This is a genomic window from Clostridiisalibacter paucivorans DSM 22131 (assembly GCF_000620125.1).
In the GTDB taxonomy this organism is placed as follows: Bacteria; Bacillota; Clostridia; order Tissierellales; family Clostridiisalibacteraceae; genus Clostridiisalibacter; species Clostridiisalibacter paucivorans.
The window spans coordinates 1-115,343 of record NZ_JHVL01000005.1 but is presented as its reverse complement, the minus strand read 5'-3'; the positions used below and the strand labels follow the sequence as shown (position 1 = coordinate 115,343).

Here is a 115,343-nt window from a genome sequence, read left to right as displayed (position 1 = left end):
TATAGAAGTTCCTTTGTTAAAGGATAGAATAAAAGACATAAGATTACTAAGTGAATACTTTATTAAAAAGTTTAATAAACTGTTAGACAAAGATGTATGGATTATATCAGAAAATGTTTTTAAAATATTTGAACAGTACAGTTGGCCTGGTAATGTTAGAGAATTACAAAATGTTATAGAAGGAGCAATGAATTTAATAAGAAATGATGAACATGTTATAAAAGAAAATCATTTACCACCATACATAAATAAACTAATGAAGAAAAAGGGTAATATCTTACAATCTTTTAAAGAAATAGATGTTGAAGAGCCATTACCTAATATTATTTCTCAAGTAGAGAAAGAGATAATATTAAAAAGATTAGAGGAAAATGACTACAATATATCCAAGGCAGCCAGGTCAATGAAAATAAAAAGACAAACCCTTCAACATAAACTGAAAAAATATGAAATATTTATCTAGAGCCAATATTTTTGCACTTCTTATGCAAATAGATTTGCATAAGAAGGTTTTTAAGACTATTTAGACAATTTTTATATTTATTTAAATCTTCTAAAAACATTGAAATCATGGGAAAGATGGTGAAATATGATAAAAAAGCTTTGTTTGGCAAGAATATTGCATTATATTTAAAGTGAAATGTTTTGTTAAATTATTAGGAGGTGTAGCAAATTGGAAAATGTAAAAGTGATTATTTGGGGATTTGGAGCCATGGGAAGTGGAATGGCAAAAATGCTATTAAAGAAAAAAGGTGTAGATATAGTAGGAGTATGCGATAAAGCTGAAGCAAGAAAAGATAAAAGTATGTTTGAAGTATTGGGTGTAGAAAAGGGAGATAGACCTGAAGTTATAATTAAAGGTGATCCAGAAGAAGTAATAAAGGAAAAGTCTGCAGATGTAGTTTTATTAGCTACTGATTCATTTACTAAAAATGCATTTGATAAAATAAAGTTTGTATTAGAGAATGGTATAAATGTAGTATCTACTGCAGAAGAGATGGCTTATCCTCAAGCTCAATCACCAGAATTAGCTAAGAAGATGGACAAAATAGCTAAGGAAAACGGTGTTTCTGTATTGGGAACTGGTATTAATCCAGGACTTATAATGGATTTACTAGTTGTAGTTCTTACAGGTGCTTGTGAAGAAGTTAGTCATATAGAAGCTGAAAGAGTTAACAGCTTATCACCATTTGGTCGTGCAGTTATGGAAGAACAAGGTGTTGGTGTAACTAAAGAAGAATTTGAGCAAGGGGTAAAAGATAATACTATAGCAGGACATGTTGGATTTCATGAGTCAATTAGAATGATTGCTGATGCAATAGGATGGAAATTAGATGGACAAATATCTCAATCTAAAGACCCTATTGTTTCTAATGTATATAGAAAGGCACCATATGCAGAAGTACAACCAGGAAATGTAGCAGGTGTAAAGATGTTAGGACATGGTATGGTAGATGGAGAAAGAAAGATAGAAATGATTCATCCACAACAAGTTGAGCCTCAATTAGAAGGTGTTGAAACAGGAGATTATATAAGAATAAAGGGAACTCCTGATATTGATATGGCAATAAAACCAGAAGTTCCTGGAGGGATAGGAACTATAGCTATGTGTGTTAATATGATTCCACATATTATAAATGCAGATGCAGGACTAAAGACTATGCTTGATTTACCTGTACCTAGGGCAATTATGGGAGATATGAGAGAATTAATTAGAAAGTAGAGGTGTGTATATTATGGATATAGCTAAAAAAGGAGATTGGGTAAGAATATATAATATTGTATTGACATCAGAAGAAAGGGCTCCTCAAGTACCTGATGATACTAAAAAGGTATCCCTTGAGATGTGGGATAAAGGATTTTTATTAAATGATGAAGCTAAAATAGGAGACGAAGTAGAAGTAGAAACTTATATAGGAAGAAAGATAAAGGGAAAAATGGTAGAAATCAATCCCCAATATAAACATAATTATGGCGAATATGTACCTGAGCTTTCTTATATAGGAAGGCAACTGAGATCCATATTAGAAGGTGGTGAGTCAAATGAATAAAGATATGAGTTACAAGGCTGTTAATGATAGAAAGAATGAAATTATGAAAAAGGCTGTTGGAATAGACTATGGAACATTTGAAAGTAAAGGCATAGCATTTGACTATGAAGGAATGATGAAAAAAGTAGGATATACTATAGATGAAATAAAAGAGATAGAAGGAAGAACAGGTATAGGAAACACTCCTGTATACGAATTGAGAAATCTTACTGCTTTGGCAAGAAAGTTTGCACCAGAAGGAAAAGGAGCAAGAATTTTTGTCAAGGATGAAGCGGCAAATCCATCAGGCAGTTATAAGGCTAGAAGGGCAGCGGCATCAGTATATCATGCAAAAAAAATGGGATATAAAGGTGTAATAGCTGCTACAAGTGGAAATTATGGTGCAGCAGTTGCAAGTCAGGCTGCTATGCTTGGGCTTAAATGTATAATAGTTCAAGAGTGCTATGATTCAGAACATAAGGGGCAACCTGAGATAGTAGAGAAGGCTAGAAAATGTGAAGCATATGGTGCAGAAGTAGTTCAATTAACTGTAGGACCTGAACTATTCTATACTTTCTTAGTGTTATTGGAAGAAACAGGATATTTCAATGCCTCTCTTTATACACCATTTGGAATAGCTGGTGTTGAGACATTAGGATATGAGATAGCTGAACAATTCAAAGAAAAAGAAGGTAAATTTCCAGATGTAGTAGTAGCTACTAATGCAGGAGGAGGAAATCTTACTGGAACTGCTAGAGGTCTTATAAAAGCTGGTGCTACTGATACTCAGGTTATAGGAGCCAGTGTTGATTTGTCTGGATTACACATGGCTAGTGATAAGCAATTTAATAAAAAATCTTTTACTACAGGACATACTGGGTTTGGAATCCCATTTGCTACATGGCCAGATAGGTCTGATGTACCTAGATCAGCGGCTAGACCCCTTAGATACATGGATAGATATGTAACTGTAACTCAAGGGGAAGTATTCTATATAACTGAAGCATTAGCACAGGTAGAAGGTCTAGAAAGGGGACCAGCAGGGAATACATCCCTTGCAGCTGCATTCTCGTTGGCACAAGAGTTGGATAAAGATAAGATTATAGTTGTTCAAGAGACTGAATATACTGGAGCTGGAAAGCATATACAACCACAATTGTCCTTTGCTAAGGATAATGGCATAAAAGTAGTTGTAGGAGATCCAAAGGATCAAGTACCTGGTGAAAATATAGTTCTTCCCAAAGATCCAAGCTATATTAAAGTAAACGAGATAAAGCTAGATAAACTTAAGAGATCATTTATTAAAAATGCTATTGCAAATAATTCAGATGTTGATATAACTGAAAAAGACATAAAATTCCTTGCAGAAGAGACAAGAAAAGACGAAGAGTTTGTAAAATCTATTTTAGATGAATTAGGTGTAAAATATTAAATATTGATAGCCTTTAACTCCTGCTTTTTTAAGTGGGAGTATTGGGCTTAACAGTTATAAAATCTATAAAGAAAGAGGGGAAAGCTGTGAGTGAAATAAGAAAAGATGATTTTGAAGCCAGAAGAAAGCATTTAGCAGATATGACAGAAGAACAGTTAGAAGCACGGTTTTGGGAATTGGCAGGGAAGATTGTAGATCCTATGGTGGATCTTGCTAAGAAGAATACATCACCTTCTATTGAAAGATCAGTTCTTTTGAGGATGGGTTTTTCAAGTATAGAAGCAAAGGCTATAGTAAACGGTGTAATAGATAGAGGTCTTATGGGAAAAGGTGCAGGACATGTGGTATATAGAGTTGCGAAAGATAAAAATATGGATATAAGAGAAGCGGGTCTTAAATTAGTTGATGGTGATGACCAACTTTGGGATTATGTAGTAGAGGTTTTCAAGGGAGGTGAAAAATAATGGAATTGAAGCCAAATGATAAGCTCAATATAGAAGAAATATTGAAAGATATAGAGAACTATACTCCAAAGAGAAGAGGATGGCATTGGAGAAAACCTTTAGGTAAAACTAAGATTGGACAGTTTGAATATTCTGATTGTAGTGAAGGATTAAAGCAAAGTCAACCTTTGCCTTCAGCCCATTATTTTAAAGATATAGATCCTCAACCTACTAATGTTATAACTACTGAGATTGCTTCAGGTAGGTTTGAAGATGATATTAGAAGGATGAGAATGGCAGCATGGCACGGGGCAGACCATTTGATGGTTATAAGAACTGCAGGACAAAGTCATATGGATGGACTTATTGAAGGTACTCCTCAAGGAATAGGTGGTATTCCTGTAACTAGAAAACAAGTTAGGGCTCAAAGGAAAGCGTTGGATTTAATAGAAGAAGAAGTAGGTCGTCCAATAAATTATCATTCATATGTTAGTGGTGTTGCTGGACCTGAAGTTGCAGTAATGTTTGCAGAAGAGGGAGTTAATGGTGCCCATCAGGATCCACAATATAATGTGCTTTATAGAAATATCAATATGATAAGATCCTTTGTGGATGCAGCAAATGCTAAGAGAGTAATGGCATGGGCCAATATGGCTCAAATAGATGGTGCACATAATGCCAATGCTACAGCTATGCAGGCATGGAAGGTAATGCCTGAATTGATGGTACAACATGCAATAAATTCTATATTTTCAGTTAAATGTGGAATTGAGAAAGAAAATATTTGTCTTTCTACAGTGCCACCAACAGCACCTCCAGCTCCATGTATGAAACTGGATTTACCATATGCTGTTGCTCTGAGAGAGTTGTTTAGAGATTACAAAATGAGAGCACAACAGAATACTAAGTATATGGGTTCATCTACTAGGGAAGCTACTGTAACTCATACTCTTAATCTTTTGATTTCTAAATTGACTAGAGCGGAAATACAATCAACTATTACTCCTGATGAAGGAAGGAATGTACCTTGGCATATATACAATATAGAAGGTACAGATACTGCGAAACAAGCCCTTGTAGGTATGGATGGTCTAACTGAAATGGTAGAGATTAAGAGAGATAAAGGGTATCTTGCTGATAAAGTAAGAGAATTGAAAGAAAGAGCAATATTGTTTATGGAAGAAATATTAGAAGTTGGTGGATATTTCCAAGCTGTAGAAGAAGGTTTCTTCGTAGATTCAGGAGAATATCCAGAAAGAAACGGTGATGGTATAGCAAGAAAAATTGAAGGTGGTATTGGAGTAGGAACTGTATATGAAAGAGATGAAGACTATATGGCTCCAGTAACTGCATTCTTTGGATATAATAATGTGGAACAATATGATAAAAATGCAGTAGATGATCCATCTAAATTGATTGATGGTTGTACATTTGAAAAACCAGAAAAGATTATATTCATAGATGAGTTAGATGAAGAAGACAATGTTTATAAGAGATTAGAAGAAACTAAAGAGTATAGAGAAAGCAATAAAATTAAACCTGAGATGGAATGGCATGCAGATGGAACTGTACTTCTTACAATTATGCTTCCTACAGATGAAAGGACTGCTGAGTTTGCTGCATTAGAATTTGGTAAGAAGATGGGGCTTGAAGAAGTAGAAGTTATTCATAAGGAAATAATGCAAAATGCTGAAGGTACAAGGATAGAAATGAAGGGTAAAGTACCTTTCTCTATAAATATAGATGATCTTGTAATACCACCAAAACCAGAAATTATGACTGATGATGAAATAAGAGAAGAAATAAAGAACAATCCTATGAAAGTAGTTGCTGGTACAGTGGGAGAAGATGAGCACTCTGTAGGATTAAGAGAAATAATAGACATAAAGCATGGTGGAATTGAAAAATATGGAATAGATTGTGAATACCTAGGTACATCTGTGCCTGTTGAAAAACTTGTAGATGCAGCTATAGAAACCAATGCTGATGCTATTATGGCTTCTACTATCATAAGTCATGACGATATTCATTACAAAAATATGAAGAAAATTCATGAACTTTGTATAGAGAAAGGCATAAGAGATAAGATTATGATACTTGCAGGAGGAACACAGGTAACTCCTGAACTAGCTGTTAAGAATGGTATGGATGCAGGATTTGGAAGGGGATCTAAAGGTGTTCATGTAGCTACAGCATTAGTTAAGGGAAGAAGGAAGCTTCAAAATGAAGATTGATATATTAGTTGCTGAAATAGGTAGTACTACAACAGTTGTCAATGCCTTTAATGGCATTGATAGCTCTTCACCTGAGTTTATTGGTCAAGGTCAAGCACCTACATCTGTAGATCAAGGAGATGTAAATATTGGTCTTAAAGGTGCAATAGATGATATGAAAAAAAGCCTTAATATAGATGATTTAGAATATGGAAAGTTATTAGCTACCAGTAGTGCTGCTGGAGGATTAAGAATGACAGTGCATGGACTTGTTTATGATATGACTGTTAGGGCAGCTAAAGAGGCAGCATTGGGAGCTGGTGCAAACTTACATCAGATAACTGCTGGAAAGATGAGGAGAACTGATGTAAAAAAACTTAAAGAGATTAATCCAAATATAATTTTGATTGCAGGTGGAGTAGATTTTGGAGAACGAGATACTGCATTATATAATGCAGAAATAATTGCTGATTTGAATTTAGACATACCAGTGATTTATGCTGGAAATGTTGAAAACCAAGAGGAAATAAGGGAGATTTTTAAAGAAAAGCAGACCGAACTTTATATAGTAGACAATGTATATCCAAAGATAGACCAATTAAATATAGAACCTACTAGGAAGGTAATACAAGATGTATTTGAAGAACATATAGTTCATGCTCCTGGGATGACCAGAGTTAGGGATATGGTCAGTGGTTCTATTATGCCTACCCCTGGCGCAGTTATGCAGGCATCTAAGGTTTTAAAGGATGAAATAGGAGATTTAGTTACTTTAGATGTTGGAGGAGCTACTACCGATGTCCATTCTGTTACAGAGGGTAGCGATGAAGTTAATAGAATACTTATAAGCCCTGAACCTGTCGCTAAGAGAACGGTTGAAGGTGATTTGGGTGTATATGTAAACATGGAAAATATAGTTGAAAGAATAGGTAAAAAAGATTTGGCAAAAAGGATGAATATTACAGAGGGTGAAGTTGAAGGTCTTATAGATAATCATAAACCTATTCCAAAAAGTGATGATCAAAAAAGATTTGTTGAAGAATTGACTAAGGAAGCAGTAATTACCTCTATAAGAAGACATGCAGGACATTTTAGAGATTTATATGGTCCAGGAGGAAAGAAAACGGTAGCTGAGGGCAAAGACTTAACAAAGATAAGGTATATAATAGGAACAGGTGGAGCCCTTACAAGATTACCTAATAGGGTTAGTATAATGGAGTCTATATCAAAGAACAACAAGGGTAATGAACTTTTTCCTGGTGAATATGCTAAAATATTAGTAGATAACCATTATATAATGGCATCTTTAGGGGTATTGTCTGTAGAGCAACCAAAGGCCGCAGTTGAATTATTGAAAAAGAGTTTAGAAATAGAAAATATAGAGATTTGCTGCAAAGAAGAGTGAGCTTTATATATTATATTTGATTGTAAGGCTTAATAACAGTTGGATTAATGTTAATGAGAAGGGTATAAAAACAGTTGTTAGCCTTAATCAAGACGGTTAGTAGTTTGAAGTTAGTAGTTTGTAGTTAATGGAAGAAATCCTATGGATTTTTTCTTTAGACTACTGGCTACTTACAACTAACTACTAACTTTTTTATATTTTAATAAATTTTATAATACAATCTTTTGTCTTATATATTTGTAAATACTTTAAGTTAACGAGAGTTAGACTATTATATATAGAAGGGAGAGAATAATATTGTCTTATCCAAAGGTAATTATAGATTTAAATAAAATAGAAAAAAATACATTGTTACTTTCTAAAAAATGTAATGAAAAAGGAATAGATATTGCTGCTGTTACAAAGGTATTTTGTGGAGCTCCAGAGATTGCAGATGCTATGATAAAAGGAGGAGCAAAATACTTGGCAGATTCTAGAATAGAAAATTTAAAGAAACTCAATAAATTTCATATACCTAAAATTTTGTTGAGACTTCCGATGAAGAGTCAAGCAGAAGATGTGGTGGAGTATGCAGATATATCTTTAAATTCTGAGATTGAAGTCATAGAGGAATTGTCTACATGGGCAAAGAAAAAAAATAAAGTCCACAATATTATATTAATGATAGATTTAGGGGATTTAAGGGAAGGTATATTTGAGGAAGAAGAGATATATGAAACTATAAATAAGATAAAAAAATATGAAAATATAAGAGTAAAGGGAATAGGAACTAATCTCACTTGTTATGGAGGAATAATACCTAGAAAAGAGAATTTAAATAAGTTATTGAACATAAGAGATAAAATAAAAGAAAGAAACAATTTAGAGTTAGAAATGATATCAGGTGGAAATTCCAGTAGTTTACATTTAATAGAAAGTGATGATATGCCACAGGGTATAAACCATTTAAGATTAGGAGAATCTTTAGTTTTAGGTCGTGAAACTGCTTTTGGTGAAAATATAGAGAATGCACACAGAGACTGTTTTAAATTAGAAGTAGAGATAATAGAAATAAAGGAAAAACCATCTATACCCATTGGAGACATTGGTATGGATGCATTTGGGAATAAACCTACCTTTATAGATAAAGGTATAAGAAAGAGGGCATTATGTGCTATAGGAAAACAAGATGTAGACATATCTGATATAGAACTGTATGACTGTGATATAGATATATTAGGAGGTAGTAGTGACCATTTGATACTTGACATAACCGATACTAAAAATGATTATAATATAGGAGATATAATATCTTTTAGATTGAGTTATGGGGGAATATTGAAGACCATGACATCTGAATATGTAGATAAGGTAGTAAGTAGTTAGTAGTAAGTAGTTAGTAGTAAGTAGTTGATGGAAAAAATCCTATGGGTTTTATCATTAGACCACGAACTACTAACTTTTTTACTTTTTGTTTTATTGGAAAAATATATTAAGATATTATATAATGTAATAAATTAAAGATTGGGAGGTAGAATATGAGATATATAGATTTGAGAAGTGATACTGTTACTATCCCTACTGATAAGATGAGGACTGCTATGGCACGGGCTGTGGTGGGAGATGATGTATATGAAGATGATCCCACTGTTAAAGAATTAGAAAAAATGTCTGCTGATATATTAGGGAAAGAAGCAGCGTTATTTGTTCCCAGTGGAACATTTGGGAATCAATTATCCTTATTAACACATACAAAGCCTGGAGATGAAGTGATATTGGAGGGGACATCCCATATTATTATGCATGAAGTAGGAGCAGCTGCATTAATATCTAATGTTCAATTAAGGACAATTCCTGGAAAGGACGGACAAATGAATCCTATAGATGTAGAAAAGAGTATAAGACCTGAAGATATTCATTTTCCAGAAACAGGTCTTATATGTATGGAAAATGCCCACTCTGTTGGAACAGTATTACCTATTGAAAATATGACAGAAATAAAGGCAATTTCAGATAAATACAGCATACCAGTGCATTTGGATGGAGCTAGGATTTTTAATGCGGCAAACTCATTAGATGTGGAACCTAAGGAAATTGCAAAATATGCTGATAGTGTAATGTTTTGCTTGTCTAAAGGACTATGTGCTCCAGTAGGTTCTATGTTAGTAGGTAGTGTAGATTTTATAAATAAGGCAAGAAAAAATAGAAAACTTATGGGTGGAGGATTAAGGCAGGTGGGAATATTGGCTGCTGCAGGTATTGTAGCATTAGAAGAAATGGTTAGTGAAATTGACAAAGATCATGAAAATGCTAGATATTTAGCTGATAAATTGAATGAATTTAAAGATATAAATGTAATAATGGATAGAAGAGATATAAATATGGTGTTTTTTAGACTTGAAGATAATGTAATAGATGAAGGAGTATTTATAGAGAAGTTGTTATCTCAAGGTATAAAGATTAATGGAAAAGAAGATGGAGAATATAGATTTGTAACAAACTATTGGGTTTCCAAAGAAGATATTGATAAAGTAATAAATGCTATAAAAAATATTTTGAATTAGCCTTATGAATGTAGCAATCATATAGGTATATAGTCTTTATATTAAAATTAAGTATTAATAATTAATAGTTAGTAGTAAGTAGTTCGTAGTTAATGGAGGAAATCCTACGGATTTCTAAATCTTTTCCTAACAACTAACAACTAACAACTAACAACTAAGAACTAAGAGCTAAGAACTAAGAGCTAAGAGCTAAGAACTAAGAACTAAGAACTAAGAATTAATGGTAAATATTTAGATTAACCTTATTTAGAAAGGATGAGACTGGTGGATTTATTCCAGCTTAATGCAGAGAATGAACTTAAAAAATCTGCTCCATTGGCAGATAGGATGAGACCTAGGACATTAGACGAATTTGTTGGTCAGAAGCATATAATTGGAAAAGGCAAATTACTTTACAGAGCTATACTGGCAGATAAACTTAGGTCTGTTATATTTTATGGTCCTCCAGGAACTGGGAAAACTACATTGGCAAAGATTATAGCTAATACTACTAAGATGTACTTTGAGCAACTAAATGCTGTAACATCAGGGGTTAAAGATATAAGAAATGTAGTAAAGATAGCAAAAGATAATTTAGGTATGTATAGTAAAAAGACTATACTTTTTATAGATGAGATACACAGATTTAATAAATCTCAGCAAGACGCGTTATTACCCTATGTGGAAAATGGAACTGTAATATTAATAGGTGCTACCACAGAAAATCCTTATTTTGAAGTTAATAAGGCATTGATTTCTAGGTCTATGATATTTAAATTGGAAACTTTATCAAAAGAAGATATAGAGGTAGTAATTAAAAGAGCATTGAAAAATGATGATAAGGGGTTAGGTATATTTAATATAAAAATGGATGAAGAAGCATTGGAGCATTTAGTAAATATGTCCAATGGAGATGCAAGGATTGCATTAAATGCATTGGAATTAGGCGCCCTTACTACTGATTCAGATGTAGATGGTATAGTTCATATAACTATTGATATAATACAGGACTGTATACAAAAGAGGGTATTGAAATATGAAAAAAATGGAGATGAACACTATGATACCGTATCTGCTTTTATAAAAAGCATGAGGGGTTCAGATCCCGATGCTACATTATATTGGCTGGCTAAAATGGTATATGCAGGAGAAGACCCTAAATTTATAGCTAGAAGAATTATTATTTGTGCTTCTGAGGATGTGGGAAATGCCGATCCAAATGCATTAAATATAGCAGTTAATGCCTTTAATGCCATAAATATAATAGGTATGCCAGAGGGAAGGATTCCTTTGGCTCAAGCTGCAGTTTATATAGCATGTGCTCCTAAGAGTAATGCCAGTTATAATGGAATAAATAAGGCTATCAAAGATATAGAAGACAATGTAACAGGGAAAGTCCCCAATCACCTTAAAGATAGTAGCTACAAAGGATCAAAAGATATGGGACATGGTTTAGGCTATAGATATCCCCATGAATATAAAGAAAATTATATAAATCAACAATATTTACCAGACAATATGAAGTATAAGGTTTATTATGAACCTACTGATAATGGTCATGAAAAGATAATTAAAGATAGATTGAATAGTCTAAAAAACCTCTAGAGATAGAGGCTTTTTTCTTGCATATTTATTATAGGTATTATAAACTATTTTCTATGTAAGAAAAGAAAGAAAAGACAATAATATTGTATAATATACTAAGGGTGACAAAATGTTATAAAAAAACAGTAATTATTGCAAAAGAGCATATGGTATAATTTTTATCTTATATAATGAGGAATATAATTTGTTTTGATGGAAAGGCTGTGATTTTATGAGATTAATTCCAGTGAATTCTATTAGGCCAGGATGTATACTGGGAAAGACTATACATAATTCAGAAGGACAGGTATTGCTATATAAAGGAGTAAAATTAACTAAAGAGCTTTTAAAAAGAATTGAAGACAATGAAATTTATTCTCTTTACATAAAAGATAAGTATAGTGAAGGAGAAATAGAAGATAATATAAAGCCAGAGTTAAGACAAAAGGCTATAAAGACCATAAGAGATAATTTTAGTTCCATAGAAAATTATGTAAAGCAAGAGAGCATACTTTCAACAAAAAAAGTTATAGATTTGAAACATAAATATTTGAGTAGTTTTAAAATTATGGCAGAAGAGATTGTAGAAGAGATATTGTCCAATAGAAAGACTTTAGTGAATTTAGTAGATATCAAAACTATGGATGGATATACCTATGAACATAGTGTAAATGTGGCTGTACTGTCTATTATATTAGGGGTTGAGTTAGGGCTAAATAAGCCTCGACTTGTGGATTTAGCTAATGGTGCGTTATTACATGATTTAGGAAAAGTATTTATATCTAAAGACATATTACTAAAGAAAGGTAAACTTGATTCAACAGAATATGATGAGATGAAAAATCACCCTATAATGGGGTATAAATACCTAAAAACACAAAATGATATTAGTTCAATATCCAGAGTTATAGTATTACAGCATCATGAAAGAATAGATGGATTAGGGTATCCTAAATCTCTTACTGGAAACGAAATAAATTATTATGCTAAGATAGTATCTATATCAGATGTATATGATGCACTAACATCGGATCGACCTTATAGAAGGGGACTTCCTCCAAATGAAGCTATAGAGTACTTGATGGGAACTGGGGGAAGTATTTTTGATGCTGAAATGGTGGAGTTATTTGTTAAAAATATAGTGCCTTATCCTGTAGGTACTTTGGTAGATTTAAGTAACGGTGATGTGGGATTAGTTGAAAAACTAAATACTAATTTTCCTTTAAGACCTATTTTAAGAATTATAGATTTAGAAAATGATGAAAAAACTGAAACTGTTTTGGATATGATGTCAACTAAAAATATTGTAATTATTGGAACTAATTATGAATCTTTTTCTATTGATGAATAGATTAAGGGGGGTTTTTTTGAAAAGATATATTAAACAAGGTATAAAAAATAAAAGATTAGGGATAAAATTTTTAATATTTCTTATAGTATTGATATTTATACCCTTAGTATTGAATATATTTTTTGTATATAAAAGGGTGATAAGTACTATAGAAAGTGAAGAGATGCGAAATATAGATCACTTAGTTGTAAAATCTACACAGAGTATGAACTTAACTATAGATAATATAGAGAGAAATATCTATAAACTTACAAAGGATATGTCCATAATTGGTTCTTTAAAAAGATATAATAGTTTAGATAAGATATATCAAGACAAAGTTAGGATACATGTAGAAAATAAACTTCAAGATATCATATCTAATGATTATTATATTGATAATGTAAGTATTATAACTGACTCAGGGAACACATTTTCTGCTGGTAAAAATTCAAAGGACGTTTTTTTAGAAGATGTTTATATTGACAGATTGAATAAAATAGATAAAGGAGATATAAATTGGGATTTAATAACTAAAAAAAATAATGGTTTTAAAGATTGCATATTAGTTAGTAAGTCATTAAATATTAGTGAACATAATTCTATTGGTTATATATTTATATTTATTGATTCTCAAAAATTCACGAAATTATATGAAGATATAGTATATAGTGATTTTAGAGATATAAATTTATATGATAAAGATTTTAATGTTTTATTTGATGATACCAATATTTCTATACCTAAGGAGAAATTAAAGAATAATTTGATTAAATATGGTGGGAATCAATCGGAGATAATCACAATCAATGGATTAAATTACAGTATAAATGTACAAAACATACCAAGGATAGATGCTTTTATAGTAGGGGTAGCTTCGTTAGAAGGATTAAGTTCACCAGTTAAAAATTCTTTAATAGGTACTTTTTGGATAATGTTTATTATAACGGTTATCATATCCATAGGTATTATAACTCAATCAGTCTTGCTATCTAAAACTATGACTCAGAAGAAAATGGGCGAATATAGGCTGAAGTTAAGTGAAGATACTAATCAAAAATTGAGAATTTACAAGCATGATTTTATGAATCATTTACAAATTATAAGGTCTTTATTGGACATGGATTGCAAAGATAGGATAGAAGAATATATAGAAAATTTAGTAGATGAAGGAAGGGGAATTAAAAATAATTATCAAATAGGTATACCAGAGATAGAATCTACAATATATAGTGCCATAGCATCAGCTGAAAAATATGATATAGAAACAAGAATTGATGCTATAGAGTTGCCAGAGGAGTTACATATAAATATATATGATTTAGTAAAAATTCTTACAAATTTAATAAAAAATGCTATATATGCATTGGCAAATGCCAATGATCAAGAGAAAATACTATATATAAAAATATATTGGGAGTTAGATGAATATATTTTCGAAATAGTAAATAGTGTTCCAACCATTTCTCAAGAGATACGGAGGAAAATATTTAATAAAGGTTTCACAACAAAGGGAAAACATGGTGATGGATTGGGACTTTATATAGTCAAGAAATTAGTAAAGAAAAATGGTGGGAGAATGGAACTAAAGATAGATGAAATAGGAAATCACTTCATTATAAGATTCCCAGGGTATTAAGGGGCTTAAACTTAAGCCCCTTAAACTATAGATGCCAATAACAAAAGCTCTTCATTGTCATTATAAATTTTATCAAATTGAGATATGGGTAAAGGATTTTTTCCTTTTCCTACTTCTATGGTATATCCTGGTTTCCTGTATTTTAATATAAACCAATCTTTATATCCTGCATATGCAGCAGTACCATATGTTTCTGCTAATCTATATCCACTGGCATTTGAAAATAAATCTCCTATATATTTTGCTTCATCAGATGCTAAATCTTGAAAGTCCCAGAATATAACTTCTCCTTGACTATGGTATGCCAATACTAATCTATAAGAAAATTTTCTAGTAAAGTTAGCCAATGCTTTAGATTCAGGTTCTGATTCAGGAAATTCTCCAGGATATTTTGTAGGTCCAGGGCTATCAAAGCCTAATTCTTCAGCTAATTCTTTATATTCATCCCATAAAGCATCATAATTGTGATTTAGATCTACTCCTCTAATATTTGCTTCCCATACTTGAGAAAAGGGAAGCCCTGTATCGTTCCAATCTATTAACTGATCATAATAGGGATTAGTTTTGTCTAAACCATCTATTACTAAATCTACCCCATCAGGATTTACCATTGGTATTATATATATGGAACTGTTATTCCATATTTCCTCAAGATTATATCCCCTTATGGATTCACCATTAGAATAGGCCTTGAGAAAGTTTTCAGTAAATTTCATTAAAAGAGGAGAGGTAATCCATTCTAAGGCATGGTGGGCACCATTATATAATACTTTATTATTTCCTGTACCCAATCTTATATAATATAATTTTTTTCCTAATACACTTTTTCCTATTTCTCCTGTTTCAATGAAAGGATATCTTTTTTTAAGACCCTTTATATTCCTTGAGAGTATTTTATAAGTGTAATCAATATTTGTATCTACTACATCTATGCCGTAGGGGATTACTATAACTTCTCCTATTTTTAGATTATTAGGATTTATTCCAGGATTAGCTGTAATTATGGCGTTTACAGATGTATAATATTTTTTGGATAAATTGTAAAGCGTATCTCCTGATACTATCATATGATAGCTGTATCCTAATAATAGAGGATTTAAGACTCTATAAGTTTTAGGTCCTATTATACCATCAGGTGTTAAACCATTGTCTTTTTGAAAATTAATTACAGCTGATTGTGTTTTACTACCGAATATACCATCTATTGGTCCAGGGTCGTAGCCAATTCTTTTTAATAGTGATTGTATTTCCATAACATCAGAACCTTGAGACCCTAATTTAAAAATTCTCAAAAGATCACCTCCTAGAGACTTATATAATTGGCAAAGTCCTTCTTATTACCTATAATTTCACAGGAATTTAATAGCTTAGATTTAGTAGTTTTCCAAGTGTGATTAGTTAAATCTTTAGATCTTATAACGGAAAAATTAAATCTATCAGCAGAATAGATTTTAAATCCTAATTTTCTTGCATCTATAAAAAATATGGTATCTTCACCTTTATTCTCGGAAATAAAAGAGATCTTTTTAAATATTGATTTCTTTGCTATAAACCCTGAACCTGAAACAAAGTTTACATATCTATTTTCATTACCTGCATATCTTAATAATAAGAGGTTTTCTTCTTTTAAAAATACAAAATAAGTTTTTTTGCCTACAATGTGGGCATCGGTATATTTGAAAGTATTCATGAGATCTATCAAATAATTTTGAGCATAGTAATCATCATCATCAAACTTAGATATATATCCATATTTAGACTGTGAAACTCCAAAGTTTAAACATTCTCCTAAGGATTTAGATTGATCTAATCTAAAGATCTTTACATCTGGATATTTTTTGAAATTATTTTGCCATTTTTCCAATGAGATAGAGTTATTATTTAATATAATAATTAATTCTTTATTGGGATATAATTGATTTTTATAATTATTTAATATATTGTTCATGTTATGCTCTCTTAAGGTACTTACTATTACTGATACCCCTTCTTTTTCTTTATTACTGTGTGTCTTAAGGTCTATCTTATCTAATATTTCTTCAACTCTATGTCTATAGGTGTGCTGATTCATAACTTTTCTTATACCTAGTAGGGAAAGTTTATCTCTTAAATTTGGATTATTTAGCAGTTGAGATAAATATTTGCTGGCATCTTCTTTAGTATTAGCCATTTTTACTATATTAGAAAAGTAATTGTCAATACCTTTAGAATAACTACTTATAATATTAGTTCCCGAGGCTAATATTTCAAAAACTCTTCTAGAAAACATAGTTGGACTATTGTGGACAGAGTTTACATTTAAAAAAATGGGATATTTCTTATAAGTTTTAACCATATCTTTATAGTCTAAAGGTTTCTTTATGAATTTACTGTATAAGTTTGGAAATTTAAAAAAGCTAGAATTACTATAATAATGCCGATCATAAATATCTAATCCATAATTAAAAGCTGGCTTTAATATCATTTCCATATATTTATTCCTATTATTATGACCACTATTATACCAAGACCCAGAGAATGCAACCTTTCCCAGTTTTTTTTGATTGCGATTTATAGGATTGTGTATCTTTGGTTGAGCTGCAAAGGGCAAAGTAAATACATTATCATGATGGAGGATTTTTTTATATTTTGGGACACAATTTGAGTCAGTAGTAAATATAAAATCAAAAAGTTTTGCAGTCTCTAAAAAATTATTAAAGTGAATGGGGTCTTCTTTATTCCAAAAAATAGTAGGAATATTTTTTGACTTACATAGATTCACTATATCAAACAATGGACTATGATTTGTATTTTTCAATCTAATTATTAAGTTTTTCCATTCACCATTTAAACCTTCCCATGCAGACTCAACAAAGAGCAAATCTATATTGGTATTGGTCAAAGTTTCTTTCCAATTTGAAGGAGTTAATGGAATAAGTTTAGCCTCATACTTTAGGCACTGATAACTAAAATTATCTAATATAGATGCTATATTTAAACTCTTGTTAGATATGGGAGTATAATATTTTTCTGATTTCTTATTAGGAATATTTTTATTAACAGATTTTTTAATATGTTTCTTATTAGGAATATTTTTATTAATAGGTTTTTTAATATGTTTTTTATTAACAGGCTTTTTTATATAGTGTTTTTGTTTTTTAGGTTCTTTTTTTTTACCTTTAAAATTACTGATAATACTTAGAATTTTTTCTTTATTACTGATAATATTCTGTTTTTTTGCAAGATTAAATGTAGTAGAATCATTATTTGAATGGATTACTATTGTATAATTATAGCCATCTATAATTTCATGGGGTAAATTGATTACATCTGGGTGTCCACCAGGTATTTTATATCTCTTTCCATTTATGAAATCCTTAGATTTATATATCAATGTATAAAAAGGTGGAGATGGGAGGTTTATTGTTGCCATTTTTCCTGTATTAGAATTATAGATATATCCTTTTTGATTTATTAATGCAATAGTAGATGAACTTTTCAATTTATACTTATGAAGTTTTTCTACGAAATCTCTATGATACATATCATCAGAGTCAATCCTTGTAAGATAGAGATAGTCATATTTAGTAATGATATCATTTATGGTTTTAGTGAAAGCATTTTTACTGATAAAAGATATATTATTAGGCAAACTTTGATACTGTTTTAAGGATTGCTCTATTATATCTTTTGTGCAGTCTTCATACTGTATAAAACAGCTAAAATTTTGATTTGATTGATTTTTAAGGCTGTTACATGTATATTCCATAAAAGTATTGATTCTATTTTTTATCCATATAGGATCAAAACGCTTATTGCTAAAAGAAAAAGTGTTCAAATTTATATTTATTATAATCTTTTTATTGCTTGTATTATATTTTTTTCTAACCAATTTTTTTTTGAATGCTTCATAAGGAGAGTTATTAACTGGCTTAGATATATTTTTATTATTCATTAAATCACCTCATATTATTGGGGTCTAACAAAATAGTATTTTTAGTATTTAGTTGATTTTCTACTTTATGATATGATTGATAAAATTTTTAGTGACACATACCTTTTTACACAATGTCAATAGCAGATCATTGTTTATATGCCAAGTATGGTTATGATAAGAATTATATCTAATGTAAACGTAGTTAAACCTATTATGAGAGTATATCTTTATATTATTTCTATGACAGTCCTTACAAAATTCTTTGTCTTCTCCTAAATTTATATCTCTAAACTTTATCTTATCGAAGATACTTTTATCAATGACTAGAGTAGAGCCATCTACTCTATATACAAATCTATTTTCTTTGCTTATATTTTTTATAGCTAAAATCTCCTTGTCTTTAAAATATATATAAATATTGGCTTTGCCTATGACTTTTACTTTCTTTTCTTTCATTGTATTAATAGTGTCTATTAAATAATTTGGAGCATAAAAATCATCATCATCAAATTTAGCTATAATGTCATAAATGCTATTTTCTATTGCAAAATTTAAACATTTACCTAAAGAAGTATCTGAAGATTTATGAAATATTTTTATATTACTTGAAGAAATAAATTTTGCACTTATATTTTCAAAGTCTACATTGTCTTTGTTTATGACTATAATTAGTTCTTTATCATTTATAGACTGTCTATTAAAATTTTCTAAAATATTGGTAATCAAAGCTGGTCTATTTGTACAGGTAATTACAGATACCATGAGTTTAGATCCTCCTATATAAATAATCATTGAGATTTACTTTATATTATTCAACAGGACTAAAAGGTGGCAAAAATCCTTTAACCAAAAAAAAATTAATTAATATTATATTAATAAAGAAAGAGGAGGGATTAAATTGATGAATAAAAACTTTAGAAGGGATAGGTATTATATAGCTCTATTTGATACTAAAAACTACGCTATTCAAATGTATTATACTTTAGAAAAACAAGGGTATAGAAATTATCAATTGATTTCTACCCCTTGTCAGATTACTGGAGGTTGTAACTATTCTATTAAATTCAATGATATTGAAGATTTTAGAGTTTTAAAAGAACAATCAGAGATTTATAATAGACCTATTCGAGAAGTATATTTATTTACACGAGAAAATGGGAAAAATTATATTAAGAGAATAGGGGACATGGATAATTTATTTGAATAAATTGATAATTTTATTTATAAACCCTTTTTGAGATTTGTTATCTAAATTGTTTTTTAAATTTATTATATTATCGTTAATAGATTCCATCTTTTTTATTAGTATTTCATGGTTTTCATCTAAATTATTTTTAATATCATCAATACTTTTAATTATGTCTTTTTTTGATTCTTCAAATTGTTTTATTGCATCTAAGATGTCCTTGTTGTTTTTGGTAGACGTACTTTCTTGATGGTGATCATCCATATTTAATGAATTAGTTTCTATTTTAGAGTTATTGTTGTTTAAAGCATATATAGTAGGTAAGACGATGTTATTATCGCTGTAATATATATGATTTATATGTGTATTGGATGTTGAATCCTTAGAAGCAAAAGCTATAGGGACTAAATCATTATATTTTTCTGATGATTGGAAATCATAAATGTTCCAAGACAATCCGAAGTCTTTAGAAAAAAAGCCTTTTATCTTTTTATTATTATCAATATATATTATCTTCAAATGATTCTGATGTTGAAAAAATATAGGATGAATTTTATTATCATTGTTTTGAGGGAGGGAAATATCTACCCAATTATATCTATTATTTGTGTTATTAGAAAGTATTTTATAATATATAACTGTATTATTGTACTTTAAATTCCATATTACATGTAATATATCTTTACTATCTATAAAAATATAATAATTTAATGGAGAATTATGTTTATCTGATATGTCTTTAGGATATTTTCTCCATTTGCCTAAAAGAGAACTAAATTGTAAATAATATAATTGATGTAGTTGCTCTTCTTTATTTTCATAAACTAAATGTATATTACCTAAACTATCTAAATCAACTGTAAAAGTGGGATTATCCTTTAGTGGAATGTAGCTTATGATATTATGTTTTTTAATTCCTTTATGACATACTATATGTTTTATAGTCCATACATCGCTGTTTATTAAATTACAATAATTATAGAATATATGAATTATGCCGTCTTGGACTTTTAGACATAAGGTATTAAATCTATTGGAGTTTATATTAATATTGATTGATATTAAATCTTCTAATAATTTATCGTCTAGCCTAGACACAATAAGTTTATTGTTATTACAGATATAAGCTATTAAAATCTCTTTTTCATAAGCGAATCCTGAAAATGTAAGGACTTTACTTGGGATATTTAATAAATCTTTGCTCACCTTTATATTTTTTTCGTATTTTTCAATAATAATTTTTCCTTCTTCAGTTAATGAGAGTTTTGAAAATATGTTTTTTGACTCATTTATGATGATTTTTTTACCATAAATATAATTCATTTTTTTCACCATCCTAATTTTAAAACATTCACCAAAGAACTTATATTACATACTATGAAAGTAAAGAAAATTTTATTAAACAATTTCCATAAAAAGGAGGTCAGTTTTATGTCAAATGGTTTTAATGACCCTAGTCCAGGGGAAGCTATCATTGATCAAGGGCTAGAATATATAACAGAGACCGTGTGTATAATTACTGATAAAGTGTATGCCCATTGTCAACAGAGGGAATGTTTTGCAAATATTGATGTAGATTTAAATGAGGGTGAATTTAGCAGTATAAAATTTAGACCAGGATTTATTGAGGAAAACACTTTAATTGTTACAGATCTAGAGAATAGACCAAATTTTAAAAGAGTACAATTTACATTAAAGGTACCATATGAAATAACGAAAAAGGACGGCAGTACAATAACAGGGTTCTTACCTGACATTAGAAAAGATATAGTACTATTTATACCAAGTGCTAGAGACGAATTTGATTTTAGAATAGTTGTTGAAACTAGTTCATCTTTATTAAATACTCCAACTCAATCTAATGGAATAGTGAGCCTTGCTGTAGGGGTATTCGTAATAGTAAAAGTTGTAGGAAGGGTTCAATTATTGATTCCAGCATATGGATTTTGTCCAGAACCTCCAGAGTGTGAAGAATTTAGTCCAGATAAAGATATATGTGAAGAGTTTGAATATAGACCATTTCCAGACTTTTTTCCACCACAATTTGAAGATATATATCCAGATGTATAAGAAGCGTGACTGTAAAAGTCACCTTCTTTATTTTTTGTAAAAACAAATAAAACTTTGAATGTTGACAAAAATACTTGGGTATATTATACTTAAATAGAATTCCAAGTAAAACACTAGGGATTATAAGATGAGGTGATTTTATGAAATTGTCTACAAAGGGTAGATATGGATTAAAGGCCATGTTGGAACTTGCACTTCATCATGGAAAAGGTCCAATGCCCTTAAAAGATATAGCGGATAATCAAAGGCTTTCAGAACATTATTTGGAACAATTGATTGCTACTTTGAGAAAAGATGGATTAGTGAAAAGTGTAAGGGGATCTCAAGGAGGATATTTATTAGCATATGACCCTGACAATATAACTGTAGGACATGTATTGAGATCATTAGAAGGTGATATTGCCCCAGCAGATTGTGTTATAGAAGGTGATGTCTCAAGTTGTGATAGAGAAGAGTATTGCGTAACTAAAACCATATGGGAAAAAATAAGAGATAGCATTAATGATGTGATCGATACTGTAACTCTTCAAGATATGGTAGATGATCAAATCAAACTTTTAAAAAAACACCAATAGATATTAGGAGGTTTTTGTATGGATAGACAAATTTATATGGATAATTCTGCTACCACCCCTGTTAAGAAAGAAGTATTAGACGTTATGATGCCTTATTTTTCAACTAATTATGGAAATGCATCTAGCATATATAAATTGGGGAGAGAATCTAAAAGTGCAATAGATAATGCTAGGCTGACAGTTAGTAATATTTTAGGAGCAAATGCAAATGAGATTTATTTTACAAGTGGAGGTTCAGAATCTGATAATTGGGCAATAAAGGCAGTAGCTCTTGCCAATAAAAATAAAGGAAATCATATTATTACTAGTAAGATCGAGCACCATGCAGTTTTACATGCATGTGAGTATTTAGAAAAGCATGGATTTACAGTGACATATCTGGATGTGGATGAGTATGGTATGATAGATTTAGACCAATTAAAAAGGGAAATAAATGATAAAACTATACTTATAACTATAATGTTTGCTAACAATGAAGTTGGTACTATACAGCCTATAAAAGAAATTGGAAAAATTGCTAAGGAAAATAATATATATTTTCATACAGATGCAGTTCAAGCTATTGGAAATGTAAAAATAGATGTAAAAGAATTAAATATAGATCTATTATCACTTTCGGCACATAAGTTTTATGGACCTAAAGGAGTGGGTGCTCTGTATATTAGAAGTGGTGTAAAGCTTGATAACTATATTCATGGAGGAGCACAGGAGAGGAATAGAAGGGCAGGAACAGAAAATATACCTTATATAGTAGGATTGTCAAAGGCTATGGAGATGGCATATGAGAATTTAGATGATCATAATGAAAGATTGACAAGATTAAGGGATAAAATGATAAATGATATAATGAATAGAATAAGTCATGTAAGATTAAATGGTCATCCAGAAAAAAGACTTCCTGGTAATGTGAATGTATCTATTGAATATATAGAAGGTGAGGCTTTATTGTTAAGTTTAGATATGGTAGGAATAGCAGCATCTAGTGGTTCTGCATGTACATCAGGTTCATTGGATCCATCCCATGTATTACTAGCTATGGGACTACCCCATGAAATAGCCCATGGGTCATTAAGATTTAGTTTAGGAGATTTTAATGATGAATCGGATGTTGAATATGTGGTAGATAATTTAGAAGAGATTGTAACTAGACTTAGGAAGATGTCACCATTATATGAAAGTGTAAAGGAGGAAAAATAATGTATTCAGAAAAGGTTATGGACCATTTTGCAAATCCAAGAAATGTTGGAGAAATAGAAAATGCAGACGGTGTAGGTCAAGTTGGGAATCCTAAATGTGGAGATATAATGAAAATATATTTAAAAGTAGAAGATAATATAATTAAAGATGTAAAATTTAAAACTTTTGGATGTGGCTCTGCTATAGCATCATCAAGTATGGCTACAGAAATGATAATGGGTAAAAGTATAGATGAGGCTTTAAAAGTTACTAACAAAGCAGTTGCCGAGGCGTTAGATGGTTTACCACCAGTAAAGATGCACTGTTCAGTATTGGCGGAACAAGCTATAAAGGCCGCACTTTTAGATTATGCTAAAAAGAATAATATAGAGATAGAAGAGTTAAAAGATTTTGACCCTGATGAAGATCCCCATGAACATTAATGTTAAATAAATATGGTTTGGTGAGTGACTATAGTTTATAGTAGTAATTTTATGAACTTCATATGTATTTTAGTAACCACTACTATGCTACAGTGGTAATTGTTGAGATTTAAGTTGCTTATGGTTTTATTAAAATAAAGTTTTGTAAATGCTCTAGCTACTGTATTTTTCAGTAGCTTTTTTATATACTGAATATAAATGAAAAAAACTGTCTAAGATATTAATGGAGGTATTTTAATGGACAAGAAAAAGGTAGTAATAGGTATGAGTGGAGGAGTAGATAGTTCTGTAGCTGCATATTTATTGAAAAAGCAAGGATATGATGTTATAGGAGTAACTATGAAGATATGGCAAAAAGATAGCTTTGAGAACAGTGGAAATGACAGTAGCTGTTGTTCATTATCAGCAGTTGAAGATGCTAGGATGGTAGCTAACAAGTTAGATATCCCTTATTATGTTATGAACTTTAAAAATGTATTTAAAGATAAGGTTATAGACTATTTTGTAGAAGAATATGGTAAAGGACGCACTCCAAATCCTTGTATAGCATGTAATAGATATGTGAAATTTGAAGAACTTTTAAAAAGAGCTAATGAATTAGGTGCTTACTATGTGGCTACAGGACATTATGGAAAAATATATTATGATGAAAATAAAAATAGATATGTTTTAACTAAGGCTAAAACTGAAGGCAAGGATCAAAGCTATGTATTATATAATTTAACACAAGAACAATTAAAGCATACATTGATGCCATTAGGTGATTTTGACAATAAAGAGAAAGTTAGAGAAATAGCACGGGATTTGGGTATGATTGTTGCTGACAAGAAAGAAAGTCAAGAAATTTGTTTTATTGAAGATAATGATTATGGGAAATTTATAAGAGAAAATGCTAATTATAAAATTAATAAAGGCAATTTTATAGATATAAATGGAAATGTATTAGGAAAACACAATGGAATAACGAATTATACAATAGGCCAAAGGAAAGGGCTTGGCATAGCTTTAGGAAAGCCTATGTATGTAGTAGATATAGATGTAAAAAATAATATTGTTATACTGGGAGATGGAGAAAAGGTTTTTGGCACCCAATTATTGGCAAATGATTTGAATTTTATTTCAATTGAAAAATTAGAAGAGCCAATGAGGATAAAAGCAAAAATAAGATATGCAGCAAAAGAAGAAGATGCTGTTATAAAACCAGTTGAAAAAGACAAAGTTGAGGTAGTATTCGATAAGCCAGTTAGGGCCATAACACCAGGTCAAGCAGTGGTGTTTTATGATGGAGATATAGTTTTAGGCGGTGGAACTATTTTAAAAAAGATTAAATAATTGACACTATAAATAATGGGGATAAAAGAAATAATATATAGTAAAAGAAATAAGGAGCGATCCCTAATTGAGAAAATGTAGTGAAATAAAAACCCTTGATATATTTGATTTATACAGTAGAGAAGTAGTAGGGAATATCAAAGATATAATATATGATACGGATAATTATAAAATTTCAGCATTTGTAACCAGTGAAAAAGGTGTGTTTAAAGATGCTGAAATATTGAAATATGACGATGTCACTATTATCGGAAAAGATGTTATCATAATTGATAACAAACAAAGACTAAAAAAATTAAAAAATTATGATGAAATATCAAAACTTATTGAAAAAGATAATTCATTAATTGGAAACATAGTGATATGTGAGAATGGTGAAGAAATAGGATATATTTGTGATATAATAATTGATGAAAGAAATGGATATATAAAGGGATTTATATTAACTGATGGATTGATAGAAGATTTAATAAATGGTAGAATATATTTACCTAATATGAAAAAAATAGTACGCACTCCCAATAGCATTATAATAAATACAGAAATGCTATACACTATATGTAATTGTAAGGATGAAATGAAGAATTTGCTAGGTGTATAATACTTTATTAAAGACAAAATATTAATATAGTGTATTCTATACTAATGCTAGAAAGAGGTGTATATGAAATGAGAAATAGATTTATGTCAGGTATGTTAACAGGAAGCATATTAGGGGTCACAGCTAGTATGTTTGCCGCCAATAAAATGACGCCTAGACAGAGAAGGAAAATGATGAAACGAAGTAAGAATCTGCTTTTTAATGCAATAGATTTTATGAACTTTATGTAGAGGGCAGCTTAAGCTGCCTTTTTATTTAGATGCGGGGGGAATTATATGGAATATATTATGAATATTGTTAAATATCTTAATGATATTTTAATCGTTATATTACTATTGATAGGCATATATTTTATTGTAAATATTGGCAATAGTTATGTAGGAAACAAGAAAAAATTGAGTATATCTAAGAAGCAAGGTATTTTAATAGCATTAATATTATTATCTATATATCTAATTAATAAGATGATTGTTAATACTGATATTTTAGGTGAATTGGTATTTATTATATTGTTTTCAATTATTTTTTCTTATGTATTAAATCCATTGGTAAATAAGATGGAAAAACAAGGAATAAAGAGGGTTTGGGGAGTATTGATTACATATGTAAGTATTGTTTTAGTACTAGTGTTAATATTTATTTCAATATTCCCTGCTATAGTACAAGAGTTTAAAAAATTGGCAGAGTTAATGCCTTCTTATTTTAAAGAGATAAATATTGCATTTAATAATATATACAGACTTTATTCTGATAATATAAATAATCTTCCTGCGGGATTTGAAGGGATAAAAACAAGTTTTGATGATAGTTTAGGAAATATTCAAAGTGTATTAATATCTGCAGTTGAAAATATAACTACTACAATTGTAGGTATATTTTCAAAAACCTTTAGTCTTTTATTAATACCAATTTTATCTTTTTATTTTATAAAAGATAAAGAACTGTTTAAACAAAAATTATATCTTATGATTCCTAAAAATTATCGCCAAGATATTATAAGAATAGCAAAGGATGTTGATTTGGTTTTAGGTAAATTTATAAGGGGTCAATTGATAGTTGCTTTTTTTGTAGGACTGGCTACAGCCATAGGATTGTTGATACTGGGAATAGATTTTTCTTTAATTATAGGTATAATTGCAGGAATAGCAAATGTAATACCGTATTTTGGGCCTATAATGGGTATAATACCTGCAGTGATGTTTGCGTTTTTAGAAGATCCGTCTAAAATAATATGGGTAATAGTAGTATTTATTGTTATACAACAGATAGAAGGAAATATACTTTCTCCTAAGATAGTGGGAGAGAGTGTAGGACTTCACCCTGTAGTAGTTATAGTTTCTTTACTTATAGGAGGAAGTTTAATGGGGATATTAGGTATGTTATTAGCTGTACCTGTAGTTGCTGTTTTAAGGATATTATTCAATTTTTCAATTGAAAAGCTAACTGAATAACGATTTAAAACATAGAATGTTGACAAATCTAATTTATGTTAATATAATACTGAATATAGTTTGGACATTATTTATAAAAAATTAATATAAAATACTATGAAGGGGATTAGTAGATAAGTTTTTAATATTTCAGAGAAGATACTCTAGGCTGAGAAGTATCTATATTAATCTATCGAAGCTACCCTGGAGTTTAAATGTAAGTATATGAGGAATTTACGATTAATTCCTTATATAATAAAGAGACTGTTCCATAGTAAATAGGGTGGTACCGCGGGTTATCTCGTCCCTATATTTCGGAACAGTTTTTTGTTTTTTGTAAATATTTATTTGGTTTACATATAGAAAATCTAAAATAAAAGGAGAGTATGTAAATGAAAAAATTAGGATTACATCAATTGAGAAAAATGTTTTTAGAATTTTTTCAAGAAAAAGGGCATTTAGCAGCTAAAAGTTTTCCATTGGTACCTAAGGATGACAAAAGCTTGTTACTTATAAATGCAGGTATGGCTCCTCTTAAGCCTTATTTTTCAGGAGCTAAAGAGCCACCAAGAAAAAGAATGACAACATGTCAGAAATGTGTAAGAACAGGTGATATTGATAATGTAGGTAAGACAGATAGACATGCTACTTTTTTTGAAATGCTTGGAAATTTTTCTTTTGGTGATTATTTTAAAATAGAAGCCATAAGATGGGCTTGGGAGTTTATGACGGAAAGAATGGAAGTGTCTAAAGAAGATTTATGGGTTTCTGTATACAAGGATGATGAAGAAGCTTATAAAATATGGAATGAACAGATAGGTGTACCCAGCAAAAGAATAGTTAAATTAGGAAAAGAAGATAATTTTTGGGAGTTAGAAACTGGACCATGTGGTCCATGTTCAGAGATATATATAGACAGAGGTGAAGAATATACTTGTGGTAGTCCAACATGTAAGCCTGGATGTGAATGTGACAGATATGTTGAAGTATGGAATTTAGTATTTACACAGTTTGAAAAAGACGATAGAGGTAATTACACTCCATTACCCAATCCCAATATAGATACAGGTATGGGACTAGAGAGACTGGCAGCTGTAATGAACGGAGCTGATAATATATTTGAAATTGAACCTATTAGTACAATACTTAATGAAGTAGAAAAATTGTCAGGAGTAAAGTATGGAGAGAGCAAAAAAGATGATATGTCTATAAGGGTAATAACAGACCATTTAAGAGCTATAACTTTTTTAGTATCTGATGGTGTTATACCAAGTAATGAAGGACGAGGATACGTGCTTAGAAGACTTATTAGAAGAGCATCTAGGCATGGCAAATTATTAGGCATAAAAGATAATTTTTTATATAATATGGTTAAATTAGTAATAGATAATTGGAAGGAAGAATACCAAGAATTAGAGGAACGAGAAGTTCAAATTTCTAAAATTATAAAAATAGAGGAAGAAAAATTTGAAGAGACTATAGACCAGGGACTAAACATATTAAAAGAATATATTAAAGAATTAACAGATAAGAAATTAGATAAACTTGATGGAATTAAGGCATTTAAACTTTATGACACATATGGTTTCCCATTGGATTTGACAAAGGAAATTTTAGAAGAAGAAGGGTTATCCATAGATGAGAGTGCATTTAATGAAGAAATGGAAAAACAAAGGGATAGAGCTAGAAAAGCTAGAGGAGATAGTGATGATAATGGATGGAAGATAGAAGAGAATCTATCATCAATTATAGGTACAGAGACATATTTTAAAGGTTATGACAAATTATCACTGGAGACAGAGACCCTTATGATAATTAAAGAAAATGAAGTATCAGAAGAATTAAAAGAAGGAGAAGAAGGAATTATAATACTTAAAGAGACACCTTTTTATGGAGAAAGTGGAGGACAAATAGGTGATCATGGTATAGTTTATAATAACTGTGGAAAGGGTATAGTAAAAGATACAAAGAAGATATCTGATGACAAAATATTACATTTTGTTGTTATGAAAAATGGAAAAATAGGTAATAACGAAAAAGTAGTTGCATCTGTAGACAATAAAAAGAGGTATAGCATAGCTAGAAATCACTCTGCTACTCATTTATTGCATAAAGCTTTAAAGGAAGTTATAGGGGAGCATGTTAACCAAGCAGGTTCTTTAGTTACTGACGAAAGATTAAGATTTGATTTTACTCATTTCCAGGGACTAGAAATTAAGGAAATAGAACAAATAGAAAAAATAGTTAATGATAAAATATTTGAATCTTTGGAAGTATTAGTATTAGAAAAGACTTTAGAAGAGGCTAAAGAAATGGGAGCTACTGCTTTATTTGATGAAAAATATGGGGATAAAGTAAGAACTATAAAAATTGGAGATTTTAGTATGGAGTTATGTGGAGGAACCCATGTAAATAATACAAGTGAAATAGGTATGTTTAAAATATTAAGTGAATCGGGCATAGCATCAGGCATAAGAAGAATTGAGGCTATAACAGGATATAAAGTTTATGAATATATAAATGATATGGAAAATAAAGCTTTACAGTTAGCAGAATTACTTAAAACAAATAGAGAAAATATTGTTTCCAGGGCTAAGACATTAAATCAAGAAAACAAAACGCTGGAAAAGGAGATTGAAAGATTAAAAATGAAGTTAGCTAGTAGTAAGACACAAGATATAATAGATAGTGCTTATGAAGTTAAAGGGATAAAGGTCATTGCTAATAGGGTAGATGGTATGGATATTAATGGACTAAGACAATTAGGAGATCAGATAAAGGATAAAATGGGATCGGTTTTAATTGTATTGGGTACTGGTAAAGATAATAAAGTAAACTTTATAGCAACAGCAACACAAGATTTAGTAAAGCAAGGTATTCATTGTGGAAATATAGTAAGGGAAGTGGCTAAAGTAACCCATGGTGGAGGTGGAGGCCGTCCCAATATGGCTCAAGCAGGAGGAAAAGATTCTTCGAAGATAGATGAAGCGTTAAGCAAAGTGAAGGGATTAGTAAATAATCAATTGAAAATATAGAATATATTTATACCCAGTAGGATAAATGATTATCCTACTGGGTATAATGTAAAAGAAGGATAATCTTATATGAACATAGAATATAATCTATATATGGATAAATATGATAAAGGGGTGTTCTATTTTGAATAAAGATAGTAATAACACAATGAAATTTAATGTCCCAAAGGAAGGCATAAATGAAGCCAAGGAAATAATTTTTAATGTATACAGTGCCTTAGAAGAAAAGGGATATAATCCAATAAATCAAATGGTGGGATATATATTGTCGGGAGATCCTACATATATAACAAGTCATAACAATGCAAGGAGTTTGATTAGAAAAATTGAAAGAGATGAATTATTAGAAGAGCTTTTGAAGGCATATTTAGCTAATAAATAAGAGGTGTGATTTTATCATCAATGAATAAAAAACTTTTATTAATTATAACAATACTTTTTTTCTTTAGTTCTTATGGGTTTTCTGAAGATGCAAAAGATAGTAGAGTTTTTGTATTTATAATGAATAGAACTAATATTGATGATATAAATAAAATGGACAATTTTAAAAAAATAATATTTAAAGGTGCCTTTGGTATCATGAATACTAGGGCATCAGATGGGTATGATAGCGGAGGTTCATATCTTACAATTAATTCAACCCAAAGGGCTTTTGTAAAAAAAAATATTATAATTAATAAAGGTATTGATGGACGTGTAAAAGTTGATGTGAATCCTATAAAAAAAGTAAATGTAAAAAATTATTATTCACCTGAGATAGGAGTTTTAGGTGATAGTATACATGAATTAGGATTAAAAACAGCAGTATTTGGCAATTCAGATACTGCTGAGAGTTTTATTAGATTAAATACACTCTTAGCCATAGATAGTGAAGGCATAATAGATTATGGATTTTTTGACAGCATAAATCGGAAAAATATAAATATGCCTTATTTTTATAGTACAGATTATAATAAACTAATGTCCCTCATTAGAAATATAGATAATGAAGTTGGTTTTTTAGTTATTGAGTTTGGTGATTTAAATAGAATCTATCAAAATGCCAATAATATTAATTATGATGACTACTTACATTATAGAAATAAAATACTTTTAGATATAGATAGCTTTTTATTGCAATTTTTAGAAGGATTTAACAAACAAAAGGATTTATTAATAATATTAAGTCCCAATCAAGGTGATGAAAACATATCGAATAGTAGCAAACTTAGTCCTGTATATATGTACGGAAAAAATATACCATCTGGTATTATATATTCTAATACTACTAAAAGAAAAGGTGTTTTGTCTAATTTAGATATAGCCCCATCTATATTAAGGTTCTTTAATGTAGATACAAAAGAATTTGATGGAAATCCTTTAGAAGTTATAGAAGATAAGGATAATTATAGTTTTGTTAAAGGATTAAGCAAAAGAATAGATAGAATATCTTATATTAGGAAAATAGTAATTAAAAGATTCGGGTATATTTCTTTGATACTGTTATTGTTGCTACTATTTTTATTGAAAATTAATTTTAATATTAGTATTATTAATATATCTATTAATATTATTCCTATATTTACATTGACTGCAATTACATATCCTATTACATATCTAAGTTTTGAAAAGGCAGTATATTATATGGTAATTATATTGATTTTATCCATGTTAAGCCTTAAAGTTGTTAAGGATAGCCTGTTGAGATTATTTTTTTTACAATACGGCGTAATAGTTTTTGATTTAATTATGGGAAGTATATTAATAAAAAACTCTATATTGGGATATGACCCTATAATAGGGGCTAGATATTTTGGAATAGGAAATGAATTAGCTGGGATATACATAGTTTCTTTTTTACTTGTATTTATAAGTAGATTTAACGAATATAAGAAGATTATAATGTTGACTTTTATATTCAGTATACTAATATTATTAAGCCCCAATATGGGAGCTAATATGGGTAGTACTATTGCAATAAGTGTATCTATGTTTTATTACTATATTAAGGAATTAAAGGTCAAAGAGATTATAAAAATCCTTATAGCGGTGACAATTATATTTTTATTTATTTTATACTTTAGTGATACATATTCTCATTTGAATAAGACCTTTATACATTTGATAAATAGAGGATATACAGAATTATTTGACATCGTAATTAGAAAAATATCAATGAATCTTAAATTATTGGGTATAAGTATATGGTCCGATATTTTATATGGGAGCATTGTTTTAATTTCATTTATATTATTAGTTTTTAAGAAAGAGATAAAGTATATTTTAAATTTCAATAAGAATATATTATTAGCAATCGATACGTCGTTAATTGCATCGCTAATAGGCTTTTTATTTAATGATTCAGGGGTTGTTTTGTCATCATTATTGAATATTTTTTTATTAGCATTTATGATTAAATTTATTTCAAACCAAAGAAAAACATTAATGATGATGAAAAGAGGTAAATAAATGGAAATAAATAAATTGGGTAATACTAATATAGAAGTTTCTAAAATATGTTATGGTTCTCTTACAATAAGCCCTTTGCAGGCCAATCTAGGCTACGAAGAGGCGGGAAAGCTTATAAAATATGGCTTTGAAAAAGGTATTAAATTTATTGATACAGCTGAACTTTATGACAATTATAAACATATAAAAGAGGCTCTAAAATATATAAATAGAAAAGATTTTGTTATTGTTACTAAGTCTTATTCATATTCTAAGGAGACAGCAAAAAATAGTTTGAGAAAAGCTTTAAAAGAACTTGATACAGATTATATAGATATATTTTTATTACATGAACAAGAAAGTGAATTAACATTTAAAGGTCATTATGAAGCAATAGAATATTTTATTGAAGCAAAGAAAAGAGGTATTATAAGAGCATTTGGTATTTCTACTCATAGGATAGAAGCAGTTAAAGATTCTTTAAAATATGATGAAATAGAAATAATTCATCCTATTATAAATAAGTTAGGGTTGGGTATACAAGATGGTTCTATTGACAAAATGCTATCTTACGTAAAGAAGGCCTATGATATGGGAAAGGGTATATATGGAATGAAACCTCTTGGAGGGGGACATTTGATCAAAAGCTCAGAGGAAGCGTTTAATTTTGTCAATAACTTACCTTTTTTGCATTCAATTGCAGTAGGAATGCAGTCTATGGAAGAAATAGATGCTAATGTAGAGATGGTGACAACGGGCAAGATACCTATTGAAATTAAAGAGAGATTAAACAAAAAAACTAGAAAATTACATATATCTGATTGGTGTATAGGATGTGGAAACTGTGTAAATACTTGTAAACATGGAGGTATAAAAATAGAAAATGGAAAAGCTGTTTGTATACCAGAGAATTGTGTGTTTTGTGGATATTGCGCAAAAAATTGTCCTGAATTTTGTATAAAGGTCATATAATTAGGAGGAATCTATGAAGAGATTTATGGGCTTAGATGTAGGAGATAGAACTATAGGAGTTGCAGTTAGTGACCTTTTGGGAATTACTGCTCAAGGAATAAAGACTATTAGAAGAAGTGATATAGAAAATGATATAAAAGAACTAAAGGAACTTATAGATACTTATGAAGTAGAGGATTTAGTTGTAGGATTACCTAAAAATATGAACAATACTATAGGCCCCCAGGGAGAAAAGGTGTTAGAGTTTATTGAGGAAATAAAAAAACATCTAGATGTAAAGATTTATTTGCAAGATGAAAGACTTACTACTGTTTCCGCTGAAAAAATGCTTATAAATGCAGATATTAGTAGAAAGAAAAGAAAAAAGGTTATAGATAAGGTAGCTGCTACCTATATTCTTCAAACTTATTTAGATAAAAAGAGAGGATGATGGAAATAATGAAAAAAAATGTCTTTGAATTTTATGATGAAGATGGTAAAAGATTCGAATTTGAACTGGTAGACTACTTTGAGGTTGAAGAAGTAGAATATGCAGTTGTTAAAGAAATGGATAAAGATGAAGCGGTGTTACTACGAGTAGAATATGATGAAAAAGGTGATTCTTATCTTTCTGTTATTGAAGATGAATCTGAATACAATGATATAAGGGATTTATATGGTCAAATGTTGGAAGAAGAATAAAAGACTTTGGTGATTGTCTATGCATATATCAAATAAAGAAAATTTAGTAGAAGGTATTTTTAAAAGAAGGCTAAATAGATTTGTTGCTGAAGTAGAGATAGATGGAAAAACTCATTTAGCTCATGTTCCAAATAGTGGTAGGATGACAGAGTTATTAATTGAAGATAACCGTGTAATATTGAGAAGGGTATATGATGAATCGAGAAAAACAAAGTATGATTTATTAATGGTATATAAAAATTCAATGGTTATTAATATAGATTCTAGAATGCCTAATAAGTTATTATATTTAGCATTTAAAAATAGAGATATAAACTATTTTAAAGGATATAATCAAGTAAATAGAGAAGTTACATTTGGTAATAGTAGATTCGATATTGGTTTAACTGGGTTAAATAGAGTATTGATAGAAGTTAAATGTGTTACTTTAGTTGAAGACGGCATTGCAATGTTTCCAGATGCCCCTACTAAACGGGGAAGTAAACATGTAAAAGAATTGATACGAGCTAAAGGGTTGGGTATAGATTGCGGAATATTTTTTATTATTCAAAGAGAAGATGCAAGTGTATTTATACCAAACAAGACAATGGATCCCGAATTTGCAAAAAACTTAAAAAACGCTTATAATGAAAATATAATAATAAGGGCGATAACTTGTAATGTAAATAGGGATAGTATATCTTTAGCAAAAGAAATACCTGTAGAGATATAGTTAGAAATATTTAGGTTATCTTATGATGATATGAAAAATATTAACATATTTGTTGACTTTTTCATATCACATATATAGACTATTAATATGGACTTTAGTGGGGTTATATATTGTATTTTATATAAATTTAAATTTACTTTAAGCGGGTGGGTTGTGAATGAGTATAAATGAAGAGAACTTAAGATCTAAATTAAAAGAAAAGGGTTATAAATTAACCACCCAAAGAAGGGTAATCTATGATGTATTTGCAGAAAATTCCGGTGATCATCTTAGCCCTGAAGAGGTATATGATAAGGTAAAGGGAAAATATCCTGAAATAGGGTTGGCTACAGTATATAGAACATTACAGTTGTTAGAAGAGTTAGGGTTAGTGTATAAGCTTAATTTTGATGATGGGTGTAGCAGATATGAAATAAATTTAGAAAATGATGACAATCATCACCATCACCATTTGATATGTTTGGGGTGCGGAAGAGTTATAGAGGTAAAGCTGGATTTGTTGGAGAATCTGGAAGATGCTATTGAGAAAGAAGGGGAGTTTGAAATAGTTGATCACAATGTCAAATTTTTTGGATATTGTAAAGACTGCAAAAAATAAATCCCACCGGGGATTTATTTTTTTGGAAAGATTACAAAACAAAAAGGCCATGGTTCGGTTATAAAAAATATTTGATAGAACAAATTATAAAAAGATAAAATTTTGATAAAATAATGATGATATAGAAATAAGAGGAGCGTGTTACAGTGACAAATAAAAAATCAAAACTAAAAATAATACCCTTAGGAGGGCTGAATGAAGTTGGAAAGAATATAACTGTGATTGAATACAAAAACGAAATAATCATAGTAGATTGTGGGCTTAGCTTTCCAGAGGATGAAATGTTGGGTATTGATGTAGTTATACCTGATATAACATATTTGCTTAAGAATAGAGAAAAAATAAAGGGAGTTGTATTGACTCACGGACATGAGGACCATATTGGAGCATTGCCTTATTTGTTGAAAAAGATAAAAGTGCCTATTTATGGCACGAAATTGACATTGGGTTTAGTTGACTATAAGTTAAAAGAACAAGGTATCAACAATATAAAACTGAATATTGTTAATACTGGTAACGCTATAACACTAGGTAAATTTAAGATAGAATTTATAAAGACTAGCCATAGTATACCAGGTTCAGCAGCTCTTGCAATACACACCCCTGAAGGTATAATAGTACACACAGGAGACTTTAAGATTGACTATACCCCTATCGATGGTGAGATGATGGATTTACACAAATTTTCTGAGTTAGGAAAAAAAGGCGTATTAGTATTATTGTCTGATAGTACAAATGTTGAAAGAAAAGGATATACTATGTCTGAAAAAACTGTTGGAGACACATTTGTGGATATTTTTATGAATGCTAAACAGAGGATTATAGTAGCTACATTTGCATCAAATGTTCATAGAGTACAACAGATAATAAATGCTGCAGTAATGTTTGACAGAAAAGTTGTAGTTTCGGGTAGGAGTATGGTAAATGTGGTTAATGTGTCAAAGGAATTGGGATATTTAAATGTGCCTGATGGAACTTTAATAGACATTAAGGATATGGACAAATATCCTGATAATAAGGTAGTAGTAATTACTACTGGTAGTCAGGGAGAACCTATGTCTGCTTTATCTAGATTGGCATCTTCAGATCATAGACAGATGGAATTAATCCCTGGGGATTTAGTTATAATATCAGCTACACCTATTCCAGGAAATGAAAAAACAGTATTTAGAGTTATAAATCAGTTATTTAAAAAGGGTGCCAATGTTATTTATGAAGCTTTAGCTGATGTGCATGTATCAGGTCATGCATGCCAAGAGGAACAAAAACTTATACATGCATTGGTTAAACCAAAGTTTTTTATACCTGTTCATGGAGAGTATAGACATTTAAAGCAGCATGGACAATTGGCAGAAGAAATGGGTATGGATAAAGAAAATATTTTTATTGCACAAAATGGTTCAGTGATGGAATTCACAAGGAATAGTGGAAGATTTGCAGGTTCTGTGCCTGCTGGAAATGTCCTAGTAGATGGTTTGGGAGTAGGGGATGTAGGAAATATTGTGTTAAGAGATAGAAAACACCTTTCTGAAGATGGATTGTTGATAGTAGTTGTTACTATAACTAAAGAAAATGGAAAGGTAGTTGCAGGTCCAGATATAATATCTAGGGGATTTGTGTATGTGAGAGAGTCTGAAGATTTAATAGGGCAAGCTAGAAAAGCAGTTAGAGAAGTATTAGAAGAGTGTGAAAAAAATAATATAACTGATTGGTCTACATTAAAATCTAGCATAAGAGATGTATTAAGGAATTTCCTTTACGAAAGAATAAAGAGAAATCCTATGATACTTCCTATAATTATGGAAGTGTAATTGGGGATATGAGGTTAACGATAACTATGTTTGGGGCATAGTTATTAGATAAATAGCATCAAAGGAGGTTTTATCATGGGGATGAGATTATTAATGTATTTAGGGATTTTAGTAATTGGAGGAGTATTTAGTTACAAGGATGTATTTGGTAAAAAGATTCATGGGAAATTGGATATTATCCAGACGATCTGCTTATTGTTTTTGCTTTTTATTATGGGGGTTAGGATAGGTCTAGATGATAAAGTTATATCCTCTTTTCTAAAGCTAGGGTTTCAGGCTCTAATAATTTCAATTTTTTCTATAGCCTTCAGTGTAATATTAGTAAAATTAGTGAAGGGATTTATAGTTAAAAATGAAGAGAAGGTGGGGGCTGAAAATGAGTATTAAGATAATATTAACAGTTGCATTGGGGATTGGAGCAGGATATTTTGTATTACCAGATGTAGTATTTAATTATACTGACTATGTTATTGATATTGGATTATGTCTATTATTATTCTTTGTAGGGATGGATATAGGTAGAAATAAAGAAGTACTACAAAAGATTAAAAAGTTGGGACTGAAAATTTTATTGATTCCAATAATGATAATAATAGGTAGTATAGCAGGGAGCGTAGTTGCAGGCATTATATTGGGGCTTCCTTTTAATGAATCTAGTGCTGTGGGAGCAGGGCTAGGGTGGTATACATTATCTGCTATGATGCTTACTGGTTATTCTGCAGAATTAAGTGCATTGGCATTTATATCCAATGTAACTAGAGAGATAATAGCATTAATAACTATACCACTAATAGCAAAATATATTGGAGACTTTGAAAGCATAGCTCCTGCTGGTGCTACGGCTATGGATACTTCATTACCTATTATATCTAGTGCAACTAATCCCAAAACTGCCATAGTATCTTTTATAACGGGGGTTATTTTATCATCTGCAGTACCTATTTTGGTACCTATATTTATAAACTTATAAACTATATATATGGAGGGATTTTATGAATGTTTATGATGCTGCCCATAATTTAGCTAGGGCTATAAAGAGTTCAGATGAGTATAAGAGTTATAAAAACATACATGATGATTTATATGGTGATCCCAAGACTAAAGAGATGATTGAAGATTTTAGAAATAATGCTATGGAAATACAGATGGCTCAAATGTCTGGCAAAGAAGTAGATAGTTCTAAAATGGAACAAATGAAAAAGCTAGAAGAAATATTAATGGGAGATCCCAAAATCAATGAATTTTTCCAATGGGAAATGAGATTTGGACAGATGATGAATGATGTCAATAAGATACTAGGGGAAGTATTGGAGATTGAGTCTAAGTAGTATTTAAAATAGGGGCTTTTAAGTTCCTAGTATAGTTAGTAGTTCGTGGTTGATGGTAGAAATCCTATGAATTTCATTATTAAGCTACAAGCTACTAACTTTTATTTCATACTTTTGTTATTATAACTGTATGTTTGTTAATAATCTAGGGGCTTTTGAGCCCCTATTTTTTATGATATATATTATTTGATATTGTCTAGATGTGGTATATACTATATATTCTTGTAAAAAAACTATTTAAATTGTATAATTAGATAGAAGTTTATTGACAATTGGAAGGGGGAAAATAATGAATACTGCCCTAAAGAAAAAAAAATCTAGTAAAGGGAAAATATTTATTGTACTTTTAGTTTTAATTGTAGCTTTGGGATTAGGTGTAAAAAACTATATATATATGAGTCTTGAGCCTGTTCATACTGAAGAGAATGCCATTGAAGTGTCTGTTTTTATACCTAGCGGTAGCAATACAGATACTATAACAGACATTCTTCATAATAGTAATCTTATAAAAAATGAAATTATTTTTAAACTTGCAGCAAAATTAAAGGGTATGGATGGTAGATTAAAGGCAGGTAATTATATATTAAATACTTCTATGTCTTCTGAGGAAATTCTAAATGAATTAGTTGAGGGTGGAGTGCTAAAGGAGACCACTAAATTTACTATACCAGAGGGATTTGAGCTTAGACAGATAGCAGATAGGTTGTCTGAGCAAGGATTAATAAATAGAGATAAATTCATGGAAATCACATCAGATATTGATAATTTTAGAGGAGAATATGAATTTATAGATGAATTATCTTCAGGAATTACAATGGAAGGATATTTGTTTCCAGACACATATGAAATTTTTATAGATGCTACAGAAGAGGAGATAGTAAATAAAATGCTATCGAGATTTGAGAATGTTTATAAAGAAAAATTAAAGGATCAGACCTTTAAAATGGGTTTAGATTTGAATCAATTTATAACGTTGGCATCTATAATTGAAAGGGAAGCCATGGCAGATGATGAAAGGCCTGTTGTTGCGGGAGTATTTTATAATAGGTTAGACATAAATATGCCCTTACAGTCATGTGCCACAGTACAGTTTGTGTTAGGAGAAAGGAAGCCTATATTATCAACTAAAGATACGGAAATCACATCTCCATTTAATACTTATATAAATAATGGTTTGCCTCCAAGTCCTATTGCTTCTCCAGGACTTGAATCAATTGAGGCAGCTTTAAATCCAAAGGAAACAGAATATTTATATTTTGTAGCTAAACCAGATGGAACTCATGTTTTTAATACTGATTATGATGACCATATAAGAGCAAAAAATAGAATAAGGAAACAATAGAAATAGACTAGAGGTGGATATTTTTGAGCAATATAAATAAGGAATATATAGAAGACTATATAAGGGAAGTTATACCTGAAAATAATGAAGTATTCAAAGAAATGGAAGAATACGCGAAAGTTAACCATATTCCCATAGTTCATCCAGAGGTAGCTCAGTTTTTAAAGGTGATGATAAAGATAAAAAAACCGAAAAAAATATTAGAAATAGGCTGTGCTATAGGATACTCTGCTATGATAATGGCTGATGCAATGGATTATTATGGTGAGGTTACAAGTATTGAAAGACGAAAAGATATGGTAGATATAGCTGAGGGAAATATATCTAAAGGAGATTTTCAAGATATTATCCATATTTTACAAGGGGAAGCTCAGGATTTACTTCCTAATATAGATGAAAAATTTGATTTAGTATTTATAGATGCTGCTAAAGGTAAATATATGGAGTTTTTACCTTATTGTATAAGAAACCTTAAAGATGAAGGGATTATTATATCGGATAATGTTTTATTTAAAGGTATGGTTGCAAATGATGATTTGGTAGTTAGAAGGAAAAAAACGATTGTTAGAAGGATGAGAGAATATCTTGACTATATCTCTAATAGTGGCATATTTGAGTCTAGTATTATGCCATTAGGAGATGGAGTAGCTATTTCGTATAAGAGGAGGACAACAGATGATGAATAACATTGAATTACTAGCTCCTGCAGGAGATTTGGAGAAATTAAAAATGGCAATAATATATGGAGCAGATGCAGTTTATTTGGGTGGAAATAAATTTGGACTTAGAGCTCAGGCTAAAAACTTTGACATAGATCAAATAAAAGAGGCTGTGGAATTTGCCCATACAAGAAAAAAGAAAGTATATGTAACATTAAATATCATACCTCATAATGAAGACTTTGATGGATTGAGTGAATATATATTAGAATTAGAATCTGCAAATGTAGATGCTGTAATAGTATCTGATCCTGGAATTATATGTATGATTAAAGAGGTAGCTCCTAATTTAGAAATTCATTTAAGTACTCAGGCTAATACTACAAACTATCATAGTGCAAGATTTTGGCATAATAATGGAGTTAAAAGGATAGTATTGGCCAGAGAGCTATCTTTAAAAGAGATATCTGAAGTAATAAAAAACACCCCAGATACAGTCGAGTATGAAGCATTTGTTCATGGTGCCATGTGCATATCTTATTCAGGAAGATGTCTTTTGAGTAATTATATGACATCTAGAGATGCAAATAGAGGTAATTGTGCCCAAGCATGTAGATGGAAATATAGTTTGGTAGAAGAGCAGAGACCAGGAGAGTACTATCCAATCTATGAAGATGATAAAGGCACATTTATATTTAATTCAAAAGATCTATGCATGATAGAGCATATACCTGAATTAATGAAATCAGGTATAAAGAGTTTTAAAATTGAAGGTAGGATGAAAAGTTCTTATTATGTAGCAACTATAATCAGATCCTATAGAATGGCTATAGATAATTACCTTAAATCCCCTGAAAATTTCCAATACGATTCTAAATGGCTAGATGAAATAAAGAAGGCCAGTCATAGGGATTTTACTAAGGGATTTTACTTCAGTAAGCCTACAGAAGAAGATCAATTATATACCAGTAGTTCATATATAAGGAACTATGATTTTGTAGGTCTTGTAATTGATTATGATGAAGAAACTAATATGGCTACTGTGGAGCAGAGAAATAGAGTGTTTGTAGGAGATAAAGTTGAGATATTTGGTCCTAATAGAGATTTTTTCATTCAAAATATACAAAATATGTGGGATGAAAAGGGCAATGAAATTAATGTGGCACCTCATGCTCAACAGATATACAAGATAAAAGTAGATAGACCTGTGTCAAAATGGGATATGATAAGAAAACCTAGAGAGGAATGATGACTTTGGAGAGACCTATAATAGTAGGAATAACAGGTGGAACTGGTTCAGGTAAAAGTACTGTGGCAAAGTCTATATTTAAATCTTTGCCACGAAAAAGTGTCTTGGTTATAGAGCAAGATTCTTATTATAAGGATCAAAGTCATTTGAACTATGAAGAACGGATAAAAACTAATTATGATCATCCATTGGCATTTGATAATGAACTTTTAATAGCCCATCTATCACAGCTATTAAAAGGACAAGCAGTGGAAAAACCCATATATGACTTTGAAATCCATAATAGAAAAAAAGAGACCATCAAGGTTACTCCCAAGGATATTATAATACTTGAAGGGATATTGTTGTTAGAAGATGAAAAATTAAGGGAGCTATTGGATATAAAGATATTTGTAGATACAGACCCTGATGTGAGGATAATCAGAAGAATTTTAAGGGATATAAAAGAACGGGGCAGGACACTGGAATCTATAATAGAGCAATATATGACCACAGTTAGACCTGCTCATATGCAATTTATTGAACCAAGCAAAAAATATGCAGATATAATCATTCCAGAGGGAGGTTACAATAAAGTAGCAATAGATATAATGGTTACCAAAGTGAAATCAATGATAAATAATGTATAGATATTATATCTCCATATGATATTGGACATAATAATTATTATAAACATCATATGGAGGTACTATTATATGGAAAGAGAAAGACATACTAGAATTATGATATTCATAAATATATTTTTTTTAGGATATCTTTTTTTGGTTGGAAAATTATTTTGGATTCAAATAGTAAAGCACAGGGAATATCAAGATGAAGCAATGATTCAAAGGAATAGTGAAATTAGAATATATCCTGCTAGGGGAGTTATATTTGATAGAAATCTAATACCATTAACTAATAGGGAAAGGCATAATACCATATTTATTATAAGGGATTTAGTTAAAAATAATGATGAGGTTTTAAATTATTTAGAAAAAGAGTTTCATATAAAAAGGAAATCGATAATAAACGAAAATAAAGCAGTTGTAGAATATGCAGTAAATAAAGACATATCTAATATAGAAAGATATCCTGGAGTATTTACAGAAAATATTGTGGAAAGATATAGTGATGATAATATATTAAGTCATGTTATAGGATACATAAATGAAAGTGAAAATAGAGGTGAAACTGGTCTAGAGAGGGTCTATAATGATATATTAGTTAGTAATAGTGATTATGGCAAATTGATATTTCAGACAGATGGGAAAAAGAGAATTATACCTGGGGCTGGGTATCTAGGGACTTTTAAGAGAGATTTAAGGATACCCAATGGAGTAAAACTTACTATAGACTATCATATACAGAAAATTGTTGAAGAAATAATGGATGAAAAAAAGATCAATGGTGCTGTCATAGTCACAGATGCTGAGTCAGGGGATATTTTGGCTATGTCTAGTCGTCCCAATCTAGATGTAAGAAATATAGAAAGTCATATGTATAGTAAATATATGGATTTTTATAATAAAGCCATAGAAGTAGAATATCCTCCGGCATCAATATTTAAAATCGTTGTATTATTGGCTGCGTTGGAAGATCCTATGATAGATATCAATGAGGATTTTTTTTGTAGTGGATATGAGTTAGTTGGAGACAAGAAAATTAAATGTCATTCATATAATTCAGGTGGACATGGAAATATAACCATAAGAGAGGCATTTTATCATTCTTGTAATTCAGTATTTATACAAATGGGAAAAAAATTAGGTGCTAAAAAAATAGTTGAAATGGCTAAAAGATTAGGATTTGGGGAAAAAGTACAGATAGAACTATTAGAAGAAAAAAAGGGAAATTTGCCAAAGGGAGACGAACTATTGGGGCCTGCCTATGGAAATATATCTATAGGCCAAGGAAAAGTAGAGGTTACTCCATTACAAATAAATAATTTAACTATGATAATAGCTAATAATGGAATCAAGAAAGACCTGCGATTGGTGGACAGTATAGTAAATGCCAACGGTATAACTATAAAGGAGATATTTAGGGATGATGATGTAAGGGTAATAGATGGATACTATACATATATTGTAAAAAAGATGATGGAAGGCGTAGTGGAAAAGGGCACGGCCAGAAACTATATTTCTTTAGAAAAATTTGGTGGGGCAGCGGGAAAGACGGGTACAGCTGAGGCCATAATGAATGAAAAAGCAGTAAAGCATGGCTGGTTTTCAGGTTTTTTTCCAAAAGAAAAACCTAAATATGTTGTAACTGTATTGGTAGAAGATGGTGTATCAGGTGGGGTTTCAGCAGCTCCAATATTCAATGATATCATAAAAAATATTGTAAATATTCAAAGAAGATGGACAAACCCATAAATTGTATGTTACAATAAAGCTATGGAATATATGGGTATTATTTTATTAATTTACAATATAAAGAAAAGTATCATTGAAAGGAGGGGAAATATATGAAGCGTCTATTTACTAAGGGCTCTTTGACATTATTAGCGTACTTAGCATTATTTGTTGGAACTACTGTTATTAGTACAACATCTGTATATTATACTCACCAACCCAAGTGCCCAGAAGAATTACTTAAATAAAGGGGATGCCCCCTTTATTTAAGTAGAGGAGGGGTTTGATGAATATTTACATTTTTTTTAATGATGTTGCAGTAAATAGTATAGAGGCAATAATAATAATGGTGTTTTTTCTAGCAGTATTGGGGAAAAAGAATTTTTTGGCTTCTAATATATATAGGACTACTTTATTTATAATAACATATACCATATTTGCTTATTGGGCATCGAAATATATGCCAGTAGGGTATCATACCATATTAATAACAATTTTTATGATTATAAGTCTTGGAGTATTCACATCATCAAAAATTGTGCCAACTTTTATTGCTGTGATGGCTATTATGATATATATAATGGCAATTGATACTTTGATGGTTTTTATGTTTTCGGCTATAGGGAAATATACTGCCAATGATATATTTAATAATCCAATAGTGAGATTTAAAATTTCTATATTATCAAAAATTGTCCAGCTTTCTTTAGCAATGTTATTCTATAGATTAAGGCAATCAAGATTAAAAAGAATAGAAATAGATTCTGAAAATACCATAACATCTTATCTGTTTTTTGGTGTTTTTTTAATGGGTGTTTTCGTTTTAAGTTTTAACTATGCAGTTTCAAGCAGAGAAAATATAGTATTATATGAGGTATTACTATCTATATTATTTTTTCTATTCATACTCTTCGGTTATTTAATATATAGGGAGCAAGAAAAATTGCTTAAGATTAAATATAAGTCAGAGATGCAGGATGAATACATCAATAATCTAGAGACAGTTGTAAATATAATAAGACGGGAAAAGCATGACTTTTCCAATCATATAAATACCATACATGCCATATGTGTATTGAATAAACCCAATGCATTGGATAGGATTAAAAAATATTTGGACAGCCTTTCTGTTAATCTAAAGAAATCATACCACTTTTATAATACTGGAAATGATTACATAGATGGATTGTTGGCAGTTAAGAGCAATTATGCATTTGAAAATGATATAGTTTTAGATGTGGACTTTGAGCAACCATTATCTATGGTACCCATGGATGACTACAATATAGTGAGTATATTGAGTAATATCATCGACAATGCCTTCGATGCAATAATATCTCAAGATATGGACAATGGGGTAATCTCCTTTTCTACATATATTGAAGATGGTAGATACCATATATCTATAGCCAATAATGGCCCTGAAATTTCTCCCGACCACATAAAAAAGATATTTGATAATGGATTTTCTACTAAGACAGAGGATAAATCGGACCATGGCTTAGGTCTGTTTATAACTAAGAGTTTAGTAGAGAAAAATGATGGTAAAATAGAGGTATTTAGTGATGAAAATGAGACACAATTTTTGATTACATTTGAAGAAAATATGTTAAGGAATGATGAAGATGGAAGCACTGGCAAAGAGGTTCACCCACTTAATATATAGAAATAATAGTGAATTAGATAATATTCAGCTAAAAAAAATTGAATACGGATTAATTTGTATATTGGAGGAGATCAGCAAAACCATATTATATTTTGGAATATTTGGATTTTTTTCATCTATAAAGTATTTTATTGTTGCGATGTTGTTTTTTGGGTCTTTAAGGATGATTGCTGGAGGATATCACTCCAATGGATATTGGAGTTGTTTTTTTACAACACTGGGCATATTCGCCGTATCTATTTATATAGGTAGAAATATACATTTGACTAATTTAATACAAGGTATTATGGGGACTATAGCCTTGGGACTCTTCATATTATTTGCTCCTGTGGATCATCCCAATAAGCCCATATTAAGTGATGTAAGAAGAAAGAAAATTAAAATATTATCTATATTATTTCTATTTATAGCTATAGCAATTACTTTTTTTATGCCTGAAAAGTATTCTATTACAGCAAGGGTTGTTATCTTTATAGAAGCCATATCCTTGCCCTTTGGTAAAATGACGGGAAGGAGTTCATAAGATGAAGATATTAAAGGGAGAAATAATAAGAAAAGATGAACCAGTATTTAGTTTTGAAGAGGAATATCATGACAAAAAAGACTTTTTTTTAGCCTTAGTAGGTATTTGTGATAAGCTCAATGTGGATGTGCCCATATGGACATCTAAAGAAGATAGAATTGTAGAGCAGAATAAGGCTGTTAGATTCATGATATCCTATGATACATATTTACAATTTTCTAAATATGAGATTTGATATTTAAAAATGTACTTGCACATTTTATTGTGTAGCACCATATATCTATATAAGGGGTTTATTTAATCATTGGAGGTGCATATAGATGTGGAGTACTGTAATATTTTCATTGCTTATGGCTTTAGAGCCTTTGCTGATGTGTGTAGGTTATTTAACTAATAACACGTCTTTTCCTCAACCGTTGAATAAAGAGGAAGAAGAAAAGTATTTGATATTGTATGAATGTGGAAATGAGGATGCAAAAAATATTTTGATAGAAAAAAATTTAAGATTAGTTGCCCATGTTGTAAAAAAATATCATAACACTGGTAAAGATTTAGATGATCTTATATCTATTGGAACTATTGGTCTTATAAAAGCTATAACTACATATGATAGAAAAAAAGGGACTAGGCTGGCCACTTATGCAGCCAGATGCATAGATAATACTATGTTTTTTATAATACTATATATATTTATCTATAAAATTGTGTCTAAAAGGTTCCCATACCACTCCACTCTTGGAATCTATATAATAAATACTTAAACATGTTTTCTTCACGATAGTTTTTGTATTTTACTGTAAAATGCCCATCTATATTATTCCATATCCTATTGAAATATCTAGATATCTGAAAAACTATTTTGTCCTTTGGATTTGCAGAAATCATTATATTGGACTCTAGATTGTAATTATCTATATTCCTTCTGGTCAAGTTAGCAGATCCACCAATTATTACAGTTTCATTTTCTTTTTCAATTAACGTAATTTTAGCATGGTATTGTTCACCACTGGTATCATACCATCTTATGTCTATCTTGTTGTTACTTTTATCTATTAATTCTTCAGCTACTTGTCTATTTGGTATACCATTCTTTTCGAAACCAAATGCATCTTTATTGGGATCTAATATTAACTTAATATTAACACCTCTATTACTGGCATCAATCAATTCTTGTATTATACCTCTATGGGATAAATAAAACATACCCATAGTTATTTTATCGTTGAGGTTAGTGTTTTTTATTTCTGAAATAAGGTTTTCTCTTATCTTGCCTTCTGTTATGATTTTAGCTTTAATATTGGATGGTTTTGGATCGTCATTTTTGTCGCTATAATTATAATTAGATTCATCAAATTCATTTTCTGAAAATTTAGCTATGGATAACTCTGAATTTATTAAATCCTTTAATATCTGTCCCCTAACCTTAAAAGCAATATTAGAATGATAACCACTGGCATCGTGAATATTAGCAGATGATATTATGGCTCCATTTTCAGTAATTAATACTTTTCTGTGATTAGCTTTAAAGTTGAGGAGTTTCATATATGACCTAAGGGTAACATCATCCCCATTTGGGCTAAAGGCATTGTCAATCCAGCCTTGACCTTTAACACCAAACCATTGAATAAAAGCACGCCAAAAGCTTGTATAAACTGGATTTGAATCCCTTAATTTTTTTGAATCAGTTATAATCACATTTATGTCATTTTCTTTTAATTTTTTTAAGAATTTAGATTCATAGGAACCATAAAAATTATTAATTTCATCAGTGATAAATAGTATATTTATATTAGGATTATTGTTTTTCTGTTTTATAAGTGTATTAGTTAATTTTTCAGATATATTTGGAAAATCATATCGAGATTGTTTAAGATCATTAAATAGAAACATATCTATTATAATGAATTCTTTAGCTTGTCTTATTAATTTTAGCTGTGAGTCCAATATGTTTTGTTCATAGATGGTTTCATTATTATTTTCATATGTTAAGTCATATAAAAAATCTATATCTGATATATTATATGCTTTGCTTTCAAAGGCAAGTCCATCGGGCAAAGGAATTAATAAGCTATTAATAAATATTAGTAAAATTAGTATTAATGTAAGAGGTAATATCTTTTTAAAAATTGAACGTTTTTTAGGTTTTGTTCGTTTATCTTTTAATTTAATTAAAGTCATATTATAAAGGTACCGTCCTTTCTATAAAGTAAAGTTTATTATAACATATATTTGTTGTCTATAGAGATGCCATAATTAATATTATAAAGTTTATATTGATTTATTTGAAAAAATATGTTAATATTCTTTAAGTATAATTAAACAGAAACACCAAATGCCAGTGATGAAATCCACTATAAACCTTTCAAGGAGTAGTGTTTTTTTTATGCAATAATATGTTTAGGAGGAATCGGTGATGAACAAAGACAAACTATTTTATAAATTACTTCTTACTATTGCTTTTCCAATAATGGTTCAATTTTTCATAACATCTTCTATTAACTTAATGGACAATTTTATGATAGGAAAATTGGGAGACGAAGCTGTTGCTGCATTGGGAATTGCAAACCAATATTTTTTTGTTTTTAATCTAATAGTAATGGGGATATGTTCTGGTTGTAATGTGCTTATATCTCAATTTTGGGGTAATAAAGATATTAGAAATATAAAAAAAATATTGGGTATATCTATCATTGGTGGATTGATCATGAGCTTAATTTTTTTAGGAGTAGCTCAAGGATTTACTGAAGATATTATTAAAATATTTAATAATAACAGCATAGTAATAAATTTAGGTGAAGATTACTTGGCTATTGTAAGTATTAGTTATATTTTTGTATCTATATCATTGGCATACGGTATAGCTAGTAGGGGAGTTCAACAGGCTTTTTTACCTATGCTATGTAGTGCTGCGGCACTTGTGGTAAATATTATTTTAAATTATATACTTATATTTGGTCATTTTAATATGCCTGCATTGGGAGTAAAGGGTGCTGCTATAGCTACACTTATAGCTAGAATAGTTGAAATGATATTGATGTTAAGTTTTATATATGCAAAAAAACATGTGTTAAGTGCTAATTTTAAAGATATGTTTAGTTTCAATTTTGATTTTCTAAAGAAGACTATAGCAGTAGTAAATCCTGTAGTAATCAATGAATTATGTTGGGGATTAGGCATGGTCATTTATTCTATAATATATGGGAATATGGGAACTAAGTCTATAGCAGCAGTTCAAATAAATATGAGTGTACAAAATATGTTTTTAGTTATACTTTTTGCTATATCTAATGCAGCATGTGTAATGGTGGGAAATGAAGTTGGAAGAAATGATTTTGAAATAGCAAAATATTACTCTAATAAATTGATTAAGATATCTTTATTATTATCCATAGCAATGGGGGCATTGTTGGCTTTATCGGCTCAATTTATTTTGAGTTTTTACAATATATCTAACGAAGTATATAATAGCACTTGGTATATGCTTATTATCACAGCGTTAATTTTACCCATCAGATTTATTAATGTCCTCCTTATAGTTGGAATATTGAGAGGAGGAGGAGATACTTCATATGTGCTTAAAGTTGAATTGATTACTATGTGGTTAGTAGGAGTTCCGTTATGTCTTTTTGGGGCATTGGTATTAAAGCTAGAAGTATATCAAGTGTTTTTGTTGGTAACAGGTGAAGAAATGATTAAATGTGTGGTATCAGTGATGAGGTATAGATCGGGAAAATGGATGAGAAAGTTGATAGGAGATATGCAACCATCTAGCTAATTTTGAAATAATTTTGTAATAATAATCCATTATTGTATATGATATAATATTTTAAAGTATATGCTATATCATAGGAGGTTATAATATGACAACTTTAGTAACCCATATAGAATCACAAAAGAACTATATTCTTATAGGGACAGGATATGGTTTGTATAAATCTTCTAGGCCAGGGATTTTCTTTGGAAATTTAATGCCTGAAGAGGATGAAGGACAAATTGCTGTGGCAGCAGTGAGTGATAAAGAGGGAAATATATTATGGTTTCCCACAAATGAATTAAGGGTTATAGAGATTGATGGACAAAAAATAGAGACATTTTTTTAATTTTATCAGGGGATAATTTTTCAAAACAATGAAAAATACAGATGAAAAGGGGTATTTATTATGTACAAAGGTGACAATAATGGAGATAGGAATAAAAAGATATTAAATAATAGCTATAGTAAAAAGGATATAAGGGAACATGAAAGTTCTAAAGAGTTTATATATAATAAACTAAATGTGTTGGGAGAAGAATTAAATAGTATACAAAAAGAAATAGAATCTATATTGAAAAGCGTTTGAGATATAAAGTATTGCTCGGGAAATAATGTTGAAAACAACAGTGTTTGCCCGGTGTCAAAATAATGCTAAAGTTGTCAAAATATAATCTTTAGAATCAAAATATAGTTTATATTCTAAAAAAGTATATGTAAATTGATAGAAAAAAGAGGAGGGGTTTATGCCCCCCCTCTTTTTTCATAGGCGAAAAAATTTTCTGAATATAACAAATTATGACAAAATTCAACATAGATGATTAGGTATAATATTATTAACTAATACAAAAAAATACAGGTGGTGATAATATGAAAAGTATAAAGCAAAAATTGATTTTATCTTTTTTTATAGTTATTTTAGTAATTACCTTATGTTTGAGTGTGATATCTTTTAAATTATCAAAAGAAGAATCTATTAATGAAGTAGAACAAGGGTTAAAATTATTGTCAAAAAATGCTGTGAAACTTATAGAAAGTAGGATAGAAACTAATTTAAATGTGCTTAAAGCAATATCTTCTGATAATGAAATTCAAGATATGTTATGGAATAAACAAAAATTGCTATTAGAGGAGCAATTGAAATCAATGGATGAATTTTCAGATTTAGCGATAGTCTATTCGGATGGTATGGCTAAATATATAGATGGAACAAGTAGATATGTTGGAGATAAAGAGTATATAAAGAAGGCATTAGCTGGACAAGGAAACATTTCCGAACTTGTAAAGAGTGAAACTACAGATAATTTAGTACTTATATATACAGTACCAATAATAAAAGATAGCAATGTAATAGGAGCATTAATAGGAACAAGAGATGGAGCAGTGTTAAATGACATAATTAAGGATTTAGGATTTGGGGAAAATGGTTATGCATATATAATAGGAGAAGATGGAACATTTTTTGCTCATAAAAACAAAGAACTTGTTAGAGAGAGTAAATTTGTTTGAGGAAATAGAGAATAATACTAACTTAAAAGAATGGGGATTAGCAGTTAAAGGATTAGGTGAAGAAAAGAAGGGCATTATTAGATATAATATTGATGGCGAGGGGAGATACTTTGCACTGGAGCCAATGAGTACTAAAGAATGGATTATTGGAGTGGGTGCAGATGAAGATGATATATTAGCAGGTGTAAATAATCTAGGGAGGAATCTTTTATATTTGACCATCGCAGCATTAATTATAGGCATAATAATTGCCTTTATATTGGGAACTAATATATCTAGTCCCATATTACAGGCTACAAAGTATGGAGAGATTATGGCGTCATTAGATATTAGTATAGATGTTCCAGAGAACAATAAAAAACGAAAAGATGAAATCGGAAAGCTAGCAAATTCTTTTCAATCATTAACTAATAGTTTGAGAAGTATAATAGGACAAATTAGTGAGGCTTCATCTGATGTATCTTCTTCTGAAGAACTTATGTCAACATCACAGCAATCAGCAGCTGCATCTGAACAGGTAGCTGGTTCAGCTAATGAGGTATCAACAAATGCAGAAAATCAGATGAATGCTATTGCAAAGTCTAATCAATTAATTAAAGATATGGTTAATAGAATAGATAATATAAATACAAAGATTAGTGATATAGCTTTGGTTACCGAAAGTATATATGAAGAGACTGATGAAGGAGAAAAACAACTTAGAAGCGTAACTAAGCAGATGAAAGAGATAGAGGGAAGTTCTAAAGATATAGAAGAAGTACTTTTTAATATAACAAACAGCTCAGATGAAATGAATAAAATGATTAATTTGATTCAAGATATTTCAGCACAGACAAATTTATTGGCGTTAAATGCTGCTATCGAAGCGGCAAGGGCAGGAGAAGCAGGTAAGGGTTTTGCAGTTGTAGCGGATGAGATAAGAACTCTTGCAAACAACACTCAGGAGGCAACTAAAAGTATTGATAAATTAATACATAATAATATAAAAAATATAGATAAAGCTAAACAAGTTATGGAGAAAAATAAAGGATGTATTGATAATGGAAATACAATAGCAGGTATCTCTGAAAAAACTTTTAATGAGATAGCTCAAAACATAGTGAAAATCAATGGTGGAATAAAAGAAATAAATACTGACATTGAAGGATTATCGCAATCTAGTTATAATGTTTTAGATTCAACTGATGAAATAGAAAAAAATACAAGAGAAGTAGTAGAGCAAATAGAAAATGTTTCTGCAGCTACCGAAGAGCAGACTGCATCTATGGAAGAACTGGCTTCAGCAAGTGAGTCATTGTCTGATTTAGCTATTGAACTTCAACAAATTGTCAATAAGTTTAAAGTATAGAAGATAGTTAGTAGGTAACAGTTAGTAGTTATTAGTTTAATGATGAAATCCATAGGATTTCCACCATTGACTAAGAACTAAGAACTAGCTTATACCTTTATCACAATCATATATTTGTCAACAGCTTGATTCCCTATATTTTATAGGGAATTTTTTATATAAAAATAAGTAGGTTGAATATTCAAAAAAATATCGGGTATAAAAATAATGTTGAAAATTATGGCAATATTATGGTTAAATATGGAATAAAATTTATATATAAAAATTTAAAAATAGTCAAATTAAATCTTATAATTATATATTTAATGAAGTGCAATTTATATTTTATTTGGTGAAAAAAGATTGTTATATTAAAATCATCAGATATTTATAAAAATTGTCTTAATTATAATATAAAATCTAACAATAAAGGAGGAACAAAATGTTAAAAATGAATAGCATAAGCAAAAGGATTACAATTTATATTTCAGCTATAATAATTATAATATTTATAGCTACGGGTTTAGTTGTCAGGATGTATTCCCAAAGTATTATTGAAAGGGATACATACAAAAGACTCTTATTGGAATCTGAGAAGGCAGGTTTGAGAATAAATGAGTTTTTTTTAGAAAGTGCAATTAAAGTTGATCAGATGACTAGTAATCAAGATATAATAAAATTTATGAACCAAGTGGAAAATAGGGCAGATGTTAGAAATAATGAGCAATATGAAGATGTGATAAAATCTTTAAAATCTATACAAGAAACGGACTCCAATCTAGCATTGGTATGGATAGCGTTGGATGATGCCAGTTATTTAGTGACCCATGATCAGTGGAATTCACCTGAGGATTGGATTATAGAGGAAAGACCGTGGCGTAACATAGCTTATGAAAAAAAGGGTTTGATTTTTACAGAGCCTTATAGAGACAAAGTTACAAATGCTATGGTTGTAAGTATTATAAAACCAGTATTTGATAAAAATGATGAGGCATTAGGAGTTGTAGCAGTAGATTTAAAGATAGATGATTTGATAAGTATTATGAAGGAATATAAAATAGGTGAATCAGGATATGCTGGACTATTGACATCTGAAGGCAAGATAATTTATCATCCCAATGAAGAAATGATATTAAAAAATATAACGGAATTAAAATTGGGAGATATAGCGGATGAAGTAGTATCAGGACAAAGTGGTACTGGCACATTTACAATAAATGGGGAAGAAAAATATGCAGGATATGCATCGGTAGATATAAATGATTGGGCGATACTTTCAAGTATAACAGTAGAAGAGTTTATGGAAGAAATAAACGGATTAAATGGTATAATGTCTATTATTTATCTGATTGGATTGTTAATACTTGTTGTTATTATTATATTAATATCTTCTAATATATCTAGACCATTAAGAGAAATAGAGGGTCATTGTCATACTATTTCTGAAGGAGATTTCAGTATTGATATTCCACAGAATCTATTGAAAAGAAAAGATGAAATTGGTAGACTAGGAAAGGCATTTGATACTATGACAAATAATTTTAGGAAACTAATAGAAGAGGTGCTAGAATCATCACAAACTGTAGCTTCATCATCAGAAGAATTGAATTCAACTTCTGAACAGTCGGCATTGGCATCTGAAGAAGTGGCAAAAGTTATAGAAGAGATTGCTAAAGGAGCCACTGATCAAGCTAAGAATACAGAGTCAGGGGTAGAAAGAGTAGCAGAATTAGGAGGATTAATTGAAAACAATCAAGAATATGTTGAAGCGTTAGAGAGTTCTTCTAAGCATGTTTCTCAGCTTATAGACGAAGGTCTTATAATAATAGAAGATTTAAAACATAAGACTAATGAAACGGAATCATCAACTAGGAGTATATCTGAAGTTATAGAGGAAACGAATAGAAGTATGGAGGATATAGGAGAGGCTAGTGATTTGATAGCTTCAATTGCAGAACAGACAAATTTATTGGCATTAAATGCAGCTATAGAAGCAGCTAGAGCAGGGGAAGCAGGTCAAGGTTTTGCAGTTGTAGCCCAAGAAATAAAAAATCTTGCAGATCAATCCACTAAATCAACAGAGAAAATAAATTATATAATAGAAGAATTAATGAATAAATCAAAAGTGGCAGTTGAAAAGATTCAAGAAATGGTGCAAATAGTAGAAAATCAGGTAAAAAGCATGGAAGAGACTGAAATCAAATATGATGAAATTTCAAATGCAATGAATAAAGCAGAGGAAGCAGCCAGAAAATTAGATGAATCAGAGAAAGAAATAAACCAAAGAAAGGTGAAAATATTAGATATAATGCAAGATTTATCAGCTGTTGCTGAAGAAAATGCTGCAGGAACTGAAGAAGCATCTGCATCTGTAGAACAACAGACAGGATCTATGGAAGAGATTGCAGAAGCAAGTGAATCATTAGCTAATTTAGCTGAAAATCTACAGAAAGCAGTATCTAAATTTAAGATATAATAAAAAGTCATGATGTTACTATAGTAGCATCATGACTTTTCTGATTTATATTTGAGAAATAGATGAGTTCTTCATATTAATTATTTTACCACTTGTCAATTCTATAGTAGGGAGATGAGGTGAATGGACAAAATCTTCAAAATCAATTATTTTAGCTTTAATATTATTCTTGATATTTATTATTGCATCTAGTTTAAAATGGGTTGTCCTATGTATAAATATATTTATAATATCTTTATCGTATTTACTATAATTATCTTCATATATATGTCCTATAGCATGCACTGGCAGAAAGGTTCTTTTATTATTGTATCCACCAACTAATTCATCATAGTTATGTGCAATCATTATAATTCTACCATATAAAGATATCTGAGTACCTTTTTTACCTATGGGATACCCAGAGCCATCATAGTGTTCATGGTGGTCTAATATACCAAATATTATAGATTTTTTTCTCAAAAGTGGAGAAGAAGAAGTGAGCTGATTAAATAATTCAAAGTGAGCCTTTATAGGCTTTAATGCTGTACGTTCTGACATCAAAAACCTTTTAAATTCTTTTTTAGGGAATTTAGTAAAACCTATGTTTGAAAACAGTGCAGCTAAGGCTAAATCTAAAAGTTCATCTAAACTAAGTTCTAAAGTTAATCCTATATTAAGAGATAAAAGGGCAACATTGATACTATGAATTAAAAGGATGTCATCATATGATTTCATAGATACTAGAAGACTATTTACTGACTCATTTTCTTCAATAAGTTGTAAAATATTAATTTTTATAATTTCAGCCCGTTCTTTTAACTTAGCAGATTCTAATTTATTGCTTAGGTTATTCCACAGAGGATAATTAGACAAAAAGTCTACAAATAAATTGTGAGATTTATTGATTTCATCATCTATATTATTATTATTATTATGTGTTAGTATATCAAATCTAGTATTTGAATTGTACTTATTTTCATTTCTACTTACTGATATCATTAAATTGTTTGGAATATGTTTCTTAATGAGTTCTATTAAATCACGGGACATTTTTTTATATCTAGTTATTAATAAAAGTCCATCTGCTCTGTATAAAGGTTGTAATATTATATCTCCAGGAATTAATTCTGCTATGCTTTTTTCAAAATAATCTTTTTCATTATCCAATAATGCACACCTCCATTATATATCATATATATATTTTATCATAAATGACATTATTTCACATAATAAATGATATAATAATTTCATAAAATTAGATTCAAATGAAGTATATCATTTTAGTACACATAGATAATGAAATACTTATGTGTATAAGGTCCGAGAAGAAAACTAAATCGGAGGTGTCTTTACAAGAACCTATAGGTATAGATAAGGAAGGGAATGAAATAACACTTACAGATATATTAGGAACAGATGAGGATGCTGTGCTAGACGAAGTAGATCTTAAAATAAAAATAAAAAAGCTTTATGATAAAATGTCTCATAGTTTAAAAGACAGGGAGAAAAAGATTATATTATTGAGGTATGGACTAACTGAAGAAGGTTGTAAAACTCAAAGGGAAATAGCAAAACTTTTAGGAATATCAAGATCCTATGTATCTAGAATCGAGAAAAAGGCTGTTCAAAAACTTAATAAGGCATTTGAAAGGGGAAATTGATTAAATATGTTTTTGCATTTTTTAGTCTAGCGAAAAAGATATATTTCTGATATATTTATTATTGATGTTATATGGTTTTGTATTTGTAGGGGGTAAAATAAATGGACAGTGAGAATAATGTCAATAATAAAATAGCAAAATTTAAAAAGGTCTTATTAGCAAAAGATAAAGAAAATGCAAAACTAAAAAAAAGGCTAGAAGAACAACAAGGTATTAGTTGGATATTAGGGCAAGTAATTAAACAATCTAGCAGTCTTGATTCTTTTCCTAATCAAATGAAAAAAATTACAGATATTTTGATGGGAGTTTTAGGTCTTAGTGCGTGTACTGTTTGGGTAAAAGATATTGGACAATATATAACGTATTCACGGAGCACATCTAATGGAAATCAATTTCTCATAGAGACTTCTACAAAATTATTAGATGTGTTGTTGGAAATAGAAAAAACTGGGACATTCAATATAAACAGTAATAAATACTCTTTTTTAAGGAGTAAAGATACTAGATCTGTTTTAGTTGCACCCCTTTACAATTATAAAAATAATAAAAAAGTAGGTTTTATAGTAGCTGAACATTATTATAAAGAATATTTTTCTAAAAATAGAATAGATTTGTTTGATTTATTAGCTATACAAATATCTATTGTGGGGCAAAATTCCATGCTATTTGAAAAAGTAAGTGAATTTTCCAATAAAGATTTTTTAACTAATTGCTATAATAGAAAATATTTACAGAAAATAATGAAGAATATAGAAGAGAAAAGTAAAGTATGTACAATGTCTATTTTTGATATGGACAACTTTAAAGCAGTGAATGATATATACGGGCATGACAAAGGAGATAAACTTTTGATATCAGTATCTAACCTAGCTATCAAATATGCAAAAAAATATGACGGAGAAGTTGTAAGGTATGGTGGAGATGAATTCATTATTATCCTGTATAAAAACCTTGATGAGTCAAAAATAATATTACAAAACTTTATAAAAAATGCTCAGATGCTTCCAGCCATTAAAACATTAGACTTTTCTGTTACTTTTACTGTAGGGATTAGTTCTTATCCTGAAACTGCAAAGGATATAGAACGAATATTTAAGATTGCAGATAAGGCATTGATAGAAGCAAAAAAAGAAGGGAAAAACAAGATTAAAATAGGATATGATAATTAGTTGGAGACGATGTTTGATCTCCTTTTTCTTTGTAATATATTTGTAAACATTTGTAGATATATATACTATAAAATGGTACTAACTTATCATATGTTAGAATTTAAAATGGTATAAAAATATGATAGACTTATAATCGAATGTATATAATGAGTTGACTTTATTTTTAAGTCTAAAGCAATATAATTAAGTAAATTTTATTAGATTGTGGTTTTTGGACATGCTTACATATTATATTTTAAATAGAAGATGATTTATAAGATTATAGTTCTATATGCTTTAACTAATTTATATATATTATGAAACTCATTAATAATCTATTTCGTCTAAAAGATTGAGTTTATATAGAGAGGAGGTATTCAATTGTCAGTATTGGAATTAAACAATATATCAAAAAGTTATAAAAGTGGGCAGATAAAAGTCCATGCATTGAATAATATAGATTTGTCTATAGAAGATGGAGATTTTGTGTCTATAATGGGACCATCGGGTTCTGGTAAGTCTACATTATTAAATATAATAGGATGTCTTGATCTTCCATCCACAGGTACATATACTATATCCGGTAATCATGTAGAAAATCTAAAGGATAGTCAACTTGCAGATATAAGGAATCAATTCATAGGTTTTGTTTTTCAAAGGTTTCATCTATTACCTAATTTAAGTGCTATAGAGAATGTAGAACTACCTTTAATATATCAAGGGGTACTGGGAAAAGAAAGAAAAAAAAATGCTGAAAATGCATTGATATCTGTGGGATTAGGTAAGAGAATAAAACACCTGCCATCACAATTATCAGGTGGAGAACAACAAAGGGTAGCTATAGCTCGAGCTATAGCAAGTAATCCATCTGTAATATTAGCAGATGAGCCTACAGGAGCACTAGATTCCAAATCTAGTAAAAATATAATGTCCATATTTCAAGAATTAAATAAAAAGATGGGTATAACCATAGTGCAGGTAACCCATGAAAGAGACATAGCTCTTTATGGACATAGAATATATCATTTGCTTGATGGAAGCTTAGAGAAAATAGAAATAGTTGAAAATAATAAATAATGGGGGTAAGATTGTATGTCACAAAGGATTATTATGATAGTTTTGATTTTAGTTATTGTCTTAGGTGGAGGGATGTATGCATATAAACAGTTAATGCCTGAAGATACTGAAGAAACTCAAGGTCCAGTATATGCTACAAAAGAAGTAGTGAAGGGTGATATTACTGTTGGTGTAGAAACCACAGGTCGTCTTAATCCTACTTATGGTGGTGGTATCAGAGTTCCAGGAGAGAGAAATTATGGAGGGCCTTCTATAACATATGGTATTGATGAAGTGCTTGTTGAAGAAGGAGATGAAGTAAAAGAGGGACAGATAGTAGCCATTCTGAAGTCTGATGATTTAGAGATTCAGATAGAAGAAATAGAAGAAAAGTTAGAGTCAAAAAGAAAATTATTGTCAAATATGACGGGTGTATCAGAAGATAAGGTAGATGGTATAAATCCCTCTGATGGTATAATAATTAATGCTCCTATTGGTGGAACTATCAACAATCTTGAAGTTGAAGAGGGAGATAAATTGGAACAGGGTTCAGCTGTTGCCAGAATAGTAGATGACTCAAAATTTAAAATAAGGGCTAAGCTTACTCCAGCGGAAATAGAGAGGGTAGAAAAAGGTCAAAAGGTAATACTTGATTTTGTAGAATTTGATGGGTTTAACCAAGGTACTATTACTAATGTAAATGAAAATCCAGTACCTGATAAACAAGAAGATGGTTCTGTTGAGGGTTTTATATATTGGGTAACTATTGAAGGAGAAAATCCAGGACTTGTACAGCCGGGAATGGAAGTCAGGATAGGTCAATCAGCAAATGGAGATACCCAAGCTGTTAACTTTTTTTCTAAGACTTCTACTGTTGAAGAGTTTATAAAAGAAGAAAGGGTTATAAGTAGAGCGGAAGCCATAATTACAGAAGTTTTTGTACACAACATGGATACGATAGAAGAAGGAGATCCTATAATTTCTATGGCAGGGTCTGATACTCAAGAAACTATGGAAGAATACTTAGAAGAGATTAGAGAGTTAAAATCTGATTTGAAAAAGCTTAAAGCTAAAATGGATCAGATGGAAGTAACAGCTCCAATGGATGGAGTTATATCATATTTTGACTTACAAAAAGGAGATACTACAAGTCCTGGAAGATGGATAGGTGACATATTTAATACTAAAGAGATGATGATGTCGGTTGAAGTAGACGATATAGATATTATAAATGTAAAGCAAGATGCCCCAGTTAAGATTACTGTTGATGCAGTACCTGGAGAGACATTTGAAGGTACAGTTGTGCATGTATCTACTAGAGGAGAAGATGTTAATGGCATAACTAAATTTATGGTAGAGATAGAAATAAAGGGAGGACCTAGTTTAAGACCAGGTATGCAAGCTAAAGGATATATAGATGCTGGAAGTGCGGAAGATGTACTCTTAGCTCCAGTTGAAGCTATATTTGAAGAAGACGGTAAGCCTATGGTTGAAGTGTTGGGACAAAATGATAAAGTAAAATTAGTTCCTATAAAATTAGGTTTGATGAATGATAGATATGCTGAAGTAAAAAGTGGGCTTAATGAGGGAGATTTAGTAATCACTGGAAGCAGTGCAGATATATTACCAAGTCAGCACTTAAAGTCAAAGGATCCTATACTCCCTGATAAAAAAGATGGAGATAAAGATAAGGATGATGATTCTGAGAATAGTGATGACTCCGAAAATAATAATTAGGGAGGGGGTTTAGATGAATAAAAGCAAGTTATATTCTATGTTAGTCAGATGGTGGTTTACCGCTAAAATGGCTGCCCATGGTATATTGTCAAACCCCTTGAGATCTGCACTTACCATATTAGGAGTTGCAATTGGAGTAGCTTCTGTTGTTAGTTTAATGGGAATTGGTGAAGGGGCTAGAAAGGCAGTTGTAGAACAGTTTAAAAGTTTAGGTTCTAATGTAATAACAATAACAGCCCATGATCAATCTGTGGAGTTTGAAGCAAAAGAAGCTCAAGAATTGGTAGAGAGAGTAAATGGGTTAGAGAAGGCTAGTCCAGTAGTACAGACTAAATCTATAATGAGATGGAAGAGGGCTAGAGGAAATGTTGAAATTTTAGGAGTAAACAATGAATTTCCAGAAATAAGGGATCATAAATTGATAGCAGGACATTTTTTTACTAAATGGCATGTAAATCAGAGATCCCATGTTGTAGTTTTAGGCTACAATTTAGGAGTAGGATTATTGGATGGACGGAGCCCTATTGGACGCTCTATAACTTTAAATGGTCAGAGCTATAGAATAATAGGAGTGTTAGAAAAGAAAGGTGCAGGCCAAGCAGAAAATATAGATGACAAGGTAGTCATTCCATATACAGCAGCTCAAAAAATTGCAGAAAAAAGAACTGTAGAAGAAATATGGGCTAAGGCATCATCGGCTAAAGATGCAGATTTAGCTGTTGTGCAGTTAGGTAGAATATTTAAAAGAAAATTAGGAATGGACCAAAGTGCTCCTACACCAGTACCATCTGAAGGCGGTGGAGATGGAGAAAATATGGAAGAGGAAGTAGGTCCTCCTATGGATGCACCTGGACCTGCACCTAAACCTAAAAAACCACTATTGCCAGGTACAGGAGAGGATATTTTAACTATTACTAGTTTAAATAAATTAGTAGAGGAAGCAGATAAGGCCAATAGAGTAATGACATTGTTATTGGGAGGTATAGCGGCAGTATCTCTTTTAGTAGGTGGTTTGGGTATTATGAATATAATGCTTGTAGCTGTAACGGAGAGAACGGAAGAAATAGGAGTAAGAAGAGCATTAGGTGCTAAACAGGGCGATTTATTATTCCAGTTTATTTTAGAAGCACTGTATGTAAGTATTATAGGATGTATAGCAGGCATTGTTGCTGGCATATGGGGAATGAATATGTTTGAGAATTATGGATTTGAGACAGCTATAAGTCTACAAGCTATAAAGATAGCAACAATTGTAGCATTGCTATCAGGACTGTTATTTGGAGTTTATCCAGCTATATCAGCATCATCTGTACCGCCTGTAGAAGCATTACGCAGACAATAGAATCTAAAAGACCCTTTTGGGTCTTTTTTTTATTAATAAAAATTTGAAAGATTTAAAATATACGTAAAATGGTGTATAATTATAGGTAATAATAGTTAAAAAGGTGATTTCATGGAAGATAAGAAAAGAGAAAAAGTGAAGTTTAAAGATTTACTATTATCAATAAGTGAATTAAATGATAGACAAATAAAAGAGGTATTTCAATTACAGAAGAGTTCGGGTAAAAAGCTTGAAGAAATATTGATAAAAAAGGGTTATATAACTGAAGAGGCATTAATTGAGGTATTGGAGCTTCAATTGGGGATTTCATGTCTGGATTTAGATAAATTTTATATAGATCCAGAAACTACTATGCTTATAACAGAAAATATGGCCAAAAAATATACACTTATACCTATAAAAAAAGAAAACAATAAAATAAAGGTAGCTATGGCAGATCCATTAAATATATTTGCTATAGATGATGTAGAGATATATACAGGTCTTAAAGTAGAACCAGTAATATCTACTAGAAAGCAGATATCATATTATATAGACCAGTATTATGATAAACAAAATGCAGAGAAGGCAATAGAAGACTTTGAAAAGCAGTATGATATAGATGAAAAGAAAATAGAAGAGGAGTTAACTACGGATGTAGACAATGCCCCTGTAGTTAGACTGGTAAACGCTATAATACGACAAGCTGTAAAATCTAGAGCTAGTGATATACATATAGAACCATTAGAAAAAGAAGTTAGGGTGAGGTTTAGAATAGATGGAGAACTTCAAGAAATTATGAGACCTGCTAAATCTACCCATTCGGCTATAGTCACTAGAATAAAAATAATGGGCAAAATGGATATAGCAGAAAAAAGAATACCACAAGATGGTAGAGTAGAGGCAGAGGTGGATAATAAGTATATAGATTTGAGGATATCTATATTACCTACTGTTTTTGGAGAGAAAATTGTATTGAGATTATTGGACAGAACCAGTGCGTTAATATTTAAAAAAGACTTAGGATTTACTAAAGACAATTTGAAAAAATTTAATAATATAATTAAAACTCCAAATGGTATGATTATAGTAACAGGCCCCACTGGTAGTGGAAAAACCACAACACTTTATACTATATTGACAGAATTGAATACTATAAATAAAAATATAATAACTGTAGAAGATCCAGTTGAATATAGATTAAATGGTATAAATCAAGTTCAGGTGAATACAAAAACAGGATTGACATTTGCTAATGGATTAAGGTCTATACTTAGACAAGACCCTGATGTAATAATGATAGGAGAGATAAGAGATATTGAAACGGCTCAAATAGCTGTAAGGGCTTCAATAACAGGTCATCTTGTCATAACTACTATGCATACCAATGATGCTCCTACCACTATTACTAGACTTTTAAATATGGGAGTGGCGCCTTATATGGTATCTTCATCTCTAGTTGCAGTATTAGCCCAGAGATTGGTAAAAAAAATTTGTAAAAATTGCAAAGAAAAATACTATGCTAGTAAATATGAAATGAAATTATTAGACATCGATGATAGCGCAGTACTTTATAAAGGGAAAGGATGTCCTCAATGTTATTATACTGGATATAAGGGAAGAATAGCTATACATGAAATTATGCCAATAACAAATAACATAAAGGATATTATAGATATAGGAAAGAGTGTAACAGATTTGAGAAAAGAGGCTATAGCTCAAGGAATGGTTTCATTATATGAAAATTGCAGAGAATTGGTATTAAATGGTACAACTACTATAGATGAAATGAATAGAGTAACTTATAATATGGAGTAGGTGATTGAATATGAATATAGTTGAATTATTAAAGGAAACAGTTGAAAATAAGGCTTCAGACTTACATATAACAGTAGGATATCCCCCAGTATTGAGAGTAAATGGGAAACTTAAAAAATTGAATTACCCTTCGCTAACTTCAAAAGAAAATGAAAAGTTAGTAACGGAATTTTTAAATGAAGAACAGTTCGAAATATTAAATAATAATGGAGAAATAGATACTTCTGTGTCTTTACAGGGTTTAGGAAGATTTAGAGTAAATGTATATAAACAAAGAGGTACATATGGTATTGCTATAAGATCAGTATCATTAAAGGTTCCAACTATAAAGGAGTTGGGATTGCCCCCTACAATCAGTGATTTATGTCAAAAGAAACGAGGACTTATATTGGTAACAGGTCCCACAGGTAGTGGAAAATCTACTACATTGGCATCTATGATAAATGCTATTAATAATCAAAGGGAATGTCATATACTTACCCTGGAAGATCCTATAGAATACCTACATAGACATAATAAAAGCATAGTTAATCAAAGAGAAATAGGAAATGATTCAAAATCTTTTGCTACTGCACTTAGGGCTTCATTGCGACAAGATCCAGACGTAATTTTGGTAGGAGAAATGAGAGACATGGAGACTATATCCATAGCTTTAACTGCAGCTGAAACAGGGCATTTAGTATTGTCTACACTACATACTATAGGAGCTGCTAAAACTATAGATAGAATATTAGATGTATTTCCTCCTCATTATCAACATCAGATTAAAATACAGCTTTCATCGGTATTAGAAGGAGTAATATCACAACAATTATTGCCTAGAGATGATGGAGCCGGAAGAACTGTAGCATTGGAGATAATGATTGCTAATACTGCTATAAAAAACCTGATAAGAGAGAGGAAAACTCATCAAATACAGACAGTTATTCAAACAGGAAATAAGTTTGGTATGTTAACTATGGATAATTCCTTGATAAATCTTTATAAGCAAGGAGTAATAAATAAAGACATTTTAATTAGTTATGCCATAGATAAAGATATGGTAAAAAGATTTATTGGTATATAATGAAAATTTGAGGTGTTAATAAAATGCCCATATATAGATATAATGCAATGGATAGTAATGGTAAAAAAATAAAGGGGGAAATATATGGAGGTAGCAAGGAAGAAGTAATATATATGATAAGACAAAGAGGAGAATATCCCATAAATATTCTTAATGAATCAATAGGAGAAGATAGAAATATTAAAAATCCTTTTGGACGGATTAAAATAAAAGATTTAGCTGTGTTTTGTAGACAGTTTCATACAATGTTAAATGCGGGGATACCTATAATAAATTGTCTTAATATATTGGGGATACAGACCGAGAATAATAAATTAAAGAAAACAATAGAAGATGTATATGAGTATGTACAAAAGGGGGCAACTTTTTCTGAGTCTTTGGGTAAGCATAGAGAAGTTTTTCCAGAACTCCTGATAAATATGATAGAAGCAGGAGAGGTTAGTGGTAATTTAGATGTAATAATGGATAGAATGGCATTTCATTATGAAAAGGAAAATAAAATAAACAATAAAGTAAAAAATGCATTGGTATACCCACTACTTTTAAGTATAGTTGCAATAATAGTAGTTGTATTTTTACTTACTGTTGTCATGCCTACATTTATAGGGATGTTTTCAGGTTCTGGGCTAGATTTACCATTCCCTACTAGGTTACTTTTATATACAAGTGATATAATTAAAGGATATTGGTATATATTGATATCTATGTCAATGATTATGATATATATGTTAAAAAGGTTTATAAATATGGACAAGGGAAGATTATGGTTAGATAGTATAAAACTCAAAATACCTATAGTAAAAGGGGTAATAGAAAAAATAGTTATTTCTCGATTTACTAGGACCCTTTCTACCCTTATTTCCAGTGGAGTGCCATTAATACATAGCTTAGATATAGTATCTAGAGTAGTGGGAAATAAATTAGTATGCCAAGGTATATTAAATGCTAAGGAAGCTGTAAGAAAAGGCACGGAATTGTCCAAGCCTATAGGAGATATGAATATTTTTCCTCCAATGGTGGAATCCATGATACATGTAGGTGAGGAATCAGGTGCCCTCGATGAAATTTTGGACAAAACAGCAGATTTTTATGATGAAGAAGTAGAATCAGCCCTTCAAAAGATGACTACATTATTAGAGCCATTGATGATAATGTTTATGGCTTTAATAATAGGGGCTATAGTAATTGCCATTGTATTGCCTATGTTTGATATGATTAATACTATACAGTATTAAGAAATACATATCTATAGGAAAGGAGTGAAATAAATAATGAGACCTTTCGATAAGATGATGAAGAATAGTAAAAAAGGTTTTACATTGGTGGAGTTAATTATGGTATTGGCAGTATTGGGCATATTGGCGGTTATAGCAGTACCAAAATTAATTGGGGTCAAAGAAGATGCTATATTGAAGGCTGATAAGATAACTGCAAACAATATAGGTAAGTCAGCAGAAATGTATATTCAAATGAATGGAATTCCTGAAAGTGAAACACTAGCTGATGGAAGTAAAGGTAAAGATGAAAAAGGAATTTTAGTGGATGAAAAATATGTCGGGGCATCGGATTTAAATGCACAGTATGAAGGCAAACATTTTAAGATTACATTTACAGTTAATGATAAGGGGGAGAAAATAGTAATGGTAAAGTACTCAGAGGGTGGAAAGCTTCTTTACAAAACAGGAATTAATAATGTAAAAGAGTGACAATATGATTTACATTATATTTATATCTGGAATATTAATAGGTTCATTCTTAAACACATGCATATATGGCTTACCTAAGAGACAATCTTTTACATATCTTTTATTTCATTGTTCAAGTTGTGGAATTGAAGTGAAAAACCACCATATAGTCTCTATAATCAATTACATATTTCTAAAGGGCAGATGTAGTCATTGTAATCAAAGGATATCTTGGCGATATCCTTTAGTGGAATTTTTAAATGGGATAATATATGTACTTATGTTTATAAACTATGGTTTTTCTATATTATTTTTAAATTATGCTATTATTTCAAGTATACTGATAGTAATATCTTTTATAGACTACGATTATCAAATTATACCTGATAAAATATTATTATTTGGTTTTCTAACAAATATAACATTAATTACATTGTATAATAGCTTAGATTATTTGTTTAACGGGGTTTTAGGACTATTATTAGGCGGAGGAATACTATTTGTAATAGCAATTTTAACTAAAGGAGCAATGGGTGGTGGAGATATAAAACTTATGGCAATGTTAGGGATGACATTTGGTCCTAAATACACATTAATAACATTACTTATGTCTTTTATAATTGGAGCAATAGTTTCGGTTATGTTGTTGGCAACAGGTAAAAAGGAAAGGAAGGATTTTATACCCTTTGGTCCATTTATATCTATTGCTGCTGTTGTGACTATATTATATAGAGATGAGATTTTTAATATGTACATAGATTTCATCTTATAATTAAGAGTGTTGAGGTGGACATATTGTTTAGTAAAAAAGTGATATCATTAGATATGGGGAGTGCTAATATAAAAATAGCCATTGGGAGATATAAGGGAAAATATGTTTTAGTAGAAGATTTGAAAACTATTAGTACACCTGAAAATAGCATAGATGATGGGAAAATTGTAAACAGAGAAGATGTAGAATTTTCATTAAAACATTTTTTGAAAGAGAAAGATATACAAAAATCAGAAGTTATATGTACTTTGAAAAGTAAATCCATTATAAATAGAGAATTTTTACTTCCAATGGCGAAGGAAGATGAGCTTTTAAAGATGGCAAAGATAGAAGCTCAACAGTATATTCCAATAGTATTAGATGAGTACATAATCCAGTACAAATTATTGGAAAAGATAAATATAGATGGTATGGAGAAGGCAAGAATATTAGTAGTAGCTATTAATAGAGACATTGTAGATACGTATTTTGATTTATTAAAAAGTTTGACGCTCAAACCTGTTGCATTAGATATAAATGCCAATGGGGTGATGAAAATATTTGGACAAGATGTGTTGATCAATCAAAGTGAATTTACAACTCAAAAGACTATTGCATATATAGATATAGGTGCTGAAACTATAGATATAAATATATTGTCATCAGGGATATATCAATTTAGCAAGATTTTAGATATGGGGAGTAGAGATATAGACATAGCTATTGCTAAAGCCTTTAATGTGTCTTTATTACAAGGACAAGAAATAAAAAAGAAAAAGATATTTTCTAATAGCGATGTTAACACTATTGATATATTGAAGAACATTGTATATACAGTTATAAGTAATTGGTTAAGGGAAATAGATAAGATATTTAAATATTATAGTAGTAGAAAAATAGAAAACATTATAGATACCATATACTTATATGGCGGTGGCTCTAAGATACTAGGTATAGAAGAACAGTTTTCAAAGTATTTAAATATAGATACGTTTAAGATTAAAAATATAAGTAATATAAAAAAAGATAAGTGTGTAAATAATATAGATTTAGATTATTATTTAAATGCTATAGCTGCAATTAAACGACTTAAGTAGGTGACTATTGTGAAAGACTTTAATTTCTTTTTTCCATATATAGAAGATAATAAGATTATTAAAGACGACACCTTCAAGAATCTGGTGATAGGAGGAATAGTGACTGTATTGATGCTAGGTCTTTTTACTTGGAATAATATTAAAATTAAAAATATGAATGAAGAAATTGAAGAAATAAAGGTATGTATAAATGATGAAATGCCTTTAGAAAAATTAAAAGAAACTAATACATTGAACAAAAAGGTTGAAATCATGAAAGAATATCATAGTATATTGTTGGAGATAGAATCTAGTATTATTAGTCAAGATAAAATAAATATTCAATTATTTAAAGATATAGAGGATACTATTCCATATCAGTTAGAATTTACAATTTTCAATATAGATACATCTAGCATTCAAATTCAAGGGATATCAGAAGATAGAGTTTCAATAGCAGCATTTCAACATAATTTAAAAAAGATGGATTTGTTTAAAATAGTTCATGTAAACAATATAGATAAGTATAGAGAAAGCAATTCTTTTATTTTTAATATGAAATGTATTTTTAAGGATGGTAATGAACATGAATCTGACTAAAAGAGAAAAAAAGCTAATTGGTATATTTATTATATTAGTAATATTTACCTCATATTATAAACTGATTTTCAAACCACAAAGAATAAAAATTCAAAAATTGCAAGATGAATTAAATACATATAAGGATAAGAAAGCTGTGATGGAAAATAGTATAAAAAAGAGTGATGATATATTAACAAAATATAAGTTATTAAATGGAAAAGTTGAGAGTTTTGATAAGTTATTTTGTTCTAATATAATACAAGAGCAAATTATAGTTGATTTAAACCAAATGATTAAAGATGCTAAAATTTTATCCGATTCTATAGTTTTTGAAGATATACAATTAAGACCAGTAGATGATAGGGAAAAGATTAAAGAAATTAAACAAGAAAAACACTACATAAATACATTGGTGGATGCCTATTTAAAAGGTACGGATGTTATAAAAAATAATGGTTATAATGGGAAAAATAAAGAATCAAATGGAGACAGGGAAAAAACAATTGAGATAGCTTCTATAATTGTAGACATTAATTTCAATGGCAAATATTCAGAAATTATAGATTTGATAGATAATATAGAAAATTATAGAAAAAAGATACTAATTAAAAACTGTAATATAGCTTCAAGTAAAAATGGGGTATTAACTGGTAATATGAGATTAGAATTATTTTCAGTACCTAAATTAGAGATAAAAGACAATGATATTTGGAACATAAAAAGAAAATATGGAAGGGATAATCCCTTTTATAAAAATAATAGTAAAGGTACTGGTAATCAATGATTTATTTAGATAAAAATCAATATCTGATACAAGAAATGATAACAAAAGAGATATAAATGGCGAGGGATATATATGTTTAAAGACATGGAAAAGGGATTCACGCTTTTAGAAATATTAATTGCATTAGGAATATTAAGCATTATAGTTTTACCTATATATTCTCTTTATTTATCTTCAATGAAAATAAATAAAAAATCAGATAATATAATGCAAGCTATGGCTTTAGCACAACAAAAAATGGAATATATAAAATCTCAACATGAAGCCCCCAAAGATGATATGGTAGAGGTAAATGGTTTTAGCATTGAAATAAAGTCTAATCAAATCCATGAATATGATTTTGATATCATAGAAGAGATGATAGAAGAAAAAGAGTACGATATTGAAATAGGCGATGATATAGTAAGTGAAAATAATAGTGTTAATATAGTGGTAGATAACAATATTGTCAATATAAATAGAGAAAAACTTATAAATTTTCAAGATAATGATGTAGACATTTTAATAGATATTGATAATAGGTCCAATGTATTGATAACTGGAGAAAATTATATTGATGGAGTTATTTTAAATTTATACTTTGTAAAATCGGATAAGAATAAAGTGACATTTAAAAATAAAGGTGGAAGTATAGTTACATACTTTAATGTTGAAAGAGATTTTGCTGTAAATGGGTTTAATAATGGAAGGATATATGAAGTAATTATTATAGTAAAAAAGGATAGAGAAATATTACATCAATTAACGGGGTATAAAACCTTTGTAAATTGAGGCGGTGTTTAATATGGTTAAATATATAAAGAATAATCATGGATCAGTACTAATGGTATTACTTGTTGTATTTGCCATACTCTCTCTATTAGGTACTACTATAATGGGAATAGGAGTTACTAATATTAAAATGAAATTGATTAATAGCAAAGCTAATTACAATCTATACATAGCAGAATCAGGTATTGATGAGTCATATGGTATAATAGGTAATTTGGTAGATGAGGCTATCAAAGAAGGGAATAAAGCTGTTAAAGAATTTATGGATCAAATAGATTTATCGGATGAAGGCCCTTATGTAAATAGTGATGGAACAGTGGATTACGATATTATAAAAAGAGACCAAAATAAAAAATTTAAGAAAAGATATCAATTATGTATAGAAAAAAATATTAAGGTCAATGTAGAAAATGTGTCTAATTATAAAAATGATGACGAAAATGGAGTATTTCATATAGAAATAAATAATAAGAATATTAAATTTCATCAAGAATTATTAGTGATAAATTTATCATCTGAGTTTTCCAAGGATGAAATATCCAGAAAGATAGAGGCAAAATTCAAAATATATACACCAGAATATGATATGCCTTATTATACTAAAACTACAGTATATTCTTTACCTATAGAGCCAGTGTGGAATAGGACTTTTTTTGTAAATAAAGACATTGATATTTATAATGGTACTATTAATATAGACGGTAATATTTATATAAATGGTATTGAAAATGGAGGAATTAATTTAAAAGGGAATAATATAAAATTTCAAATAAAAGGAGATATAATAACTGCACATAATTTAAATATATATGGTACAAATAATATCATTAAAATCGATGGAGATTTTTGTGGGAAAAATTTATTAACGAAAGATGCCATAAATACATTGTCTATAAAGGGTAATTATAATGAAGTGTCGAATAAGAATTTATATATTGGAGATCAGATAAATTTTGATAATTTAGATTATAGAAAGGAACAAAATAAAAACGATATAATCTTTATCAATAATGACAAAGATATCACATTGGATATCAATAAAGATTTTACTATTAAAAATAGAGATATCTATGGACTTATAATAACTAAAGGAGATATAAAAATATCTGAAAATATTAATTATAATGGAGCAATTATTTCTGACGGGAATGTAGAAATACTAGGTGATGGAACTAAAAAATTCAAGTTTGATAGGGAGTATGTGGCTAAAGGCATAATTAAATATAATTTAATTAATATATTTTCAAATAATACATCTGATTTAATCGATATACAATTAGTTGAGGATATAGGAGAAGGTAAGTTGAAAAATGTAGTCATAAGGGATCAACTAATAGAGATGACAAATTGGCATATTATTAGGTAGTTAAAAAGGACAGGTTAATAAATATGAAGAAGATTAATAATAGCGGACTAACATTAGTAGAATTAATTTTAACCTTAGGGCTTTCTGCAATACTCATATCTATAATATGGTCTTTTTTTATTAATAATATAAAAGCCTTTAATATAAATGAAACAGAACTAGAACTTCAATATAATGCTCAAGTAGCTATGGATAAAATTGCAAAAGAAGTTAGAGAGTCGATAGCTATAAGTGAGATAGTAGATAAGGATGGTAATGATATAATTTATAGTAGTAAAAAAGAAGATGTAAAAAGAGTTATATTTAGATGTAATGAGCATGCTATGGAAAAACATCATATATTTGAAAATAAATTGGGTGACAGATTATTTTATGGAATTGGAATGGATAAATCATCATATATTGAGATTGCTAATAACATCTCTCATCTATATATAGAACCAATATCCTATGGAAAGTGTTTTAAAGACACTAATGGTATAAATATAGAATTAGAATTAGATAAAGATGGATATAAAAAAGTATTAGAAAGCAGCATATTTTTTAGAAATCATGAAAAATAGAGTATTTATGAAATATAAATAGCATTTAGGAGATAATAAATAAAGAATTAAAATAAAGCCATTACTAATAATTGAATAAAAGGGGTGAGTCTATGCTTCCTTTTTAGATAAAAAAGGATTCACTTTTATAGAGTTACTACTTGTATTATCCATAATAAGTATTTTGATTTTAATAGCATACCCTAAATTAAACACAGAAGATTCTAGTTTGAAAACTTTAGCTATAGAATTAACATGGGATATACGAAACATTAGGACTTTAAGTATGACTGAGGGTAATATATATAGAATAGTATTTACAAAAGATATGTATAGAATAAAAAAGGGCATAAAAACCTTTAAGATTGTAAAATTAAAGAATGATCAAAGTATAAATTACCCTGAATTTTACGAAAAGAATGATATTAGGTTTACATACGCAGGTGCACCAAATAGGGGTGGTACTGTAATAATTATGGACAATTCTTTAAATTATTATTATAAGATAACTATAGTACCTTCTTCGGGAAGAGTTAAGATGTATAAGATTGACAAGTAAAAAATGGGTTATTAATTTGTAAAAATCCATAAATTTTCTATTCAAGGATTAGAAGTTGTGGTAATATATAATAGTGCGATGGTAGTTTTCAAGGGGGTTGATGAAATTGAATTATAAGATAGTTGAAATAAGAAAAAAATTAAAAGAATTGGGAGCTAAAGGAGTAATTATTTTTAAGCCTGAAAACAGAAGATATATAACTGGCTTTACTGGAACTACTGGGTATGGAATCATTACAGGTGATGATATGATATTTGCTACTGATTTTAGATACATACAACAATCCAATATGCAATGTAAAGGATTCAAAATACAAGAGATTGGAAGAGATTACACGATATTTGATTTATTAGTTGACATGAATATAGATAATTTAGCTGTAGAAGATGATTTTATCACATATAATACAGTTAGAACTATAGAGAATAAGGGTATAAATATCTTACCTTTGAATGGATTTATAACTAAATTGAGAATGATAAAGACTGATGAAGAAATAAATATTATAAAAAAAGCAGCAGAGATTACAGATTTGGCCTATGAGGATATATTAAACAAAATAAAGCCTGGTGTATCTGAAAGGGAAATTGTAGCCGAATTAGAGTATTTTATGAAAAGAAAAGGAGCAGATGGACCTTCTTTTGAGTTTATAGTAGCATCGGGCAAAAGGTCTTCAATGCCCCATGGGGTTGCATCTGATAAAAAGATTGAAAATGGCGATTTTATTACTATAGATATGGGATGTATATACAAAGGTTATTGTTCTGATTTTACAAGAACTTTTGTAGTTGGTAAGGCCAATGATGAACAAAGAAAAATATATAATATTGTTCTAAAGGCTCAATTAGCAGTTATAGATAATATAAGGCCTGGAATATCAGGATTTGAATTAGATAAAATAGCTAGAGATATTATCGGAGCAGCTGGATATGGGGGAAATTTTGGACATGGTTTAGGTCATGGAGTGGGTTTAGAAATACATGAATTGCCAACACTTTCACCTCTAAATAAAGAAACAATCAATATGAAACCAGGGATGATAATAACAGATGAGCCAGGCATATATATACCAGACTTTGGAGGAGTTAGAATAGAAGATTTGATTTTAGTTACAGAAAATGGGTGTGAAATTCTTTCTAAAGCAAATAAGGAGCTTTTAGAAATATAATATAAGTAATTTTACTAAATCTTAGGAGGTTATAATATGATATCAGCTGGAAGTTTTAGAAAAGGTATATCTATTGAAATGGATGGAGAAATTTATCAAATAGTTGACTTTCAACATGTTAAACCAGGAAAAGGAGCTGCTTTTGTTAGAACAAAAATAAAAAATCTCAAAACAGGATCTATTAAAGAAACTACTTTTAACCCCAATGATAAGTTTCCTAAGGCTCATATAGAGACAAAGGAAATGCAGTATCTTTATAATGATGGTGAACTTTATTATTTTATGGATTTAGAAACTTATGAGCAAATTCCACTTAACTTTGAACAAGTTGAAAATGCTATTAAATATATAAAGGAAAATGATGTTGCTATTATGAAGTTTTACGAGGGTAAGCCATTTCAAGTGGAAGCTCCTAACTTTGTGGAATTAGAAGTAACAGAGACAGATCCAGGAGTTAAGGGTGATACTGCTACAGGTGGTACAAAACCAGCAGTGGTTGAAACAGGTGCAACAATACAAGTGCCTTTATTTGTTAATATAGGAGATAGACTTAAGATTGATACTAGGACAGGTGAGTATTTATCTAGGGTTTAGGCAACAATATTATAGATAAAAAAATAAAAGGAGGTATTAAAATGGAAAGTTTATATGAAAGAATATCTTATTTAAGAGGGTTAGCTGAGGGATTAGAAGTAGAGGAAAATAGTAAGGAAGGTAAGCTTCTAGTTAATATGATTGATGTGCTAGAAGATTTTGCTGATGCAATAGAAGAATTGTATGAGGAACAAGATGAATTAGGAGAATATGTAGATTATATAGACGAAGATTTGTCTGATATGGAAGATGATATATATGGAGAATTTGACCTAGAAGATGAAGAATATTTTGATGACGAAGATGGATGTTGTTGTGGTCATCATGAAGAAGAAGAGTAATATAAAAAACTGAGGACAGTTGTCCTCAGTTTTTTTATATGTCATTTTTAATAAAGAAAACTTAAGTTAAGAAAAAACTTGAGTTTTCTTTATTTTTTTGTAGCATATTATTGTACAAGTCATAATATTAATATATTAAAAGGGGTGAAAATCATATGGACTATGGTAGAAATGTAGATAGACTCCGAAAAACAAGCGTTTTTGGACAAAATGCCTTTGATTATGTTATAGGATTTATCGATCCAGATTTATTTGGTTATCTTAATGATATTCCTAGAGAAATAAAAAAAAATGTAGAGGAAATAAGATTGAGAATAAATAGACCTTTACTTCTTAATGTAGGTAAGAGGGAAATGTTCATAGATATCTATGGTAATATTTCTTCTGAACCTTATAAGAGTATTATTATAAATAAGAAAAATATAGAGAAGACTTTCCAAATAGCTTCTAATTACTCTGTTTATGCAGTGGAAGATGACATAAAGAAAGGATTTATAACAATAAAAGGAGGGCATAGAATAGGTCTTACTGGAAAGGCAGTATATAATTCAAATGACATTGAAACTATCAAGGATATATCATCATTGAATATGAGAATTGCTAAGGAGAAGACAGGAGTATCCAATAAAATTATGCCTTATATAATACATGGTGAGACTGTATACCACACCCTTATAGTTTCTCCTCCTCAATGCGGCAAGACTACTCTTTTAAGAGACATAATAAGAAATATAAGTAATGGGATTAAAAAAATAAACTTTAGAGGAATAAAAGTAGGAATAGTAGATGAGAGATCGGAAATAGCAGGTGTATTTAATGGTGCTCCTCAGATGGATATAGGGTTGAGGACAGATGTATTAGATGCTTGTAAAAAATATGATGGAATAATATCTCTAATAAGATCTATGGCACCTATGGTAATAGCTACTGACGAATTAGGAGAAAAAAGAGATGCTGAAGCCCTAAAAGAGGCATTGAGAGCAGGAGTAAAGGTGATAGCTACAGTACATGGTGAGGGTATCGAAGATATAAAAAATAAGCCACATGTAAAAGAAATAATGGAAAGAAATTTGTTTGAAAGAATTATATTGTTAGATAATTCTAAAGGGGTAGGTACTATAAGGGATATATTGGATGGCTCTAAATTTAAGTCTGTTATACATGGAGAGATTTAAATGGGAATTTATCTTAAAACATTTGGGAGTATAATGATTTTATTTTCTTGTGGAAAGTTGGGAAATTATATTGGAAATAGATATAGGAATAGATTTTTGAATTTAAGATTATTTGAGGAATGCGTTGAAATATTGGAAACAGAAATATTATTTTTTTCAAATCCTCTAAAAGATGCATTTCAAAATGTTTATTTAAAAGGTAATAAAAGAGTTTCAAAAGTTTTTTTCGAAATAAGTAAGGAAATGAATATTAACAAATATATTAATTTGCAAAATTGTTTTAAAGATGTATTAGTTTTTAACAGGGGAGATTTATGTTTAGAATGGGAAGATATAGAAGTAATAGTTGGACTAGGGTTCAATTTAGGAACAACAAATAAAAAAGATCAGAAGAAGTTTTTTAGATCTACTATTAAGCAACTTAAAATTCAGCAAAGGGATGCTGAAGAAAAAATGAAAAGAAATGAAAGATTATATAAAAGACTGGGATTCTTAAGTGGATTGGCTATAATCACAGTACTTATATAAATGAAAGGGGTAATAAAATGAGTGTAGACTTAATATTTAAAATTGCTGCAATAGGTATTTTAATTTCAGTACTTAATCAAGTATTAGTACATGCTGGTAGAGAAGAGCAAGCGATGATGACTACTTTAGTAGGTATAGTTATAGTCCTTATGATGGTAATAAATCTTATAAGTAGACTTTTTGAAAATGTAAAGACGATTTTTCAACTTTATTGATAAGGAATGATTATATGGAAATACTTAAAATTGCAGGAATAGGTCTGATAGGTACAGTGTTATCTGTTGTATTGAGACAGGAGAGACCAGAAATTGCCCTTAAAATAAATTTGGCTACAGGGATAATAATATTTTTAATGATCATACCAAAACTAGAGTATGTTATTAAAACATTAAGTAATCTTGCACAGAGATTAGATATAGATTTTATGTATTTTACCACAATTGTAAAGGTTATAGGAATAGCATATATTGCTGAATTTGGAGCTCAAATATCTAGAGATGCAGGAGAGGGGACTATAGCATCAAAGATAGAACTAGCAGGAAAGATTTTGATAATGATAATATCTATACCTATATTGATGGCATTGTTGGATTTAATAGGAAAAATATTACCCTAGGGTGTGAAAAAATGCTTAAGAAGATAATATTAGTGATAATTATTATACATTTTTTAATTCCTATTAATGTAATAGGAGAGAATGTTTCTGTAGAGGAAGAAACATTAAAAAGAAATGAGATTATAAAAGAACAATTAGATTATTTAAATATAGATGAATTGGAGATGTTAATATCTGATATAAATAAAGATGCAGAAAAATATATACCTAAAATTAAATTCAGAGAATTTATATTTTCATTAGTTAAAGGAGAGGGGGTTGTAAACCCGTCAGATTTGATCAATGGAATTTTTAAAATGATATTCCATGAAGTAATAGTTAATTCAATGTTAATGGGAAAGATATTAGTTTTAGCAGTATTTTGTGCAATATTAACAAATATACAGAGTACATTTGAAAAAAATACTATTGGTAAATTAGCATATTATATATGCTATATACTACTCATAACTATGGTAATAAAGACATTTACTATGGGAGTAAGAGTAGGTAAAGATGCTATAGATCAAATGGTAACTTTTATGCAAGCTCTACTTCCTACGATAATAGTTTTATTGACAGCAATGGGAGGAATAGCTTCATCAGCATTATTTAAACCTATAGTTTTGGGGTCTGTAAGTATTATAAGTACAATAATAAAAGACGTAATATTTCCGTTAATTTTTTTCTCGGCATTAATAGGTATAACTGGTAAAATAAGTGATAAGATACAGATAAATAGAATAGGAGGTTTGTTAAAAGAAGTATCTATAACTATTATTGGCATTTCTTTTACTGTTTTTATGGGAGTAATATCTATACAAGGTGTAACATCTTCAAAGGTTGATGGGGTAACTATAAGAACAGCTAAGTTTGCAATTGATACTTTTATACCTATAGTTGGGGGCTTTTTATCTGATGCGATGGACATGGTAGTAAGTTGCTCAATGCTTTTAAAAAATGCTATTGGAGTAATAGGACTTCTTGTACTATTTGTTATTTGCTTATTACCTGCTGTAAAGCTTATATCATTGGTATTTATATATAGATTGGCTAGTGCTATTATTGAACCTATATCTGAGGATAAAATAATAGATTGTTTGTCAGAAATAAGTAAATCATTAATAATGGTGCTTGCAACAGTTTTATCTGTTGGAGTTATGTTTTTTATATCTATAACTATAATAATAGGGGCTGGTAATATAACTCTTATGTTTAGGTAGGTGATAAAATATTGGATTTAATAAAGGATTGGGTTAGAGATATAATCGTTCTTTCTGTTTTTATATCTATACTTGAAACATTATTACCTAATGGTGATATGAAGAAATATGTAAATGTAATTATAGGATTAATGATTATTATAGTTTTGATAAATCCATTCATATATCTAATAAATGATGGCATAGATATAGAAAGAGAAGTATTTATAAAAACTAATGATTATAATATTTCGGTGAATGGAGATAATGAAGATTTGCAAAAGGCCCAAGAGGAACAAATTATTAATGTCTACAAAAGAAAGATAAAAACAGATATTATGAGTTTTATAAATGCAGAAGGTAATATGATAGTAGATGATATAAATATATATCTGAAAGAGACTAAAGAAGAAATGGGAGAAGTGAAGAATATAGAAGTTATTATGAGACCAGAGGTTATAAAGCATAAAAAGGATTCCTCTGATAATATAAATGTAAATGTAACTTTAGATAATAGTAATATAAAACAAGATAGTAAAGATTATGAAAGAGTTCGAAAAAAAATATCGAAAAGATACAATATTAATGAAGAGAATATTGTTTTTATTCCATAGTTTAAGGGGGAGTGGAATTGAAAATATTAGATAGAATAACATCATTTTTATCAAAAAAGGAAAATAGTAAAGTAATAAATATTTTAGTGATTTTTTTCATAGGGCTTATAATACTTATTTCAGCATCTTTCTTTACATCAGATGATACTACCACCAATATATTAGATGAAAAGGTAAAGGTTGAAAATAAAATGAACTCAAAAACGGAAGATAATCTTATAGATTATTATACTGGAAGATTGGAGCAAAAATTGGCCAAAACCTTAGAAAGTATGAAGGGAGTTGGGGATGTAGAAGTTATGGTAACTTTAGATGATACTGTGGAGAGAATACCTGCTATAGATAGTACAAAGGTCGTAGAGACAACCAGTGAAAAAGATGCACAAGGAGGGGTAAGAGAAAGGAATAGGGAAGATTATACAGAAAAAGTAGTTGTGAGTAATGACAATTCAAATTCTTTAATGATAATTAAAGAGGTAAATCCTAAAATTAAAGGAGTTATAGTGGTAGCTGAAGGTGCTCAAAATTTTGAAGTAAAGGAAAAGATTTATTCAGCAGTGAAGACAGTTTTAGATATATCAGGGAACAAAGTAGAGGTTTATACTAAAAAGTAGATATATGGAGGGGGATTTTACTATGTATAAAAAGAGAAAATTATTTATAGGTGTATTATGTTTATTACTAATTTTTATTGGATATATAAATCATAGATTGACTGATGAATCTTTAAAAGAAACTTCAGATGGATATGAAATATATGAAGAAGAAATGATGGGAGCATATAATTTTGAAGATAAAGAAAGCGTAGAAACTTCGTTACCAAATCTTGAAATAGTAGATGAAGATATTGAAATAGTAGATAGTAAAGATAATATAGAAACTACAGAAGATTCAAATGAGGATATATCAGCTTCGGCTCAGATAGGTATAAAGGATGACTACTTTGTGAAGTATAGAATGGATAGAGATAAACAAAGAGAAAAAATGATAGATGAACTAAAGGAAATAGTAGATAATAAGTTAACTGCTGAAGATATGAGAAGTGAAACTCAAGGGAAAATTATAAATTTACAAGAATTATCACAAAAGGAATTATATATTGAGGGACAGATAAAGTCTAAAGGGTTTAATGAAGCAGTTGCTTTTTTAAAAGATGATGGTGTAACTATAGTTGTGGCATGTGATAAATTATCGGAACAAGATGCCATGAAGATACTTGATATAGCTATGGAAGAGACGGAGCTTTCTGCGTCACAGATCAAAATAATCGAAAAAAAATAGTTTGATTTGTAAAAGGGTATATATTCTGGTATAATTATCATGTGAAAATGAAAGACAATTGGGGGTGTAAGTTTTGACAAGTGAGGTTAATAATGATAATAAAGAATATGGTCAAATAAAGATAGCTGATGATGTTGTAGGAGTTATTGCGGGATTAGCTGCTACTGAAATAGATGGCGTAGTTGGAATGAGTGGTGGATTGACTGGTGGTATATCGGAGATTATAGGTAGAAAAAATTTATCTAAGGGTGTTAAGGTAGAAGTTGGAGACAAGGAAGCTTCAATAGATCTATATATTATTGTAGAATATGGAGTTAAGATACCTGAAGTTGCTTGGAAAATACAAGAGAATGTAAAAAATGCAGTGGAGAACATGACAGGTTTAAATACAATTGAGGTAAATATCCATATTCAAGGTGTAAATATTCAGAAGGAACAGAAAGATGAAGAAGGAGAAGATATACATAAATTAAAATAGTGTTTTATTAACCCTCTGATATATCAGAGGGTTAATTTAGCTTAATCTTAAGTTAAATATATAGTATAATATAAGTAATAATAAGAAAAGTTATGGATAAAGGAAAACTTAATTTAGATTTGAGGAGGAAATCAATCCTATGGGTAGAAAACTTGCTAGAGAGTCAGCAATGAAACTTATTTTTCAGTTAGAATTAACTAATGATTTTTCAAATGAAGCTGTAGATGTTTTTATAGATAATAATGGATTTGATCAAGGAGAAAGAGCATATATAATCGATGTAGTTAATATAGTTCGTGAAAATAAAGAAGAAATAGATTGCAAGATAGAGGCGCATTCCTCTGGGTGGAAGATAAACAGGTTGGCTAAAGTTGATTTGTCCATACTTAGAATAGCATTATATGAGCTTTTTTATAGAGAAGATATACCAATAAAGGTCTCTATAAATGAGGCATTAGAAATGAGCAAAAAATATAGTGGAGATGAATCTACTAAATTTATTAATGGTATATTAGGTACAATAGTGAGAGAGTGTCCAAATAATGAAGAATAGATTTTTTTTAGGTATAGATACTAGTGCTTATACTACGTCTATTGCACTAATAAATGATAATGATGAAGTATTATTAGATAATAGAGAAATCTTAAATGTTAAAAAAGGAAAAAAGGGATTAAGACAGCAAGAGGCTATATTTCAACATATGCTAAATGTCCCCTATATGATTGAGAATATATTTAAAAAAATAAATTTTAGCTATATTATGGGGGTAGGAATTAGCTCTAAACCTAGAAATGTTGAAGGCTCATATATGCCAGTTTTTAGAGTTGGAGAAGGATATGGAAAGGTTATATCAGATACATTGAATGTTCCATTATTTAGTTTTAGCCATCAAGATGGTCATATAGCGGCAATTAATGTGGATAATAATTTATCTATTCAAAATGATTTTTTAGCATTACATATATCTGGAGGGACCACAGAACTTTTAGAAGTAAAAAATTCTAATAAAGGGTATAAAATAAATATATGTGGAGGAACTAGTGATATAAGCGCTGGACAATTAATTGATAGAATAGGTGTTAAATTGGGATTTGGATTTCCAGCAGGAAGAGAATTAGAATATTTATTTAAAGATAAGGGTAAGGTTTTAAAAAAGGTTCCTATAAGCACAAAAAATAGTTGGATTAATTTTTCAGGACCTGAAACATATTTTATAAAAACAATAGATAAAGGAGATTTTTCAAAGGAAGATATCGTTAGGAGTCTTTTTTATTGTGTAGGAAAATCTTTAGCTAATATATTAGAATATAAAATATTAGAGGAAAAATATAAAGAAATATTAATAATTGGTGGCGTGGCATCAAATAATTATATTCGTCAATTATTGAAAGAAAAATTAAGTAATTATGCAGATGTAAAAATACTATTTCCAAAGAATGAATATTGCACAGATAATGCAATAGGTATTGCATGGCTATGTAGAAGAAGTTATATTTCAAAGGAGGGAGAAAATGGATTATAGGTTACTAGATGGCAAAAAAGTTTCTAATGAAACAAAAGAAAAAATTGCGAAAGAAGCAAAACGATTAACAGATGATTATGGAGTAAGACCTGGGCTTGCTGTTGTTTTAGTTGGAAATGATCCAGCATCTCAATTATATGTTAATATGAAAGAAAAGGCGTGTAAAAAAGCTAATTTTTATTCAAAATTGATTCAGCTGGATGAAAGAACTTCCCAAGATGATGTAATAGATGTTATTGAGGATTTAAATAAAAATGATAATATACATGGAATTTTGCTGCAATTACCTTTACCTAATGGAATGAATGAGAAATTTGTAAACTCTAAGATATCCCCTGAAAAAGATGTTGATGGCTTTCATGCTATAAATGCAGGGAATCTTTTTCTGGGAGACAAAGGATTTATACCTTGTACACCTAAAGGTATTCTTAGGCTTATAAAGTATTATGATATAGAAATAGAAGGAAAGGATGTAGTGGTAATAGGAAGAAGTAATATAGTGGGTAAACCGGCAGGGTTATTGCTATTAAATGAAAATGCTACTGTTACTATATGTCATTCTAAGACTAGAAATATTTCGGAGTATACTAAAAAAGCAGATATTTTAATATCGGCAGTGGGAAGACCCCATTTGATTAAAAAAGATATGGTTAAATTAGGTGCAATTGTAGTTGATGCTGGGACTAGTAAAGTAGATGGTAAATTATATGGAGATGTTGACTTTGAAAATGTAAAGAACAATGCTTCATGGATAACTCCTGTGCCTGGTGGGGTTGGACCTATGACTATAGCTATGCTACTAGAAAATACATTGGAGGCATATAAGAAAAAATGGAAATAAAGCCATTAAAGATAAAAGAGGTAAATGAATATATACGAAGAATGTTTGCTACAGATCCAATACTTTATAACATTTCAGTAGAAGGAGAGATATCTAATTTTAAGCATCACTATAGTGGACATATGTATTTTACTCTAAAAGATGATGAAAGTAAACTCAATTGTGTAATGTTTAATGGTGACAATAAAGATTTGGATATTAATTTAGAAAATGGCATGCATATAGTTGCATCAGGATATATATCAGTATATAAAAGGGATGGAAATTATCAGCTCTATGTAAAAGATGTAAGAAAAAAGGGAATAGGTGAATTATATAAGGCTTATGAAAAATTGAAGAAGACCCTTGAACGAGAAGGTTTGTTTGAACAAGAATCTAAAAAAGAACTACCTTTATTACCAAGTCAGATAGGGGTAGTAACTTCTGCAACAGGTGCTGCTATAAGAGATATTATAAATGTAGTAACTAGAAGATTTCCTACTATGAATATCATAATTTATCCAGTGCTAGTACAGGGGAAAAAGGCCCACGAAGAAATATGTAAGGGGTTAAAGTACTTTGATGAAAGAGAAGATATAGATTTAGTTATTGTTGGTAGAGGAGGAGGGTCGTTAGAAGAACTTTGGGCTTTTAATGAGGAAGATGTTGCTCGAACTATATATAACATGAGTATACCTGTTGTGTCAGCAGTTGGTCATGAAACTGATTTTACTATTTCTGATTTTGTGGCGGATTTAAGGGCTCCTACACCTTCTGCTGCTGGAGAGATTTCTGTACCAGTTATAGATCAGATAAAGGAAAAATTAGATAATCTATTGTTTGGATTGATAAATACTCAACGGGATTATATTAAAAATAAGAAAAATGTATTAGAATATATAAGAGTAAGTAGAATTTTTACAGAGTATAAAGATTTAATCAATCAAAACAGACAAATATTAGATAGTTTGTATAAAGATTTAGATTATAACCTAAATACTTTGATTAAAGAAAAAAATTCTATGATAAATAATATTGATGCAAGACTGAAAAATCTTGACCCTAAAGGGATATTATCTAGAGGGTATATACAATCTTTAGATGAAAATGGACATCATATACATAGTATTCAAGGATTGACAAAGGATCAAATATTGAATTTGGCATTTAAAGATGGACATGTTAAAGTAAAGATTATAGATATAAATGGAAAAGGGTGAGAATATGAAAGAACATTTAAATATGGAGAATTTATCTTTCGAAGAGGCTGTTGAAGAGATTGAAAAAATCATATTGAACTTAGAAAGGGGAGAAATCCCCTTGAATGAGTCTATAGATAAATTTGAAAAAGGCATAGAATTGTATAAATATTGCAACAATTTGCTTAATAGATATGAAGGTAAAATAAAAAAGATAGTTGAAGATATAGATGGAGATGTTATTGAAGAAAATTTTGAATTTTAATTCAAATTATATTAATAAAATATATGGAGGATAAAATGAATTTTAAAGAAGAATTATATAATTACAAAGAAATTGTAGAAGAAGAATTACATAGGATATTGCCTAAAGGCAGTTCTCTTCAAGACAAAGTATTTGAGGCTATGGAATATAGTATATTTGCAGGTGGGAAAAGGTTAAGACCGATTCTTACTTTAAAGACATGTGAATTAGTTGGTGGAGATATTAAAGCAGCAAAATCTTTTGCTGCTGCATTGGAGATGATACATACTTATTCTTTGATACATGATGATTTGCCTGCAATGGATGATGACAATTATAGAAGAGGTAAGTTAACCAATCATAAAGTCTTTGGAGAAGGTATAGCCATATTAGCTGGAGATGGGCTTTTGAATTATGCCTATGAAACAATGATAAATCATACATTAAATAATATAAATGAATCTGATAAGTATATAAAAGCATTTTGTGAAATAGCTAAAGCAGCAGGAGTTTATGGAATGATTGGAGGGCAAGTAGTAGATATACTTCATGAAAAAAAATCTATTGATGAAAATACATTAAACTATATCCATATGCATAAAACTTCTGCATTGATTGAAGCATCAATAATTTCTGGTGCATTAATTGGAGGAGCTACAGAAACAGAATTGGAACAATTGAGAGCTTATGGGAAAGCAATAGGATTATGTTTTCAGATAAGGGATGATATTTTAGATAAAATAGGAGATAAATCTAAGCTTGGTAAGGATATAGGAAGTGATGAAGGGAAAGAAAAGGCTACATATTTGAGTTTTTATGGTATCGAAGGCTCTATTGGAAAGACTAAAGAACTTAGTAATGAAGCTATAAATATAATGAATAAATTTGAAAATAGGAATAAGGAATTTTTCATAAATTTGGCAGAATATCTTTTGGTAAGAGAGGATTAAGTTTGATAAACTTTTCATATTTGTCTATTTTCCTATACTAATGGATAATTTATGAGATTGAAATAGACAATACCATATGGTATAATGTAGTTCACTCGGAATGGTGCAGTATTCTAGTCAGTACAGCCAATCTCGAAGGCGGGGCTAAAAATCCGTCGAAGGGCACATCGATGAAGTTCCTGGTTTCGGCTTTTGACGCCCAGTTGAGGGTCGTTTCTGGGAGTAAGGAGGATGGGGCGATCTACAATGGCATGTGGGCGATGACCCTACCTCCGTGGAGACATGACTTATATTAAGTCATGATAACCTGTATTGCGGTGTAAACTGCTTGCAGAGTAGCCTGCCTTGAGTGAAATAGGTGGATAATAGTTGTGACTCTGAATTTTATGGGCCCATAAAATAAAGGGTTTTGCTGTTGAAACCTATTTTGCAAAAGAGGCTAAGGATTGGCATGACTGTTGAGGAAAACTCCTAGACTGTTCATATAAGGTATTTTAGGGATTACAGTGCGTGCTTAGTGGTAATCCAGTCCTATTATTGGTGACATTATAGAGAAGATATTAAAGGGAAACCGCTGTTATGGCGACAGACAGTTGTCTTCTGGGAAATCCTACTGGACCTAAGCCGCAAGATTTACCTGAAATATTACCATTCCATAGCTGCTGATAGCATATGCTATCAGCTTTGTTTTTAATATAGGAAATTTAAGATATGGAGGAAGATATTTTGGTCCAAGATAAAAAAAAGAAGCTCAAACCTAAAGAAAAAAATTTTTTGAATAAATATAATATAAAATGGGTAATAGCAATTTCTATGGGTACTTTTATAATGGCTATAGTATTCAGCATTATATCTGAAAGTATAATGAGAAATGTCGAGATTACAGTAGCATTTATAACTCTTTTAGTAATAGTATTTATAGGGGTTACATTCGATGCTATAGGTATAGCCGTAGCTGCTGCTAATGAAAAACCTTTCCATGCTATGGCAGCAAATAGTATACCTGAAGGGAAATATGGTTCTAGACTTGTGAGAAATGCGAGTCCAGTATCAAATTTTTGTAATGATGTCATAGGAGATATATGTGGTATAATTAGTGGGGCAGCAGGTACAATAATAGTATTAAAATTAGTAAATATTTATGGTTTTTCTCAAGGAACTGTATTGAGTATTGTATTTAGTAGTTTTATAGCTGCTTTAACTGTGGGGGGAAAGGCCTTTGGAAAAGAGATAGCATTAAAAAATTCTAGAGAAATAGTTTTTTATACAGCGAAAGTTGTAATGTTATTGGATATGAAATTAGGCATAAATGTAATACCTGAAATGAAAAGGAAAAAAAAATAGAAAGAGAGTGGTATTTTGAGTAAAATATTAGACAAAATTCATTCATTGAATGATGTCAAAAATCTTAGCATAAGACAAATAAATGCTTTGACAAAAGAAATTAGAACATTTTTAATAGAAAATGTTTCAAAAACTGGAGGACATTTAGCGTCTAATCTTGGAGTTGTTGAGATGACATTGGCTTTGCATAAAGTTTTTAATAGTCCAAAGGATAAAATAATATGGGATGTGGGTCATCAGTCATATGTTCATAAAATTATTACGGGGAGAAAAGATAAATTCAATACGCTAAGACAGTATAAAGGTATAAGTGGGTTTCCTAAAAGAAGTGAGAGTGACCATGATATTTTTGAGACAGGTCATAGTTCCACATCTATTTCAGCAGGTCTAGGCATGGCATTAGCTAGAGATATAAAAGGAGAAAAGCATGAAGTTATATCAGTTATAGGAGATGGTGCTATGACAGCTGGTATGGCTTTTGAAGCCCTAAATCAAGCTGGAGATACTAGAACTAAGTTGATAGTAGTTTTAAATGATAATGAAATGTCAATTTCTAAAAATGTTGGAGGCCTTTCACATTATTTAGATCGTATAAGAACTGCCCCTACATATTTTAAGATGAAAGAAGATGTGGAGAGTTTATTAAATAGCATACCCGCCATAGGTAAAAAAGTGTTTAAGACAGCAGAAAAGGCAAAAGATAGTCTTAAATATTTTTTAGTTCCAGGTATAGTTTTTGAGGAAATTGGGTTTAAATATTTAGGACCAGTAGATGGTCATAACATATCTGAATTAATAGGAGCTTATAATAGAGCTAAATCTGTAAAAGGTCCTGTAATAATACATGTGGTTACTAGAAAAGGTAAAGGATATCTTCCTGCAGAAAAAGATCCTGATCAGTACCATAGTGCTTCCCCATTTGCTATAGATACTGGAAAACCTCTAAATAAATCTACAGGATATAAATATTCTAATGTTTTCGGTGATGTATTGACTGAAATGGCAGAAGAAGATGATAAAATAGTTGCTATAACTGCTGCTATGCCATCTGGCACAGGTTTAAATAAATTTAAATCTAAATATTCAAGTAGATTTTTTGATGTAGGTATAGCAGAACAGCATGGAGTAACATTGGCTGCTGGATTAGCTAATGCAGGACTGAGGCCATATTATGCAGTTTATTCTACATTTTTACAAAGAGGATTTGATCAAGTATTACATGATGTTTGTATACAGAATTTACCTGTAACCTTTGCTATTGATAGAGCTGGGCTAGTGGGAAATGATGGAGAGACACATCATGGTGTGTTTGATTTTTCTTATTTGACACCTATACCAAATATTACAATAATGGCACCTAAAGATAAAGTAGAATTTATAAATATGATAAGATACTCATCAAAAGTAGAAGGCCCTGTAGCACTAAGATATCCTAGAGGATATTGTTGGGAAAATAATGATCTAAAAGCAGTTCCTATTGAATATGGTAAAGGAGAGATTTTAAGTAAAGGAGATAATATTGCCATTATAGCAGTGGGAAAAATGGTAGAGATTGCTTACGAAGTAATAAATAGATTTAAAGAAGAGGGACAAGATTTAACCCTTGTTAATGGGAGATTTATTAAACCTTTAGATGAAGAGATGATACTACAAATGGCTAAAGAGCATAGAATATTGATAACCGTAGAAGATAATGTTATTAGTGGAGGGTTTGGAAGTGGTATAAATGATTTAATTATAAAAAATAATTGTAAATGTGAAGTATCAAATTTAGGAATTCCAGACGTATTTATTGAGCATGGAGATACAGATATCTTATTTGAAAAATATGGATTAGATGTTCAAGGCATTTATAATTTTATAAAATCAAAACTTTAAAATTAGAAGCGGAGAGATAAAATGAAATCTAAAAAAAAAAGAGCGGATGTATTATTAGTTGAAAAAGGATTAATAGATAGTAGAGAAAAAGCCAAAAAATATATAATGGCTGGATTAGTATTTATAGATACTGAAAGAGTTGATAAACCTGGTTCAAAGCTAGATGTAGATAGTAATATAATAGTAAAGGGAAATCCTATTCCTTTTGTAAGTAGAGGTGGTCTAAAGTTACAAAAGGCATTGGAGGTATTTCCTATAGATTTAAAGGACAAGGTCGCATTAGATATAGGGGCATCGACTGGTGGTTTTACTGACTGTATGCTTCAACAAGGAGCAAAGAAAGTATATGCTATTGATGTAGGGTATGGACAATTAGCATGGAAGATTAGAAATGATGACAGAGTAGTTGTTATGGAAAGAACAAATATAAGATACGTGACTGAAAAAGATCTTGAAGAATTAGCTAATTTTGTGTCTATAGATGTTTCATTTATATCTTTAAAGCTAGTCTTACCAGTAGTATTAAATCTAACTAAAGAAAAAGTGGATATAATAGCATTGATAAAGCCTCAATTTGAAGCTGGCAAAGAGAGGGTCGGGAAAAAAGGAGTAATTAGAGATATTAAAGTACATGAAGATGTAATATTTGAAATATATCAATTTTGTAAGTCGGTAGGATTAATATTTAAAGGGCTAACTTACTCTCCAGTAAAAGGTGCAGAAGGAAATATTGAGTATTTAGTGCATTTAAAAAAGGGAAAAGAGCATGAAGATGATAAGGATTTATGTTTGATAAAAGATATTGTTGATATGTCCCACAAAGATTTGAAATAAAATTTTCCGTTAGTTTTATTTATAGAAGGGAGGAAAAATATGAGAAAATATGCAAGGCAGAGTAAAATATTGAAATTGATAGAAGAATATGAAATAGAGACTCAAGAGGAATTAGCAGCCCATTTGAAAAGACTTGGTATAGATGTCACTCAAGCTACAGTATCAAGAGATATTAAGGAATTGAGATTAGTAAAGGTGCTTTCTAAAACTGGAAAATATAAATATGCAGTTATAGGTCAAAATCAAGACGGTATAACAGAAAGATTAATAAATATATTTAAAAATTCTATTGTTTCTATAGATATTGCAGGTCATATGCTTGTCTTGAAGACTATACCAGGTGCTGCTAATATAGCCGGTTCTGCTGTAGATGCCCTTGGAATTGAGGAGATAATAGGATGTATAGCTGGAGATGATACTGTATTTGTTGCAGTTAGCAATCAAAATAAAATTAACGATATAATGCAAATTTTTTATAAATTATTGGAGTAATGGAGGTAATGTAGATGCTCCTTGAAATTAACATTAAAAACTTTGCTATAATTGATAAAATAAAGATTTCTTTTTTTAAAGGCTTTAATGTTTTAACTGGTGAAACTGGAGCGGGAAAGTCTATTATAATAGATGCTGTAAATCTTATTCTTGGGGAAAGAGCAGGAAAAGATTTTATCAGAAATGGCAAGGAAAAATCAATAATAGAAGGTTTGTTTCATATTGAGAATGTTAAATTAATAGAAGATATATTGTTGGAATATGGTATAGAGATGGAACCAGATAATAATATACTATTGACTCGAGAGATATTTGCTTCTGGAAGAAGTATTTCTAGAATAAATGGGAGAACTGTTACACTTAATATGTTAAAAAATCTTACTAGTAATATGATTGATATTCATGGACAGCATGAACATCAATCCCTTTTGTCGTGGGAAAAACATATAGATTTTCTAGATGCAATGGGAAAAGAACCTTTAATTAGTTTAAAAGAACAAGTTTTGAAGGAATATAATAAACTTGTAGATACAAAAAAGAAGTTAAAATCTGTAGTTAAAGATGATATGGAAATTGAAAGAAAGAAAGATCTGCTTAAATTTCAATTAGCAGAAATTGATAGTGCTAATCTTAAAGAAAATGAAGAAAAGGATATCTTAAATGAATATAAAGTTTTGTCCAACAGTGAAGATATTATGAAATCCATAGGGATTATAAATCAAGGATTAAATAATATGGAATATGATAGACCTTCAGTTATAGATATGTTACGAGATATGGTATTCACTATGAAGAAGATATCTAGTTATGATGACAAACTTAAGGATTATTATGATTCTATGTCCTCTGTGCTATATGAATTAGAAGACATTGGCAGAGAAATAAGATCATATTCTGAGAATATTAGTTATGATGAAGAAAGATTAAAAGAATTGTCTGATAGAATAGATATTATAAATAAACTAAAAAGAAAGTATGGAAAAACGATTAAAGATATTTTAGAGTATAGAGACTTTATGTATAAAGAATTGAAATTGATAAATAATAGCGAAGAAGAGATAGAGATATTGAAAAGAAAAATTTCATATCAAGAAGAACTTTTGGAAAAGCTGAGTAAAAATCTTACTGAAGAGAGAAAAAAAATAAGTGTAATTTTTGAAAATAAAATTACGAATGAATTAAAAGAGTTAAACATGAGTAATGTAACTTTTAAAGTAAAATTTGATAAGTTTGATTATTATACAAAAAAAGGTATAGATAGAATAGAATTTTTAATTTCAACAAATCCTGGAGAACCATTAAAACCATTAACTAAAATCGTTTCTGGTGGTGAGATGTCTAGAATTATGTTAGCTTTTAAAAGTATTTTGGCTGAGATAGATCACATACCGTGTCTTATATTTGATGAAATTGATTCAGGAATAAGTGGTAGAACTTCTCAAATAGTTGGTGAAAAAATATCAGATATTTCTAAATCGCATCAAGTTTTATGCATAACCCATTTACCACAAATAGCTGCAATGGCCGATGCACATTATTTAATTGAAAAAGTTGTAAATAAAAATATGACTAAAACAGTTATAAAATCACTTAGCTATGATGAAAGGATAGAAGAGTTATCAAGACTATTGGGAGGGGTAGACTTAACTAAAAAGACAAAGGAACATGCTAAAGAAATGATTGAAATGTCAAATAAGTTTAAGAAAAAGGGACATGTTTAGTAGTTAATAGTTAGTAGTTAATAGTTAGTAGTTATTGGTTAGTAGTTAATAGTTAATAGTTAGTAGTTAATTGTAGAGAACCTATAGTTCTTATAATTAAACTGCTTATTGTTAATTATTGACTACTAACTTTTCTATTTTTTTGAAAAAAAATCAGATATTCCAATATATGATTTTACATAGAAATATAATAAATTTTTTTATGTAATATAAAAAAAATTATTAGGCAAATTAAATATATAGAAAGTTTTAAACTGAAATTGGTTAAACTCTTTATGTAATACAGTATGGAGGTGAAGGTCACAAAAGGGGAAATCAGGAGAGTGATAGTTATTGACAAATATCAATAAATTTATTAAAAGATTTTTTTTATTCATGGTAATAATATTAATATTTATATATTCTATACAATTCTATAATATATATAAATATCCTCAACAAATAAGTATATTTAAAGGTAATGAAAGAAAAATCAATGTAATTTTTCCTATAACGGCAAATATTTCTCAAACTGAATTTGATGATTTAGCTCTAGAAAATATTGAGGTTTCTAATTATTCAAGAATAATGAAATCTTTTAATTTTCGTGCATTAGAAAAGGGAAGCTCTAAAATTCAATTTAAACTTTTTGGACTAATCCCTATAAGAAATATTGAAGTTAATGTATACAACAGACAGTTGCTTATACCTGGAGGTCAATCAATAGGAGTAAAATTAAATACTAAAGGTGTGCTAGTAGTTGCTTTATCTGAAATAGAAGATTTAAATGGAGAAAAACATAATCCATCATTGGATGCAGGATTACAAGTAGGAGATATTATAGTTAAAGCCAATGATATTGAAGTTAAAAATTCTCAACATTTGATAGACATAATAAACCATTCCAATGGAGATATAAAATTAAAAGTAAAAAGGAAAAATAAAAATTTTGTCACTTCTATAAAACCCATAAAGAATATTCAGGATAAATATTTAAGGATAGGAGTGTGGGTGAGAGATAAGACAGCAGGAATAGGAACTTTAACCTTTGTAGATCCTCAATCAAATAAATTTGGTGCATTAGGCCATGGAATAACAGATATAGATACTAGACAGCTATTGCCAGTAGGTAAGGGTGAAATAATAAAAGCTAAAGTATCATCTATTGAACAAGGAAAAAAAGGTGAGCCCGGAGAAATAAGGGGTATTTTTTTTGACTCAGACAGTATGATAGGAAAGATACATTCAAATACTGAATTTGGAATATATGGTATAACAATGGATGATTTTCTATCTAAGGAAAAAGCTATGCCAGTAGCTATGCAAAATGAAATTAAGGAAGGAGAAGCATTTATATTAACCACTATAGATGGATATAGAATAGAAAAATATAAAGTTGAAATTATTAAAAAAGAACATCAAAATAATCCAGAGCCCAAGGGAATGATAATAAAAATAACTGACAACAGATTAATTAAAAGCACTGGTGGTATAGTACAGGGAATGAGTGGTAGCCCTATAATACAAGATGGTAAATTAGTAGGTGCTATAACACATGTTTTTGTTAATGACCCAACTCGAGGATATGGTTTATATATAGAATGGATGCTAGAAAAAGCTGGATTACAACCATTAGATGAAGAAGAATTTGCTGAAGTAAATTAAGAAACAAAAATGAGTTCCCACAATTTAGGAACTCATTTTTGTTTTGCTAAATTTATCATTAAAAAATGTAGATAAATAATATAATTTATTATGTCTTATAAAAAAATTACTTAATTTAGAAAAATAGGAAGGATATATATCACATATGTCGAAAATAAATATAGACAGTTACATATAAAATAGAGTTAGGGGGTAATTTAAATGGACAGTGAGAAAATAGGAGTACTTATTGCAGATGATAATAAAGAATTTTGTGGAATACTAAATGAATATTTATCTGCACAAAAAGATATTGAGGTTGTTGGTTTAGCTAAGGATGGTATAGAGGCACTGGATCTAATTAATAAAAAAAATCCCGATGTATTGGTATTAGATATTATAATGCCTCATTTAGATGGGTTGGGGGTATTAGAAAAACTAAATAAATTACAAACTACAAAAACACCAAAAACTATTATTTTGTCTGCTGTTGGACAAGATAAGATAACCCAAAAGGCTATTAATTTAGGAGCAGATTATTATGTGGTGAAACCTTTCGATTTTGAGATATTTATAAAAAGAGTAAGAGAGTTAATGGGAATAAGTTATAATGATATGGAGAGTAAAGGCTCTATTGATCTGTACAATAGCTATATAAGTCCTACTGTATCAGGACAAAGTTTAGAAGCTAAGATAACAAATATAATTCATGAAATTGGAGTACCTGCACATATAAAAGGATATTTATATTTAAGAGAAGCTATTGGAATGGTAGTTGAAAATATGGAATATTTAAGTGCAGTAACTAAAGAACTTTATCCTTCTATAGCAAAGAAATTCAATACAACTCCCAGTAGAGTAGAAAGGGCAATAAGACATGCCATAGAAGTAGCTTGGAGTAGAGGAAAAGTAGATACTATAAATAAGTTATTTGGATATACAGTTCATAATGACAAGGGAAAGCCTACAAACAGTGAATTTATTGCTATGGTAGCAGATAAATTAAGATTAGAACAATAAAAAATACAACTTCAACAATTACAAAACAAAAACATCCAATTTATATTTATTTTTTAAGGATGTTTTTGTTTTGTAATTAATATCATAATAGATGTTATCATAATTGATAATAAACAAATGAATTTTTTATATATTTTTAGCAATAATAATCTTAAAAGAACTACTTAATGGAGGAAAAAATGATAACAGGTCAAGTTAAAAAAGATAAAATAACAAAAAAATTAATAAAAAGATTAAAACCTCAAAATATAGCACTTATAAAACATAAAGATTTAGATGAATTATCTGCTATATCTTTATTAAATAGTAAAGTTAAATGTATTATAAATGCAGAGCCTACAATTAGTGGGAAATTCCTTAATCAAGGTCCTAAAATATTGGCAAATAAAGGTATGCCCATATATGAATTAGATAATAGTAATTTCTTTGAAAAAATTAATGAGAATGACATTATTAAAATTGAAAAAAATGCTGTTTTCTGCAATAATCAATTTTTATGTAATTGTAAATTAATAAAAGACAAAGATATAAATACAATGGAAAAAGTAGCTAAAAATAATATGGAAAATCAATTTTTAAATTTTGTAAATAATACAATTTTTTATGCAAATAAAGAAAAAGAATATATATTAGAAAAATATAATCTAAGTCATATTAGTACTGAATTTAAAAATAAGGAAGTTCTAATCATAAGTAGAGGAAGGTTTTATAATGAAGATTTAAATATGGTGTCAAAGTACATCAAATATAAAAGTCCTATATTGATTGGAGTAGATGGCGGTGGAGATGCCCTATTAAATATAGGATTTAATCCTGATGTATTGATTGGAGATATGGATAGTGTATCCGATCAATGCTTAAAAGAATCTAAGGAAATACTTGTTCATACATATATGAATGGCAATGCTCCAGGATTAAAGAGATTAAAGAAATTAAAAATCCCATCAAAATTATTATCATTACCTGGTACAAGTGAAGATGCAGCCATAATGCTTGCTTATAAGCAAGAAGCATCATTTATATATCTTCTGGGTTCTCATAATAATATGATTGATTTCCTTGAAAAAGGAAGAGAGGGAATGGGAAGTACTTTTTTAGTTAGGTTGTTAGCAGGACATAAAATAATAGATTTAAAGGGAATACATAAATTGATGGAATATACAAATAATGATTATATTTATTATCATTGATTGAAAGGGGATAATATACAAAGCATATGGAAAAAAACAATATTATAGCATTGATACCGGTTTTTAATGAAGAAAAAACTATAAGAAATACTATATTAGGTATAATAAATCTAAAAATTATAGATAGAATTTTAGTGATTGATGATGGTTCTACTGATAATACTATAGAAAAAATAAAAGATCTGAATGTTAAAATAATAAAATTAAAAAAGAATATGGGAAAAGGTTATGCTATTAAAAAGGGTCTGGAAAGTTTATACAATATAAATTTTAGCTATCTTGTATTATTAGATGGAGATTTATCAAATACTAGTAAAGAAATATTAAAGCTATTAAAACCTGTATTAGATAAAAAAGCAGATGTTTCTATTGCAAAAATTACAGCAAATAAAAAAGGTGGATTAGGACTGGTAAAAAGTTTAGCCAAATATGGAACATATTTTTATACAAAATGTACCTTGGAGTCAGTATTATCTGGTCAAAGAGTTTATAAAAAAGAAGTAATAAATAATATACATTATATTCCAAATGGTTATGGTGTGGAAACAGCTATGACTATAGATATATTAAATTCTGGACATAGTATAATAGAAGTCCCTGTTAATATGAAACATAGGGAAACAGGTAGAGACCTAAAAGGATTTATGCATAGAGGAAAACAATTTATAAGTATATTATATACTTTGATAATCATATTTATTAGAAGGTGCAATAATGCTTATATATGATTTTTTATTTTTATTTTTGGGATTTTTTATAACTTTTATATTAATGCCTAATATTTTAGTATTTTTGAGAAAAATAAATTTTTTTGAAAAAAATTATAACAATATTTTAATTCCCATATCTACTGGTTTTTTTTTAGGATTAATTGAGTCATTTTTGTGTGTAATTCATTTGATTGTTTTAAGAGAGATGGATATATTTATTATTATTTTTATTTTTGGAATGGTAATTATAGGAATAGTAGGCATAATAGATGATAAGTTTGGAAATAAAAAAATAAAAGGTATTCGGAATCATATATTATATTTTTTTAAAAAAGGTAAAATCAGTACTGGTATTGCCAAGGCCTTTGTAGGTGTGTTTTTTTCTACACTTATCTCATTATTTACTACTAATAATGAAATAACATTTGTTTTAAATTCCATAATTGTTGCACTTAGTATAAACTATATAAATCTTTTTGATTTAAGGCCAGGAAGATCTATTAAAATCTCTATATTAACATTATTTGTAGCCCTAATTATTTCACAAAATAAAGAATATAATTTTATAGCATATTCTACATTAGGAATTATATCAGCATATCTACCATTTGATTTAAAAGGCAAAGCAATGCTAGGAGACTCAGGATCTAATATATTAGGATTTATACTAGGAACTTATTTTATCACTATACAACCAATATATATTAAAAATATAATACTTTTTATATTAATATTAAGCAATACAATGGCTGAATTTTTTTCTTTTTCTACTATTATAAACAATAATAAAGTTTTAAAATATCTAGATGATTTGGGAAGATAGAAATGGGGTGGGAATCTGATAAATTTTAAAGAAGGTATAGTCATAAAAATTGTTGAATCCTATGATAATATAACTATCGTCAATGTATCAATAGATGAAAAAATTTCTAAGGCTATAAATTACAATAAATTAAATGGCAAAATAGAAGTTGGTGATAAAGTAATATTGAACACTACAGCAATGGATATTTCATTAGGTACAGGGGGATATCATTTTATAGTATATAATTATTCTTTTAGAAATGATTATAAATGTCAAGGACATATAATGAAATTAAGATATACTCCATTTCAAATGAGATGTTTTACAGCTGAAGAAAAAAATACACAATATGAAGATGTCTTTAATAAATTTGATACACTTAATAAATCTATAGTAATAGTAGGTACTTTGCACAGCATGGTAGGTCCAATAGCTGCAATGTTAAAATATTTAATGCCTAGTATCAACATAACATATATAATGACCGATGGCGGTGCTCTACCTATATATCTTAGTTCTAATATAAGAGAACTTAAAAAAAAAGAATTAATAGATAATACAATAACTATAGGTCATGCCTTTGGAGGAGATATGGAATGTATAAATATATATTCAGGTTTAATTGCTGCTAAACATATATTTAAAGATGATGTTACTATAGTAGCTATGGGACCAGGTATAGTAGGAACTGGTACCAAATATGGCTTTTCAGGTATAGAACAAGGACAAATTATAGATGCAGTAAATAATTTAGATGGCACAAGTATTACAGTTCCCAGGATAAGTTTTTCTGATACTAGACAACGGCATAGGGGAATTAGTCATCATACTATAACTAATCTTACTAATATCATGTGTACAAAAACAAATTTAGTTTTACCCTATCTAAAGTTTAAAAAAAGAAAAATTATAAAAAAACAGATAATATATAATGAAATTCATAAAAAACATAATGTTTTATATGAAAATGGTAAAGACATAAATGAAATTCTTGACAGATATGATTTAAACATAACTACAATGGGAAGAAATTTTGAAAAAGATAAAGAATATTTTTTTAGTTTAGGAGCAGTAGGTAGATGGGTAATTCATTTTATGAATTGTCATAAAACAAATACTACTTTACAAAAGACTTCAAAGTAATATAATATATAAAGACAATATATTAATAAATACATATTATTTTTAGGAGGTTTAAATAATGGCCCATATTGAAAAGACTATGAAGTCTGAAAAAATATATGAGGGTAAAATAGTAAATTTAAGAATAGATACTGTGGAATTGCCTGATAAAAAATATTCTAAAAGAGAAATAGTAGAGCATCCTGGTGCAGTTGCTATAATAGCTGTAAATGAAAAAAATGAGTTAATTATGGTAAAGCAATATAGAAAAGCAGTTGAAGATGAATTATACGAAATACCCGCAGGAAAAATAGAAATTGGAGAAGATCCAAAGAGTTGTGCCATTAGAGAATTAAAAGAAGAAACAGGATATACACCTGAAAATATAGATTATATTTTAGAATTTTTCACATCACCAGGATTTAGTAATGAAAAACTTTATTTATTCATGGCTACTGGATTAAATGAAGGAGAAGCAACTCCTGATATAGATGAATATATTGATGTTGTTAAGCTTAAAATAGAAGATTTACTGACAATGATAGAAGAAGGCAAAATACTTGATAGCAAGACAATAATAGCTATCCTTTTAGCTAAAAAGTTTGCATGTGAAAAAGAATAAATTAATATTATTATAGTTTTTAGCATTAAAAACTATAATAATTATGAGTAATATAATCTCCCTGACAAGCATAATTATTTGTAAAGGCTTGTATGAAAGGGGGATTTTTTTTGATAAACAACATTATGAATTTTGTATACAAGCATTTTAAAAGTAATATTTTTTTGTATTTCTTAATTCTAGTTTTTTTTATGGTTGGTATTTCAATAGGGGCTATTTTAATAAATGCTATAGGAATTAATGAAAAAAATCAATTAATAAATTTTATAAATACACTTTTCAATGTTTTAGAGAATGATAGTTTGGAACCTTTAAATATATTTAAATATTCATATAAAAATAATATAATTAGTATTATTCTTATATGGGTTATGGGAATAATAATAATAGGTGTACCACTAATATTATTTATAGTAATGTTAAAAGGTGTAGCACTAGGCTTTACTGTAGGCATATTATTTACCGAATTTGGCATGAAAGGCTTAATTTTTGCATTATTAACCATTGTACCTCAAAATATCTTTATAATTCCTAGTATAATTATTGCATCAGTTCTGTCTATAAATTTCGCATTAAAAACTATCAATTTAAGAATAAATAATACAAAAAGAATAAGCTTTCGAAAAAGATGTATTACATTTACTTCTATAATTATACTATTATCTTTATTATTGATTATAGGTGGGCTTATTGAAGGATACTTTACTCCTGTTTTTATGAAAATAGTATTAAAAACCATGTAAAAGTCATATTAGTTTCTATTTTTAAAGAAAAATAAAGGAATTTGATTATTCTTGTTGAATGTTATAGAATATAGAAGCTAATACTATATTTTAATTAAAGATTAATAAAATATTCCATGTTAAAAAATCTAGATCTATTTTTATCAAAGGGGAAATAATATGAATGATGTATTATATGGATTTATTGATTATTTGTTGTATGAGAAAGAGTTATCTCAAAACACTATAGAATCTTATAAAAGAGATTTAGAACAGTTTATTACATATCTAAGTACTATTGATACACCAATAGAACAATTTACAAAAACTAATGTTATAAAGTATATGATGATTTTGAAAAAAAGGGGAAAGGCTACATCAACAGTATCTCGGTCACTAGCCTCTTTAAGGTCTTTCTGTCAATATCTTATTAATATAGGTATATTAAATAAAGATCCAACTATCAATTTAAAATCTCCAAAGCAAGAAAAAAAACTTCCAGATATACTTACTCATAGTGAAGTAGAGCTATTATTAAGTCAACCTAGTAATGATACATCAAAAGGAGTAAGGGATAAAGCTATGTTAGAGTTACTATATGCTGCTGGCATAAGAGTAACAGAGTTAGTATCTTTAAACTTAGAAGATATAAATTTAGATGTTGGATTTGTTATCGGAGGAAAAAATTCTTCTAATGAAAGAGTTATACCTATAGGTAAGATATCAATTGAAGTTTTAAGTAAATACATAAAAGATTATAGAGATATCCTGATTAAGAATGATAATGAAAAGGCTCTTTTTGTAAATTATTATGGAAATAGGCTTACTCGTCAAGGATTTTGGAAGATAATAAAATATTACACCAAAAAGGCCAATATAGATAAAAAAATAACGCCCCATACTCTGAGACATTCCTTTGCTGCTCATCTTATACAAAATGGAGCAGATCTTAAATCAGTTCAGGAAATGTTAGGGCATTCAGACATATCTACAACACAAATATATACTAAAATTGAAAATAATAAAATAAAAGATGTTTACAAAAAGAATCATCCAAGGGCATGACATTTTACATATAGAAGAATCTTCTGCTTAATATTATATAAGGAGATTCTTTTGTTTATGTATAATAAATATACAAATACTTAAAAAAGGAGGTTGTTTTTTTGAGTTTGAAAAAGATAATGGAGAGTAAAGAATATCTAGAAAAAAGATTTAAAAAATCTCCTGAAATAGCAATGATTTTAGGTTCAGGATTAGGAGTTTTAGCAGATGAAATAAAGGATAAAATAATAATTAAATATGAAGATATACCAAATTTCCCAAAATCAACAGTAAAGGGACATAAAGGTCAGTTAGTTTTTGGGGAGCTTATGGGAAAAAAAGTGATTGCTATGCAGGGAAGGTTTCACTATTACGAAGGCTATGATATGAAACAAGTAGTCTTTCCAGTGAGAGTGATGAATATGTTAGGGGCAAAAAAACTATTAGTAACCAATGCTGCTGGAGGGGTAAATAAAAATTTCAAACCAGGAGACTTAATGATTATAGAAGACCATATAAATTTTGCTTTTAATAATCCTTTAATAGGAAAAAATCATAATGATTTAGGTCCTAGGTTTCCAGATATGTCTCATGCATATAGTGCTGATTTTATAGATATAGCTTTAGAAACTGCAAAAGAAATAGAATTACAAATTAAAAAAGGTACTTATATGTTTTTAACTGGTCCAACATATGAGACTCCTGCAGAAGTAAAAGTAGCTTCATACTTAGGAGCAGATGCGGTGGGGATGTCTACAGTACCAGAAGTTATATCTGCTGTTCATATGAAAATGAAAGTTTTAGGGATCTCTTGTATAACGAATATGGCTGCTGGTATATTAGACAAACCTCTTGACCATAAAGAAGTAATTGAAACTTCGGAAAGAATCAAAGATCAATTTATTATGCTTACTAAAAATATTATAAAAAAATTATAAGGAAGTGATATTAATGAAAACATTAATTGAAAAAATAAAAGAAACAGAAAACTTTTTAAAAGATAGAGTGGATTTTAAACCAGATATAGGATTAATATTAGGTTCAGGATTGGGAACATTGGCTAATGAAATAGAATCTCCTATAATATTAAAATATGAAGAAATACCTAACTTTCCTATATCTACTGTTGAAGGTCATGAAGGCAAGTTATATTTTGGTTATTTAGAAGGAAAAAAGGTTGTGGCAATGCAAGGAAGATTTCATTATTATGAAGGTTATACAATGAAAGAAGTAACATTTCCAGTAAGAGTTATGAAATCATTAGGCATAGAAATGCTTTTAGTAACTAATGCATGTGGTGGTATGAATAAAGAGCTCTATCCAGGAGCCCTAATGTTAATAGAAGATCATATAAATTTCATGGGCTATAATCCATTAATAGGAACAAATTACAATGAATTGGGACCAAGATTTCCCGATATGTCAAGGGCCTATGATAGTGAATTAATTAGTTTAGCTGAAAGAGTAGCACAAAATTTAGAAATAGAAGTAAAAAAAGGAGTCTATGCAGCAGTTAGTGGTCCATATTACTTCTCAAGAGCTGAACTTAGAATGCTTAGAAATATAGGAGGAGACACTATAGGTATGTCTACCGTTCCAGAGGTTATTGTGGCAAATCATTCTAAAATCAAAGTGTTAGGTATATCATGTATTACTGACATGGCCATTGCAGATGAAATAGAATCCATAAGTCATGAACAAGTAGTAGAGGTTGCCAATAAAACCAGACCTAAATTTATAAAATTAGTGAAAGGAATATTAAATGAGGTGTATTTATAGATGAGAATCTATGATATTATCAAGAAAAAAAGAGATGGATTTTCATTAACTAAATCAGAAATAAATTTTTTTATTAATGGCTACACAAAGGGAAATATAGAAGATTATCAAATCTCATCATTACTAATGGCCATATTTTTAAACAAAATGAATATGGAGGAAACTGCTAATTTAACTGAAGCTATGATAAATTCTGGAGAGCAAGTTGATTTATCTTCTATAGATGGTATAAAAGTAGACAAACATAGCACTGGTGGGGTAGGAGACAAAACAACATTAGTATTAGGACCAATGGTAGCTGCTTGTGGGTTACCTGTAGCTAAAATGTCAGGCAGGGGATTAGGTCACACTGGTGGAACCTTAGATAAACTGGAATCTATTAAAGGATTCAATGTAGCCCTTACAAAAAATGAATTTATAAATAATGTAAATAAAATAAAATTGTCTATATGTGGACAAACTGCTAATATAGCTCCAGCTGACAAAAAATTATACGCATTAAGGGATGTAACTGCGACAGTGGACAATATTTCTTTGATTGCCAGTAGTATCATGAGTAAAAAGCTAGCATCTGGCTCTGACGCAATAGTATTAGATGTTAAAGTTGGTAATGGTGCTTTTATGAAGACCATAGAACAAGCATCTCAATTAGCCAAAGTTATGGTAGAAATAGGTACTCGCATGAATAAAAAAGTGATAGCACTATTATCAAATATGAATCAACCTTTGGGAAAAGCAGTTGGTAATGCCCTTGAGGTTAAAGAAGCAATAGATACCCTTAATAATAATGGTCCAGAAGACTTAGTTAAACTATGCTTAAATTTGGGATCATATTTATTATATCTGGGCGGCATAGTTAACAATATTGATGATGGCAAAAATAAGCTAGCTAAAACATTAAAAGATGGAAGTGCATTGAATAAATTCATTGAAATGGTAAATGCACAAGGTGGAAATGAAGCATGTATAAAAAATACTGGATTGCTTCCTAAAGCTAAATATATAGTAGAATTAAAAAGCCAGGCTTCTGGATACATCAAAAATATGTATGCAGAAGAGATCGGAAAAGCTGCACTAACTTTAGGTGCTGGAAGAGATACAAAAGAAGGGAATATTGATTTGTCAGTAGGAATAGTATTAAATAAAAAAATATCTGACAAAATAAATAAAGGAGAAGTTTTGGCATATGTTCATGGCAATGATATGCTAAATATAGAAAAATCTATCCATATATTAGAAAATGCCATAGATATATCTAAAACATCTATTGAAGAAGAAAAATTGATAATGAGGATTATAGACAAAGATAATATAAAATTATTTTAACTTTTAACAAAATAAGCCTCAATAAACGACTATTTCTAGTTGTTTATTGAGGCTTATTTTTGTTTTTGGACTATAGAATAAGTTAATAATCCTGAGGGAAAGATATTATTAAAAAATAAAGGAAGTGATAACTTGAAAATATTTAACAATAAATATTTTATAATATGTGTTACAATAATTATACTTATGAATATATCCATTGCTAATATTTATGCTATGGAATCTACACCTTTTGAACTAAACTGTAAGTCAGCTATTTTAGTTGATGCTAATACTGGAAAAGTAATTTATGAAAAGGACAGTCATAAAAAATTGGAACCTGCTAGTATAACTAAAGTAATGGTTCTTCTATTAACTATGGAGTCTATTGAACAAGGAAAGATATCTTTACAAGATAAAGTAGTTATAAGCCCATATGCATCTAGTATGGGAGGCAGTCAAGTATATCTTGAACCGAATGGTGTTAACACGGTAGAAGACTTGTTAAAAGCAGTATGTTTAAGATCAGCCAATGATGCTTCTGTGGCATTAGGAGAACATATAGCTGGAAATAATGAATTATTTGTAAAAATGATGAATGACAGAGCAAAGGATTTAAATATGAAAAATACAAATTTCGAAAATCCTACAGGACTGCCCCATGAAAATCATTACACATCTGCATATGATATATCTCTAATGTCTAAGGAACTTTTGAAACATACTATGGTTCATCAATGGCTCACAAAATGGATGGATACAATACATGTTGGAAAAAATAACGATGTGGAACAACAGTTAGTTAATACAAATAGGCTAATAAAAAACTATAAGGGTGCCAATGGAATAAAAACTGGATTCACACAAAGTGCTGGTTACTGCCTTGCTGCCTCTGCAAAACGGGAAAATTTAAATCTAATATCTGTAGTATTAGGATGTGATACTTCAAACAATAGATTTAAAGAATCTATTAAGTTACTTGATTACGGATTTGCAAACTATGAGTCCACACTTATATGCAATAAAGGAGATATTATTAAACAAATACCTATAGAAAAAGGAAAAAAAGAAAAAGTAAATATTTTAGCTAAAGATGATCTATACGTACTAGTAAAAAAAGGAAGCAACAAAAAATTTGATAAAGAAATTATATTGCCAGAATATATCAAGGCTCCTCTTAAATCTAATGATATAATAGGAGAAATGGTGATAAAAGAAAATGAAATATTATTAGGAAAAGTTAATCTTACAATAGATGAAGATATTCCAAAGGCAAATCCCATTGATATGCTAAATAAAATTTATGATAAGTATATTAGTACAAATTAACAGTTGATAAAATAATTAGTAGTTCATATTAAAATAGACACTTTAATTTATTTATGGACTACTAATTATATTTACAAAATTATTGTATTATTAGGGAGATTGTTCAATGGTAAAAAAGATTATAGATTTAGACTCTAGACATATACCAAATAAAATAAAGAAAATTTTAGAAATTATAAATAATATATCTGTCAAATATAATTTTAATGTATATTTAACAGGAGGATTTCCAAGGGATATGCTGTTAAAAAAAGATGTAAATGAATTTGATTTAGATTTTGTTATAGATATCTTCTCCCCAAATATTATTAATGAATTAAACTATATATTAAAGGGACAAGCTAAGATGTTTAAAGATTTCAATACAGTGTCTATTAAAAAGGATAGCATCAATATAGATATTGCTATGGCTAGAAAAGAACTTTACATTGAACCTGGGAAGTTGCCCAGTATAATGAAAGCATCAATAATACAAGATGTATTTAGAAGAGATTTTACAATCAATACATTGTTGATGGATTTTAAAGATATAAAAAGGCCAAAATTGATAGATTATACAGGGGGACTTGAAGATATAAATAAAAAATATATAAGAATTTTACACAAGAACTCTTTTATCGAAGATCCTACTAGATTATATAGAGCCATAAAACTTAAAAATCGATTGGGATTTAAGATTGAATACAATACTGATAAATTGATGTTGAATTCAATAAATCAAAAAAATATAAGGACAGTTAGTATGGATAGATTATTCAATGAAGTGTTGAAAATATTAGAAGAAAAGAATTGTTATGCACCCCTCTTAGAACTTCAATCTTATAATCTATTAGAGTTTATAGATAAAAATTTGTTAAATGAAAAAATTATAGAATGCCTAAAATATTTAGATAAAAACTATAAAAAAATTAAAACAAACTTTTCATTAAATAATTGTAATTATAACAATGTTAAGTTATTATTGTTACTAAATAATGTGAGTTTAAACAGATTGGATTTTATCAAAAACAATATCAGCATAAAAAGGATTAAAACCTCTATAGATTTTTTAATTTATGAATATCCCCACATAGATATGATATTGAATAGAGAAAACTCTAGTAATTATGATATATATAGTGTATTAAATAGTCTAAATGACCCTAGTTTTATAATGTTTTTATTAGTTATAAATAAAGATAAAAAAGGTGTACTAAAAAGAATACAATCATATCTAAATGATCTAAGATATAGAAAAGTCTTTTTGAACGGTAATGACCTTAAAAAACTAGGAATAAAACCTGGTCCTATATATAATATCTTGCTAACTCATGTAAATAAAAAAGTCATTAATTATGGAAATAAAACTAAAAAGGAGCTAATACAAATAATTCAAAAAAAATATAATGAGATTCTGAAGTTTAAATCTGAAAAATAACTTTAAAAAGGAGAAATATACTATGGATATAAATAATTTTATAACATCTAATTTGCTTTTATTGCCCGGCTTATTGATAGCTATAACCTTTCATGAATTAGCTCATGGTTATGCTGCCTATATGATGGGAGACCCTACTGCTAAAAACCAAGGACGACTCACATTAAATCCTATAAAACATATAGATCCTATTGGATTTATGTTACTAATAACTGTGAAATTTGGATGGGCAAAACCCGTTCCTATAAACCCCATATATTTTAAGAAAAGAAAAACAGGTATGATTATAGTCTCTTTGGCAGGACCATTAACTAATTTTGTCTTAGCTATAATCTCAGCTTTTATACTAGCTAGTGGAATATTAACTAATTATATTACTTTTACTATATTTAAAACTATATTAATGTATAATATAGTTTTAGGCATATTTAATCTATTACCATTTCCACCATTAGATGGATCTAAAGTTTTTGCTAGCTTACTACCTACTAAATATGAAGTATATTTCTACAAATATGAAAAATATCTCTATCTAATTTTAATAATTTTATTAATCACAGGATATATGGATTACATTTTATGGCCATTAATCAATATAACCTTTTCTACATTGCTTAAAATTTTAGCTGTATTCTTCTAAAATAAATAATAAAGGAGTTGCAAAATATTGGAATATAAAATTATTTTAGAAAGCTTTGAAGGTCCCTTTGATTTATTATTTCATTTAATTGAAAAAGCTGAAGTTGATATATATGATATACCTATAGCAAAAATTGCTGATCAATATATAGAATATATTGAAAAAATGGACGAGCTAGATTTAGATATAACTAGTGAATTTTTAGTAATGGCTTCTACCCTTGTTGAAATTAAATCTAAAATGCTCTTGCCTAAACAAGAAAAAGAGGGTATTCAATTAGAGTTTGAAGAAACTGATCCTAGAGAAGAGTTAGTACGAAGACTTATGGAATATAAAAAGTATAAAGAGGCTGCTAAGTATTTAAAAGAAAAAGAAGAAATTCAAAAGACAATATTTTATAAACCAAAAGAAGAAATAGATGATTTTGTGGAAGATGGTGATGCCTCTAAATTATTAGAAGGGCTAAAACTATGTGATTTGATAAAGGCCCTTGATAGTGTTATAAAAAGAGTAAATAAAAACAATAAAAAAATAAATATAGAGGAAATAAGAAGAGATGAAATAACTATAGAAGAAGGGATGCATGAAATAACACTTCTTCTTAAAGAAAAAAAACAAGTTGAATTTAATGATTGCTTTAAAGACAATACGTCAAGAGCCAATATCATAGTAATGTTTATATCTATATTAGAGTTAATGAAACTCAAACTAATAAAGATAGTTCAACAAGAAAACTTTGGTAATATATTCATAATGGAAAATACTATATAGATAAAGGAGGATAAAATGGATAATAGAGAGATAAAATCAATAATAGAATCTTTATTATTTATATGGGGAGAACCTTTAGATATAAACGATATTAAGGAAATTTTGAAATTACAAAAAAGGGATATTAAAAAATTAATTGATGAAATGATTGATGAATTTAATTATAATAGAAGAGGGGTACAAATAATTCAAATAGAGGACAAATATCAACTAGCTACTAGATCTGAACACTATGAATTTATAAAAAAATTATGTGCTCCAAAGTCTAATAAAAACCTTTCAAATGCAGCCCTCGAAACCCTTGCAATAATAGCATACAAGCAACCTATAACTAGAGTTGATATAGAAGGAATTAGAGGCGTGAAATGTGATAAATCAATAAATACCTTAATGGAAAAAGAGTTGGTTAAAGAAGTAGGGAGATTGGAAAAAACAGGGAAACCCATTCTTTATGGTACCACGGATTTTTTTATTAAATATTTTGGTTTAAAAAGCCTGGATGAATTACCTTCTATAGAAAAATTTATAGAAGATAATTTTAATACTAAAGAATAAGAAATAACACATAATTATGTGTTATTTCTTGTTTTTTTTGGAAGAATAAATATTAGATATAAATAATAGGAAAACATTTGGAGTGATGGGATGATATATTTAGTTCTAATATTATTTATTCTTGCTATTGTTTTAATATCTCTTTTAAAGATTGAGATTCAATCAAAAGATATTATAAGAGATAAAATAAGTGTACATATATATTTTTTCCATGGTTTAATCAAGTTTAAATACAATTTCAAAATAATTGATATAAATTCTAATGCTGTAAAAATCAGAACAATCTATACTTCAAAAAATAAAGAAAGGAAAGAAAAAAAGAAATACACAATAGAAGAACTTACCAATATGTATCAAAAAATCAAAAGAATAAAAGATACGTTAAATTACATAAAAAAATATGTCCAAGATAAAATTATAATTAAAAAAATACATTGGCATACAAATCTAGCTTTAAGTAATCCTGCTTATACAGCGATAGCATTTGGGATCTTTTCTTCTATAAAGCATTGGATTATAGCATATATTACATTTAAAGACTATATAGTAGATACCTCATTGGATATAGTACCTATATTTAACACACAAGATACAAAAAGCTGTTTTCACTGTATAATTCAAATAAAATTAGTCCATATTATTATTATAATGTTCATGGTATTAAAGGCTAAATTAAAAGGTGGTGAAGTAAATGTCAAATCATCCTATTGAAGGACTTATGACTACAACTATGGAAAATCTTAAAGAAATGGTAGATGTTAATACTATAGTAGGAGATCCAGTTCAATCTCCTGACGGAGTAGTGATTATTCCTATATCAAAAGTATCAATGGGATTTGCATCTGGTGGTGGCCAATACAATGGTCTTAAAACACCAAAAATATCAGAAGATGACAATACAGATTTTCCATTTGGAGGTGGTTCAGGAGCAGGTATGTCAGTTCAGCCTGTAGCTTTTATTGTAGTAGGAAATGATCAAATAAAACTTTTATCATTGGATAATAGTACAAATATATTAAATAATCTCTTTGAGTTAATACCTAAAATCACTTCAAATATGAAGAAAGACAAAAAAACTGATACCAATGTTACGATTGAAAATCAGGAAAATAGTAATTAGCTAGGATTTGATAAATATGAATAAAATATTAAAAAGAATATTATTCACAATTTTTTTAGGGATAATTATTTTTAGTCAAGATACATGTTATAGTATTTCTTTATCGTCAAGGTCTGCTATTTTAATGGAAAGGGATTCGGGAAGAATATTGTATTCTTCCAATAGTAATCAAAAATTACCCATGGCCAGTACTACCAAAATTATGACTGCATTAATAGCTATAGAAAAGGGAAATCTCAATGATTTAGTTACTATTGAACCACAATCTATAGGCATAGAGGGGTCTAGCATATATTTATATGAAGGAGAAAAAATTACCCTTAAAGATTTAATATATGGGCTTATGCTTAGGTCAGGAAATGATGCAGCCATAGCAATAGCTCGACATATTAGTGGAGATACAGATAGCTTTATAAAGTTAATGAATGATAGGGCAAAAGAAATAGGTGCCACGAATACTAATTTTACAAATCCTCATGGGTTACATCATGAAAACCACTATACTACAGCATATGACCTGTCTCTAATTTCAAGAGAAGCCCTTAAGAATGAAATATTTAGAGAAATAGTAAGCACTAAATTATGGACTTCTGATCGGGATAAAAATGAATACTTTTATAATAAAAACAAAACTTTATGGCAATATGATGGTGGTGATGGTGTAAAGATTGGCTATACAACTAAAGCTGGTAGATGTCTAGTTTCAAGTGCCACAAGAAATCGTATGCAGTTAATATCTGTAGTATTAGATGATAGGAATTGGTTTAATGATTGTTATAGAATGTTTGATTACGGTTTTGAACATTATAGGCCAGTAGTAATATTGAGCAAAAATCAATTCATTAGAAATATCTATATTGATAATGAACAAATATTACCTATTATGGTGAAAGAGGAAGTTATTGTACCATTAACCCAGCAAGAAAAAAAAGAGATTACAATTGATGTAAAAATACATGAAAACATTTCTTGTCCAGTATATAAAGGAGATAGGGTAGGATATATAAAAATATATATGGAAAACAAATTTCTAGATAAGGTATATATTGTTGCTGGAAAGACTGTTGAAAAAAAGAACTTCATAGAACGGATGATTGAAAAAATTTATAGTATATCTGCATCTATATAATTCCCCGATTAATTAAATCGAGGAATTTTTTATTATTCCTTAGTAACAAATATATATTATTTTAATATCTTAATAATATATAGAAAAGGAGGGGGACAGATGTCAAAAAAAATAATGGACTGTATTGATGCTGGATCTGATTATTGCCCCTGTTATTTAGCTGAAACAGGCGATTGTATAGTATGTTCACTTATTAGAGGTGATAAATTTTGCAATTGTAATTGGACGGGCACTTGTATATACAATGAATATATGTGGAATGGAGAAAAAGCTAAAAATCTAAGAGGAGAATATATTTGTAAGTTGATAAATAAAGAGAGTTTGGATGAATACACTAAAATTTTAACTATTAAAATTCCCCAAAAAGCATATAATAGTAGGTTTAAAGATATCAGGGAACCTGGAAGCTATGTTTTTATAAGAAATATTAAAGACAACTCCAGCTTTAATGTTCCTATGTCTGTAATGCACGTAGATTCTTCAAAAAATACAATTGAAATAGCATATAGAATTGTAGGAATAAAGACAAAAGCTATTGATAAAATTCAAAACAATTTAATATTAACAGGTCCTTTTAGTAATGCTATTTTAGGTATTAAAAATATAAAAAAACTGTATCAAGGAACTACTTTGTTTTTAGTGCGAGGCATTTCTCAAGCGCCTTCTGTTTTACTGGCTCAAAGACTTATTGAAAAAAATAATAGAATAGTTATTGGTGTAGATAACGGCATTGTAAAACAAATTTTTATGAAAAAATATTTAGATGATAAAGATGTGGCATTTTTTCACTTAGATTATGATAATTATGATAAATCTATATCTCCTATACTAAATAAAATTGAAAAACTTAATTTAATTTTTATAGGAGGTTCTAATAGCTTCAAAGAAAAAATGAAAAATATTATAGAGCGATATAATCTTGATGTTCCCATATTGTATACAAATAATAATAAAATTTGCTGTGGAGAAGGTATTTGTGGAGCATGTATAGTTGAAGATGATAAAGGTAATAAGATAAGGACATGTAAAGCTAACACAAAAGGGGGAGATTTTGTTGATTAATGTTATAGTAGTTGGAGGTGGTTGGTCGGGATGCGCAGCTGCAATCAGTGCTAAAAAGGCAGGGGCTCAAGTTTCTATTTTTGAAAGAACTGATATGTTATTAGGTCTTGGTAATGTTGGCGGTATAATGAGAAATAATGGAAGATATACTGCTGCTGAAGAATCAATACATTTAGGATCAAAAGAATTATTCAATATAACTGACAGTTGTAGTAGACATAAAAATATAGATTTCCCTGGACATGATCACGCATGGCTATATGATGTTACTAAAATTGAGCCAAAAGTAAGGAAACTTTTGGCCGATATGGGAATAAAGATTTTTTTGAATGCTAGGATAGTAGATGTAGATACTAACAACAATAAAATAAATAATATCGTGCTTTATAATGGTAATACTATAGAAGGCGATGTATTTATAGATACCACTGGTTCTACAGGCCCTATGGGCAACTGCACTAAATATGGAAATGGTTGCTCTATGTGTATATTAAGGTGTCCTACTTTTGGTCCTAGAGTTAGTATAAGTCAAAAGGCAGGAGTAGTAGATTTGGTTGGTAAACGAAAAGATGGAACCTATGGTGCATTTAGTGGTTCATGTAAATTAAATAAAGACTCTTTAAGTGAAGAGTTAAGAAATTTATTAAATGAAAAAGGAGTAGCTATTCTTCCAGTACCTGAAGAAGATATTAATATAGATAAACTAAACTTAAAGGTTTGTGAACAATATGCATTAAAAGAATTTGCAAAAAATATAATCCTTCTGGATACAGGACACGCAAAATTGATGACTCCTTTTTATCCCTTAGAAAAGCTTAGAAAGATTAAAGGGTTAGAAAATGCTAGGTTTGAAGACCCTTATTCTGGGGGCATAGGAAACTCTATAAGATATCTATCTATTGCACCTAGAACTAATACAATGAAGGTAACAGGTATAAAAAATCTATTTTGTGCAGGAGAAAAATCTGGACTCTTTGTAGGGCATACAGAGGCAATCGTTACTGGTTCGCTAGCTGGACATAATAGTATTAGACATGTATTGGGCAAAAAATTGTTGACCTTACCAAGGGAATTATGTACTGGAGATTTAATAGCCTTTGGAAATGAAATGATAAGTACTGAAGATGGAATAAAGAATAGATATACATTTGCTGGTTCTAAGTATTTTGAGAGAATGAAAGAAAAAGGATTGTATATTATAGAAAGTAAAGAAATCAAAAATAAAATCTGTAATTTAGGGTTATACAATATATACAATAAAAAGATTTAAAAATATATAAGTTAGTAGTTAGTAGTTCGTAGTCGATGGTAGAAATCCTATGGATTTCTTCATTGAACTAATAACTACTAACCGTTAACTACTAACTTTCTTTAAGATTAGTAACTATTTTTATAACTTTGTCATTGGCCTAAGGGACTATACTATTTCTCTTAGAGATTCCTAAATATAAATCGATTGACAATCATATGATATTAATATATCTTAATTAGTAGTATGCAAATGAAAAAGGAGTGTTTCTGTTGAGACTTCAAAAATATATGGCTAAATGTGGAGTAGCTTCAAGAAGAAAATCTGAAAATATAATATTAGAAGGTAGAGTAAAGGTTAATGGTAAAACTATCACTGAATTAGGTATAAAAGTAGATCCTGATAAAGATGTAGTCATATTAGATAATAAGATAATTAGAATGGAAAAAAATAATGTATATATTATCATTAATAAACCAGAAGGCTACGTCACAACAGTTTCAGACCAGTTTAATAGACCAACAGTTATAGATCTCATTAGAAGTATAGATGAAAGGATATATCCAGTAGGAAGATTGGATTATGACACTTCAGGCCTATTAATTTTAACTAATGACGGTAACCTTACATATAAATTGACCCATCCTAAGCATGAAATAAATAAAGAATATATTGCTAAAATTAAAGGAATACCTAATAATAAAAGTCTAAATGAATTTAGAAATGGCTTGAAAATCGAAGACTATGTTACATCAAAAGCAAATATAGAAATCATTGAAACTTATAGACAAAATTCTCAGGTAAAAATAATTATTCATGAAGGAAAAAATAGACAAGTAAGAAAGATGTGTGGAAAAATAGGACATCCAGTTATAAAATTAAAAAGAGTAGCAATAGGAGATTTGAATATAGACAAGATGAAAACAGGAGAATGGAGATTTTTGACATCAAAAGAAGTTGAATATTTGAAAAACTTATAATTGTCAATATTTAAAATACCTCGGATATCAATATCCGAGGTATAAAATAATCTAGTATAAATATATTTATTTTTTATAACTTAATCACAGATATTTATTACAATACATTTACAAATATTGAAACAGCACTGTGCATTAGGACAATCGCCAAAATCACAAGTAGGTGCCCAACCACCTTCTAAGTTTGATAATTCCTTTATATCTTCAGCATTTTTAGAGGTAATGTAAAAAAATGTGTGCTTTTGTGAAAAAAATTACTCCTTTCTGGCAATAATTAGAATAATAATTAAACCAGAAAGGAGTTTTGTTATGAGTACATTACCAAAAGAAGTTTTAAGAGATATGATTAAAGGGGGAAATTTAAAAACATCAGATGATCTCCATTCATTCCTTAAAGAAATGTTTAAGGATGCTCTACAGGAAATGCTTGAGGCTGAGTTAGATATAGAACTAGGATATGACAAAGGAGATAAGAAAAACAAAAGAACTAATAACCGAAGAAATGGTCACACACAAAAGAATCTAAAAACAAAG

At 29.3% G+C, this 115,343-nt stretch carries 119 protein-coding genes, 1 pseudogene and 1 other annotated feature (1 of these 121 running past the window's edge); of the genes and pseudogenes, 114 read left to right on the top strand and 6 right to left on the bottom strand.

Features of this window, described 5'->3' with window-relative positions; genetic code table 11:
* The 12 genes from Q326_RS0103815 to Q326_RS0103760 form a co-directional block, all read left to right on the top strand.
* Positions 1–463: the 3' portion of a sigma-54 interaction domain-containing protein gene (locus Q326_RS0103815; RefSeq protein ID WP_026894176.1), read on the top strand. It extends 962 nt beyond the left edge of the window; only the last 463 of its 1,425 coding nucleotides appear in the window; its start codon lies beyond the left edge, outside the window; its stop codon occupies positions 461–463.
* Positions 464–673: 210 nt separating this feature from the next.
* A complete protein-coding gene (gene ord, locus Q326_RS0103810) occupies positions 674–1,723 on the top strand; it encodes a 2,4-diaminopentanoate dehydrogenase (RefSeq protein WP_026894175.1) in 1,050 nt (349 codons plus the stop codon).
* A 13-nt stretch (positions 1,724–1,736) separates the two neighbouring features.
* Positions 1,737–2,051, top strand: coding sequence for a 2-amino-4-oxopentanoate thiolase subunit OrtA (gene ortA / locus Q326_RS0103805; RefSeq protein ID WP_026894174.1), 315 nt, complete (start codon positions 1,737–1,739; stop codon positions 2,049–2,051).
* A complete protein-coding gene (gene ortB, locus Q326_RS0103800) occupies positions 2,044–3,462 on the top strand; it encodes a 2-amino-4-oxopentanoate thiolase subunit OrtB (RefSeq protein WP_026894173.1) in 1,419 nt (472 codons plus the stop codon). Before ortA ends, ortB begins: the two co-directional genes overlap by 8 nt.
* A gap of 86 nt (positions 3,463–3,548) precedes the next feature.
* On the top strand, positions 3,549–3,926 hold the full coding sequence (locus Q326_RS0103795; RefSeq protein ID WP_034601019.1) for an ornithine aminomutase subunit alpha: 378 nt from the start codon (positions 3,549–3,551) through the stop codon (positions 3,924–3,926).
* Positions 3,926–6,139 carry a D-ornithine 4,5-aminomutase subunit OraE gene (gene oraE, locus Q326_RS0103790; protein WP_026894171.1) on the top strand — a complete coding sequence of 738 codons (2,214 nt, stop codon included), beginning with the start codon at positions 3,926–3,928 and terminating at the stop codon, positions 6,137–6,139. Before Q326_RS0103795 ends, oraE begins: the two co-directional genes overlap by 1 nt.
* Positions 6,129–7,523, top strand: coding sequence for a GlmL-related ornithine degradation protein (locus Q326_RS0103785; protein WP_026894170.1), 1,395 nt, complete (start codon positions 6,129–6,131; stop codon positions 7,521–7,523). The genes oraE and Q326_RS0103785 overlap by 11 nt, the downstream gene beginning before the upstream one ends.
* A gap of 297 nt (positions 7,524–7,820) precedes the next feature.
* Complete coding sequence (gene orr / locus Q326_RS0103780) at positions 7,821–8,888, top strand: ornithine racemase Orr (RefSeq protein ID WP_026894169.1); 1,068 nt, start codon at positions 7,821–7,823, stop codon at positions 8,886–8,888.
* A 152-nt stretch (positions 8,889–9,040) separates the two neighbouring features.
* The gene (gene ltaE / locus Q326_RS0103775) at positions 9,041–10,066 is read left to right on the top strand and encodes a low-specificity L-threonine aldolase (protein ID WP_026894168.1); all 1,026 of its coding nucleotides are present in this window, start codon (positions 9,041–9,043) and stop codon (positions 10,064–10,066) included.
* A gap of 264 nt (positions 10,067–10,330) precedes the next feature.
* The gene (locus Q326_RS0103770; RefSeq protein WP_026894167.1) at positions 10,331–11,650 is read left to right on the top strand and encodes an AAA family ATPase; all 1,320 of its coding nucleotides are present in this window, start codon (positions 10,331–10,333) and stop codon (positions 11,648–11,650) included.
* 211 nt (positions 11,651–11,861) lie between these two features.
* Positions 11,862–12,980 (top strand): HD-GYP domain-containing protein, encoded by a 1,119-nt coding sequence (locus Q326_RS0103765; protein WP_026894166.1) that lies wholly within the window; start codon positions 11,862–11,864, stop codon positions 12,978–12,980.
* A 16-nt stretch (positions 12,981–12,996) separates the two neighbouring features.
* A complete protein-coding gene (locus Q326_RS0103760; protein ID WP_026894165.1) occupies positions 12,997–14,598 on the top strand; it encodes a sensor histidine kinase in 1,602 nt (533 codons plus the stop codon).
* Positions 14,599–14,618: 20 nt separating this feature from the next.
* Here Q326_RS0103760 and Q326_RS0103755 read toward each other — a convergent pair whose 3' ends face one another.
* Genes Q326_RS0103755 through Q326_RS16540 form a run of 3 tightly spaced genes read right to left on the bottom strand, consistent with a single transcriptional unit; the run spans position 14,619 to position 19,276 of the window.
* Positions 14,619–15,890 carry a M14 family metallopeptidase gene (locus Q326_RS0103755; protein WP_026894164.1) on the bottom strand — a complete coding sequence of 424 codons (1,272 nt, stop codon included), beginning with the start codon at positions 15,888–15,890 and terminating at the stop codon, positions 14,619–14,621.
* Between the two features lie 11 nt (positions 15,891–15,901).
* Complete coding sequence (locus tag Q326_RS18140; protein ID WP_084489520.1) at positions 15,902–18,532, bottom strand: glycosyltransferase; 2,631 nt, start codon at positions 18,530–18,532, stop codon at positions 15,902–15,904.
* 60 nt (positions 18,533–18,592) lie between these two features.
* Positions 18,593–19,276 (bottom strand): glycosyltransferase family 2 protein, encoded by a 684-nt coding sequence (locus tag Q326_RS16540; protein WP_051531087.1) that lies wholly within the window; start codon positions 19,274–19,276, stop codon positions 18,593–18,595.
* A 139-nt stretch (positions 19,277–19,415) separates the two neighbouring features.
* Here Q326_RS16540 and Q326_RS0103740 point away from each other — a divergent pair, with 139 nt between their 5' ends.
* Positions 19,416–19,721: a putative Se/S carrier protein gene (locus Q326_RS0103740; protein WP_026894162.1), complete on the top strand. Its 306-nt coding sequence runs from the start codon at positions 19,416–19,418 to the stop codon at positions 19,719–19,721.
* Here the strand turns inward: Q326_RS0103740 and Q326_RS0103735 are convergent.
* Entirely contained in the window at positions 19,710–21,023 is a 1,314-nt protein-coding gene (locus tag Q326_RS0103735; RefSeq protein WP_026894161.1) for a hypothetical protein, read from the bottom strand. The genes Q326_RS0103740 and Q326_RS0103735 overlap by 12 nt on opposite strands.
* 108 nt (positions 21,024–21,131) lie before the next feature.
* Here Q326_RS0103735 and Q326_RS0103730 point away from each other — a divergent pair, with 108 nt between their 5' ends.
* The 30 genes from Q326_RS0103730 (at position 21,132) to Q326_RS0103585 (ending at position 47,427) form a co-directional block, all read left to right on the top strand.
* Positions 21,132–21,770, top strand: coding sequence for a hypothetical protein (locus tag Q326_RS0103730; protein ID WP_026894160.1), 639 nt, complete (start codon positions 21,132–21,134; stop codon positions 21,768–21,770).
* Between the two features lie 140 nt (positions 21,771–21,910).
* Positions 21,911–22,345, top strand: coding sequence for an RrF2 family transcriptional regulator (locus Q326_RS0103725; RefSeq protein ID WP_026894159.1), 435 nt, complete (start codon positions 21,911–21,913; stop codon positions 22,343–22,345).
* A gap of 18 nt (positions 22,346–22,363) precedes the next feature.
* On the top strand, positions 22,364–23,542 hold the full coding sequence (gene nifS, locus Q326_RS0103720) for a cysteine desulfurase NifS (protein ID WP_026894158.1): 1,179 nt from the start codon (positions 22,364–22,366) through the stop codon (positions 23,540–23,542).
* Positions 23,542–23,964: a Fe-S cluster assembly scaffold protein NifU gene (gene nifU, locus Q326_RS0103715; protein WP_026894157.1), complete on the top strand. Its 423-nt coding sequence runs from the start codon at positions 23,542–23,544 to the stop codon at positions 23,962–23,964. Before nifS ends, nifU begins: the two co-directional genes overlap by 1 nt.
* Before the next feature lie 237 nt (positions 23,965–24,201).
* Positions 24,202–25,296, top strand: coding sequence for a tRNA 2-thiouridine(34) synthase MnmA (gene mnmA / locus Q326_RS0103710; RefSeq protein WP_034600993.1), 1,095 nt, complete (start codon positions 24,202–24,204; stop codon positions 25,294–25,296).
* 67 nt (positions 25,297–25,363) lie between these two features.
* A complete protein-coding gene (locus tag Q326_RS0103705) occupies positions 25,364–25,897 on the top strand; it encodes a PRC-barrel domain-containing protein (protein WP_026894155.1) in 534 nt (177 codons plus the stop codon).
* A 68-nt stretch (positions 25,898–25,965) separates the two neighbouring features.
* Positions 25,966–26,127, top strand: a complete 162-nt coding sequence (locus Q326_RS18440) for a hypothetical protein (protein ID WP_169733570.1) — start codon at positions 25,966–25,968, stop codon at positions 26,125–26,127.
* 45 nt (positions 26,128–26,172) lie between these two features.
* Entirely contained in the window at positions 26,173–27,348 is a 1,176-nt protein-coding gene (locus Q326_RS0103695; RefSeq protein WP_026894154.1) for an AI-2E family transporter, read from the top strand.
* A gap of 87 nt (positions 27,349–27,435) precedes the next feature.
* Positions 27,436–27,639 (top strand) — a binding site (T-box leader).
* An 80-nt stretch (positions 27,640–27,719) separates the two neighbouring features.
* On the top strand, positions 27,720–30,362 hold the full coding sequence (gene alaS / locus Q326_RS0103690; RefSeq protein ID WP_026894153.1) for an alanine--tRNA ligase: 2,643 nt from the start codon (positions 27,720–27,722) through the stop codon (positions 30,360–30,362).
* Positions 30,363–30,510: 148 nt separating this feature from the next.
* The gene (locus Q326_RS0103685) at positions 30,511–30,744 is read left to right on the top strand and encodes an IreB family regulatory phosphoprotein (protein WP_205687642.1); all 234 of its coding nucleotides are present in this window, start codon (positions 30,511–30,513) and stop codon (positions 30,742–30,744) included.
* Positions 30,745–30,764: 20 nt separating this feature from the next.
* A complete protein-coding gene (locus Q326_RS0103680; RefSeq protein ID WP_026894151.1) occupies positions 30,765–32,810 on the top strand; it encodes a hypothetical protein in 2,046 nt (681 codons plus the stop codon).
* Positions 32,811–33,761, top strand: coding sequence for an aldo/keto reductase (locus Q326_RS0103675; RefSeq protein WP_026894150.1), 951 nt, complete (start codon positions 32,811–32,813; stop codon positions 33,759–33,761).
* A 13-nt stretch (positions 33,762–33,774) separates the two neighbouring features.
* A complete protein-coding gene (gene ruvX, locus Q326_RS0103670) occupies positions 33,775–34,191 on the top strand; it encodes a Holliday junction resolvase RuvX (RefSeq protein WP_026894149.1) in 417 nt (138 codons plus the stop codon).
* A gap of 8 nt (positions 34,192–34,199) precedes the next feature.
* Positions 34,200–34,442, top strand: coding sequence for a DUF1292 domain-containing protein (locus tag Q326_RS16535; protein ID WP_169733569.1), 243 nt, complete (start codon positions 34,200–34,202; stop codon positions 34,440–34,442).
* A 19-nt stretch (positions 34,443–34,461) separates the two neighbouring features.
* Positions 34,462–35,154 carry a DNA/RNA nuclease SfsA gene (gene sfsA / locus Q326_RS0103660; protein ID WP_026894148.1) on the top strand — a complete coding sequence of 231 codons (693 nt, stop codon included), beginning with the start codon at positions 34,462–34,464 and terminating at the stop codon, positions 35,152–35,154.
* A 157-nt stretch (positions 35,155–35,311) separates the two neighbouring features.
* Positions 35,312–35,752, top strand: coding sequence for a Fur family transcriptional regulator (locus Q326_RS0103655; protein WP_205687640.1), 441 nt, complete (start codon positions 35,312–35,314; stop codon positions 35,750–35,752).
* Positions 35,753–35,898: 146 nt separating this feature from the next.
* Positions 35,899–37,563 (top strand): ribonuclease J, encoded by a 1,665-nt coding sequence (locus Q326_RS0103650; protein ID WP_026894146.1) that lies wholly within the window; start codon positions 35,899–35,901, stop codon positions 37,561–37,563.
* A 75-nt stretch (positions 37,564–37,638) separates the two neighbouring features.
* A complete protein-coding gene (locus Q326_RS0103645) occupies positions 37,639–37,950 on the top strand; it encodes a LysO family transporter (protein ID WP_051531083.1) in 312 nt (103 codons plus the stop codon).
* Positions 37,940–38,533: a LysO family transporter gene (locus Q326_RS0103640; protein WP_026894144.1), complete on the top strand. Its 594-nt coding sequence runs from the start codon at positions 37,940–37,942 to the stop codon at positions 38,531–38,533. The genes Q326_RS0103645 and Q326_RS0103640 overlap by 11 nt, the downstream gene beginning before the upstream one ends.
* A gap of 22 nt (positions 38,534–38,555) precedes the next feature.
* Positions 38,556–38,891, top strand: coding sequence for a YlbF/YmcA family competence regulator (locus Q326_RS16530; RefSeq protein WP_034600979.1), 336 nt, complete (start codon positions 38,556–38,558; stop codon positions 38,889–38,891).
* A 289-nt stretch (positions 38,892–39,180) separates the two neighbouring features.
* A complete protein-coding gene (gene mltG / locus Q326_RS0103630; RefSeq protein ID WP_026894143.1) occupies positions 39,181–40,233 on the top strand; it encodes an endolytic transglycosylase MltG in 1,053 nt (350 codons plus the stop codon).
* A gap of 23 nt (positions 40,234–40,256) precedes the next feature.
* Positions 40,257–40,919 (top strand): O-methyltransferase, encoded by a 663-nt coding sequence (locus Q326_RS0103625; protein ID WP_026894142.1) that lies wholly within the window; start codon positions 40,257–40,259, stop codon positions 40,917–40,919.
* Entirely contained in the window at positions 40,912–42,141 is a 1,230-nt protein-coding gene (locus Q326_RS0103620; protein ID WP_026894141.1) for a peptidase U32 family protein, read from the top strand. Before Q326_RS0103625 ends, Q326_RS0103620 begins: the two co-directional genes overlap by 8 nt.
* A complete protein-coding gene (gene udk, locus Q326_RS0103615) occupies positions 42,141–42,770 on the top strand; it encodes a uridine kinase (RefSeq protein WP_250160296.1) in 630 nt (209 codons plus the stop codon). The genes Q326_RS0103620 and udk overlap by 1 nt, the downstream gene beginning before the upstream one ends.
* A gap of 66 nt (positions 42,771–42,836) precedes the next feature.
* The gene (locus Q326_RS0103610; RefSeq protein WP_026894139.1) at positions 42,837–44,498 is read left to right on the top strand and encodes a peptidoglycan D,D-transpeptidase FtsI family protein; all 1,662 of its coding nucleotides are present in this window, start codon (positions 42,837–42,839) and stop codon (positions 44,496–44,498) included.
* A 92-nt stretch (positions 44,499–44,590) separates the two neighbouring features.
* Entirely contained in the window at positions 44,591–44,725 is a 135-nt protein-coding gene (locus Q326_RS18135; RefSeq protein ID WP_084489517.1) for a cyclic lactone autoinducer peptide, read from the top strand.
* 38 nt (positions 44,726–44,763) lie between these two features.
* Positions 44,764–46,143 (top strand): sensor histidine kinase, encoded by a 1,380-nt coding sequence (locus tag Q326_RS0103600; protein WP_026894138.1) that lies wholly within the window; start codon positions 44,764–44,766, stop codon positions 46,141–46,143.
* Complete coding sequence (locus Q326_RS0103595) at positions 46,103–46,666, top strand: accessory gene regulator ArgB-like protein (protein WP_051531080.1); 564 nt, start codon at positions 46,103–46,105, stop codon at positions 46,664–46,666. The genes Q326_RS0103600 and Q326_RS0103595 overlap by 41 nt, the downstream gene beginning before the upstream one ends.
* A 1-nt stretch (position 46,667) precedes the next feature.
* On the top strand, positions 46,668–46,901 hold the full coding sequence (locus Q326_RS0103590; RefSeq protein WP_026894136.1) for a hypothetical protein: 234 nt from the start codon (positions 46,668–46,670) through the stop codon (positions 46,899–46,901).
* Positions 46,902–46,986: 85 nt separating this feature from the next.
* Positions 46,987–47,427 carry a sigma factor gene (locus tag Q326_RS0103585; protein ID WP_026894135.1) on the top strand — a complete coding sequence of 147 codons (441 nt, stop codon included), beginning with the start codon at positions 46,987–46,989 and terminating at the stop codon, positions 47,425–47,427.
* Here the strand turns inward: Q326_RS0103585 and Q326_RS0103580 are convergent.
* Entirely contained in the window at positions 47,375–48,844 is a 1,470-nt protein-coding gene (locus Q326_RS0103580; RefSeq protein WP_051531078.1) for a phospholipase D family protein, read from the bottom strand. The genes Q326_RS0103585 and Q326_RS0103580 overlap by 53 nt on opposite strands.
* A gap of 235 nt (positions 48,845–49,079) precedes the next feature.
* Here Q326_RS0103580 and Q326_RS0103575 point away from each other — a divergent pair, with 235 nt between their 5' ends.
* From Q326_RS0103575 to Q326_RS0103550, 6 genes are all read left to right on the top strand, one after another.
* On the top strand, positions 49,080–50,441 hold the full coding sequence (locus Q326_RS0103575) for an MATE family efflux transporter (RefSeq protein ID WP_026894133.1): 1,362 nt from the start codon (positions 49,080–49,082) through the stop codon (positions 50,439–50,441).
* Positions 50,442–50,526: 85 nt separating this feature from the next.
* The gene (locus Q326_RS0103570) at positions 50,527–50,766 is read left to right on the top strand and encodes a hypothetical protein (RefSeq protein ID WP_026894132.1); all 240 of its coding nucleotides are present in this window, start codon (positions 50,527–50,529) and stop codon (positions 50,764–50,766) included.
* 60 nt (positions 50,767–50,826) lie between these two features.
* The gene (locus Q326_RS0103565) at positions 50,827–51,006 is read left to right on the top strand and encodes a hypothetical protein (protein WP_026894131.1); all 180 of its coding nucleotides are present in this window, start codon (positions 50,827–50,829) and stop codon (positions 51,004–51,006) included.
* 281 nt (positions 51,007–51,287) lie between these two features.
* Positions 51,288–51,926: a cache domain-containing protein gene (locus Q326_RS0103560; RefSeq protein ID WP_026894130.1), complete on the top strand. Its 639-nt coding sequence runs from the start codon at positions 51,288–51,290 to the stop codon at positions 51,924–51,926.
* Positions 51,919–53,274, top strand: a complete 1,356-nt coding sequence (locus Q326_RS0103555; protein ID WP_169733568.1) for a methyl-accepting chemotaxis protein — start codon at positions 51,919–51,921, stop codon at positions 53,272–53,274. The genes Q326_RS0103560 and Q326_RS0103555 overlap by 8 nt, the downstream gene beginning before the upstream one ends.
* Positions 53,275–53,695: 421 nt before the next feature.
* On the top strand, positions 53,696–55,729 hold the full coding sequence (locus Q326_RS0103550; protein ID WP_026894128.1) for a methyl-accepting chemotaxis protein: 2,034 nt from the start codon (positions 53,696–53,698) through the stop codon (positions 55,727–55,729).
* Positions 55,730–55,774: 45 nt separating this feature from the next.
* On the opposite strand, the gene Q326_RS0103545 is transcribed toward Q326_RS0103550, so the two are convergent.
* Positions 55,775–56,878 carry an HD-GYP domain-containing protein gene (locus Q326_RS0103545; RefSeq protein WP_026894127.1) on the bottom strand — a complete coding sequence of 368 codons (1,104 nt, stop codon included), beginning with the start codon at positions 56,876–56,878 and terminating at the stop codon, positions 55,775–55,777.
* Between the two features lie 98 nt (positions 56,879–56,976).
* Between Q326_RS0103545 and Q326_RS16525 the strand changes: the two genes are divergently transcribed.
* From Q326_RS16525 to Q326_RS0103225, 65 genes and pseudogenes are all read left to right on the top strand, one after another.
* Positions 56,977–57,372, top strand: coding sequence for a sigma-70 family RNA polymerase sigma factor (locus tag Q326_RS16525; RefSeq protein WP_084489515.1), 396 nt, complete (start codon positions 56,977–56,979; stop codon positions 57,370–57,372).
* Between the two features lie 101 nt (positions 57,373–57,473).
* A complete protein-coding gene (locus Q326_RS0103535) occupies positions 57,474–58,541 on the top strand; it encodes a sensor domain-containing diguanylate cyclase (RefSeq protein ID WP_026894126.1) in 1,068 nt (355 codons plus the stop codon).
* A 360-nt stretch (positions 58,542–58,901) separates the two neighbouring features.
* Positions 58,902–59,597, top strand: coding sequence for an ABC transporter ATP-binding protein (locus Q326_RS0103530; protein ID WP_026894125.1), 696 nt, complete (start codon positions 58,902–58,904; stop codon positions 59,595–59,597).
* A 15-nt stretch (positions 59,598–59,612) separates the two neighbouring features.
* The gene (locus tag Q326_RS0103525) at positions 59,613–61,313 is read left to right on the top strand and encodes an efflux RND transporter periplasmic adaptor subunit (RefSeq protein ID WP_026894124.1); all 1,701 of its coding nucleotides are present in this window, start codon (positions 59,613–59,615) and stop codon (positions 61,311–61,313) included.
* A 13-nt stretch (positions 61,314–61,326) separates the two neighbouring features.
* Positions 61,327–62,655 (top strand): ABC transporter permease, encoded by a 1,329-nt coding sequence (locus Q326_RS0103520; protein ID WP_026894123.1) that lies wholly within the window; start codon positions 61,327–61,329, stop codon positions 62,653–62,655.
* A 111-nt stretch (positions 62,656–62,766) separates the two neighbouring features.
* Positions 62,767–64,452, top strand: a complete 1,686-nt coding sequence (locus Q326_RS0103515; protein ID WP_026894122.1) for a GspE/PulE family protein — start codon at positions 62,767–62,769, stop codon at positions 64,450–64,452.
* Positions 64,453–64,462: 10 nt separating this feature from the next.
* On the top strand, positions 64,463–65,518 hold the full coding sequence (locus tag Q326_RS0103510) for a type IV pilus twitching motility protein PilT (protein WP_026894121.1): 1,056 nt from the start codon (positions 64,463–64,465) through the stop codon (positions 65,516–65,518).
* Between the two features lie 23 nt (positions 65,519–65,541).
* Positions 65,542–66,753, top strand: a complete 1,212-nt coding sequence (locus Q326_RS0103505; protein WP_026894120.1) for a type II secretion system F family protein — start codon at positions 65,542–65,544, stop codon at positions 66,751–66,753.
* A gap of 36 nt (positions 66,754–66,789) precedes the next feature.
* Positions 66,790–67,224 carry a type II secretion system protein gene (locus tag Q326_RS16520; RefSeq protein ID WP_034600974.1) on the top strand — a complete coding sequence of 145 codons (435 nt, stop codon included), beginning with the start codon at positions 66,790–66,792 and terminating at the stop codon, positions 67,222–67,224.
* 4 nt (positions 67,225–67,228) lie between these two features.
* Positions 67,229–67,975, top strand: coding sequence for a prepilin peptidase (locus Q326_RS0103495; protein ID WP_034600968.1), 747 nt, complete (start codon positions 67,229–67,231; stop codon positions 67,973–67,975).
* 23 nt (positions 67,976–67,998) lie between these two features.
* Positions 67,999–69,051, top strand: a complete 1,053-nt coding sequence (gene pilM, locus Q326_RS0103490; RefSeq protein ID WP_026894118.1) for a type IV pilus assembly protein PilM — start codon at positions 67,999–68,001, stop codon at positions 69,049–69,051.
* A gap of 9 nt (positions 69,052–69,060) precedes the next feature.
* A complete protein-coding gene (locus Q326_RS0103485; RefSeq protein ID WP_026894117.1) occupies positions 69,061–69,630 on the top strand; it encodes a PilN domain-containing protein in 570 nt (189 codons plus the stop codon).
* Positions 69,617–70,396, top strand: a complete 780-nt coding sequence (locus tag Q326_RS0103480) for a hypothetical protein (RefSeq protein WP_026894116.1) — start codon at positions 69,617–69,619, stop codon at positions 70,394–70,396. Before Q326_RS0103485 ends, Q326_RS0103480 begins: the two co-directional genes overlap by 14 nt.
* A 72-nt stretch (positions 70,397–70,468) precedes the next feature.
* Positions 70,469–71,167: a type IV pilus modification PilV family protein gene (locus Q326_RS0103475; protein ID WP_026894115.1), complete on the top strand. Its 699-nt coding sequence runs from the start codon at positions 70,469–70,471 to the stop codon at positions 71,165–71,167.
* A gap of 13 nt (positions 71,168–71,180) precedes the next feature.
* A complete protein-coding gene (locus tag Q326_RS0103470) occupies positions 71,181–72,533 on the top strand; it encodes a translocation/assembly module TamB domain-containing protein (RefSeq protein WP_026894114.1) in 1,353 nt (450 codons plus the stop codon).
* Between the two features lie 23 nt (positions 72,534–72,556).
* The gene (locus tag Q326_RS0103465; protein ID WP_026894113.1) at positions 72,557–73,096 is read left to right on the top strand and encodes a PilW family protein; all 540 of its coding nucleotides are present in this window, start codon (positions 72,557–72,559) and stop codon (positions 73,094–73,096) included.
* Positions 73,097–73,214: 118 nt separating this feature from the next.
* A pseudogene (locus Q326_RS19170) lies at positions 73,215–73,268 on the top strand (prepilin-type N-terminal cleavage/methylation domain-containing protein); the annotation flags it as partial.
* 36 nt (positions 73,269–73,304) lie between these two features.
* Positions 73,305–73,634: a hypothetical protein gene (locus tag Q326_RS0103460; RefSeq protein WP_026894112.1), complete on the top strand. Its 330-nt coding sequence runs from the start codon at positions 73,305–73,307 to the stop codon at positions 73,632–73,634.
* 100 nt (positions 73,635–73,734) lie between these two features.
* A complete protein-coding gene (locus Q326_RS0103455) occupies positions 73,735–74,802 on the top strand; it encodes an aminopeptidase P family protein (RefSeq protein WP_026894111.1) in 1,068 nt (355 codons plus the stop codon).
* 36 nt (positions 74,803–74,838) lie between these two features.
* Positions 74,839–75,396, top strand: a complete 558-nt coding sequence (gene efp, locus Q326_RS0103450) for an elongation factor P (RefSeq protein ID WP_026894110.1) — start codon at positions 74,839–74,841, stop codon at positions 75,394–75,396.
* A gap of 41 nt (positions 75,397–75,437) precedes the next feature.
* Positions 75,438–75,737, top strand: coding sequence for a CD1247 N-terminal domain-containing protein (locus tag Q326_RS16515; RefSeq protein ID WP_051531075.1), 300 nt, complete (start codon positions 75,438–75,440; stop codon positions 75,735–75,737).
* Positions 75,738–75,892: 155 nt separating this feature from the next.
* On the top strand, positions 75,893–76,912 hold the full coding sequence (gene spoIIIAA, locus Q326_RS0103440; protein ID WP_051531074.1) for a stage III sporulation protein AA: 1,020 nt from the start codon (positions 75,893–75,895) through the stop codon (positions 76,910–76,912).
* Positions 76,913–77,440: a hypothetical protein gene (locus Q326_RS0103435; protein WP_026894108.1), complete on the top strand. Its 528-nt coding sequence runs from the start codon at positions 76,913–76,915 to the stop codon at positions 77,438–77,440.
* A 17-nt stretch (positions 77,441–77,457) separates the two neighbouring features.
* Positions 77,458–77,655 (top strand): stage III sporulation protein AC, encoded by a 198-nt coding sequence (gene spoIIIAC, locus Q326_RS0103430; protein ID WP_026894107.1) that lies wholly within the window; start codon positions 77,458–77,460, stop codon positions 77,653–77,655.
* 14 nt (positions 77,656–77,669) lie between these two features.
* On the top strand, positions 77,670–78,056 hold the full coding sequence (spoIIIAD, locus tag Q326_RS0103425; protein ID WP_026894106.1) for a stage III sporulation protein AD: 387 nt from the start codon (positions 77,670–77,672) through the stop codon (positions 78,054–78,056).
* A gap of 11 nt (positions 78,057–78,067) precedes the next feature.
* Complete coding sequence (gene spoIIIAE / locus Q326_RS0103420; protein ID WP_026894105.1) at positions 78,068–79,258, top strand: stage III sporulation protein AE; 1,191 nt, start codon at positions 78,068–78,070, stop codon at positions 79,256–79,258.
* Between the two features lie 11 nt (positions 79,259–79,269).
* Positions 79,270–79,851 carry a stage III sporulation protein AF gene (gene spoIIIAF / locus Q326_RS17830; RefSeq protein WP_051531073.1) on the top strand — a complete coding sequence of 194 codons (582 nt, stop codon included), beginning with the start codon at positions 79,270–79,272 and terminating at the stop codon, positions 79,849–79,851.
* 17 nt (positions 79,852–79,868) lie between these two features.
* Entirely contained in the window at positions 79,869–80,465 is a 597-nt protein-coding gene (gene spoIIIAG, locus Q326_RS0103410; protein WP_026894104.1) for a stage III sporulation protein AG, read from the top strand.
* Between the two features lie 22 nt (positions 80,466–80,487).
* Positions 80,488–81,132 (top strand): SpoIIIAH-like family protein, encoded by a 645-nt coding sequence (locus Q326_RS0103405; RefSeq protein WP_026894103.1) that lies wholly within the window; start codon positions 80,488–80,490, stop codon positions 81,130–81,132.
* Between the two features lie 73 nt (positions 81,133–81,205).
* The gene (locus Q326_RS0103400; protein WP_026894102.1) at positions 81,206–81,610 is read left to right on the top strand and encodes an Asp23/Gls24 family envelope stress response protein; all 405 of its coding nucleotides are present in this window, start codon (positions 81,206–81,208) and stop codon (positions 81,608–81,610) included.
* Positions 81,611–81,749: 139 nt separating this feature from the next.
* Positions 81,750–82,163: a transcription antitermination factor NusB gene (nusB, locus tag Q326_RS0103395; protein ID WP_026894101.1), complete on the top strand. Its 414-nt coding sequence runs from the start codon at positions 81,750–81,752 to the stop codon at positions 82,161–82,163.
* A complete protein-coding gene (locus Q326_RS0103390; protein ID WP_026894100.1) occupies positions 82,153–83,133 on the top strand; it encodes a hypothetical protein in 981 nt (326 codons plus the stop codon). The genes nusB and Q326_RS0103390 overlap by 11 nt, the downstream gene beginning before the upstream one ends.
* Entirely contained in the window at positions 83,123–83,974 is an 852-nt protein-coding gene (folD, locus tag Q326_RS0103385; RefSeq protein ID WP_026894099.1) for a bifunctional methylenetetrahydrofolate dehydrogenase/methenyltetrahydrofolate cyclohydrolase FolD, read from the top strand. Before Q326_RS0103390 ends, folD begins: the two co-directional genes overlap by 11 nt.
* Positions 83,965–85,173 carry an exodeoxyribonuclease VII large subunit gene (gene xseA / locus Q326_RS0103380; protein ID WP_026894098.1) on the top strand — a complete coding sequence of 403 codons (1,209 nt, stop codon included), beginning with the start codon at positions 83,965–83,967 and terminating at the stop codon, positions 85,171–85,173. The genes folD and xseA overlap by 10 nt, the downstream gene beginning before the upstream one ends.
* Positions 85,174–85,177: 4 nt before the next feature.
* Complete coding sequence (xseB, locus tag Q326_RS0103375) at positions 85,178–85,417, top strand: exodeoxyribonuclease VII small subunit (protein WP_051531071.1); 240 nt, start codon at positions 85,178–85,180, stop codon at positions 85,415–85,417.
* Between the two features lie 35 nt (positions 85,418–85,452).
* Complete coding sequence (locus Q326_RS0103370) at positions 85,453–86,346, top strand: polyprenyl synthetase family protein (RefSeq protein WP_026894096.1); 894 nt, start codon at positions 85,453–85,455, stop codon at positions 86,344–86,346.
* Positions 86,347–87,072: 726 nt separating this feature from the next.
* Positions 87,073–87,690 carry a hypothetical protein gene (locus tag Q326_RS0103365; protein ID WP_245592053.1) on the top strand — a complete coding sequence of 206 codons (618 nt, stop codon included), beginning with the start codon at positions 87,073–87,075 and terminating at the stop codon, positions 87,688–87,690.
* A gap of 15 nt (positions 87,691–87,705) precedes the next feature.
* On the top strand, positions 87,706–89,568 hold the full coding sequence (gene dxs / locus Q326_RS0103360) for a 1-deoxy-D-xylulose-5-phosphate synthase (protein ID WP_205687639.1): 1,863 nt from the start codon (positions 87,706–87,708) through the stop codon (positions 89,566–89,568).
* A gap of 21 nt (positions 89,569–89,589) precedes the next feature.
* Positions 89,590–90,402, top strand: a complete 813-nt coding sequence (locus tag Q326_RS0103355; protein ID WP_026894093.1) for a TlyA family RNA methyltransferase — start codon at positions 89,590–89,592, stop codon at positions 90,400–90,402.
* A 39-nt stretch (positions 90,403–90,441) separates the two neighbouring features.
* Positions 90,442–90,894, top strand: a complete 453-nt coding sequence (locus Q326_RS0103350) for an arginine repressor (protein ID WP_026894092.1) — start codon at positions 90,442–90,444, stop codon at positions 90,892–90,894.
* Positions 90,895–90,908: 14 nt separating this feature from the next.
* A complete protein-coding gene (recN, locus tag Q326_RS0103345) occupies positions 90,909–92,615 on the top strand; it encodes a DNA repair protein RecN (RefSeq protein ID WP_026894091.1) in 1,707 nt (568 codons plus the stop codon).
* A gap of 333 nt (positions 92,616–92,948) precedes the next feature.
* Positions 92,949–94,259 carry a SpoIVB peptidase gene (gene spoIVB, locus Q326_RS16505; protein ID WP_245592052.1) on the top strand — a complete coding sequence of 437 codons (1,311 nt, stop codon included), beginning with the start codon at positions 92,949–92,951 and terminating at the stop codon, positions 94,257–94,259.
* Between the two features lie 201 nt (positions 94,260–94,460).
* Positions 94,461–95,258 (top strand): sporulation transcription factor Spo0A, encoded by a 798-nt coding sequence (gene spo0A / locus Q326_RS0103335; protein WP_026894090.1) that lies wholly within the window; start codon positions 94,461–94,463, stop codon positions 95,256–95,258.
* A gap of 179 nt (positions 95,259–95,437) precedes the next feature.
* Positions 95,438–96,448 carry a putative cytokinetic ring protein SteA gene (gene steA, locus Q326_RS16500; protein ID WP_051531056.1) on the top strand — a complete coding sequence of 337 codons (1,011 nt, stop codon included), beginning with the start codon at positions 95,438–95,440 and terminating at the stop codon, positions 96,446–96,448.
* 26 nt (positions 96,449–96,474) lie between these two features.
* Entirely contained in the window at positions 96,475–97,176 is a 702-nt protein-coding gene (locus tag Q326_RS0103325) for a glycosyltransferase family 2 protein (RefSeq protein ID WP_026894089.1), read from the top strand.
* On the top strand, positions 97,163–97,981 hold the full coding sequence (locus tag Q326_RS0103320; RefSeq protein ID WP_034600964.1) for a hypothetical protein: 819 nt from the start codon (positions 97,163–97,165) through the stop codon (positions 97,979–97,981). Before Q326_RS0103325 ends, Q326_RS0103320 begins: the two co-directional genes overlap by 14 nt.
* A gap of 15 nt (positions 97,982–97,996) precedes the next feature.
* A complete protein-coding gene (locus tag Q326_RS0103315; RefSeq protein ID WP_026894087.1) occupies positions 97,997–99,106 on the top strand; it encodes a DUF3866 family protein in 1,110 nt (369 codons plus the stop codon).
* 58 nt (positions 99,107–99,164) lie between these two features.
* The gene (locus tag Q326_RS0103310) at positions 99,165–99,707 is read left to right on the top strand and encodes an NUDIX hydrolase (protein WP_026894086.1); all 543 of its coding nucleotides are present in this window, start codon (positions 99,165–99,167) and stop codon (positions 99,705–99,707) included.
* Positions 99,708–99,817: 110 nt separating this feature from the next.
* Positions 99,818–100,450, top strand: a complete 633-nt coding sequence (gene spoIIM / locus Q326_RS0103305; RefSeq protein ID WP_026894085.1) for a stage II sporulation protein M — start codon at positions 99,818–99,820, stop codon at positions 100,448–100,450.
* Positions 100,451–100,609: 159 nt separating this feature from the next.
* Positions 100,610–101,494 carry a site-specific tyrosine recombinase XerD gene (gene xerD, locus Q326_RS0103300; RefSeq protein ID WP_026894084.1) on the top strand — a complete coding sequence of 295 codons (885 nt, stop codon included), beginning with the start codon at positions 100,610–100,612 and terminating at the stop codon, positions 101,492–101,494.
* A gap of 101 nt (positions 101,495–101,595) precedes the next feature.
* Entirely contained in the window at positions 101,596–102,411 is an 816-nt protein-coding gene (locus Q326_RS0103295; protein ID WP_026894083.1) for a purine-nucleoside phosphorylase, read from the top strand.
* A 13-nt stretch (positions 102,412–102,424) separates the two neighbouring features.
* A complete protein-coding gene (locus tag Q326_RS18745) occupies positions 102,425–103,252 on the top strand; it encodes a purine-nucleoside phosphorylase (RefSeq protein ID WP_026894082.1) in 828 nt (275 codons plus the stop codon).
* Positions 103,253–104,578 (top strand): pyrimidine-nucleoside phosphorylase, encoded by a 1,326-nt coding sequence (locus Q326_RS18740; protein WP_026894081.1) that lies wholly within the window; start codon positions 103,253–103,255, stop codon positions 104,576–104,578.
* 132 nt (positions 104,579–104,710) lie between these two features.
* A complete protein-coding gene (locus Q326_RS0103280) occupies positions 104,711–105,886 on the top strand; it encodes a D-alanyl-D-alanine carboxypeptidase family protein (protein ID WP_034600961.1) in 1,176 nt (391 codons plus the stop codon).
* 106 nt (positions 105,887–105,992) lie between these two features.
* Entirely contained in the window at positions 105,993–107,303 is a 1,311-nt protein-coding gene (locus Q326_RS0103275) for a tRNA nucleotidyltransferase/poly(A) polymerase-related protein (RefSeq protein ID WP_026894079.1), read from the top strand.
* A gap of 22 nt (positions 107,304–107,325) precedes the next feature.
* Positions 107,326–107,943, top strand: a complete 618-nt coding sequence (locus Q326_RS0103270; protein WP_051531052.1) for a site-2 protease family protein — start codon at positions 107,326–107,328, stop codon at positions 107,941–107,943.
* A gap of 27 nt (positions 107,944–107,970) precedes the next feature.
* Positions 107,971–108,714, top strand: a complete 744-nt coding sequence (locus Q326_RS0103265) for a segregation and condensation protein A (RefSeq protein WP_026894077.1) — start codon at positions 107,971–107,973, stop codon at positions 108,712–108,714.
* A gap of 15 nt (positions 108,715–108,729) precedes the next feature.
* On the top strand, positions 108,730–109,269 hold the full coding sequence (gene scpB / locus Q326_RS0103260; protein WP_026894076.1) for an SMC-Scp complex subunit ScpB: 540 nt from the start codon (positions 108,730–108,732) through the stop codon (positions 109,267–109,269).
* A 90-nt stretch (positions 109,270–109,359) separates the two neighbouring features.
* A complete protein-coding gene (locus Q326_RS0103255; RefSeq protein WP_026894075.1) occupies positions 109,360–109,980 on the top strand; it encodes a hypothetical protein in 621 nt (206 codons plus the stop codon).
* The gene (ytfJ, locus tag Q326_RS16495) at positions 109,961–110,389 is read left to right on the top strand and encodes a GerW family sporulation protein (protein WP_034600959.1); all 429 of its coding nucleotides are present in this window, start codon (positions 109,961–109,963) and stop codon (positions 110,387–110,389) included. The genes Q326_RS0103255 and ytfJ overlap by 20 nt, the downstream gene beginning before the upstream one ends.
* A 16-nt stretch (positions 110,390–110,405) precedes the next feature.
* Complete coding sequence (locus Q326_RS0103245; RefSeq protein ID WP_026894074.1) at positions 110,406–111,518, top strand: D-alanyl-D-alanine carboxypeptidase family protein; 1,113 nt, start codon at positions 110,406–110,408, stop codon at positions 111,516–111,518.
* Between the two features lie 99 nt (positions 111,519–111,617).
* Positions 111,618–112,580, top strand: a complete 963-nt coding sequence (locus Q326_RS0103240; RefSeq protein ID WP_026894073.1) for a sulfide/dihydroorotate dehydrogenase-like FAD/NAD-binding protein — start codon at positions 111,618–111,620, stop codon at positions 112,578–112,580.
* Positions 112,573–113,850 carry an FAD-dependent oxidoreductase gene (locus tag Q326_RS0103235; RefSeq protein ID WP_250160295.1) on the top strand — a complete coding sequence of 426 codons (1,278 nt, stop codon included), beginning with the start codon at positions 112,573–112,575 and terminating at the stop codon, positions 113,848–113,850. Before Q326_RS0103240 ends, Q326_RS0103235 begins: the two co-directional genes overlap by 8 nt.
* A gap of 242 nt (positions 113,851–114,092) precedes the next feature.
* Complete coding sequence (locus Q326_RS0103230; protein WP_347876185.1) at positions 114,093–114,809, top strand: pseudouridine synthase; 717 nt, start codon at positions 114,093–114,095, stop codon at positions 114,807–114,809.
* 309 nt (positions 114,810–115,118) lie between these two features.
* The coding region (locus Q326_RS0103225; protein WP_026894070.1) for a transposase at positions 115,119–115,343 on the top strand (225 nt) is incomplete at its 3' end.

What these genes read in the sequence shown, in the direction of transcription:
- ortA (WP_026894174.1), top strand. Translation starts at nt 1,737, where the DNA reads ATGGATATAGCTAAAAAAGGAGATTGGGTAAGAATATATAATATTGTA.
- ortB (WP_026894173.1), top strand. Translation starts at nt 2,044, where the DNA reads ATGAATAAAGATATGAGTTACAAGGCTGTTAATGATAGAAAGAATGAA.
- oraE (WP_026894171.1), top strand. Translation starts at nt 3,926, where the DNA reads ATGGAATTGAAGCCAAATGATAAGCTCAATATAGAAGAAATATTGAAA.
- Q326_RS0103785 (WP_026894170.1), top strand. Translation starts at nt 6,129, where the DNA reads ATGAAGATTGATATATTAGTTGCTGAAATAGGTAGTACTACAACAGTT.
- ltaE (WP_026894168.1), top strand. Translation starts at nt 9,041, where the DNA reads ATGAGATATATAGATTTGAGAAGTGATACTGTTACTATCCCTACTGAT.
- Q326_RS0103765 (WP_026894166.1), top strand. Translation starts at nt 11,862, where the DNA reads ATGAGATTAATTCCAGTGAATTCTATTAGGCCAGGATGTATACTGGGA.
- Q326_RS18140 (WP_084489520.1), bottom strand. Translation starts at nt 18,532, where the DNA reads ATGAATAATAAAAATATATCTAAGCCAGTTAATAACTCTCCTTATGAA.
- Q326_RS16540 (WP_051531087.1), bottom strand. Translation starts at nt 19,276, where the DNA reads ATGGTATCTGTAATTACCTGTACAAATAGACCAGCTTTGATTACCAAT.
- Q326_RS0103740 (WP_026894162.1), top strand. Translation starts at nt 19,416, where the DNA reads ATGAATAAAAACTTTAGAAGGGATAGGTATTATATAGCTCTATTTGAT.
- Q326_RS0103735 (WP_026894161.1), bottom strand. Translation starts at nt 21,023, where the DNA reads ATGAATTATATTTATGGTAAAAAAATCATCATAAATGAGTCAAAAAAC.
- Q326_RS0103730 (WP_026894160.1), top strand. Translation starts at nt 21,132, where the DNA reads ATGTCAAATGGTTTTAATGACCCTAGTCCAGGGGAAGCTATCATTGAT.
- Q326_RS0103725 (WP_026894159.1), top strand. Translation starts at nt 21,911, where the DNA reads ATGAAATTGTCTACAAAGGGTAGATATGGATTAAAGGCCATGTTGGAA.
- nifS (WP_026894158.1), top strand. Translation starts at nt 22,364, where the DNA reads ATGGATAGACAAATTTATATGGATAATTCTGCTACCACCCCTGTTAAG.
- nifU (WP_026894157.1), top strand. Translation starts at nt 23,542, where the DNA reads ATGTATTCAGAAAAGGTTATGGACCATTTTGCAAATCCAAGAAATGTT.
- mnmA (WP_034600993.1), top strand. Translation starts at nt 24,202, where the DNA reads ATGGACAAGAAAAAGGTAGTAATAGGTATGAGTGGAGGAGTAGATAGT.
- Q326_RS18440 (WP_169733570.1), top strand. Translation starts at nt 25,966, where the DNA reads ATGAGAAATAGATTTATGTCAGGTATGTTAACAGGAAGCATATTAGGG.
- Q326_RS0103695 (WP_026894154.1), top strand. Translation starts at nt 26,173, where the DNA reads ATGGAATATATTATGAATATTGTTAAATATCTTAATGATATTTTAATC.
- alaS (WP_026894153.1), top strand. Translation starts at nt 27,720, where the DNA reads ATGAAAAAATTAGGATTACATCAATTGAGAAAAATGTTTTTAGAATTT.
- Q326_RS0103685 (WP_205687642.1), top strand. Translation starts at nt 30,511, where the DNA reads ATGAAATTTAATGTCCCAAAGGAAGGCATAAATGAAGCCAAGGAAATA.
- Q326_RS0103680 (WP_026894151.1), top strand. Translation starts at nt 30,765, where the DNA reads ATGAATAAAAAACTTTTATTAATTATAACAATACTTTTTTTCTTTAGT.
- Q326_RS0103675 (WP_026894150.1), top strand. Translation starts at nt 32,811, where the DNA reads ATGGAAATAAATAAATTGGGTAATACTAATATAGAAGTTTCTAAAATA.
- ruvX (WP_026894149.1), top strand. Translation starts at nt 33,775, where the DNA reads ATGAAGAGATTTATGGGCTTAGATGTAGGAGATAGAACTATAGGAGTT.
- Q326_RS16535 (WP_169733569.1), top strand. Translation starts at nt 34,200, where the DNA reads ATGAAAAAAAATGTCTTTGAATTTTATGATGAAGATGGTAAAAGATTC.
- sfsA (WP_026894148.1), top strand. Translation starts at nt 34,462, where the DNA reads ATGCATATATCAAATAAAGAAAATTTAGTAGAAGGTATTTTTAAAAGA.
- Q326_RS0103655 (WP_205687640.1), top strand. Translation starts at nt 35,312, where the DNA reads ATGAGTATAAATGAAGAGAACTTAAGATCTAAATTAAAAGAAAAGGGT.
- Q326_RS0103645 (WP_051531083.1), top strand. Translation starts at nt 37,639, where the DNA reads ATGGGGATGAGATTATTAATGTATTTAGGGATTTTAGTAATTGGAGGA.
- Q326_RS0103640 (WP_026894144.1), top strand. Translation starts at nt 37,940, where the DNA reads ATGAGTATTAAGATAATATTAACAGTTGCATTGGGGATTGGAGCAGGA.
- Q326_RS16530 (WP_034600979.1), top strand. Translation starts at nt 38,556, where the DNA reads ATGAATGTTTATGATGCTGCCCATAATTTAGCTAGGGCTATAAAGAGT.
- mltG (WP_026894143.1), top strand. Translation starts at nt 39,181, where the DNA reads ATGAATACTGCCCTAAAGAAAAAAAAATCTAGTAAAGGGAAAATATTT.
- Q326_RS0103620 (WP_026894141.1), top strand. Translation starts at nt 40,912, where the DNA reads ATGAATAACATTGAATTACTAGCTCCTGCAGGAGATTTGGAGAAATTA.
- udk (WP_250160296.1), top strand. Translation starts at nt 42,141, where the DNA reads ATGACTTTGGAGAGACCTATAATAGTAGGAATAACAGGTGGAACTGGT.
- Q326_RS0103610 (WP_026894139.1), top strand. Translation starts at nt 42,837, where the DNA reads ATGGAAAGAGAAAGACATACTAGAATTATGATATTCATAAATATATTT.
- Q326_RS18135 (WP_084489517.1), top strand. Translation starts at nt 44,591, where the DNA reads ATGAAGCGTCTATTTACTAAGGGCTCTTTGACATTATTAGCGTACTTA.
- Q326_RS0103600 (WP_026894138.1), top strand. Translation starts at nt 44,764, where the DNA reads ATGAATATTTACATTTTTTTTAATGATGTTGCAGTAAATAGTATAGAG.
- Q326_RS0103595 (WP_051531080.1), top strand. Translation starts at nt 46,103, where the DNA reads ATGGAAGCACTGGCAAAGAGGTTCACCCACTTAATATATAGAAATAAT.
- Q326_RS0103590 (WP_026894136.1), top strand. Translation starts at nt 46,668, where the DNA reads ATGAAGATATTAAAGGGAGAAATAATAAGAAAAGATGAACCAGTATTT.
- Q326_RS0103585 (WP_026894135.1), top strand. Translation starts at nt 46,987, where the DNA reads ATGTGGAGTACTGTAATATTTTCATTGCTTATGGCTTTAGAGCCTTTG.
- Q326_RS0103580 (WP_051531078.1), bottom strand. Translation starts at nt 48,844, where the DNA reads ATGACTTTAATTAAATTAAAAGATAAACGAACAAAACCTAAAAAACGT.
- Q326_RS0103575 (WP_026894133.1), top strand. Translation starts at nt 49,080, where the DNA reads ATGAACAAAGACAAACTATTTTATAAATTACTTCTTACTATTGCTTTT.
- Q326_RS0103570 (WP_026894132.1), top strand. Translation starts at nt 50,527, where the DNA reads ATGACAACTTTAGTAACCCATATAGAATCACAAAAGAACTATATTCTT.
- Q326_RS0103565 (WP_026894131.1), top strand. Translation starts at nt 50,827, where the DNA reads ATGTACAAAGGTGACAATAATGGAGATAGGAATAAAAAGATATTAAAT.
- Q326_RS0103560 (WP_026894130.1), top strand. Translation starts at nt 51,288, where the DNA reads ATGAAAAGTATAAAGCAAAAATTGATTTTATCTTTTTTTATAGTTATT.
- Q326_RS0103550 (WP_026894128.1), top strand. Translation starts at nt 53,696, where the DNA reads ATGTTAAAAATGAATAGCATAAGCAAAAGGATTACAATTTATATTTCA.
- Q326_RS16525 (WP_084489515.1), top strand. Translation starts at nt 56,977, where the DNA reads ATGAAGTATATCATTTTAGTACACATAGATAATGAAATACTTATGTGT.
- Q326_RS0103535 (WP_026894126.1), top strand. Translation starts at nt 57,474, where the DNA reads ATGGACAGTGAGAATAATGTCAATAATAAAATAGCAAAATTTAAAAAG.
- Q326_RS0103525 (WP_026894124.1), top strand. Translation starts at nt 59,613, where the DNA reads ATGTCACAAAGGATTATTATGATAGTTTTGATTTTAGTTATTGTCTTA.
- Q326_RS0103520 (WP_026894123.1), top strand. Translation starts at nt 61,327, where the DNA reads ATGAATAAAAGCAAGTTATATTCTATGTTAGTCAGATGGTGGTTTACC.
- Q326_RS0103515 (WP_026894122.1), top strand. Translation starts at nt 62,767, where the DNA reads ATGGAAGATAAGAAAAGAGAAAAAGTGAAGTTTAAAGATTTACTATTA.
- Q326_RS0103510 (WP_026894121.1), top strand. Translation starts at nt 64,463, where the DNA reads ATGAATATAGTTGAATTATTAAAGGAAACAGTTGAAAATAAGGCTTCA.
- Q326_RS0103505 (WP_026894120.1), top strand. Translation starts at nt 65,542, where the DNA reads ATGCCCATATATAGATATAATGCAATGGATAGTAATGGTAAAAAAATA.
- Q326_RS16520 (WP_034600974.1), top strand. Translation starts at nt 66,790, where the DNA reads ATGAGACCTTTCGATAAGATGATGAAGAATAGTAAAAAAGGTTTTACA.
- Q326_RS0103495 (WP_034600968.1), top strand. Translation starts at nt 67,229, where the DNA reads ATGATTTACATTATATTTATATCTGGAATATTAATAGGTTCATTCTTA.
- Q326_RS0103480 (WP_026894116.1), top strand. Translation starts at nt 69,617, where the DNA reads ATGAATCTGACTAAAAGAGAAAAAAAGCTAATTGGTATATTTATTATA.
- Q326_RS0103475 (WP_026894115.1), top strand. Translation starts at nt 70,469, where the DNA reads ATGTTTAAAGACATGGAAAAGGGATTCACGCTTTTAGAAATATTAATT.
- Q326_RS0103470 (WP_026894114.1), top strand. Translation starts at nt 71,181, where the DNA reads ATGGTTAAATATATAAAGAATAATCATGGATCAGTACTAATGGTATTA.
- Q326_RS0103465 (WP_026894113.1), top strand. Translation starts at nt 72,557, where the DNA reads ATGAAGAAGATTAATAATAGCGGACTAACATTAGTAGAATTAATTTTA.
- Q326_RS0103455 (WP_026894111.1), top strand. Translation starts at nt 73,735, where the DNA reads ATGAAATTGAATTATAAGATAGTTGAAATAAGAAAAAAATTAAAAGAA.
- efp (WP_026894110.1), top strand. Translation starts at nt 74,839, where the DNA reads ATGATATCAGCTGGAAGTTTTAGAAAAGGTATATCTATTGAAATGGAT.
- Q326_RS16515 (WP_051531075.1), top strand. Translation starts at nt 75,438, where the DNA reads ATGGAAAGTTTATATGAAAGAATATCTTATTTAAGAGGGTTAGCTGAG.
- spoIIIAA (WP_051531074.1), top strand. Translation starts at nt 75,893, where the DNA reads ATGGACTATGGTAGAAATGTAGATAGACTCCGAAAAACAAGCGTTTTT.
- Q326_RS0103435 (WP_026894108.1), top strand. Translation starts at nt 76,913, where the DNA reads ATGGGAATTTATCTTAAAACATTTGGGAGTATAATGATTTTATTTTCT.
- spoIIIAC (WP_026894107.1), top strand. Translation starts at nt 77,458, where the DNA reads ATGAGTGTAGACTTAATATTTAAAATTGCTGCAATAGGTATTTTAATT.
- spoIIIAD (WP_026894106.1), top strand. Translation starts at nt 77,670, where the DNA reads ATGGAAATACTTAAAATTGCAGGAATAGGTCTGATAGGTACAGTGTTA.
- spoIIIAE (WP_026894105.1), top strand. Translation starts at nt 78,068, where the DNA reads ATGCTTAAGAAGATAATATTAGTGATAATTATTATACATTTTTTAATT.
- Q326_RS0103405 (WP_026894103.1), top strand. Translation starts at nt 80,488, where the DNA reads ATGTATAAAAAGAGAAAATTATTTATAGGTGTATTATGTTTATTACTA.
- nusB (WP_026894101.1), top strand. Translation starts at nt 81,750, where the DNA reads ATGGGTAGAAAACTTGCTAGAGAGTCAGCAATGAAACTTATTTTTCAG.
- Q326_RS0103390 (WP_026894100.1), top strand. Translation starts at nt 82,153, where the DNA reads ATGAAGAATAGATTTTTTTTAGGTATAGATACTAGTGCTTATACTACG.
- folD (WP_026894099.1), top strand. Translation starts at nt 83,123, where the DNA reads ATGGATTATAGGTTACTAGATGGCAAAAAAGTTTCTAATGAAACAAAA.
- xseA (WP_026894098.1), top strand. Translation starts at nt 83,965, where the DNA reads ATGGAAATAAAGCCATTAAAGATAAAAGAGGTAAATGAATATATACGA.
- xseB (WP_051531071.1), top strand. Translation starts at nt 85,178, where the DNA reads ATGAAAGAACATTTAAATATGGAGAATTTATCTTTCGAAGAGGCTGTT.
- Q326_RS0103370 (WP_026894096.1), top strand. Translation starts at nt 85,453, where the DNA reads ATGAATTTTAAAGAAGAATTATATAATTACAAAGAAATTGTAGAAGAA.
- Q326_RS0103355 (WP_026894093.1), top strand. Translation starts at nt 89,590, where the DNA reads ATGAAATCTAAAAAAAAAAGAGCGGATGTATTATTAGTTGAAAAAGGA.
- Q326_RS0103350 (WP_026894092.1), top strand. Translation starts at nt 90,442, where the DNA reads ATGAGAAAATATGCAAGGCAGAGTAAAATATTGAAATTGATAGAAGAA.
- recN (WP_026894091.1), top strand. Translation starts at nt 90,909, where the DNA reads ATGCTCCTTGAAATTAACATTAAAAACTTTGCTATAATTGATAAAATA.
- spo0A (WP_026894090.1), top strand. Translation starts at nt 94,461, where the DNA reads ATGGACAGTGAGAAAATAGGAGTACTTATTGCAGATGATAATAAAGAA.
- steA (WP_051531056.1), top strand. Translation starts at nt 95,438, where the DNA reads ATGATAACAGGTCAAGTTAAAAAAGATAAAATAACAAAAAAATTAATA.
- Q326_RS0103325 (WP_026894089.1), top strand. Translation starts at nt 96,475, where the DNA reads ATGGAAAAAAACAATATTATAGCATTGATACCGGTTTTTAATGAAGAA.
- Q326_RS0103320 (WP_034600964.1), top strand. Translation starts at nt 97,163, where the DNA reads ATGCTTATATATGATTTTTTATTTTTATTTTTGGGATTTTTTATAACT.
- Q326_RS0103310 (WP_026894086.1), top strand. Translation starts at nt 99,165, where the DNA reads ATGGCCCATATTGAAAAGACTATGAAGTCTGAAAAAATATATGAGGGT.
- xerD (WP_026894084.1), top strand. Translation starts at nt 100,610, where the DNA reads ATGAATGATGTATTATATGGATTTATTGATTATTTGTTGTATGAGAAA.
- Q326_RS18745 (WP_026894082.1), top strand. Translation starts at nt 102,425, where the DNA reads ATGAAAACATTAATTGAAAAAATAAAAGAAACAGAAAACTTTTTAAAA.
- Q326_RS18740 (WP_026894081.1), top strand. Translation starts at nt 103,253, where the DNA reads ATGAGAATCTATGATATTATCAAGAAAAAAAGAGATGGATTTTCATTA.
- Q326_RS0103275 (WP_026894079.1), top strand. Translation starts at nt 105,993, where the DNA reads ATGGTAAAAAAGATTATAGATTTAGACTCTAGACATATACCAAATAAA.
- Q326_RS0103270 (WP_051531052.1), top strand. Translation starts at nt 107,326, where the DNA reads ATGGATATAAATAATTTTATAACATCTAATTTGCTTTTATTGCCCGGC.
- scpB (WP_026894076.1), top strand. Translation starts at nt 108,730, where the DNA reads ATGGATAATAGAGAGATAAAATCAATAATAGAATCTTTATTATTTATA.
- Q326_RS0103255 (WP_026894075.1), top strand. Translation starts at nt 109,360, where the DNA reads ATGATATATTTAGTTCTAATATTATTTATTCTTGCTATTGTTTTAATA.
- ytfJ (WP_034600959.1), top strand. Translation starts at nt 109,961, where the DNA reads ATGTCAAATCATCCTATTGAAGGACTTATGACTACAACTATGGAAAAT.
- Q326_RS0103245 (WP_026894074.1), top strand. Translation starts at nt 110,406, where the DNA reads ATGAATAAAATATTAAAAAGAATATTATTCACAATTTTTTTAGGGATA.
- Q326_RS0103240 (WP_026894073.1), top strand. Translation starts at nt 111,618, where the DNA reads ATGTCAAAAAAAATAATGGACTGTATTGATGCTGGATCTGATTATTGC.